The 115343-nt window shown below is 67.5% G+C and carries 103 protein-coding genes and 2 pseudogenes (1 of these 105 running past the window's edge); 58 read left to right on the plus strand and 47 right to left on the minus strand.

The window, feature by feature from the left end; genetic code table 11:
• Window positions 1–829: 829 nt before the first annotated feature.
• A complete protein-coding gene (locus ABD259_RS16145; RefSeq protein ID WP_344163507.1) occupies window positions 830–1759 on the minus strand; it encodes a nitroreductase/quinone reductase family protein in 930 nt (309 codons plus the stop codon).
• Between the two features lie 591 nt (window positions 1760–2350).
• Between ABD259_RS16145 and ABD259_RS16150 the strand changes: the two genes are divergently transcribed.
• Both ABD259_RS16150 and ABD259_RS16155 read left to right on the plus strand, forming a co-directional pair.
• Window positions 2351–2749 (plus strand): RidA family protein, encoded by a 399-nt coding sequence (locus ABD259_RS16150; protein ID WP_344163509.1) that lies wholly within the window; start codon window positions 2351–2353, stop codon window positions 2747–2749.
• 192 nt (window positions 2750–2941) lie between these two features.
• Complete coding sequence (locus ABD259_RS16155) at window positions 2942–3514, plus strand: dihydrofolate reductase family protein (RefSeq protein ID WP_344163513.1); 573 nt, start codon at window positions 2942–2944, stop codon at window positions 3512–3514.
• A 70-nt stretch (window positions 3515–3584) separates the two neighbouring features.
• On the opposite strand, the gene ABD259_RS16160 is transcribed toward ABD259_RS16155, so the two are convergent.
• Window positions 3585–4460 carry a hypothetical protein gene (locus tag ABD259_RS16160; protein ID WP_344163516.1) on the minus strand — a complete coding sequence of 292 codons (876 nt, stop codon included), beginning with the start codon at window positions 4458–4460 and terminating at the stop codon, window positions 3585–3587.
• A gap of 840 nt (window positions 4461–5300) precedes the next feature.
• Here ABD259_RS16160 and ABD259_RS16165 point away from each other — a divergent pair.
• From ABD259_RS16165 to ABD259_RS16195, 7 genes are all read left to right on the plus strand, one after another.
• Entirely contained in the window at window positions 5301–7580 is a 2280-nt protein-coding gene (locus ABD259_RS16165; RefSeq protein ID WP_344163519.1) for a serine/threonine-protein kinase, read from the plus strand.
• A complete protein-coding gene (locus tag ABD259_RS16170; RefSeq protein ID WP_344163521.1) occupies window positions 7577–8779 on the plus strand; it encodes a PP2C family protein-serine/threonine phosphatase in 1203 nt (400 codons plus the stop codon). The genes ABD259_RS16165 and ABD259_RS16170 overlap by 4 nt, the downstream gene beginning before the upstream one ends.
• A gap of 26 nt (window positions 8780–8805) precedes the next feature.
• Complete coding sequence (locus ABD259_RS16175) at window positions 8806–10197, plus strand: VWA domain-containing protein (protein ID WP_344163840.1); 1392 nt, start codon at window positions 8806–8808, stop codon at window positions 10195–10197.
• Window positions 10198–10213: 16 nt separating this feature from the next.
• Window positions 10214–10921 (plus strand): FHA domain-containing protein, encoded by a 708-nt coding sequence (locus tag ABD259_RS16180; protein WP_344163523.1) that lies wholly within the window; start codon window positions 10214–10216, stop codon window positions 10919–10921.
• 6 nt (window positions 10922–10927) lie between these two features.
• The gene (locus ABD259_RS16185; RefSeq protein WP_344163526.1) at window positions 10928–12409 is read left to right on the plus strand and encodes a hypothetical protein; all 1482 of its coding nucleotides are present in this window, start codon (window positions 10928–10930) and stop codon (window positions 12407–12409) included.
• 93 nt (window positions 12410–12502) lie between these two features.
• A complete protein-coding gene (locus ABD259_RS16190; RefSeq protein ID WP_412759386.1) occupies window positions 12503–13342 on the plus strand; it encodes a glutamate ABC transporter substrate-binding protein in 840 nt (279 codons plus the stop codon).
• A 241-nt stretch (window positions 13343–13583) separates the two neighbouring features.
• Window positions 13584–13892, plus strand: coding sequence for a DUF6221 family protein (locus ABD259_RS16195; protein WP_344103400.1), 309 nt, complete (start codon window positions 13584–13586; stop codon window positions 13890–13892).
• 169 nt (window positions 13893–14061) lie between these two features.
• Here the strand turns inward: ABD259_RS16195 and ABD259_RS16200 are convergent, their stop codons facing one another.
• Window positions 14062–14739 carry a haloacid dehalogenase type II gene (locus ABD259_RS16200; protein ID WP_344103403.1) on the minus strand — a complete coding sequence of 226 codons (678 nt, stop codon included), beginning with the start codon at window positions 14737–14739 and terminating at the stop codon, window positions 14062–14064.
• 261 nt (window positions 14740–15000) lie between these two features.
• On the opposite strand from ABD259_RS16200, the gene ABD259_RS16205 reads away from it, so the two are divergent.
• A complete protein-coding gene (locus tag ABD259_RS16205) occupies window positions 15001–15435 on the plus strand; it encodes a hypothetical protein (RefSeq protein WP_344103405.1) in 435 nt (144 codons plus the stop codon).
• Between the two features lie 164 nt (window positions 15436–15599).
• Here ABD259_RS16205 and ABD259_RS16210 read toward each other — a convergent pair whose 3' ends face one another.
• Window positions 15600–16472, minus strand: a complete 873-nt coding sequence (locus tag ABD259_RS16210; RefSeq protein ID WP_344103408.1) for an aldo/keto reductase — start codon at window positions 16470–16472, stop codon at window positions 15600–15602.
• Between the two features lie 170 nt (window positions 16473–16642).
• Here ABD259_RS16210 and ABD259_RS16215 point away from each other — a divergent pair, with 170 nt between their 5' ends.
• Window positions 16643–17266, plus strand: coding sequence for a TetR/AcrR family transcriptional regulator (locus ABD259_RS16215; RefSeq protein ID WP_344163529.1), 624 nt, complete (start codon window positions 16643–16645; stop codon window positions 17264–17266).
• A 31-nt stretch (window positions 17267–17297) separates the two neighbouring features.
• Here ABD259_RS16215 and ABD259_RS16220 read toward each other — a convergent pair whose 3' ends face one another.
• From ABD259_RS16220 to ABD259_RS16235, 4 genes are all read right to left on the minus strand, one after another.
• A complete protein-coding gene (locus ABD259_RS16220) occupies window positions 17298–17588 on the minus strand; it encodes a MoaD/ThiS family protein (protein ID WP_344103412.1) in 291 nt (96 codons plus the stop codon).
• Window positions 17589–17592: 4 nt separating this feature from the next.
• Window positions 17593–18693: an exo-alpha-sialidase gene (locus ABD259_RS16225; protein WP_344103414.1), complete on the minus strand. Its 1101-nt coding sequence runs from the start codon at window positions 18691–18693 to the stop codon at window positions 17593–17595.
• A 166-nt stretch (window positions 18694–18859) separates the two neighbouring features.
• Complete coding sequence (locus ABD259_RS16230) at window positions 18860–19456, minus strand: snapalysin family zinc-dependent metalloprotease (RefSeq protein ID WP_344103417.1); 597 nt, start codon at window positions 19454–19456, stop codon at window positions 18860–18862.
• Between the two features lie 178 nt (window positions 19457–19634).
• Window positions 19635–20186: a CGNR zinc finger domain-containing protein gene (locus ABD259_RS16235; protein ID WP_344103419.1), complete on the minus strand. Its 552-nt coding sequence runs from the start codon at window positions 20184–20186 to the stop codon at window positions 19635–19637.
• A gap of 183 nt (window positions 20187–20369) precedes the next feature.
• Here ABD259_RS16235 and ABD259_RS16240 point away from each other — a divergent pair, with 183 nt between their 5' ends.
• From ABD259_RS16240 to ABD259_RS16255, 4 genes are all read left to right on the plus strand, one after another.
• Complete coding sequence (locus ABD259_RS16240) at window positions 20370–20816, plus strand: VOC family protein (RefSeq protein WP_344103421.1); 447 nt, start codon at window positions 20370–20372, stop codon at window positions 20814–20816.
• A 47-nt stretch (window positions 20817–20863) separates the two neighbouring features.
• The gene (locus tag ABD259_RS16245; protein WP_344163532.1) at window positions 20864–21772 is read left to right on the plus strand and encodes a pyridoxamine 5'-phosphate oxidase family protein; all 909 of its coding nucleotides are present in this window, start codon (window positions 20864–20866) and stop codon (window positions 21770–21772) included.
• A 347-nt stretch (window positions 21773–22119) separates the two neighbouring features.
• Window positions 22120–22938: a helix-turn-helix domain-containing protein gene (locus ABD259_RS16250; RefSeq protein WP_344103425.1), complete on the plus strand. Its 819-nt coding sequence runs from the start codon at window positions 22120–22122 to the stop codon at window positions 22936–22938.
• A gap of 480 nt (window positions 22939–23418) precedes the next feature.
• Window positions 23419–24144, plus strand: a complete 726-nt coding sequence (locus ABD259_RS16255) for a polyamine aminopropyltransferase (protein ID WP_344163535.1) — start codon at window positions 23419–23421, stop codon at window positions 24142–24144.
• 71 nt (window positions 24145–24215) lie between these two features.
• On the opposite strand, the gene ABD259_RS16260 is transcribed toward ABD259_RS16255, so the two are convergent.
• From ABD259_RS16260 to ABD259_RS16275, 4 genes are all read right to left on the minus strand, one after another.
• The gene (locus ABD259_RS16260; protein WP_344103429.1) at window positions 24216–25604 is read right to left on the minus strand and encodes an MFS transporter; all 1389 of its coding nucleotides are present in this window, start codon (window positions 25602–25604) and stop codon (window positions 24216–24218) included.
• Window positions 25601–26791 (minus strand): PLP-dependent cysteine synthase family protein, encoded by a 1191-nt coding sequence (locus ABD259_RS16265; RefSeq protein WP_344163538.1) that lies wholly within the window; start codon window positions 26789–26791, stop codon window positions 25601–25603. The genes ABD259_RS16260 and ABD259_RS16265 overlap by 4 nt, the downstream gene beginning before the upstream one ends.
• Window positions 26792–27039: 248 nt before the next feature.
• Window positions 27040–27507 carry a hypothetical protein gene (locus tag ABD259_RS16270; RefSeq protein WP_344163540.1) on the minus strand — a complete coding sequence of 156 codons (468 nt, stop codon included), beginning with the start codon at window positions 27505–27507 and terminating at the stop codon, window positions 27040–27042.
• A gap of 271 nt (window positions 27508–27778) precedes the next feature.
• Window positions 27779–29404, minus strand: a complete 1626-nt coding sequence (locus ABD259_RS16275; RefSeq protein ID WP_344163543.1) for an OmpA family protein — start codon at window positions 29402–29404, stop codon at window positions 27779–27781.
• A 182-nt stretch (window positions 29405–29586) separates the two neighbouring features.
• On the opposite strand from ABD259_RS16275, the gene ABD259_RS16280 reads away from it, so the two are divergent.
• Together ABD259_RS16280 and ABD259_RS16285 are read left to right on the plus strand one after the other, a co-directional pair.
• Window positions 29587–30828, plus strand: a complete 1242-nt coding sequence (locus tag ABD259_RS16280; protein ID WP_344163546.1) for an epoxide hydrolase family protein — start codon at window positions 29587–29589, stop codon at window positions 30826–30828.
• A gap of 104 nt (window positions 30829–30932) precedes the next feature.
• Window positions 30933–31355, plus strand: coding sequence for a hypothetical protein (locus tag ABD259_RS16285; RefSeq protein WP_344163549.1), 423 nt, complete (start codon window positions 30933–30935; stop codon window positions 31353–31355).
• A 165-nt stretch (window positions 31356–31520) separates the two neighbouring features.
• On the opposite strand, the gene ABD259_RS16290 is transcribed toward ABD259_RS16285, so the two are convergent.
• The gene (locus ABD259_RS16290) at window positions 31521–31988 is read right to left on the minus strand and encodes a MarR family winged helix-turn-helix transcriptional regulator (protein WP_344103442.1); all 468 of its coding nucleotides are present in this window, start codon (window positions 31986–31988) and stop codon (window positions 31521–31523) included.
• Between the two features lie 167 nt (window positions 31989–32155).
• Here ABD259_RS16290 and ABD259_RS16295 point away from each other — a divergent pair, with 167 nt between their 5' ends.
• The gene (locus tag ABD259_RS16295; RefSeq protein WP_344163552.1) at window positions 32156–33397 is read left to right on the plus strand and encodes an MFS transporter; all 1242 of its coding nucleotides are present in this window, start codon (window positions 32156–32158) and stop codon (window positions 33395–33397) included.
• A 117-nt stretch (window positions 33398–33514) separates the two neighbouring features.
• Here the strand turns inward: ABD259_RS16295 and ABD259_RS16300 are convergent, their stop codons facing one another.
• Both ABD259_RS16300 and ABD259_RS16305 read right to left on the minus strand, forming a co-directional pair.
• Window positions 33515–34885 carry an aldehyde dehydrogenase family protein gene (locus tag ABD259_RS16300; protein WP_344163555.1) on the minus strand — a complete coding sequence of 457 codons (1371 nt, stop codon included), beginning with the start codon at window positions 34883–34885 and terminating at the stop codon, window positions 33515–33517.
• Entirely contained in the window at window positions 34886–35986 is a 1101-nt protein-coding gene (locus tag ABD259_RS16305; protein WP_344163558.1) for a phenylacetate--CoA ligase family protein, read from the minus strand. It abuts the gene before it with no gap.
• A gap of 107 nt (window positions 35987–36093) precedes the next feature.
• Here ABD259_RS16305 and ABD259_RS16310 point away from each other — a divergent pair, with 107 nt between their 5' ends.
• Together ABD259_RS16310 and ABD259_RS16315 are read left to right on the plus strand one after the other, a co-directional pair.
• Window positions 36094–36795 carry a TetR/AcrR family transcriptional regulator gene (locus ABD259_RS16310; RefSeq protein ID WP_344103451.1) on the plus strand — a complete coding sequence of 234 codons (702 nt, stop codon included), beginning with the start codon at window positions 36094–36096 and terminating at the stop codon, window positions 36793–36795.
• A 402-nt stretch (window positions 36796–37197) separates the two neighbouring features.
• Window positions 37198–38448 carry an Nramp family divalent metal transporter gene (locus ABD259_RS16315; RefSeq protein WP_344163561.1) on the plus strand — a complete coding sequence of 417 codons (1251 nt, stop codon included), beginning with the start codon at window positions 37198–37200 and terminating at the stop codon, window positions 38446–38448.
• Window positions 38449–38541: 93 nt separating this feature from the next.
• Here the strand turns inward: ABD259_RS16315 and ABD259_RS16320 are convergent, their stop codons facing one another.
• Window positions 38542–39549, minus strand: a complete 1008-nt coding sequence (locus ABD259_RS16320) for a cytochrome c oxidase assembly protein (RefSeq protein WP_344163564.1) — start codon at window positions 39547–39549, stop codon at window positions 38542–38544.
• A gap of 320 nt (window positions 39550–39869) precedes the next feature.
• Entirely contained in the window at window positions 39870–40292 is a 423-nt protein-coding gene (locus tag ABD259_RS16325; protein WP_344163567.1) for a hypothetical protein, read from the minus strand.
• Window positions 40293–40637: 345 nt separating this feature from the next.
• On the opposite strand from ABD259_RS16325, the gene ABD259_RS16330 reads away from it, so the two are divergent.
• From ABD259_RS16330 to ABD259_RS16355, 6 genes are all read left to right on the plus strand, one after another.
• Window positions 40638–42293, plus strand: a complete 1656-nt coding sequence (locus ABD259_RS16330) for a TIGR02677 family protein (RefSeq protein WP_344163570.1) — start codon at window positions 40638–40640, stop codon at window positions 42291–42293.
• The gene (locus tag ABD259_RS16335; protein ID WP_344103459.1) at window positions 42290–43546 is read left to right on the plus strand and encodes a TIGR02678 family protein; all 1257 of its coding nucleotides are present in this window, start codon (window positions 42290–42292) and stop codon (window positions 43544–43546) included. Before ABD259_RS16330 ends, ABD259_RS16335 begins: the two co-directional genes overlap by 4 nt.
• A 73-nt stretch (window positions 43547–43619) precedes the next feature.
• Entirely contained in the window at window positions 43620–47906 is a 4287-nt protein-coding gene (locus ABD259_RS16340; protein WP_344163573.1) for a TIGR02680 family protein, read from the plus strand.
• Window positions 47903–49189 (plus strand): TIGR02679 family protein, encoded by a 1287-nt coding sequence (locus ABD259_RS16345; RefSeq protein WP_344163576.1) that lies wholly within the window; start codon window positions 47903–47905, stop codon window positions 49187–49189. Before ABD259_RS16340 ends, ABD259_RS16345 begins: the two co-directional genes overlap by 4 nt.
• A 396-nt stretch (window positions 49190–49585) precedes the next feature.
• Window positions 49586–49801 carry a DUF2599 domain-containing protein gene (locus tag ABD259_RS16350; protein WP_344163578.1) on the plus strand — a complete coding sequence of 72 codons (216 nt, stop codon included), beginning with the start codon at window positions 49586–49588 and terminating at the stop codon, window positions 49799–49801.
• Entirely contained in the window at window positions 49794–50045 is a 252-nt protein-coding gene (locus ABD259_RS16355) for a hypothetical protein (protein WP_344103468.1), read from the plus strand. Before ABD259_RS16350 ends, ABD259_RS16355 begins: the two co-directional genes overlap by 8 nt.
• An 81-nt stretch (window positions 50046–50126) precedes the next feature.
• On the opposite strand, the gene secA2 is transcribed toward ABD259_RS16355, so the two are convergent.
• Complete coding sequence (secA2, locus tag ABD259_RS16360; RefSeq protein ID WP_425573538.1) at window positions 50127–52430, minus strand: accessory Sec system translocase SecA2; 2304 nt, start codon at window positions 52428–52430, stop codon at window positions 50127–50129.
• Between the two features lie 1350 nt (window positions 52431–53780).
• Between secA2 and ABD259_RS16365 the strand changes: the two genes are divergently transcribed.
• From ABD259_RS16365 to ABD259_RS16385, 5 genes and pseudogenes are all read left to right on the plus strand, one after another.
• On the plus strand, window positions 53781–54398 hold the full coding sequence (locus tag ABD259_RS16365; RefSeq protein WP_344163584.1) for a Scr1 family TA system antitoxin-like transcriptional regulator: 618 nt from the start codon (window positions 53781–53783) through the stop codon (window positions 54396–54398).
• Window positions 54317–54676, plus strand: a pseudogene (locus ABD259_RS16370) (DUF5753 domain-containing protein); the annotation flags it as partial. The gene ABD259_RS16365 and the pseudogene ABD259_RS16370, both read left to right, overlap by 82 nt.
• Window positions 54676–54888: a DUF397 domain-containing protein gene (locus ABD259_RS16375; protein WP_344163587.1), complete on the plus strand. Its 213-nt coding sequence runs from the start codon at window positions 54676–54678 to the stop codon at window positions 54886–54888. The pseudogene ABD259_RS16370 and the gene ABD259_RS16375, both read left to right, overlap by 1 nt.
• Window positions 54889–55016: 128 nt before the next feature.
• On the plus strand, window positions 55017–55748 hold the full coding sequence (locus tag ABD259_RS16380; RefSeq protein ID WP_344163843.1) for an alpha/beta hydrolase: 732 nt from the start codon (window positions 55017–55019) through the stop codon (window positions 55746–55748).
• Window positions 55749–55771: 23 nt separating this feature from the next.
• Complete coding sequence (locus ABD259_RS16385) at window positions 55772–56410, plus strand: acyltransferase (protein ID WP_344163590.1); 639 nt, start codon at window positions 55772–55774, stop codon at window positions 56408–56410.
• An 11-nt stretch (window positions 56411–56421) separates the two neighbouring features.
• On the opposite strand, the gene ABD259_RS16390 is transcribed toward ABD259_RS16385, so the two are convergent.
• Window positions 56422–57186: a glycosyltransferase family 25 protein gene (locus tag ABD259_RS16390; protein ID WP_344163593.1), complete on the minus strand. Its 765-nt coding sequence runs from the start codon at window positions 57184–57186 to the stop codon at window positions 56422–56424.
• The gene (locus ABD259_RS16395; protein ID WP_344163595.1) at window positions 57183–58379 is read right to left on the minus strand and encodes a hypothetical protein; all 1197 of its coding nucleotides are present in this window, start codon (window positions 58377–58379) and stop codon (window positions 57183–57185) included. The genes ABD259_RS16390 and ABD259_RS16395 overlap by 4 nt, the downstream gene beginning before the upstream one ends.
• A gap of 132 nt (window positions 58380–58511) precedes the next feature.
• Between ABD259_RS16395 and ABD259_RS16400 the strand changes: the two genes are divergently transcribed.
• The 5 genes from ABD259_RS16400 (at window position 58512) to ABD259_RS16425 (ending at window position 70800) form a co-directional block, all read left to right on the plus strand.
• Window positions 58512–59657 (plus strand): radical SAM protein, encoded by a 1146-nt coding sequence (locus ABD259_RS16400; protein ID WP_344163598.1) that lies wholly within the window; start codon window positions 58512–58514, stop codon window positions 59655–59657.
• Window positions 59658–59679: 22 nt separating this feature from the next.
• Window positions 59680–60258 (plus strand): class IV adenylate cyclase, encoded by a 579-nt coding sequence (locus tag ABD259_RS16405; RefSeq protein ID WP_344163601.1) that lies wholly within the window; start codon window positions 59680–59682, stop codon window positions 60256–60258.
• A gap of 665 nt (window positions 60259–60923) precedes the next feature.
• On the plus strand, window positions 60924–64352 hold the full coding sequence (locus tag ABD259_RS16415; RefSeq protein ID WP_344163604.1) for a helicase-related protein: 3429 nt from the start codon (window positions 60924–60926) through the stop codon (window positions 64350–64352).
• Window positions 64353–64551: 199 nt separating this feature from the next.
• Window positions 64552–67332, plus strand: a complete 2781-nt coding sequence (locus tag ABD259_RS16420; protein WP_344163606.1) for a DUF1156 domain-containing protein — start codon at window positions 64552–64554, stop codon at window positions 67330–67332.
• Window positions 67333–67413: 81 nt separating this feature from the next.
• A complete protein-coding gene (locus ABD259_RS16425) occupies window positions 67414–70800 on the plus strand; it encodes a Swt1 family HEPN domain-containing protein (RefSeq protein WP_344163608.1) in 3387 nt (1128 codons plus the stop codon).
• A gap of 171 nt (window positions 70801–70971) precedes the next feature.
• Here ABD259_RS16425 and ABD259_RS16430 read toward each other — a convergent pair whose 3' ends face one another.
• The 12 genes and pseudogenes from ABD259_RS16430 to ABD259_RS16480 form a co-directional block, all read right to left on the minus strand.
• Entirely contained in the window at window positions 70972–71703 is a 732-nt protein-coding gene (locus tag ABD259_RS16430) for a transposase (protein ID WP_344163611.1), read from the minus strand.
• Window positions 71667–72080, minus strand: a pseudogene (locus tag ABD259_RS25895) (winged helix-turn-helix domain-containing protein); the annotation flags it as partial. The pseudogene ABD259_RS25895 and the gene ABD259_RS16430, both read right to left, overlap by 37 nt.
• Before the next feature lie 237 nt (window positions 72081–72317).
• The gene (locus ABD259_RS16435) at window positions 72318–73169 is read right to left on the minus strand and encodes an ABC transporter permease (RefSeq protein ID WP_344163614.1); all 852 of its coding nucleotides are present in this window, start codon (window positions 73167–73169) and stop codon (window positions 72318–72320) included.
• 64 nt (window positions 73170–73233) lie between these two features.
• The gene (locus tag ABD259_RS16440; protein ID WP_425573536.1) at window positions 73234–74220 is read right to left on the minus strand and encodes an ABC transporter ATP-binding protein; all 987 of its coding nucleotides are present in this window, start codon (window positions 74218–74220) and stop codon (window positions 73234–73236) included.
• A 154-nt stretch (window positions 74221–74374) separates the two neighbouring features.
• Entirely contained in the window at window positions 74375–75358 is a 984-nt protein-coding gene (locus ABD259_RS16445) for a T3SS effector HopA1 family protein (protein WP_344163617.1), read from the minus strand.
• Window positions 75348–76532, minus strand: coding sequence for a class V lanthionine synthetase subunit LxmK (gene lxmK / locus ABD259_RS16450; RefSeq protein WP_344163620.1), 1185 nt, complete (start codon window positions 76530–76532; stop codon window positions 75348–75350). The genes ABD259_RS16445 and lxmK overlap by 11 nt, the downstream gene beginning before the upstream one ends.
• A 166-nt stretch (window positions 76533–76698) precedes the next feature.
• On the minus strand, window positions 76699–77622 hold the full coding sequence (locus tag ABD259_RS16455; RefSeq protein ID WP_344163623.1) for a hypothetical protein: 924 nt from the start codon (window positions 77620–77622) through the stop codon (window positions 76699–76701).
• 1 nt (window position 77623) lies between these two features.
• Complete coding sequence (locus tag ABD259_RS16460; RefSeq protein ID WP_344163626.1) at window positions 77624–78253, minus strand: flavoprotein; 630 nt, start codon at window positions 78251–78253, stop codon at window positions 77624–77626.
• Complete coding sequence (locus tag ABD259_RS16465) at window positions 78246–79229, minus strand: LLM class flavin-dependent oxidoreductase (protein ID WP_344163629.1); 984 nt, start codon at window positions 79227–79229, stop codon at window positions 78246–78248. Before ABD259_RS16465 ends, ABD259_RS16460 begins: the two co-directional genes overlap by 8 nt.
• The gene (locus ABD259_RS16470; protein ID WP_344163632.1) at window positions 79210–80463 is read right to left on the minus strand and encodes an NAD(P)/FAD-dependent oxidoreductase; all 1254 of its coding nucleotides are present in this window, start codon (window positions 80461–80463) and stop codon (window positions 79210–79212) included. The genes ABD259_RS16465 and ABD259_RS16470 overlap by 20 nt, the downstream gene beginning before the upstream one ends.
• Window positions 80464–80527: 64 nt before the next feature.
• Window positions 80528–82282 (minus strand): ABC transporter ATP-binding protein, encoded by a 1755-nt coding sequence (locus tag ABD259_RS16475; RefSeq protein WP_344163635.1) that lies wholly within the window; start codon window positions 82280–82282, stop codon window positions 80528–80530.
• Between the two features lie 333 nt (window positions 82283–82615).
• A complete protein-coding gene (locus tag ABD259_RS16480) occupies window positions 82616–82801 on the minus strand; it encodes an LxmA leader domain family RiPP (protein ID WP_344163638.1) in 186 nt (61 codons plus the stop codon).
• A gap of 590 nt (window positions 82802–83391) precedes the next feature.
• Here ABD259_RS16480 and ABD259_RS16485 point away from each other — a divergent pair.
• Window positions 83392–83580 carry an LxmA leader domain family RiPP gene (locus ABD259_RS16485; RefSeq protein ID WP_344163641.1) on the plus strand — a complete coding sequence of 63 codons (189 nt, stop codon included), beginning with the start codon at window positions 83392–83394 and terminating at the stop codon, window positions 83578–83580.
• 506 nt (window positions 83581–84086) lie between these two features.
• The gene (locus ABD259_RS16490) at window positions 84087–85409 is read left to right on the plus strand and encodes a M16 family metallopeptidase (protein ID WP_425573539.1); all 1323 of its coding nucleotides are present in this window, start codon (window positions 84087–84089) and stop codon (window positions 85407–85409) included.
• Window positions 85410–85587: 178 nt separating this feature from the next.
• Here ABD259_RS16490 and ABD259_RS16495 read toward each other — a convergent pair whose 3' ends face one another.
• Entirely contained in the window at window positions 85588–86097 is a 510-nt protein-coding gene (locus ABD259_RS16495) for a hypothetical protein (RefSeq protein ID WP_344163644.1), read from the minus strand.
• Window positions 86098–86130: 33 nt separating this feature from the next.
• Here ABD259_RS16495 and ABD259_RS16500 point away from each other — a divergent pair, with 33 nt between their 5' ends.
• Window positions 86131–86862 (plus strand): M16 family metallopeptidase, encoded by a 732-nt coding sequence (locus ABD259_RS16500; protein WP_344163647.1) that lies wholly within the window; start codon window positions 86131–86133, stop codon window positions 86860–86862.
• A gap of 141 nt (window positions 86863–87003) precedes the next feature.
• On the opposite strand, the gene ABD259_RS16505 is transcribed toward ABD259_RS16500, so the two are convergent.
• Window positions 87004–87300: a metalloregulator ArsR/SmtB family transcription factor gene (locus ABD259_RS16505; RefSeq protein ID WP_344163650.1), complete on the minus strand. Its 297-nt coding sequence runs from the start codon at window positions 87298–87300 to the stop codon at window positions 87004–87006.
• Between the two features lie 1309 nt (window positions 87301–88609).
• A complete protein-coding gene (locus tag ABD259_RS16510; protein ID WP_344163653.1) occupies window positions 88610–88852 on the minus strand; it encodes a hypothetical protein in 243 nt (80 codons plus the stop codon).
• 152 nt (window positions 88853–89004) lie between these two features.
• On the opposite strand from ABD259_RS16510, the gene ABD259_RS16515 reads away from it, so the two are divergent.
• Window positions 89005–89853: an asparaginase gene (locus tag ABD259_RS16515; protein ID WP_344163656.1), complete on the plus strand. Its 849-nt coding sequence runs from the start codon at window positions 89005–89007 to the stop codon at window positions 89851–89853.
• A gap of 210 nt (window positions 89854–90063) precedes the next feature.
• Window positions 90064–90531: a PPC domain-containing DNA-binding protein gene (locus ABD259_RS16520; RefSeq protein ID WP_344163659.1), complete on the plus strand. Its 468-nt coding sequence runs from the start codon at window positions 90064–90066 to the stop codon at window positions 90529–90531.
• Window positions 90532–90616: 85 nt separating this feature from the next.
• On the opposite strand, the gene ABD259_RS16525 is transcribed toward ABD259_RS16520, so the two are convergent.
• The 3 genes from ABD259_RS16525 to ABD259_RS16535 are packed head-to-tail and all read right to left on the minus strand — an operon-like array spanning window position 90617 to window position 93671.
• Window positions 90617–92140 (minus strand): plasmid pRiA4b ORF-3 family protein, encoded by a 1524-nt coding sequence (locus ABD259_RS16525; RefSeq protein WP_344163662.1) that lies wholly within the window; start codon window positions 92138–92140, stop codon window positions 90617–90619.
• Between the two features lie 39 nt (window positions 92141–92179).
• Entirely contained in the window at window positions 92180–93358 is a 1179-nt protein-coding gene (locus ABD259_RS16530; RefSeq protein ID WP_344163665.1) for a hypothetical protein, read from the minus strand.
• A 43-nt stretch (window positions 93359–93401) separates the two neighbouring features.
• Window positions 93402–93671, minus strand: a complete 270-nt coding sequence (locus tag ABD259_RS16535) for a hypothetical protein (RefSeq protein ID WP_344163852.1) — start codon at window positions 93669–93671, stop codon at window positions 93402–93404.
• Between the two features lie 274 nt (window positions 93672–93945).
• Between ABD259_RS16535 and cas3 the strand changes: the two genes are divergently transcribed.
• The 13 genes from cas3 (at window position 93946) to ABD259_RS16600 (ending at window position 106667) form a co-directional block, all read left to right on the plus strand.
• Window positions 93946–96426: a CRISPR-associated helicase Cas3' gene (gene cas3, locus ABD259_RS16540; protein ID WP_344163668.1), complete on the plus strand. Its 2481-nt coding sequence runs from the start codon at window positions 93946–93948 to the stop codon at window positions 96424–96426.
• Window positions 96416–96781 (plus strand): hypothetical protein, encoded by a 366-nt coding sequence (locus tag ABD259_RS16545; protein WP_344100794.1) that lies wholly within the window; start codon window positions 96416–96418, stop codon window positions 96779–96781. Before cas3 ends, ABD259_RS16545 begins: the two co-directional genes overlap by 11 nt.
• A 51-nt stretch (window positions 96782–96832) precedes the next feature.
• Entirely contained in the window at window positions 96833–97006 is a 174-nt protein-coding gene (locus tag ABD259_RS16550) for a hypothetical protein (RefSeq protein ID WP_344100792.1), read from the plus strand.
• 235 nt (window positions 97007–97241) lie between these two features.
• Window positions 97242–98921 carry a type I-E CRISPR-associated protein Cse1/CasA gene (casA, locus tag ABD259_RS16555; protein WP_344100790.1) on the plus strand — a complete coding sequence of 560 codons (1680 nt, stop codon included), beginning with the start codon at window positions 97242–97244 and terminating at the stop codon, window positions 98919–98921.
• Window positions 98914–99567: a type I-E CRISPR-associated protein Cse2/CasB gene (gene casB / locus ABD259_RS16560; protein ID WP_344100788.1), complete on the plus strand. Its 654-nt coding sequence runs from the start codon at window positions 98914–98916 to the stop codon at window positions 99565–99567. The genes casA and casB overlap by 8 nt, the downstream gene beginning before the upstream one ends.
• Window positions 99564–100733, plus strand: a complete 1170-nt coding sequence (cas7e, locus tag ABD259_RS16565; protein ID WP_344100786.1) for a type I-E CRISPR-associated protein Cas7/Cse4/CasC — start codon at window positions 99564–99566, stop codon at window positions 100731–100733. Before casB ends, cas7e begins: the two co-directional genes overlap by 4 nt.
• On the plus strand, window positions 100730–101473 hold the full coding sequence (cas5e, locus tag ABD259_RS16570; protein WP_344163671.1) for a type I-E CRISPR-associated protein Cas5/CasD: 744 nt from the start codon (window positions 100730–100732) through the stop codon (window positions 101471–101473). Before cas7e ends, cas5e begins: the two co-directional genes overlap by 4 nt.
• Entirely contained in the window at window positions 101464–102183 is a 720-nt protein-coding gene (cas6e, locus tag ABD259_RS16575) for a type I-E CRISPR-associated protein Cas6/Cse3/CasE (protein ID WP_344100782.1), read from the plus strand. Before cas5e ends, cas6e begins: the two co-directional genes overlap by 10 nt.
• A gap of 400 nt (window positions 102184–102583) precedes the next feature.
• A complete protein-coding gene (locus ABD259_RS16580; RefSeq protein ID WP_344100780.1) occupies window positions 102584–103105 on the plus strand; it encodes a GNAT family N-acetyltransferase in 522 nt (173 codons plus the stop codon).
• 313 nt (window positions 103106–103418) lie between these two features.
• Window positions 103419–103949 carry a histidine kinase gene (locus ABD259_RS16585; RefSeq protein ID WP_344163674.1) on the plus strand — a complete coding sequence of 177 codons (531 nt, stop codon included), beginning with the start codon at window positions 103419–103421 and terminating at the stop codon, window positions 103947–103949.
• A 73-nt stretch (window positions 103950–104022) separates the two neighbouring features.
• Window positions 104023–104817 carry a DUF4097 family beta strand repeat-containing protein gene (locus tag ABD259_RS16590; RefSeq protein WP_344163677.1) on the plus strand — a complete coding sequence of 265 codons (795 nt, stop codon included), beginning with the start codon at window positions 104023–104025 and terminating at the stop codon, window positions 104815–104817.
• A gap of 90 nt (window positions 104818–104907) precedes the next feature.
• Window positions 104908–105870, plus strand: coding sequence for an ATP-binding cassette domain-containing protein (locus tag ABD259_RS16595; RefSeq protein ID WP_344163680.1), 963 nt, complete (start codon window positions 104908–104910; stop codon window positions 105868–105870).
• Between the two features lie 2 nt (window positions 105871–105872).
• Complete coding sequence (locus tag ABD259_RS16600) at window positions 105873–106667, plus strand: ABC transporter permease (protein ID WP_344163683.1); 795 nt, start codon at window positions 105873–105875, stop codon at window positions 106665–106667.
• Between the two features lie 97 nt (window positions 106668–106764).
• Here the strand turns inward: ABD259_RS16600 and ABD259_RS16605 are convergent, their stop codons facing one another.
• Entirely contained in the window at window positions 106765–107559 is a 795-nt protein-coding gene (locus tag ABD259_RS16605) for an NAD(P)H-dependent oxidoreductase (protein WP_344163686.1), read from the minus strand.
• Between the two features lie 99 nt (window positions 107560–107658).
• Between ABD259_RS16605 and ABD259_RS16610 the strand changes: the two genes are divergently transcribed.
• The gene (locus ABD259_RS16610) at window positions 107659–108570 is read left to right on the plus strand and encodes a helix-turn-helix transcriptional regulator (RefSeq protein ID WP_344163689.1); all 912 of its coding nucleotides are present in this window, start codon (window positions 107659–107661) and stop codon (window positions 108568–108570) included.
• Window positions 108571–108953: 383 nt separating this feature from the next.
• Window positions 108954–109367 (plus strand): hypothetical protein, encoded by a 414-nt coding sequence (locus ABD259_RS16615; protein ID WP_344163692.1) that lies wholly within the window; start codon window positions 108954–108956, stop codon window positions 109365–109367.
• Between the two features lie 592 nt (window positions 109368–109959).
• Here ABD259_RS16615 and ABD259_RS16620 read toward each other — a convergent pair.
• The 7 genes from ABD259_RS16620 to ABD259_RS16650 form a co-directional block, all read right to left on the minus strand.
• Window positions 109960–110556 carry an alkaline shock response membrane anchor protein AmaP gene (locus tag ABD259_RS16620; protein WP_344163695.1) on the minus strand — a complete coding sequence of 199 codons (597 nt, stop codon included), beginning with the start codon at window positions 110554–110556 and terminating at the stop codon, window positions 109960–109962.
• A gap of 46 nt (window positions 110557–110602) precedes the next feature.
• Complete coding sequence (locus tag ABD259_RS16625) at window positions 110603–111208, minus strand: DUF6286 domain-containing protein (protein ID WP_344163698.1); 606 nt, start codon at window positions 111206–111208, stop codon at window positions 110603–110605.
• A 74-nt stretch (window positions 111209–111282) separates the two neighbouring features.
• Window positions 111283–111702: an Asp23/Gls24 family envelope stress response protein gene (locus tag ABD259_RS16630; RefSeq protein ID WP_344163701.1), complete on the minus strand. Its 420-nt coding sequence runs from the start codon at window positions 111700–111702 to the stop codon at window positions 111283–111285.
• Between the two features lie 79 nt (window positions 111703–111781).
• Complete coding sequence (locus ABD259_RS16635) at window positions 111782–111952, minus strand: hypothetical protein (RefSeq protein ID WP_017618501.1); 171 nt, start codon at window positions 111950–111952, stop codon at window positions 111782–111784.
• A 293-nt stretch (window positions 111953–112245) separates the two neighbouring features.
• Window positions 112246–112632: a hypothetical protein gene (locus tag ABD259_RS16640; RefSeq protein ID WP_344163704.1), complete on the minus strand. Its 387-nt coding sequence runs from the start codon at window positions 112630–112632 to the stop codon at window positions 112246–112248.
• Window positions 112607–113092, minus strand: a complete 486-nt coding sequence (locus tag ABD259_RS16645) for an Asp23/Gls24 family envelope stress response protein (RefSeq protein ID WP_344163707.1) — start codon at window positions 113090–113092, stop codon at window positions 112607–112609. Before ABD259_RS16645 ends, ABD259_RS16640 begins: the two co-directional genes overlap by 26 nt.
• Before the next feature lie 31 nt (window positions 113093–113123).
• On the minus strand, window positions 113124–113321 hold the full coding sequence (locus ABD259_RS16650) for a CsbD family protein (RefSeq protein ID WP_344100735.1): 198 nt from the start codon (window positions 113319–113321) through the stop codon (window positions 113124–113126).
• Between the two features lie 263 nt (window positions 113322–113584).
• On the opposite strand from ABD259_RS16650, the gene ABD259_RS16655 reads away from it, so the two are divergent.
• Window positions 113585–114136, plus strand: a complete 552-nt coding sequence (locus ABD259_RS16655) for an RNA polymerase sigma factor (protein ID WP_344163710.1) — start codon at window positions 113585–113587, stop codon at window positions 114134–114136.
• A complete protein-coding gene (locus ABD259_RS16660) occupies window positions 114127–114675 on the plus strand; it encodes a hypothetical protein (protein WP_344100731.1) in 549 nt (182 codons plus the stop codon). The genes ABD259_RS16655 and ABD259_RS16660 overlap by 10 nt, the downstream gene beginning before the upstream one ends.
• Before the next feature lie 579 nt (window positions 114676–115254).
• Here the strand turns inward: ABD259_RS16660 and ABD259_RS16665 are convergent.
• Window positions 115255–115343, minus strand: partial view of an MFS transporter gene (locus tag ABD259_RS16665; protein ID WP_344163712.1) — the end only. 1522 nt of this gene lie beyond the right edge of the window; 89 of the gene's 1611 nt are visible here — the last part of the coding sequence; the start codon falls outside the window, past its right edge — the gene reads right to left on this strand; its stop codon occupies window positions 115255–115257.

Below are 115343 nucleotides of genomic sequence, written 5' to 3' on the forward strand. Positions count from 1 at the left end.
CGATGTGGTCGTCGCAGAACACGTAGAGTGCGGTGAGAAGGGTGTCCAGGTTTCGTGTCACAACTTAACCATCGGGCACCCTTCGTCATGTCCGCAGCCAGTTCAGACATCGGACTCAGTCATCTAGGCGTTCGTGGCCGCATGCCGGGTCCGGGAGGCCCGCCGCCGCCCGGCTCCGGAGGGGGTGATCGGGTTGACCTGCAACGGGATCGCCCGTCTGCTGCACGCCCTGTTCCCGGCCCGCCCCGGCGATGAGCACACGGTGGGCTGGTCGGTGTTCAGACGCTCTCACCAGGCACGTGCCTTGAGCTGCCACTACCGTAGACAGGCAGCCCGGGAATCATGACAAAACGGAAGTCCAACTGGAGTATTAGGTTCTGCTGGTAGTTGGCGGTTCTTCATTGTGTGGCTGGGGCTTTTTGGTGCCTGGAGTAGCCAGAGATCCGGGCTCCGCCTGTTTGTCGTCGCGGTGTGTTTGTCCAGGTGGATGATCGATCAAGGGCATACGAAAGGGCATGTCCCGCAACCATCATGAAATTGTTCACACTCGTGATCGGTATGAAGAACCGTGCCCGCGCTGCCGTCGTCCCTCAGCGCCGCCCCCGCTCCCGGCGGGATACACGATCTCGTGGTCCGCTTGGCCGATATCGCCGACCCGCGCTCGGAGAGAGGCCGTCCTGGCGTATGCGCCCTGGCCAAGGGCGACGCCGCGACGCGGTTGCCCCCGGCTCTGGCTCGGCCGTCCCACTGGCAGCCGTTCCCGGCCGAGGGATGGGGAGGTCGGCGGCGGGCCTGATCGCGGGACCGTGGCAGACCTCCCCGCGGCTGGCTAGGCCTCAGCCGCCTGGGGTGGCGGCCACGGGACATCGGCTAGGACCGGGAAGAGCACCTCCTCCTCGTAGTCGAGGTGGGCCCGCAACTCCTCGGACAGCTGATCCAGCTCATCGCGGAACCGGACGGGATCGGCGCGACCGATGTCGGCCAGCAGGGCGACGAGCTCTCCCTGGATGCGCGCGACCGTCGTGTGCTCCTCGCTCAGGCGGTCCAAGGCGCTGGCGAGGTGCGGGTGATAGCCGCGGACGTTGGGAAAGAGGTGCTCGTCCTCGCCGGTGTGGTGGAACTTCAGGGTCTGGCAGAGCGCCAGGCAGCGTTGCCGGATGTGCAGTCCGAGCCCCGGCGCCGGAGGCGTGCCCGGTCCCTGGTGTGCGTCTACTGCGGCGAAGTGGGCGTCGACCTCGGCGTGTACTTGGCGCAGCTGAGAGCGCAGCCAGGTGTGCACCTCCAGCATTTTGTCGGCGAGGTTGGTGACCTCGGCCGGCCCTTCCGCTTCCTCTGCGTCGGCCCGCTCCAGTACCACGACCGGCAGAACGCGGTCGGTGCGGGCCTGGTAGTCGGCGTATCCCGGCTGCTCCCGCACGGCGTGCTCGAACAGGCGGTCGCGGCGCTCGCCCTCGGCCGGGACCGCGATGGCGTCGAACCGCTCAGTGTCGATCTCCACCCTCACTATGGGGTTGGCGAGCAGGTTGCGGTACCAGGCGGGGTGGTGTGGAGCGCCCGCGGCGGACGCGACGACCAGGACCTGGCCGCCATCGCGGACGAAGCCGAGCGGAACGGTGTGCTGCCTTTTGGACTTTGCCCCGGTGGTGGTGAGAAGGAGGATGCCGGTGTTCTCGGACGGGTCGCCGACCTTTCCTCCGTTGGCGCGGAACTCTTCAATGATCGCCTGGTTGAAGGCTGCTTGGTCGAAGGTCGAGGACATATAAATCACATCTCCTGGAAGGCGCGTGGCTCCGTGGTGGCCACGGGGGTGATGAATGGCGGTGGAGCGCGCAGGACGTGCCGCGCGCTTCGACGCACGTCGCCCCCGCCTGGAGATATATCTCGACCGACAGCACACAGCGCTGAAAGACAGCCGGAACACGGCTGTCGTCAGGGAGAAATAGCGTGAGGGAGTCCCAGGGTGATGCAGAGCACCGCCAATGACAAGGGACGACGTGCGGACGTGAAAACGTCAGACGCGGTTATGCGACGTAGAAAAGCATTGACATCGTCCCTCGGTCAGGTGTCCGCCTGCCTGCCGACCGGCCTGCTGGTCTCTCCAACGTGCTGTTCTTTGGTCGGAGGCACGCGACACGCGCTTCATTACATCCGTCCGGGCTCGTCTTGTCAACGCCGATTTTGTTGGGGTCCTGAGGGGTGGCTCGATTTATTCCCGACGTGGGTCGCGACGTGGGCGCCCGGAATGGACTCCATGGGGTCGCCGGTTCCCGGAGGAGTCGGGTGTGTCGGCCCGTGAGGCGACTTCGGGCTCAACACCCGCGAATACCACTAATGAGCGAGGAGAGTTCCCATGGCCCACACCGTTGTCAACCCCTCCGGCCTGCATAACCCGACACCGTTCGGCTATAGCCACGTCGTGAGTGCTCCCGCGGGAGGGCTGGTGTTCATCGCGGGGCAGTACGGCTCCGACGCGAGCGGTCAGGTCGCCGAGGACGATTTCGCGGCTCAGGTCGAGCGGTCGTTCGCGAACATGCGGACCGCGCTTGACGCCGTCGGCCTGGACTTCACTAGCGTGGTCCAGCTCCGGACGTTCATCGTCGATCACGACGCGGACAAGCTCGCGGTCCTGGCGGCAAACGTGCAGCGGATCTGGGGTGAGCAGCCGCCCACCCAGACGCTCCTGGGTGTCGCCTCGCTCGCCCTCCCGGGCATGCTCTTCGAGGTCGACGCGATCGCGGTACGGGAGTGATCTCGCTGTGCTGTTCTTCCCCTAAATCCCCCTGATCAGCAAGGATTTCGCGCGGTCGGTGTCGTGGCGCCGACCGCGCTCTGCTGCCCTGCCAGTGCTCGGGCGAGGAAAATGTGCTGGTATGTACTACAGATGAAGTAGTACGAATAAAGTGGTTTACTTCCCGATCCGGACGATCCCCTGGAGGCCCGCGTGCGAAAGCTGACCTACTACATCGCCGTATCCATCGACGGCTACATCGAGGGACCGAATCGCGAGACCGACTTCTACCCGCTCAGCGAGGAGTTCGCGGCGTACATGACGTCCGAGTACGCCGACTGCCTCCCGACGCACGTGCGCGAGCAGTTCGGCATCGACGCGCCGAACAAGCACTTCGACACCGTGATCCAGGGGCGGACGAGCTATGAGCTCGCGCTGCGAGAGGGCATCACCAGTCCCTACGCGCACATGCGGCAGTACGTGGCCTCCACGACCATGTCCGAGAGCCCGGATCCCGCTGTGGAGATCGTCGGCGACCCGGTCGCGACGGTCCGCGAGCTGAAGGGGGAGGACGGGGATCTGGGTATCTACCTCATCGGTGGCGCGAAGCTCGCGGGCGCTCTGATCGACGAGATCGATGAACTGGTCATCAAGCGCTACGCGGTGCTCGCCGGTGCGGGGACGCCGATGTTCCTCGGTGCGAAGTTCAACCCCGCGGATTTCGCACTCACCGACCACCGCGTCTTCGACAACGGGACATCGGTCGCGACCCACAGGAGGAAGTGAAGGGTCCGCATGCAGGTCCGGTTGTTTGCCCCTGGGTGGGGAATTCCGGGGTGCTACCGCGAATTCCGAGTCACACGGGGGCGAACCGGACCACCCACCGCTCCACCTTCGCTCCGGGATCCGTGTGCCAAAGTGCCTCGTCGTCCTCCCCGTACTTGGCGTCGACCTCAGAGAAGTATCCGTAGGTGCGTGCCGCTTGGCGACCCCAGCAGGAGATGTTGACCTTGTAACGCCCTGGTTCCAGTGGAAAACCGTTACTCAGGCCGGGGTCGGCTGCCAGTCCATTTCCAACCGCGACTTCGGGTTCATCGGTTTTCGCGAAGAGATCACCGGTGAAGTCGGCTCCCGTTGGTTCTGGCCAGTCGTCGTTGTTCCAGAGCTCAAGGACCACGGATGGATGCATGTCGCTAACGGTGGAGGAGAAGTCCACATGGTCTGCGTAGACGACCAAAAACTCTGTGTTCGGAAGTGATTTTTCTAGGAAAGTTGTGCCTGCCCCGACCCACATCTCGAAGAAGGAGTGGTCCGCGGTTGGCCGGAATTCTTTCCAACGCACGATGCGGGGATTGGGTGGGCGCGGGGAAAAGCGAACGGTCCAGTGATTTCGTTGCCGGGTGAGGTTGGTGTTATACGTTCCTGGCGGGAGGCGCAGGGCGTCGCTGAAACTGTCCGGTAGGACCACTCCGCCGCGCCCGACATCGAGGGCAATGTCGTTACTGACATCAGCTTCATAGCAAGATGGTCGCGCTTCGGTGTCGTGCAGTTCGACAAGCGCGACTACGTCGTCCTCTGGCCTCCTCGGGTGCAGCCTGAACCCCTTGGAGGTCCGATCGGCGTGGTGCAGTGCCCTGGCTTCGACGCCGAATAGGGGTTGGGCGTCAATGTACATCGGCATACCGTCCGGCATGGGGCCGGGGCGGTACTGCCGGGAATCGATAATGGGCATGGTGCCTTTTCCCTTCATCCTGTGGCCTGGGGCGGGGATCGTGAAGAAGACGGCCGCTCGGTGGCGCCAACCGCGCGTGACGCGGTGGTGGTGTGCCCCCGGGCGTCGATAGGAGTTCGTTGAATCCGCAAGGAACGCGGAGGTGGGCTGATGATCAGGGTGAGGGTTGGGAGTATCGGCCAAGGTACAGAACCGGACCCTGGGGCCGAAAGCTGCATTTCGTGCAGCATGTGGTAACAATCCTCTTACTGGCCGGACACGGCCGTTGGTCTCTTGACCCCTTGTGGGGCTCCCCTTGACCCAATAACACTTTTCTTAGGACTCACACAGGCGTAGTGGCCCCTTCCGAGCCGTCGGTCGCGCGACGGCACATCGAGGAGTGATGCGGCCAGTGGTGAATGCTCCCGGGACGAATGGGCGAGCGAGGCTCCGGGACGTCGACGATCACGCCGTCACAGGCGTGGGTGAGGGGAGGAACGGGACCGCACCGGCCCCGAGCCGCCCGGATGGCCCGGTCGGGGCGCGGAGCCCCGCCAGGCGACTCGGTGAGAGCGGGGCGGTGCGATGAGCGACTGCACCGAGCGGGGCTGCACAGGCGTGGTCAGGGATGGGTTCTGCGATGTCTGCGGGCTGGAACCCCGCGGCTCGGAGCCGATCGCTCCGGTACCCGGTTCGTCGGCCGACCCCCATCTGGTGCCCCTGTTCTCCGGGCCGAGTGACGCCCTTGCGGCGCCGTTGTCCGGGGCACCGGATCCGCCGATCGGGGTAGCGGAGGGGGAGGAAAGCTCTAGCGGCCCCCGTGGGGCCGACGGGTCCGATGAGACAGGTGAGCCAGGTGGGATGGAGGACGCGGGCGACAGTGACGCCGGTGTACCTCGTTCCTTCGTGGACTCCGACGTGCGGTTCACCGACTCCGCCGCCTCCGACATCTCCCACATCTCCCCCCGCTCGGACCCGCCCCGTCGCCACTTCTTCTCCGCTTTCCCGCCCCACGGCGGCGGCTCCGGATCGTCGACATCCGGCCCGATCAGCTCGCCATCGGGCCGCAACAGCCGCCGTACCTCGTCCTCCTCGCGCGGCATGCTCGGGCTGGGCCTCGTGCAGATCCCACCGGTGCCCTACCGCGACCCGGCCACGGCGATCATGTCCAACCCCGTCGTCGCCGAGAAGAACCGCTTCTGCGGCAGCTGCGGGGAGGCCGTGGGCCGCCGCCGCGACAACCGGCCCGGCCGAACCGAGGGCTTCTGCCGCTCCTGCGGGACGGAGTTCTCCTTCACCCCCAAGCTCAAGAAGGGGGACTGGGTCGAAGACCAGTACGAGGTGCTCGGCTGCCTCGCGCACGGCGGACTCGGATGGATCTACCTCGCCCGCGACCACCACGTCAGCGACCGGTGGGTGGTGCTCAAGGGCCTGCTCAACAGCGGCGACGCCGAGGCCCACAAGACCGCCACCGCCGAACGCAACTTCCTCGCCGAGGTCGAGCACCCCAACATCGTCAAGATCTACAACTTCGCGCACCACCCCGACCCCAAGACCGGTGTCCCGGCCGGGCACATCGTCATGGAGTACGTCGGCGGCAAGTCACTGCGCGACCTGATCGTCGAACGCCGCGCGCATGGCGCCGACACCTCCGGCCTGCCCGTCGACCAGGTCATCGCCTACGGGCTGGAGGCCCTGCGCGCCATTGGCTACCTGCACAGCAAGGGCCTGCTCTACTGCGACTTCAAGCCCGACAACATCATCCAGAGCGAGGAGCAGATCAAGCTCATCGACCTGGGCGGCGTCCGCCGGATCGACGACATGGTCAACCCCGTCTACACCACCCCCGGCTACCGGGTCCCCGAGTCAGAGCTGCGCAACCCCGGTCCCTCGGTCTGTTCCGACCTCTATTCCGTCGGCCGTACGCTCGCCGTCCTCAGCTTCCGGTTCGGCTTCATGCGGGAGCATCTGCACAGCCTCCCGCCACGCGAGTCCGTGCCCGTCCTCGCCCGCTACGAGTCCTACGACCGCTTCCTGCGCCGCGCCACCAACATCCAGCCCGACCTGCGCTTCCACGACGCCGCCGAAATGGCCGAGCAGCTCACCGGTGTGCTGCGCGAGGTGCTCTCCGACATCCAGGGCCGCCCCCACCCGGCGACCTCCACCCTGTTCGAACCCGAACACTTCGTCGACGCCGCCGCCGGAAGCGCCACCCCCGCGCGCTTCCTCGCACGCCCCCGCCCCGCCGACGCCGCGGCCGCCCTGCCCACCCCCCAGGTCGATCCCACCGACGCCGCCGCCGGCATCCTCGCCGGGCTCTCGGCCGTGCGCCCCGAAGAGATCGTCGCGACGCTGGAGGCGGCCAAGGCCCCCAGCCCCGAAACCCGCCTCATGCTGGCGCGCACCCTCATCGCGCTCGGCCGCCAGGACGAGGCCGTGGAACCGCTGGAGGCGTTCGGCGCCCGCGCCCCCGGCGACTGGCGGACCTACTGGTACCTGGCCGTGCTGGACCTGAGCCTCGGCAAGTACGAGGAGGCGCGGGCGCGGTTCGAGGAGCTCTACGACCACCTCCCCGGCGAGGCCGCGCCGAAGCTCGGGTTGGCGCTGGCCTGCGAGGGGATCGGGTCCCTCGACGCCGCCCGCCACTTCGCCACGGTGTGGCAGACCGACCGCTCCTACGTCAGCGCTGCGTTCGGGCTGGCCCGGATCCGGCTCGTCCAGGGCGACCGGGCCGGCGCGGTCGATGTCCTCGACACCGTCCCCGAGCTGTCCACCTTCTTTCCCAGCGCCCAGATGGCCGCCGTCACGGTGCTGGTCGGCGACCGCGACGTGGCCGACCTCGACGAGCACGTGCTCGTGGACGCCGGATCGCGGCTGGACCGACTGCGCTGGAAGGGCCTCTACGGGGAGGCGACGGACCGGCTGGCCGTGCGTGTACTGGAGGCGGCCCTCGCCTGGATCGACTCCGGCCGCAGGCCCGCCCGCCGCACGTGGCTGCTCGACGGGCCGCTGGACGACGAGGGTCTGCGCTGGAACCTGGAGCGCATGTACCGCGGGCTGGCCCGGCTCGCCGCCGGGCGGGCCGACCGCCACCACCTTGTGGACAGGGCGAACAGCGTGCGGCCGAGGACGTGGCTATGACGGTGGCGCGAACGTGTCCCGCCTGCGAGGAGCGAGTCTCCCGGGGCGATGTGTACTGCGAACGGTGCGGCCACCGCGTCGCTTCCCCCCGCGCCTCCGCCCCGCCCGGCACCCGCGGCGCCCCAGACGCGGGCGAGGCGAACGGCGACGCCGGCGGGGCCGACGTCCACACCGGGCCGATGCCGACCGTCGAGCCGTGCACGTGGTGCGGCGCGGGCGTGACCGCCGGGTACTGCGCCGCGTGCGGCATGTGCCAGCCGGGCGACCGCGACCACGTCGAGATCCGGGCCGGGACCGTCGCCGGGGTGAGCGACCGCGGCCTGCGCCACCACCGCAACGAGGACGCCATGGCGGTGCTCACGCCGGACGTCCCGCTACCGGCCGCGGTGGCGGTGGTGTGCGACGGGGTGTCCACGTCACCCCACCCCGACGAGGCGGCGCACGTCGCCGCCGAGACCGGGGCCGCTGTTCTAGCGGACGAACTCGCCGCGGGCAGCGGGGCACAGAAGGCCACCGAGGCGGCCCTGGCCGAAGCCGCGTCGGCCGTCGCCGATCTGGCCGAGAGTACCGAGTCAGCCCCCGCCTGCACCTACGTGTCGGCCGTCGTCCCAAGGAACGGGGGCCGGATCACGATCGGCTGGGTAGGGGACAGCCGCGCCTACTGGCTGGCCGGCTCCCCCGCGGCCACCCCTTCGGCCCTGCTGACCCGGGATGACTCCTGGAGCGAGGCGATGGTCGCGATGCGGGTGATGTCCCCGAGCGAGGCGCGCGTCTCCGTATACGCGCACGCGCTGACCTCCTGGCTGGGCGCCGACAACACCGCGTGCCACGGTCACACCACCGCCATCACGCCCGATGGGCCGGGGGCGCTGGTGCTGTGCAGCGACGGGCTGTGGAACTACTTCCCGGATGCCGCCGCACTGTCCGATGCGGTCCCCGAAGCGGGCGCGGACCCGCTGGGCGCGGCACAGGCGTTCGTACGCCGTGCCCTCGACGCCGGTGGACGGGACAACATCACGGTGGTGGTGATCGCCGTTCCAGCGTCGGATCGATCGGACGGCGGCGGCGCCGACGGTGCTCCGCCGGCCCCAGAGGCGCGCGACACCGAGCCGAACGCCGCGCTGGGCGGCGATCAGGAGGGCGATCAGGGCGGCGGACCAGGCGATCACGTTCGGGGGAGCGGGGGGAGCGGCGGGTGACGAGCGACGACCACAGGCCGACGCGCGTGGGCGGCGAGCCAAGAGGCGAGGACGTCGGGGGCAAGGCGCAGGCGCCCTCACCGCCCAGGTTCCGGCTCCACGTCGCGCAGAACCCCTACCTCCCCCTCGGCGGGACCGAGGTGCAGGCCATCGTCACGGTTTCCGCCGAGGCGGGCACGGCCGCCTCCGGCCCGTCCAGTCCGGCTGCCGGGGCCGCTGCCGGGGCCGCGCCGGATGCCGCCGAGGTCGTCATCGTCGACACTTCGGCATCGATGTACGGGGAGAAGATCGGCGCGGCCAAGCGCGCCGCACGGGCCGCTGTGGACGCGCTGCGCGACGGCGCCCACTTCGCCATCGTCTCCGGAGCGGGCGAGGCCGCCATGGTCTACCCCGCCGAGCCGCGGCTCGTCCCGGCAACGGCCGCGACCCGGCGGGCCGCCAAGGAGGCCCTCGACGGACTGGTGGCCGACGGCGGCACTCGCATGGGCGCGTGGCTGCGCCTGGCCGCCGACCTCTTCGCCCCGTTCGGCACCGGCGGCACCCTGCGCCACGCCATCCTCCTCACCGATGGCCAGAACAACGAGCAGCCCGACGTCTTCGAAACCGCCCTCGACATATGCGCCGGCCTGTTCGTCTGCGACTGCCGGGGCGTGGGCACCGACTGGAACGTCGCCGACCTGCGCTGGATCGCTTCGTTCCTCCTCGGCAGCGTCGACATCGTCGCCGACCCCGCCGACCTGGAGGACGACTTCCGCTTCATGACCGAGCGCGCGATGGCCAAGGGTATCGCCGACGTGCGCCTGCGGCTGTGGACACCGGAGGCGGCCCGGATCCGGTTCGTCCGGCAGGTGGCGCCGACCGTGGAGGATCTGACCGCCCGGCGGGAGGACCGCGGGCCGCGCACGGGCGACTACCCCACCGGGTCGTGGGGCACCGAGAGCCGCGCCTACCACGTCGGGGTGGTCGTGCCCATGGGGGCGCCCGGCCGCCGACTGCGCGCCGGGTGGGTGCGACTGCTGGGCCCGCACTCATCCGAGGACGCGCCGCTGGCCTCGGGCAACATCCTCGCCGAGTGGACCGACGACGAGGCGAAGGCGACAGTGATCGATCCGCGCGTGGCGCACTACACCGGCCAGGTGGAACTCGCACGCGCGATCCAGGAGGGGCTGCGAGCGCGGCGCGAGGGCGACGAGGCCACCGCGACGCGGCGCCTCGGCAGGGCCGTCGTCCTGGCGCGCCATTCCGGCGACCAGGCCACCGCCGCCCTGCTGCACAAGGTGGTCGAGGTCATCGATCCGAAGACGGGGACGGTACGGCTGCGGCCGGTGGTGGACAGGGTCGACGAGATGACGCTCGACACCCATTCGACCAGGACCGTGCGCACGCGCGCCGGTGACGACTCCCCGGGGGCAGGATAGAGAGAGGAACGAAACCATGCCGACCTGTCCGGCCGGGCACGCCTCGGCCGCGGGTGACTTTTGTGATTTCTGCGGGATCGGCATCCCGACGCCTCCGTATGTCCGGCGGACCGAAGTCGCCCAGGCCCAGCGGGCCGAGAACTGCCCCGAATGCGGCACACCGCGTGTCGGGCGCTTCTGCGAGGAGTGCGGACACGACTTCTCGCTCGCCGACCAGACGGTGGCCTCCTCGCTCCCCGTCACGCCCCCGAGCGAGCCGTCGTCGAACCACCTCGCCGAACCGCCGCGGGCCGCCTCGCCCCTGATCAGGCCGGAGGGCGGCCTGTGGCACGCGGTGATCATGGCCGATCCCGCCTACTACCAGGTCATGGCCGACCGGGGGCTGCTCGACCCCGACGTCATCAGGTTTCCGGCGAACCCGCGGCGCCGCCGCGTCCCCCTCAACAGGCGGGAGATCCACATCGGGCGGCGCAGCTCCTCCCGCGGGGTCCTCCCCGAGATCGACCTCGCCGGGCCGCCCGAAGACCCCGCCGTCTCCCACCTGCACGCCGTACTGCTGGCCCGCCCGGGAGGAGCGTGGGCGGTGGTGGACGTCGGCTCCACCAACGGGACGACCATCAACGGCACCGACGACCCCATCGAACGCGACCGGGAGGTACCGCTGCATGACGGCGACCGAATCTATGTGGGTGCCTGGACGGTCATCACGGTGCAGAGGGGATGAGGCGTCGTGCTGAAGGGAACCTCGGACGACCCCTCCATCGCCGACAGCCTCGCCCACGAGGCGATCGAGCGGGTGCGCAGCGAAGGCCAGATGTCGGAGGCGTTCTGGCCGCAGACGACACCGGCGCGGATCCGCTTCCTGGCGCTGGCGTCACTGGGCATGCTGCTGGTGCTCTTCCTCATCGTCGGCCTGGCGATCGGGCAGGCGCGCGACGGCATGCGGATCATCGGCCGGGAGGCGGGGCCGAAGGTGATGGCCACATCCGACCTCTACTACGCGCTCAGCGCCATGGACACCCAGGTGGCCAACATGCTGCTGCTGCGCGGAGAGGGGGAGGAGGCGGAGGTCAGCGCGGCGATGCGCACGTTCGAGGAGCGCCGCCGCTCCGCCGATGAGGCGATGATGGGCGCGATCCAACTCGTCGAGGGGAACGCGACCCAGGAACGCAACCTTCGGGACATCCTCGACGGGCTCGGCCGCTATGAGCAGCTCGTGGCGGAGGCCCGGCTGCTGAGCAGGATCGACGACTCCGACGGTCAGGCGTCGGACGAGGTGGTCGACCGCTACCGGACGGCGACCTGGGAGATGCGCTACGAGCTGCTGCCCAAGGCGCACAACCTCACGCTGAGCGGCGGCGCGGAGATCCGCCAGACCTATGAGGAGAAGCGCACCGCCGCACTGGTCGGCCTGATGTGGGTGGCCGCTGTGGGGCTGTTGACCGTGGGGGTGATGGCGGCGCTCCACCGCTACATCGCGATGAAGTTCCGCCGCCGGATCAACCCCGCCCTAGCGCTGGCCACCGGCGGCACGCTGGTCGTGACGGTGATGGCCGTGGCGATGCTCGGCACCCAGGCGGAGTACCTGCGGGCGGCCAAGGAGGACGGAATCGACCGCGTGCTCGACCTGTCCCGGGCGCGCCTGGCCAGCACGAACATGCAGGGGGACCAGAGCCGGTACCTGCTCGATCCGCAGCTGCGGTTCAACTATGAGCAGCTCTACCTGGAGGAGGCGCAGCGCATCCTGTACCTGAGCCCGGAGGATGGGGACGTCCCCGGCAACCTCGGATCGTACACCGACGAGGTCGACGTGCTGGCCGGAACCTACACGGACTACCCGGGCGACGCCTACGGCTTCCTCGGCAAGCGGATAGGGGACAGCAGCGTGCCGGGCCAGCAAGCCGCCCTGGAGCGGGTCGTCCGGGAGTACGCCGTCTTCCACGCAGCCGACCGGGAAATGCGCGACCTCGCGGCGAAGGGCGAGGACGAGAAGGCGGTCGCCCTGCGGATGGGCAAGGTCGAGCAGGCCTTCGGGCCCTACGAGGCGGCCCTGACGGACCTCATCGGCCTCCACAAGCGGGCCTTCGAGGACGCCGTCGCGGTCGGGGAGCGGGGTCAGGGCGGGTGGAGCGTGGTGCTCCCGCTGGTGACCCTGTTCATCGCGCTGCTCGTGGTCGCGGGGATCTACCCGCGCCTGGCCGAGTACCGGTAGGACGTGTCGCCGGTCGCGGACGCCCCGGAGGAGGCCGACCGCGCGGACGACACGAACGGCACGTATGCCACCGACGACGAGAGGAGCCGGATCATGAGGGTGCGCGGGTCCGTCATCGCGCTCTGCGCGGTGCTGGCGTTGAGCGCCTGCGACCTGGGGCTGAGGGAGACCGGTTCGATCGTCGACCGCGAGGGCGAGCTGAGGATCGCGGTCAAGGCCGACCAGCCCGGCATCAGTTCGACCACCGGCGACGGCGGGTTCGAGGGGTTCGACGTGGACGTCGCCCACTACATCGCCCAGAGCCTCGGGTACGCGAAGCGGGACGTGAGGCTCTCGGCGGTGTCCTCCAACCAGCGCGAGGACGTGCTGCTCACGGGTGACGAGGAGCAACGGGTCGACCTGGTCGTGGCGAGCTACTCGATCACCCCCGAGCGCAAGACCCGGGTCGCGTTCGGCGGCCCCTACTACGTGGCGCACCAGGACATCCTGGTGGCGGCGGGCGACGAATCGGTCGACGGCGTGCACGACCTGAAGGGCAAGGTCCTCTGCCAGGAGAAAGGCTCGAACTCCGCGAACAGGATCACCAAGGAGCGCGGCGTCGAGGTGAAGGAGGTCGTGGAGGCCGCCACCTACGGCGGCTGCGCCGACCAGCTCGCCGCCGGCGACGTGGACGCGGTCTCCACCGACGACCTGATCCTGGCCGGGTACATGCAGCGGGCCCCGGGGAAGTTCCGTCTGGTGAACGCGCCCTTCACCGACGAGAGGTACGGGGTCGGGGTGTCCAAGGACGACCTGACCGGATGCGAGGCCGTGAACACCGCGATCACCCAGATGTACCAGGACGGGACCGGACGCAAGCTGCTGGCCAAGTGGTTCGGTGCGACCGGGCTCCAGGTCACCGAGAGCGTCCCGCAGTTCGAGGGGTGCGAGTGATCCCCGTGAGGGCGGGGCACGCCGGGGCGGCTGCTCCCGAACCCACGAGGTCCCTGACCTGATTCGGCCATGGTCGGCGCGGCACCGAACGGCATGGCGGCTGGTGCCCGAAGATACCCCTGGGGGTGACGAGGCGTGTGGGGAAACGCGGCCGGACACGGGGCCGTGAGAGGCCATCCGGCCGCAGCCGAATCGGGGTACACCACGTCACAAAGGTCACGGCCGAAGGGAGTCCAGTACGGTGACCATCGTCGAGTTCCTGAGTGCCCGCCTGGTTGAGGCCGAACAGGCGGCGCAGGCAGCGTCCCCCGCCTCCGGTCCGCCACCGCGCGCGCTCGCCGAGGTGGAGGCCAAGCGGCGCATCCTCCACGGTTACAACCACGCCTACCGCACCTGCCTGCACACCCTGCACCAGGCTGACGGCTCTGCCGAGGCCAACGGCGCCTGGTCCGCGCTCCACGCCTGGCGCCGGGCCCTGGAGTGCCTCGCCGCCATCTACGACGATCACCCCGACTACGACCCGTCCTGGAAGGTGGGGGTAACCTCCTGAGCCTTTCCCCCGCGATCTCGTGTTCCGCTCCGTCCCTCAGTTGATCTCGGCAATACCGACCGAATACCCGTCGGTATGGCGTCGATACTGCTGAGATCAACGGAGGGACGGAGCCTGCGATGGTGGAACGCCGGTCACGGGGGGTGGGATACGGGTTGGGCCGACGCGGTCAGTCGGGCAGCTCCAGCAATGCGCTCACCACCGGGACCAGTCCCTGCCCCGACACGTCGGGCGCCGCGAAGACGCTGGAAAAGCGGCCCTCCAGATGGTCGGACCAGCCGGTGACGAGTCCGGCCCGGTGAGCGCCGTGCACATCCCAGGCGTGCGCGGTCACCAGGGCCATGTGGTCGCGGTCGACCTCGCACACCTCCGCCGCGTAGTGGTAGGGCTCGGGGGCGGGTTTGAAGCGGCGCGGCTTGGCCGCCGAAAGCACGTGTTCCACGTGGGCGGTCAGCCCGGCCCGGTCGAGCAGGGAGCGGGTGTTCTCTTCGGACGAGTTGGTCAGCGCCACCACCCGCACCTCGGCATCGCGGATCCGCCGCATCGCGGCGTCGGCGTCCGGGCGGACGTCCAGCGAGGCGAGCGCCTGCACGATCGACTCCACGGCCGACTCCGAGACCTGGTGGCCGGTGATGTCCTGCAGCGCGCCGCGCGCCAGCTCGCCGAAGGGGCGGTAGTCACCCGCCGCCGTCAGCGCGAACGCGTCGCGGAGCACGTGGGCGAACCAGCGGTGCATGAGCACCCGGGGGACCCCCGCCTCGCGGAACCGCCACTCCAGTGGCGTCAGCGGGAACAGGGTCTCCATCACGTCGAACGCGATGACGTGTGGACGCCTGGCTTCGGTCACGGCATACTCCCGTTCCAGTCCGCCCGGCCGTGCCGGCCCTGACCGCCGCGCCGGGGAAACGTGCTCCACCAGGGTCCATACCCCGCGCCCGCCGGATCGTCGGGGGATGAGCTGTCTCGCCTACGGCACGCTCGCATAACGACCGGGGAGTCATCTCCCGTTGTGTGACCGTGGTCACAGAACGCGGCCCGGATTGCGCGGAAGCTAAATTTGGAAGGTCCCTCTACGGCCCGAGGGGGCCGTGATTTGGAGGTGGATGGAATGTCCACGATCGCTCACGCCCGCTCGCACGCGATTACGCACGCCTGGAGGGGCGTGCTGGCGGGGATCGGCGGCGGCATCGTCTTCGGTGTTCTGATGGCGATGACGGGGATGCTCGAATCCGTCGCCATGCTGGTGGGCAGTGACAGCGCTGTCGTCGGCGGCGTGGTCCACCTGATCATCTCCGCTGCCTTCGGCCTCGTGTTCGGGCTGCTCGCGGGGGCCTACTCCGACAAGGTGTGGACCCTCCTCGGCGCGGGCGTCGTCTACGGCCTGATCCTGTGGGTCGTCGGTGGGCTCATGATTATGCCTTCCATGCTCGGCATGGACATGTTCATGTTCAACCAGATGGCGTGGATGAGCCTCATGGGCCACCTGATCTTCGGAATCGTCCTGGCCGGAACGATGTTCGCTCTCAGCAAGGGTGACGCGTAGCGGACCTCTGAGTCCGGCGCCGGTCACCCGCGAAGGTGCCCCGCCGCCCCTGGGGAAGTAGGGCGGCGGGGCCACTGCTGTGTGTCGCGTTCAGCGCCTGCCGATGCCTTACCCCTGGCGGCTCCGGTCAATGCGTGTCATCGCATATCAACGCGGCAACATGTTCAGACTGCGGCGGCCAGAGTCGCGAACTGCTCGTCGGTCAGCTCGATCCCGGCAGCGGCGATGTTCTCCTCGACGTGGGCGACCTTTGACGTCCCCGGGATGGGCAGCATTACCGGCGACCGGCGCAGCAGCCACGCCAGCGCGAGCTGGGCCGGGGCCGCACCGAGTTCCTTGGCCAGGACGTCCAGCGGGCCGCCGGGCTTGGCGAGTTCACCGGTGGCGATCGGGAACCACGGGATGAACGCGATCCCCTCGCGCTCCGCGTGGTCGAGGAGCTCCTCGGACTTGCGCTCGGCCAGGTTGTAGAGGTTCTGCACCGAAGCGATCTCGGTAACTTCCCGCGCCGCCTCCAGCTCGGCCACCGACACCTCGGACAGGCCGATGTGCCGGACCTTGCCCTCCTGCTTGAGCTGAGCCAGCTCCCCGACCTGGTCGGCGAGGGGGACCTGCGGGTCGATGCGGTGCAGCTGGTACAGGTCGATCCGCTCCAGGCCGAGGTTGCGCAGGCTCATCTCGCACTGCTGGCGCAGGTACTCGGGGCGGCCGACCGGTCGCCAGTCGCCGGGGCCGCAGCGGGTCAGCCCGGCCTTGGTGGCGATGACGAGGTCGTCGGCATAGGGGTGCAGCGCCTCACGGATGATCTGCTCGCTGACGGCGGGGCCGTAGGAGTCGGCGGTGTCGATGAAGGTGACACCGAGTTCGACCGCGCGGCGCAGCACGCGGACGGCCTCACCGCGGTCCTTCGGTTCGCCCCAGACGCCTTCGCCGGTCAGTTGCATGGCGCCGTACCCGAGGCGGGTGACGGGGAGGTCGCCGCCGATGCTGAACGTACCGGAGGCGGTGGCTGTGCGGGCGGAGTTGTCGATGGTCACGCTTGCTCCTTGATCGTGTGCTGCGTGAAGGTTTCCGCTGAATCACAGGAGTGCCGCACGGGGCAGGAGCGGCGCACGGCGCTCGCCTAAAGAACCAGGTGGTTCGCGAATTGGACACTATGCCCGCGCGATCACACCGGTCAAACCATCTGGTTTGCGATACTGGTCTCATGCGAGCACAGGGAGAGGCGACACGCGCACGCATCCTCGCCGCCGCGGCCGAGGAGTTCACCGTGCACGGCGTGGCCGGCGCCCGTATCAACCGCATCGCCGACACCGCGAAGGCCAGCAAGGAACGCCTCTACGCCTACTTCGGCACCAAGGAGGAGCTGTTCAGCGAGGTGATCTCGGCCAACGTGGAGCAGATCGTCGAGGCGGTGCCCATCAGCGAGGACCTGCCCGACTACGTGGGTCGGCTGTTCGACTACCTCAACGCCGACCCGAGACGGCAGCGGGTGCTGGCGTGGGCCTGGCTGGAGGGGCCGGGCGAGGGGCTGCCCGAGGGCCACCCGCGCCTGAACGCCTACCGGGACAAGGCCGCCACGGTGCGCCGGGCCCAGGAGGCAGGTCGCGTTGATCCGGCGTGGGACCCCTACGAACTGCTGGCGATGCTGTGCTCGCTCGCCTCGGCGTGGCTGATGGCGCCGCACGAGTTGCGCACCCTCGCCGTCCAGGAGGCTCCCGAGCGCGGACGGGACCACCGGCGGGAGGCCGTGGTGGAGGCAGCGCGGCGCCTGGTCCGCACCGCCCCCGCCGCACCGCGGCACGGCGAGCAGGACCCGGCGGTGACCTGAGCGGCGGGCCACCGCGGCGGCCCTTCCTTCGTCAGCCGCCGGCCACGGACGGCATCACCCGCACCTCGCTGCCGTTGGTGACCGGGGTGTCGAGGCCGGACAGCGCGCGGCACTCGTCGGCGTCGACGTAGACATTGACAAAGCGCCGCAGGCGGCCCTGCTCATCGCGGATCCGCTGGTTCAGGCGCGGATGGCGGGACGCCAGCTCGTCGAGGACACCGCGCAGGGGCAGGGTGCCATCGGCGCCCAGCGGGATGTCGACCTTGGCCGCCCCGCCGGAGTCGGCCCGGAGCGCCTGCGGAAGGAACACGGTCGCGCCCATGGGCTTACACCTCCGCCGCGCGTACGCACAGCACGTCGGGAAGGTGGGCCGCGACCTGCCGCCACTCCGCGCTGTCGTCGGTGGCGGCGAAGACGTCACCGGAGCGGGTGCCGAAGTAGAAGCCGGGGATGTCGGCCCCGTCGGTGCAGGCGGCATCGCGCAACACGATGCCGTAGTAGGGAGCGGTGGGCAGGCCCCCGCTCGCCGACCGCCAGCTGCCGCCGCCGTCGTCGGTGCGGTACACCCGCATCCTGTAGTCGGGCGGGAGGTGGACCTCCTGGCTGATGACCGGGAAGTTCAGGACCGTGCCGGGGGTGTGGGGGTGGGCGACCATGGCGAACCCGAAGTCGGAGGGCAGGCCGTCGGCGATGGACGTCCACCCGGCGGCGGGGTCCTCGGTGCGGTAGACCCCGTGGTGGTTCTGCAGGAAGAAGACGCCGTCGGCGTCGACGGCCACCTTGTGCACGCACTGGCCGTACTCGGGGTACTCGTCGGGCATGAATCCGGCGCTGATGCCTTTGTTGACGGGGGTCCAGGACGCGCCGTCGTCGAGGGTCCGGTAGACGCCTCCGGTGGACATGCCGACGGTCATGGCGTGCGGGTCGGTGCCATTGGCGGTCGCCCGACCGGGCAGCACGGTGTGGATGGCCGCGCCTCCGGCACCGGGCCACCAGTCGGTTCGGTGCGGGTGGTCCCACAGCGCCCGCACGATCTCGTAGCTTTCCCCGCCGTCGGTGGAGCGGAACAGGCCGTGCGGCTCGACGCCCGCGTAGACGACGCCAGGTGTCTCGGTGAAGGCGAACTGCCACACGCGGGTGAAGGAGGTGTCGGAACCGGAGGGGAAGGCGATCGGCGGCTCTTTCGGCTCGTGCCAGGTGGCGCCGAGGTCGTCGCTGAACCAGACGCTGGGCCCGAAGTGCGAGCTTTCCGACCCGACCAGAATGCGCCGTGTGTGCGGGTCGATGCCGACGGCATAGGCGCCCATCATGTTCGCGTAGTCGGCGGGATCGAGTCGGTGCGGGCCGTCGATCCTCCACTGCTTCCGGTCGTCGCTGCGGGCGGTGAATAGGCCTTTGCGTGTGCCTATGACCAGGAGAAATGTCATGTTGAACCCCCAGGGCAGTCGTTAGAGGCCACTGTGACACACACCACGGACATTTTCCCGCCGGGAGCGGGGGCACGCGGGGCGGGCGCCGGTGCCCGGCGCCCGCCCGTCAAGGGAGCCAGCTTTCTGCGGTGGTGGAGGGCCGCGACGGCCTGCTCCAGGGCTCCTAGGGTGCGTCGCTGACGGTGACACCGGCGGCGGGCGCGCTTCCGGCTTCGGCGAAGCTGTAGTTGCGCTCGGCGCGGGCGCGCTCGGCAGCGTTGGGGGTGGCGTTCTTGCAGTTCACGCCGCCGGTCGAGCCGGACATCAGGGAGGAGCACGGGCCGGGCTTGACGTCGGGGAGCCCGAGGCTGTGGCCGAACTCGTGCGCCGCGATGCGGACCGGGTCATGGCCCTGGTTCACCGCCTGGCGGCCCATCTCGATCCAGACGGACCCGCCGGGGCGGACCGGGCCGAGGATGGCGCGCGGCCATCCGTTGCTGGCGAAGACGGTGATCTCGGCGCGCTGGCCCGGTGCGGCGCGCCTCAGGGTGACGTTGTTGACGTTGTCGTTCCAGGATTGGGCGCCCTTGGCGACGGCGTCCTTGAACTCCGCTGCCCGGCTGTCGTCGTAGTAGAGCGTGGTCTGCAGCGACGCGGTCGGTCGTGTCTGCTCCGGTGTGGGGGACGTGGTCGCGGCGGTGGCGCTGGATACCCCGCCGACGAGGGAAAACGCGGCGATGGCGACACTGATGAGTGCGCCCACCGAGGTTCTTCGCAGCATTCGTGTCTCCGGGGGATGAGAAAGAGCCTCAACTGCGGACGACCCTGTGGGGTCTCGGTGAGCGTACGTGTGAGTAATTATCGCGACAAGAAGTCCAAAAAGGGATTTTTTCGGATTCAACGATGCAGTGGTCGGTCTGTACTCGGCCACCTGCGGAAAAGACGGGGGGACCTGTTCCTTACCTCGGGGGGAGCTTGCCCTTCCGGTAGTGGCGCTGCGCCTTGGCGCGGTTGCCGCAAATCGCCATGGAGCACCAGCGCCGTGTTCCGTTGCGCGAGGTGTCGAAGAAGTACAGGACGCAGTGATCGCCCTCACACCGGCGGATGCGGTCGGCCGCGCGCTCCACGAGGGAGAGGTAGTTCTCGCAGGCCGCCCACGCGACCGCCCATTCGGGGGTGGCGGTCTCGGGTGAGGTGACCGGGCCTGAGGGCGACAGTGCGCGCCGCAGGCGGCCGCGGTCGAGCACGGCGTTGAGGGCGTCCTGTGCGTCGGGGGCATCGGGGGTCGCGATCACCCCGGCGATGGCGTCGCGCGCGGTGAGCACAGCGCGGTGCGCCGCCTCCCCGCTGTCGGCGTGGGGGAACCCGGTTGACGTGAGCCAGATCCGCAGCCCGGCGGGGCTCTCCAGCAGGTCGTGGGGGGTCCCGCGGAACCACCGGGTGTTCAGCAGGTCCAGGGCGAGGGGCTCACCGATGAGTGGGCGCGGGTCGACTCCACCCGGATCGGTCATCCGTGCATTCCTCCTGGCCACCGTCGCCGTTTCGGGGCACTCCACCCTAATGGCCGCGTCGGTGTAACTGGGCAAGTCCGACACGGTTATAACCCCCGTAAGACAGTTTAGACGGTTGACTCAGGTGGAGGGTAACCCCTAAAGTCCCGTTAGGCGGTTAAGCGCTCGAACTGGAGGAACACCATGGGCAGCCCCCGAACCGGCCACGTCGGCCTGAACGTCAGCGACCTCGACCGCGCCCGGGACTTCTACACGAGCGTCTTCGGCTACACCGTGCGGAACGAGGGGTCCGACGGGGACCGCCGCTGGGCCTTCCTCGCCAGCGGCGACACCCTGGTGCTGACGCTCTGGCAGCAGAGCACCGGCGCCTTCCCGGTCGACCGTCCCGGACTGCACCACCTCTCCTTCCAAGTCGACGGCATGGACCAGGTCCGCGCCGCCGAAGCCGTGCTGCGCGACATGGGCGTGGAGTTGGCCCACGACGGAGCTGTCGCGCACCGCGAAGGGGGACGCTCCGGCGGCATCTTCTTCAGCGACCCCGACGGGATCCGGCTGGAGATCTACGCCCCCACCGGAGCGGAGGAGCTTCCCGCTCCCCAAGGCGCCACCCCCACCTGCGGGTTCTTCTAGGGGAGCGGCCGCGGCCAGCCGATGACGGTCGGGAAAAAGGAGCGGGCATGGGGTACCACGCCGGTGAGCGCCGCGTGCAGGAGCGAGCCGGAGAAGTCCAGACGGCCGAGCACGCGGGGCGGTCGATCAAGTCCCAGATACCGGAGGTGGCGGCCAGGTTCCTCACCGAACGGCGGATGGTCGTCATCGGGGCGGCGGACACGGAGGGCCGTGTCTGGTGCACCGCCCTCGCCGGACCTCCGGGGTTCCTCAGCGCCGACGGCCCGACCAGTGTCCGCGTGGCCGCCCGGCCGCACCCCCACGATCCGCTCGCCGACGCACTCTCCACGCCCACCCCGGTCGGGATGATCGCCGTGGACCAGGAGCGCAGGCGGCGGATGCGGATCAACGGACGCGCCGCCCCCGTCGGGGACGGCCTGTGCGTCCGGGTCGACCAGGTCTACGCCAACTGCCCGAAGTACATCCAGCGCCGAACCATCGGCGACGCGGCCCCCGCACAGGAGGCCGGGGCCACCACGCGCGGCAGCTCGCTCACCGTGCGGCAGCGCCGCCTCGTCGCCGCGGCGGACACGTTCTTCCTCGCCACGCGGGACACCTCGGGCGACTGCGACGCCTCGCACCGCGGCGGATCGCCAGGGTTCGTCCGGGTCCACTCCGGCGACCGGCTCAGCTGGCCCGACTACCGCGGCAACTCGATGTACATGAGCCTGGGCAACCTCGATGAGGTGCCCCGGGCCGGGCTGCTGTTCCTCGACTGGGCGGAGGGCACCCTCCTGCGGCTGTCCGGGACGGCGTCGGTCGACTGGAGCGCCGGGCGCGCCGCCGAATTCCCTGGAGCCCGCCGGGTCCTCGACTTCACCGTGACCGAGGTCGCCGAGACCCCCGCCGCGCTTCCGCTCCGGTGGGGGCCGCCGGAGTCCTCCCCGGCCAACCCGGACGCGGCACGCCCGGCATGAAGGTCACCTAACGTCCGCACCGGTCAGCGGCCCCCGGCGGCGGCAGCCGAGTTCCCGTTCCCCCTCGATCCGGCGCGTCGCCTGCACCGCGATTCCTCCTTCGGCTCACGCGGAATCCGCGCCGCGACGCCGAACCGCCGTCGCGGGCCACCCGGCCGCATGTGGACCCCTCACGCTGCTCCCTCCGGCCCTCCCCTGCCCTACCGCGCCGAAACCCGTCTCAGTACCGGTCGGTACTCTGCTGGGAATAGAGAGCGTGGCGTCGCCGCGAGAGTGGACCGGGATGCGCGGCGGTCCACCTGGCCGCCTCCGCCCGACGGCGCGGAAGCGGCGGAAGGGAGATCCCGATGGGAACACCGCGACCATCCGCCCTCTGGCTCCCGTTCGCGGCGGAACTGCGACAGGCTCGCACCGGCGCTGGCTTCACGGTCGAACGGCTGGCCGCCGCGACCGGCGCCTCCCCGGAACTCCTCGATGACGCGGAGCGGGCCCGGCGTCGGCTGTCCCGCACGCTCGTGACCGAGATCGACGCCGTCCTAGGCACCGGGCGGCGGCTCGCCCGTGCGTGGGCGGCGGCACTCCAGTCCGAGGCGTTCCCCCACACCTACACCGACCTGCGCGCGCTGGAGGTCCACGCCTCGCGGATCCGGGAGTGGGAAGTCCTCACGGTCCCCGTCTACCTGCGTACCCCCGGCTACGCGCGCGCCCACCGCCCGCCGCTCAGCGTGGGCAGCGATCCGGACCGGATCGAAGGGTGGATCGAGGAGCAGAGGCGCGCCCGCGAGGCCCTGACCGGTGCAGGCGGCCCTGAACTCCACGTCATTATCGACGAGCCGGTGCTGTCGCTGTCCGTGGGCGGCCCCGGCATCCACGCCGCCCAGCTCGACACACTCGGTGAACTGATGGACTCGGCTGCCGTGGACCTCTGCTACGTCCCAATGAACACCTTGAACCACCCCGGCCTGGGCGGAAGCTTCCGCATCATGGACTTCGCCGACCGCCCGAGCCTCGCGTCCGTCTACAGCGTCGCCGGTATCCGCCTCGTCGCCGAGGAGGAGGACCTCCGCCACTTCGAAAGGCTGTGGGAGCGCTTGGGCGCCCTCTCCCGCCCACTGACGTGGGAACGGCTCGACGGTTTCAAGCGCGTTCCGGACCACGGCACCTGACCGAACCGGCGGAGCGGCACGGTTTTCACCCCCGGGCCGATCCGGGCGGGCCCCGGCGACGCTTGGCACCCCCTCGCGCTGGGGTGGGCGGCGGCACCGGTGATACGGACACGGACGCCGCTACCGCCGCCTGGCGTCGTCGTGTGCGCGCATCCGGCCGCACGTTCGACGTCGTGGAGATCACGGTCGAGACGCGCCCGTACCAGCGGTCCGGGCCCGTGCGTTCGCCCCCAAACCACGGCGTGATGATCCTGCTCCCGGAGTATCCCCCCGAGCGTCACGGGCCGGTTTGTGACGCAGCCGGCGGGTGCGCCTACGCTGACTACCAGTGGGAGCTGGGCGACGGCCGGGTGCCGGACGCTCCGGGCGCGACGCGGTGCCCGGACCGCCCTTCGTCCCGGCAACCGACGACGACCCGTCCACCGAACTTGCGCTGCGCCCGTTCGGACCACAGCCGAGCACAAAGGAATGGAAGATCCGATGAGCGCACGCTTCGAGGAGCTGGACTGGCGCCCGACGCCGATGGGCGTCATCAGCCTGCGCCGCAGGTGGGACCCGGTCTTCCGCAAGGACGCCTATGAAATCAAGCTCGACGACGACTTCCTAATGTCGAGCCTGTTCACGGTGGCCGAGGTCGAGGTCGCGCGGACCGCGCTGGCCGAGCTCGAAGGGCAGACCGACCTCGACGTGGCCGTGGGCGGCCTCGGGCTCGGACTCACCGCCGAGACGGTGCTGGAGAACCCGAACGTCGGGTCCATGGTCGTGATCGACGCGCTCGGCGAGGTCATCGACTGGCACAAGCGCGAGCTGATCCCGGCGGGCGCCACCCTCAACGGCGACCCTCGGTGCCGACTGGTCCACGGTGACTTCTTCGCGATGGTCGCCGATTCCTCGGGCCTCGACCCGGAGACCCCGGGGCGCCGGTTCCACGCCATCGTCGTCGACATCGACCACTCGCCCCGCCACGTGCTGCACCCCAGCCACGCCCCCTTCTACGAACCGGCGGGGCTGCGCCGCCTCACCGAACTCCTGCACCCCGGCGGCGTCTTCACCCTGTGGTCGAACGACCCGCCCGACGACGACTTCACGGCGGCGCTCACGGAGGTCTTCGCGGAGGCGAGGGCCGACGTCGTCAGCTTCCCCAACCCGCTCCAGGACCACGACGCGACCAACACGGTCTACGTCGCGACGACGGCGGCGCGGTAGCGCGCCGCGCCCCACTCCCCCGAGGCCATCCGAGGTCAACGAGGGGGAGTGGCGGCGGCTTCGGTCACGCTTCAGTCGCTCCTCCTTCGGCCCGGCGGCTGGGGGAGAGCGGGTTCAGCTCCGGTCGGGGTCGCCGGACGGGGCGGCGAGGTGAGGCCGCCCGATCGTCCGATCACCACCAGGCACAACGCGCCCGCCGTCCCCAGCGCCGCTAGGGCGAGCCACGGCACAATGGCGGCGATCGGCGGGTCGAACTCCAAGACAGCGCCGACCGCGAGGTTGCCCGCGGTGATGGCGACACCGGAGACGGTGTTGTACAGCCCGTAGTGGGTGGCCACCAGCCGCTCGCCGGACAACCGCACCACGGTGTCCATCTCAAAGGGGTAAACGAGCACCCCGCCCAGGCCGAGGAGGGCCGCGGTGAGCAACGCGGGCGCCACGACCAGTGCCGTGGCGGGCAGCGGTGCCACCGCCGCCCCCGCGACGGTTTCGGCGATGGGTGGCACGGCGAGCATCGGCAAGAACGCCACCGCCATCACGGCCAACCCTCGCGGCAGGGCCTGCGCGGCGTCCCACCGGCGCTTGGCCCAGTCGGTGATCCGGACCTGCCCGGCGATGGCAACCAGCGCCGAGACCGCGAAGAGGGAGGCCACCGCGACACTTCCGAAGCCGCCGCTGGTGGATCCGCCCGCTCCCCCCGCGGCCGCTCCGGTCGTGGCGACCACGTCCTGCACGGTCAGCGGAAGCGCCAGGTAGATCTGGAAATTCAGTACATAAGAACCAGCCATGGCGACGGTGAAGGCGACGAAACCGCGGTTGGCTAGCACGCGGCGCCAGTCGCCCAGCACCCCGACAACCCCCGCCCTCTGGTCGGTTGGGGCCGCTGCGCGCCGGGCGGGCAGCGATCGAGCCTGTAGCACGGTCAGTGCGAGGAACAGGGCAGCGGCGACGCCCGCCACGGCCCGGAAGTCGACGGCGACGAGGGCCATGCCGACGAGCGGGCCGACCAGAATGCCGGTCTGGTAGAAGACGTTGAACAGGGCGAAGGCCTCCACCCGCCGGTCCCCGGCGTCGGCGGCGAGATAGGCGCGCACGGCGGGGTTGAACAGCGCCCCCGCGAAGCCGGTCGCGGCCGAGGCCAGGAGCAGCACGGGGAGGGAATCGGCGAAGCCGAGCGCGGCGAAACCCGCGGTCCGCAGCGCGCAGCCGGCCAGGATCGCGGGCTTGTAGCCGAGCCGGTCGGCGATGCTGCCGCCGACGAGGAACATCCCCTGCTGCGCGAGGTTGCGCATGCCGAGCACGAGCCCCACCGCCCACACCGCCATGCCCACACTGTCGGTCAGGTGGAAGGCGAGGTAGGGCATGAGCATGTAGAAGGCGGTGTTGATGGTCAGCTGGTTGACCATCAGCAGCCGCACGCTGCGGTCGAAACCGCGGAAGCGCCGCCAGGTCTCGATCATCGCCGCTCCTCCCCGGAGCCCGTGGACGAATGCGAGCTCTTGGGGGCCGCGGGCTCCTCTGCAGTGACGGAAACGAGGGCGCGCGGATCGACAACGCGGGCGCAGCGCGTCCAGCGGGTCACGACGCGGTCGCGGGTATCCGCGATCTCGTCGGGTTCGTCGAGCAGGGGGTGGTCGAGGAGGCCGTGTTCGGCGCAATAGTCGTCGTTGAAGACGGTGTCGAAGTAACGCTGGGGTCCGTCGGGGAAGATCGCGACGATGCGGTCGGTCGCCGGTCGGGTAAGCGACAGCCAGCGCGCCACCGTGGCGACCGCGCCCACGCTCCAGCCGCCGGTCGCGTAGTGGGAACAGGCCAGGACCCGGCTGGTCCGCACGGCCTGGGCCGGATCGACCCAGTGCACCTCGTCGAACGCCCCGTAGTCAACGTTGCGCGGGTGGATGCTGCTGCCGAGCCCGCGCATGATGCGGGGCCGGGCGGGCTGGCCGAAGATGGTGGAGCCGATGGTGTCGACGCCGACGACGCGCAGGTGCGGGCAGAACGCGCGCAGCGTGCGGGTGACTCCGGCGGAGTGGCCTCCTGTGCCGACCGCGACGATGAGCGTGTCGATCCGCCCCACCTGGGCGGTCAATTCGTGGGCGAGCGGTGCGTAGGCTGCCACGTTGTCGGGGTTGTTGTACTGGTCGGGGCAGTAGGCGGCGGGGTCGGCGGCGAGGAGTTCGGCGACGCGGTCGCGCCGGGCCTGCTGCCACCCCCCGCTGGGGTGCGGCTCGGTGACGGTGTGCACCTCCGCGCCGTATGCCGCGAGCAGGCGCGCCATCAGCGGCTCCATGCCGGGGTCGGTGACCAGGGACACGGGGTGGCCGTAGGTGATCCCGGCCAGGGCGAGCCCGAGGCCGAGGGTGCCGCTTGTAGATTCGACAACCGGAGCGCCGGGCGCGAGCTGTCCGCGCTCGCGGGCGCGCTCGACCATGTAGAGGGCGGTCCTGTCCTTGATGCCGCCGGGGTTATGGCCTTCGAGCTTGGCCCAGAAGCCCCGCTGAGGGGCGCAGAACGGTTCGCCGATCCAGAGCATGGGTGTGTGGCCCACCACTCCGGCGGGCGTGTGCTGCGGCATGGTCGGCGGGAGGGGCAGGAGGCGGCCGGGGCTGGTTTCGGGGAGGGCTGTGCCAAGGGCGTGGGTACTCATGGACCTGCGTCTCTTTCGACTCGCTGTGTCCTCGGGGGACACGTCGACGCCCGGGCCGCGCGCTCGTAGGCGCGGCGCGGAGATCAGGGGTGCGGAGAAGGGAGTACGAACTTCTGCGCACGAGAGGGACCGAGCCGGTCCCGTGGTGTCGGCGGTTTCACGCCGGGAGGGGAACTTGGGGCGAGCGAGCCGTCGGCCGTCATACAGCCGTCAGGCAGCCCCCAGGCCCCTCTCGCACCTCTGGTCCTCTAGACCCGCCACACGCAGAGTGTGAGCAGCAGACGTGCGGCATTGCGCCGCCGCGGGCGCTGCTCGCGGTGGGGACGCCGGCTCTGCCCCAGGACAGGGGGCGTCCACAACCCGACGAGGACGGCGAAGCCCACGGCGAGCAGGAGCGACAGCGTGCTCGGCGACGAGCCGCGCTGATCAGTGCCCCCGTCCATGGCATTGGTGCACTCATGGACCTCGCCGACCGAGTGAGCGCCGATGAGCACAGCGATACCGGAGCCGGTGGCGTCGGCCATCTGCGCGCTCACTGCTGATGACGCGGCGAGCGCTGCGGCCGGGGAAGGATCCGGGGCCGGGGCCGGGGCCGCGACAGCAGACAGGGCGGGCGCCTGAGGAGCGGACGCCGACACATCCGCAGCAGCCACCGCGGGGTGCGCGGCGGAGCACACCATGTGGAGCAGGACGGCAAACAGGAGCGCAACGGCCACGAGGCCGTGTCGCCTAAGTGAGGCTGCGATTACTCGCACGGCACGCATCCTACATAGCGAGTAACGGACGGGTACCGCGAGGATCACGGTTCACTCGTTGGCGGCATCGTGCCGCCACGTGTTAGTGCAGTTCGCAGCCGTTTCATCGGCGATCCGCACGAACTTTAAATCCGTCCCGCCCTGTTGACCCACGATTCCCGCTCCCCGCCCGCGCTCACGGGGGCAGCGGCCACAGCCGCACCGCCGACCCCGCGAGAGCACGCCCGCGGACCTACTCGATCGGCACGTCCTCGAACGTTCCGAAGGCTCCGGCGTCGAAGGTCACCGAGGTGACGCCGGTCGGCGGTGCCGGGAGGTACAGGGACACGTCGTTGGTTGTTCCGGGCCCCTTAAGCCACGGGTAGCCCGCCGCCTCCAGGTAGTGCCGGTCGTCCCGTGTGCCCTGCTCACCGATGCGCACGGCGCGGTAGACGATGTCGGTCTCCGGGTCGACGGCGCTGAACGCGCCGAAGTCAGCGCCGTGGTAGTCGTCGTTTTTGAACCCTCCGTCCCACACGACGCTGAGATCGGTGTCGGGGGACGTGTTGGTGATCCGCAGGTTCGCCACCAGGTAGGCGCCGTCGCGGAAGAAGGGCAGCACTTCCAGCTCGTAGGAGACCCGGCCGATGGACGCGGTGGCGGTGGCGACGACCTCGCCCCGCTCCTCCCGGAAGGGCGCCGGCGGGGCGATGGCGCCCCCGTCGACCTGATCCTCCGACTTCTCCTCGGTCTCGGTGAGCTCGGTGGTCACGCGGGTCTCCTTGATCTTGTAGGAGATCTCCACGCGGCGGTTGCGGGCGCGCGCCTCCTCGTCATCGCTGCCGCCCTCGTCGGCGATCGGCTCGGAGCTGCCGCGGCCCTCGGTCTTGTACTCGTAGGCGGAGCCGAGCTCGGCCTTGAGGTACTGGTGCACGGTCTCGGCGCGCTCCTCCGACAGCTTCTGGTTGTAGTCGTCGTCGCCTTTGCCGTCGGTGTGGCCGACGATGGTGATCGGCGGCTTGTCGGGGTCGGCGCGCTCGCGGGTCTCGGCCACGACCTGCTTCAGCACGTCCTCGGCGTCGTCGGCCAGGTCGGCCTTGTCGAACTCGAAGAGGACGTCGGCGTTGAGCTCGACCTTCTCCTCCGTCGCCGAAGAATCCTTCTGGACGGCGGTGCCCTCGGTAATGCCGTACAGGTTCCAGCCGTAGTCGTCCGAGACCTCGGCGTCGTTCACAACCGGCACGATCGTGTCGCCTTCCTCCACATGTCTGTAGTGCGGAGGCTCCTCGGTGGGGACGTCTCGCGGGCCGTCGGCGTCGGTGACCGGGATGCCGGTGAAGGGGCCGGTGGTGCCGGGGGTGATGACGGTGATGCGTTCGACGTCGTCGGGCAGCCGCGGGTAGTGCGCCTCCATCTTGTACTCGGCGCCGGCGATGACGGTATAGGGCAACTCCTCGGACCCGATGAAGTCACCGTCGTCGTCACGCGCGGGGTAATACAGCCGCTGCCCCACCGGGTCCACCAGCCAGACGTTCACGGGGGTCCTACTCAGAATTCCCCCGGAGAAGGCGTCGGGGGTGTCTTCGTCCTCCTCCCCGGCCGCCGTCGTGATGAACCGGAGGACCGTGCGGTCGTCGTACCGCTCGACGGCCTCGACCTCAAACCCGAGCTTGCGCTCGATGTGCTGCCCGAAGGTTCCCCGTCGGACGAACGGACCGTCGGAGTACTCCAGGGCCGTACTCGGATCGTCCGTGCCGCCCGGCCCGTCAGCGGGGTCCTCACCGCCTCCGCCCAAACTGCATCCGCTGGCCAGTAGCGCGGCCGCGGTGAGGACGCTGCCCAGGCCACGAGATGACCGGTGCGTGAGGTGTCGGGTCATGGGTCGTCGCACTCCAAAAGGTGGGGGAAATGGGGGGATCGGAGGAATGCGGAACGGCGCTGGTGGGTGAGCGCCGTTCACACAGCCTGGTGACGTTACCGGCCGAGGAATCTTTGAGTCCAGCGGGATTGGTGGCCGATCGCGGACACCAAGTGTCCGTGAGGCTTCCTAGCGTCAGCGTCATGGAGCAACCGATCGTGCCGTTCGATATCGATATCCCACAGACGGACCTGGATGATCTGAACCGCCGCTTGGAGAACACCCGGTGGCCCGAGGAACCGCCCGGTGTCGGCTGGGACAACGGGATCCCGGTCGGCTACCTGCGTGAACTGGCTGATTACTGGCGCACTCGGTACGACTGGCGGGCCGAGGAGCGGAAGCTGAACGCCCTGCCGCAGTTCACGACCGAGATCGACGGGCACGACGTGCACTTCGTGCACGTCCGGTCGCCGGAGCCGAACGCGCTGCCGCTCGTCTTGACGCACGGCTGGCCCGGCTCGATCGTGGAGTTCCTGGAGGTGATCGGCCCGTTGGCCGACCCTCGCGCCCACGGCGGCGACCCTGCGGACGCGTTCCACGTGGTGGCGCCGTCACCCCCGGGCTTCACCCTCTCCGGGCCGACCCGCGAGACGGGGTGGACGGTGGCCAGGGTCGCGCGGGCGTGGGCGGAGCTGATGCGCCGCCTGGGCTATCCACGCTACGTCGCGCACGGCGGCGACTTCGGCGCGCTCGTCTCGCGCGAGCTAGGGCTCATCGACTCCGAGCATGTCGCGGCGCTGCACCTCACCCTCCTCGTCTCCGCCAGCGCCACACCGGAGAACGCCGACTTCTCGGTCGAGGCGGAAAAGCGCAGCGTCGAGAAGGGATACCGCTACGACTACGAACTCAGCGGCTACGCGGCCATACAGAGCACGAAACCTCAGCTGATCTCCTACGGGCTGACCGATTCTCCCATCGCCCAACTGGCCTGGATCGCGGACGGATTCAAGTCCTGGACCGACTCGACCAACGTCCCCGAAGACGCCGTGGACCGCGACGCGATGCTGACCAACGTGATGCTCTACTGGCTCACCGGCACGGCGGGCTCCTCGGCCCGTTACTACAAGGAGGGCGTCGAGACCTGGGGCGAGCTCGAACCGGAATCGTCGGTTCCGACCGCGGTCGCGGTCTTCCCGCACGACATCCATCTCCCGTTCCGTCGCCTCGCCGAGCGGAACAACAACATCGTCCGCTGGACCGAATTCGACCGGGGCGGCCATTTCGGCGCGATGGAGGAACCGGACCTGTTCATCGACGACCTGCGGGAATCCTTCCGCGCGTACCGCGGTCCTCGCTCGCCAACTGAGCTCAGTACGTCTATCCCGTCGGTCTGCTGCCGCGCAAGCGTGCATTCCACTGGCAGTGGACCTCGAAGGCGCTCGTGAAGACGAGTGCTGAGGAGGTTATACAATTGATTCATGGTGTGGGCGGAGAATAACTTCCGAGTGCCCACTATGATCCCCATGTGCTGCGCTTGAGGAGTTTTTAGTTGACCCCGTATTCCCTTTCTTTCTATGTCGACGTCGTATCCTCGGGTTCGGTGCTCGGGGCGAAGCCAAGTGACTCTCCTGAGCAGGTCGCGGCGGTTCTCGGTGATGACTTCATCGAAAATTCCGCGTTTACGGACAGCATGTGGCGCGACTACGGGATCACGGAGTTTTTTGGGGCCGTGAGTCTCCCGAACATCTGTGGGTCGGTAGCCATTTCAGCCTGCAGGTTCACCGGCTCGCGTCTGGCGGAAATAAGAATGTTGACCGAAGGCTTCGAGAAAAATACGGGAGATTCAGCCCCAAGCTGCGGTTCGGAAAACTTCGGGGACTTCTGGAGAAACGCGGCGTTCCCCTCGTGGAGGTTCCGGAGTATGGCGGTGAGGACCGCACGTTCTGGCAGCCGGAGTCCCTGGTCGCTGTGACATTTATCAGCGCCCATCCAGACTGGGCGATCCGCAGCAGGCCCAGCTGGCTGCGTATCGGCGATGTTTACCGTATAAGCGCGCCGATGACCCGTGAATCGGTCGAATGGCGGAGGCGGCAGGCGCGTGAGATGGCGTAGCACTGCTTCCCGCCCCGTGCGCCGGTTACGCGTTCTCGGGGCGGCGCTCCAGTACATCGACCAAGGGAGCCAGTTCCGGATTGTGCCGCGCCAGGTCGAGGGCTTCGGCGAGCGCCGTGTCGTTGGTCGGGCGCGCCTCGGCGAGGAGGCGCTGGCCGTCCTCGGTGATGGCCGTGTAGATGCCGCGCCGGTCATCGGGGCACAGCACGCGCATGAGCAGGCCGCGCTCCTCCATACGGTTGACCAGGCGTGTTGTGGCGCTCTGGCTTAGGACCACCGCCTCGGACAGCTCGCTCATGCGCATCCGCGCGCCGTTGTGGGTGCTCAGCACCAGCAGCACCGAGTATTCGCGCGTGCTGAGGTTGTGGCGCGCCTGGAGTGCCCGTTCGATGTGCGCATCGATGGTGCCGTGCAGCAGCGACAGCGCGCACCACCGCTGGGCGAGGCCAGGTCGGGGGGTCATGGCGTGGTCGCTGGGCGCCGGGTCGTCCATGCCGAGCCTCCTGCACGTGATCGGGACGGGGTGGCCCCCGCTATCGGGCATCTCCGCCGGCACCAGGGTAGTCGCTTCCGAAATAGAGCGCGTTCGCAAGTATCGCGCGTGTGCATGTATTGTCTACGCGGGCTATCCGCGTGGACAACAATGAAGGGGCTTTCCACATGCCGTTAGCACTCTGGGCGCTGGCCATCGGCGCCTTCGGGATCGGCACAACGGAGTTCGTGGTGACCGGCGTCCTCCCCGGCATCGCCGACGAGTTCGGCGTCCCGATCTCCGTTGCTGGCAACGTCGCCACCGTCTACGCCATGGGCGTGTTCATCGGCGCGCCGTTGACCACCGCCATTGGCACCCGCGTCGAACGCAAGCGCATGCTGGCCGCGCTGATGGTGTTGTTCGTCGTCGGCAACCTGATCACCTCCGTCGCCCCAACGTTCGGCGTGGTTCTGGTCGGCCGCGTGATCACCTCGCTCACGCACGGCGCCTTCTTCGGCATCGGTGCCGTGGTCGCCGCCGACCTGGTGGCCCCGAACAAGCGCGCCAGCGCGATCGCGTTCATGTTCACCGGGCTGACCATCGCCAACGTCGTGGGTGTGCCCGCCGCGACCCTGCTGGGCCAGTCCGCCAGCTGGCGCGCCACGTACGGGGTCATCACGCTGCTGGGGGTGATCGGGCTGATCGGGATCCTGGCCCTCGTTCCGCGCGGCAGCACACCGAAGGGTGCGCGCATCCGCCCAGAGCTGGCGGCTTTCACCAACCCGCAGGTGCTGCTCGCGATGGCGATGACTGTTCTGGGGTTCGGCGGGGTCTTCGTCTCTATCACTTACATCGCACCGATGATGGTCGAGGTCGCCGGGTTCGCCGAATCCAGCGTCACCTGGCCGCTCATGCTGTTCGGCCTGGGCATGGTCGTGGGCAACTCCCTGGGCGGGCGCTTGGCCGACAGGGCCCTCATGCCGATGCTCTACACCGCGCTGGCGGCGCTCGCCGTCGTGCTCCTCGCCTTCACCTGGGGCGCCCACAGCACGATCGCGTCCGCGGTGCTCGTCTTCCTCGTCGGTGCTTTCGGCTTCGCGACGGTGCCCCCGCTGCAGAAGCGGGTTATGGACAAGGCGGCCGAGGCCCCGACCCTCGCCTCAGCGATGAACATCGGGTTCTTCAACCTGGGGAACGCGATCGGCGCCTGGCTCGGGGGATTCGTCATCGCCCAGGGGTTCGGCCTGACCGCGCCCAACTGGGCCGGTGCCGTGCTGCCCGCCGGGGCGCTGCTGTTGGCGGTCCTGTCCGCCGTGCTCGACCGCCGCGACGCCGCGCGTCGGGTCGCGGTCGCGACGGCCGCGACCTCCACGGACGAGCTCGCGAGTGCGGGTGCGGCCGGGGCGCCGAGAAGCCACGGCGCCCCCTGAACCGCTGCTCCAGCACCCGCGAGCACAGGCCGGCCCAATGGGGGCGGTGCGGTCGGACGCCGCCGTGGCGACGCGCGACCGCACCGCCCCCCGTGGCTGCTGCGGACACGGCCCGTCTCAGTCGCGGATGACGGCCTTGGTGCGCATCAGGAACTCCGCGAGATAGCGGTCGTGCGGGATTCCGGGTGCGAGCCAATGGGTGGGATTGTCGCCGAGGTAGACGTTGCTGATGGTCGGCTCCTCGATCAGCTGGTCGACCAGCTCCTCGGAGGCGCCAATGGCCGTGAGCACCAGCGTGTTGCGCAACGGCGCGACCCCATCGGACGCCGACCAGGGAGCGACCCACACGCACGGGAACCCGAGTTCCACGGCGAGCTGCGGGGCGTCGGGGCTGTCCACCTGGAAGACGGCGGGGCGCAGCGCGGCGCTGCCGTCGCCGAGGTCGTCGGCGATGCCGTCGCCGCCGAGCACCGTCCGGGCGTCCGCAGCGCGGTCGAACAAGTGCTTCTCGATGTTCGCGGCGGTGTCGGCGGGCTGGACGGGGAGCGCGGCGTCCTCGGCTTCCGGGCGCCGCGACGGGATGGAGCCCAGCCGTTCGGCCAGCGCCGCGGCGACCGGTGTCGGGTCGCCCTCGACGAACACGGCGGTGGTGTTGATGCAGCCGGTTCCCCCGTGGAGGGCGACCGAGTCGACGACGGTGTCGAGGTGGGAGCGCCAGTCGTCGCCGCTGAGCAGGATCTTCGACCGGCCGGGCCCCTGCGGGAGCACGGTCGGGTCGGCGGCGTACTTCTCCACGACCTCGTCGCCGCCGTAGACCATGGTCAGGTCGGACGCGGAGACGATGTCGTCAGCACCCGCGTAGTCGGTCGGCAGCAGCGCCACCGAGCCCTCGCCGAGAGCGGTCTCCCGCAGGGCGGCAACCAGGCGGTACGGGGTGAACGGCTCGCGCCGGGACGGGCGCACCACGACGCGGTAGCCCAGGGCCAGCGCTTCCAGCCACAGGGAGTGGACGCCGGGGTGGTTGGCGGGGGCGAGGACCGCGAAGACGTCCCCGCGACGGGTCCACACCGCGCGGCCCCTGCGCGTCAGGGGGTCGCGCCAGTCGTCGACCGCTCCCTCGGGGCGGGCGAAGCGCGTCGAGCGGTAGGCCTCGGCCGCCGCTTCGGCGGTGCGCTGGGTCGCGGCCCGCACGCCCGCGAGCGGCATTCCGGCTACGCGGCTGACCTGGTGCTCGTACTCCGCCAGGGACATCCCGGCGATGGTCGAGGAGGCGAAGGCGCGGCCCGCTTCGGCGAGCGCCGCGGCCCGCTGGTCGGCCGACAGCGTGGGGCCCTTGCGCAGGGCGGCGATGGTGCGGTTCACGTAGAGCCGCGGGACCTGGCTCAGCTCGGCTATGGGCTGTCCGGCGACGTCGGTGACGGTGAGTCGGCTGCGGGCACGGTAAGGGCCGGTGGGCCCAAGAGCGTCGAGCTGGATCGGCTCGCTCATTTAGTACACCCCTTCGATCACGGGCTTGTCGTCGAAGGTGGCGACCGGTGCGACGTCGGCGACCGAGTCGCCCACGTGGCCCGACGGCGCCTCGACGCGGATTGCGGTGTCGCGCTCCAGATTGTTCGGGAGAAGCATCGCCTTGCTCACGTGGTTCATGACGACCTGGCCCCGCTCGCCATAGGCCACCCTGTCCCCTGTGTCGGGGTCGATGACGGCGAAGGTGACGTGCGGGGAGAAGGTGTCGAAGGTGCAGAGGTCCTCGTCGGAGAGGCCCGCCCGCTCCACGGTGCCGGAGAGGATCATGGTGCTGCCGTAGTTGCCCCACAGGTCGACGTCGGGGAGGACTTCGGTGCGGAGCAGGTGCCGCGTGTCGGCGTCCATGTGCGCGCCGCCCCACATGACCACTTCAACCTTGTCGTTGATCAGCTTGGCGGTGTGATCGTCTCGGACCAGGCGCTCCAGCAGCGGGGGAGTGGTCACGAGGTATCCGATGGTCTGCGTTTCGAGCACGTCGCGAGCCTGGGCGACGAGGTGTTCGGCGTAGCGGTCGGCCTCGTCGGCCCGGCCGTCGGCTATGCACCTCTTCACCCAGCGGGGGTCGAGGTCGACGAAGTACGGCACGCCCCCGCGCCGCAGCGCCATGCGCCGCGTCCACGAGCCGAACATGTGCGGGCCGGTCGGCACCACGCCCAGCCAGTTGATCCCGCGTCTGTGGCCGCGCGCGTCCATGTGGCCTTCCTGCCATGACTCCGAGCGGGCCATCCACTCCTCAAGAAAGGGCAGCCGCTTGGGGCTGCCGGTCGTGCCCCCGCTCTCGTAGACCCCGATGACCGTGGCGGTCTCGCCGTAGCCTTTGGGGATCAGATCCTCGAAGGGCACGTTGCGGAACTCGTCGACGACATTGGGGAAGAGGCGCAGGTCATCGAAGGTGTGCACGTCGCGGATCGGATCGAAGTCCAGCGTTTTGGCCCGCTCCAGCCAGTAGGGCGAACCCGTCTGGGGGCTGAAGTGCCAGTGCATCGCGGCTTCGATGAACTCGGTGGCGTCCGGGACCCGGTCCAGCGGGAAATCCAGGATGTCTTCGTGTGCGACTGCCATGATCATCCTCTCGACGCGGACTGTCCGCATCCTCGCTCCTCGGGCGAGTGAGCGGGCGAGCCGATGTACAGCCGAGAATATATTTACAATGATGGAAAGTAAAGAAAATGAGCCGCGCAAGATCCAATCCGACTGAAGGAGATGCCCTGGTATCCGACGGCCGAGCACATGTCGAGCGCACCAACGATTCTGGTCAGCGGGAGACGGAAACGGGGTCGGGTCGCGGGCGTGGCCGCCCCCGCAATCCGGCGATCGAGGAAGCGGTCCTGAAAGCCGTGCGGCACCGCCTCGCACTGGACGGCTACGCGAGGATGAGCATCGCCGACATCGCCTCGGACGCGGGGGTCACGCGTCCGACGATCTACCGCCGATGGCCCACCAAGATCGAGCTGGTAACGGCCGCTCTGGACTATGCCTTTACACGCATCGCTCCGCTACTCCCACCACCCGACACCGACCGGTCGGCCTTCGACGACATCGTTGACCTGCTGCGCCTCTTCAACGAGGCGATGACCAGCCCGGACGGCGGATTCGACATCATCTGTGCGACCCTGGCGGAACGACGCCAGACCCCTGAACTCCTCGCCATGGCGCGCGAACACGGCGTCGAACCCCGCCATGCCCTCATCGAAGCGGCCCTCCGCCGAGGCCAGGAGAGCGGTGAACTCCGCACCGACCTCGACATCGACACAGTCGCCACCATGCTCCACGGCACCCTCTTCCAGTCCTACCTCCGCACCGGCGAGTTCGATCAGGATCTTCCCCAGCGGATCGTGAACGCGGTCTGGCCGGCTATCGCTGCCTCATGAGGTGGCGTCATGGCTACGGCCGGTCATGGTGACGGTGGACTGAAGCGCCCACGTCTCCACCTCCGGCCGGAGTCCGAGCGCCCCGCAGCGCCGGAGCCGGCGCTTACGAGCGCGGTCCAGCCTCGGTCCCTCCGGGGATGTGCTCGTCACGCAGGTCAGCGGACGTTCGCGCGGGGCTATCGGCTCATGGTTCGGCATGCGCGAGGCGACACGGGGATCGCCTGGCCTCGCGGTTTCGCGGACTCGGTGAGCAGGCCCGCGGGTTCGGATTGTCTCGTCCGTCCGGATCTGCCATTGGTGCGTACGGATTGGGGCGGTTTACCCATGCTTGCGGCGACATGTTATTGAGTTGGGCGGAACAAACATCAAAGATTGACGTGCCTTGTGAGGTGAAGCGTGGGGATGCTCGACCATGCGGCCCGTGCCGCCCCTTCGACCGCTACACGGCTGCGTTCGGGTATCTCCCTCCTCGGTCCCGCGTTCGTCGCCGCGATCGCCTATGTCGACCCCGGTAACGTCGCGACGAACATCGCCGCAGGTGCGACCTACGGCTACATGCTGGTGTGGGTCATCGTGGCGGCCAACCTCATGGCGTTTGTCGTGCAGTACCTTTCGGCCAAGCTCGGACTGGTGACCGGTCAGTCCCTCCCCGAGGCTCTGCGCGAGCGCTTACCGCGCACGGCCCGCCTCGGCTTCTGGGGGCAGGCCGAACTGGTGGCCATGGCCACTGATGTGGCGGAGGTGCTGGGCGGGGCGATCGCGTTGCGCATCCTGTTCGGCATTCCCCTCTTCCTCGGCGGAGTGATCACCGGAGCGGTCTCGATGGCGCTGCTGGCGCTGCAGAACCGGTACGGGCAGCGCCCCTTCGAGAGAGCCATCACCGGGCTGCTGGCCGTGATCGCGCTGGGGTTCATGGCAGGGCTGGTCGTCCAGCCGCCATCTCCCGCTGGGACCCTGGGCGGACTGGTCCCCCGGTTTTCCGGCACCGAGAGCGTCCTCCTGGCGGCCGGAATGCTCGGCGCCACCGTGATGCCGCACGCGGTGTACGTGCACTCCGCCCTCGCGCGCGACCGCCACGGACAGCAGACGGGCCTGCTCCGGCAGCGGCTGCTGACGGCCAATAAGTACGACGTCGGCCTCGCGATGCTGCTCGCCGGAGCGGTCAACCTCGGCATGCTGCTGCTGGCGGCGAGCGCTCTGCCGGGGAGCGAGACCGGCGAGTCCCTGGAGGGGGCGCACGCCGCCGTCAGCGCGAGCCTCGGGCCGGCCATCGGCCTGCTCTTCGCGATCGGGCTCCTCGCCTCGGGCTTCTCCTCCACCGCTGTCGGCTGCTATGCGGGTGCGGTGGTGATGGACGGCCTCCTGCGCCGACGCGTCCCCCTCATCGCCCGCAGACTGATCACCTTGATCCCCGCCTTGGCGGTGCTGGCCCTGGGGATGGACCCCACCCGGGCCCTGGTCCTCTCGCAGGTGGTGTTGTCCTTCGGTATTCCGTTTGCCCTGGTCCCTCTGGTCATGCTCACGGCACGGCGCGACGTCATGGGGCGTCACGCGAACGGACGCTGGATCACCGCAGCGGCCGTGGTCATCGCGGCGGCCGTGGTGACACTCAACATCGCGCTGATCTACCTCACCGCGACCGGGCAGGGCTGACGCGAAGCACGAACCGCGGGTACCCGTCGCCCGGCCACCGCGGTGACCACGGCCGCGAACCCGCGAGGCGACAGCGTTCGGATCGGTCGGACCTCAGCGGCTGCCGACCGGTCGGGCCGAGGCCTCGTGCTCGGCAAGTCGCTGAAGATAGGCGTTGTAAGCGTTGAGCTCGGCGTCGCCGTCGCGATCGGCCTGGCGGTCCGTGCGGCGGGCGAGCCGGTCGTCGGAACGCATCCAGGTGATGGCGAGCGCGATCATCACCACGATGGTGGGGATGTCCCCGAACACCCACGTCAGGCCGCCCGCCCAGAGCTGGTCGGCCATGACGTCGACGTTCCACGACGGAGGCGGGGAGGCGAAGAACCGCGCGATCGGTGTCTCGGACATCATCACGGCGATCGCGAAGAAGGCGTGAAACGGCAGGCCGGACATCATGAGCATGATGCGCAGCAGGTGGTTCTTGGAGCCGGGCCAGGGGTCGACCATCAGTACGGGGCCGAAGTAGATGATCCCGGTCATGAGGAAGTGCAGCAGCATGAAGTAGTGCCCCCACACGCTGCTCATGAGGACGTCGAAGATCGGCGTGAAGTAGATGCCGTAGAGGCTGAAGATGAACAGCGCCAGGGTGAACGCCGGGTGGGCGCCGACCTTGGCGATCGGGCTGTGCAGCAGCCACACCAGCGCGCGCCGCGGTGCGCCCCGCCGACCTTTTCCTGTGGGCAGCGTCCGCAGCAGCAGGGTCACGGGCGCGCCCAGGAGTAGGAAGACCGGGGCGAGCATGGTCAGGATCATGTGCTGGAACATGTGGACGCTGAACAGCGCCATGCCGTAGCCCTCGATGCCGGTGGCCGTCACCCACAGGACCAGGGCCACCCCCACCGCCCAGCTCACGGTCCGGCCGATCGGCCAGGGGACCCCGCGCCGCCGCAGGCGGAGGACGCCGACCGCGTAGAGGACGGCGAGCAGGGCGCACAGCACGGGGAAGAGCGCATAGGGCTGGGGATGCCAGGCAAGCAGGCCCGCCAGGTCGGGAGGTGCGGTCGGCATCCACATGGGCCCCGACATCCCGTTGTGCATGTTCATCGTCATTTCGTCGTTCATGGTTCTTCCAAAGAGTGCGGAGGCAATCGCCGAGGCCGAGGGGCCCCGGCACGGGACGTGTGCTCGGGGCCCGGCGCTGGCGGTAGGGCGTACGACAGGGGGTTGGGGACTGCTCAGCGCAGCGCCCTCCGGTAGGTCCGAAACGCCGGGGAAATGGCCGCGGTAATCGCCAGAAACCCCGGGGCACGGGTCGGTAAGAAGGTCACGGCGCGCAGCCCTCAGCGGCGCGGCGCGCAGCCGACCACACGGCGAGAAGCAGGTTGGATTACAGGGAGAGGGACCGGAGAAGGGCGCGCGTCAGCGCCGGATCCGCATCCGCCCTAGACCCGCTGGATGCACAGCGACAGCAGGAGGGGAGGCCCGACGGGCGGCACGGCACGGAAGCGGCGGAGGAGACGGTACCCCGCCTGCGGCGGCACCAGCCGGAACGCCACGACGAGGGCCACGCCGAGTGCCACCAGGAGGAGCGCCTGCGGCGCTGTCAGGCGTTGATCGACCCCCATGTCCTCGTCGGCGGCGTGGGGGGAGGCTCCGGTGTCGTCCGCGTTGTGCGGCGCCACGGCGGCGGTCGCCGGTTCCACCGAAGTGGCGGCGACCGGGGCCGCGCTCACCGCGGCGGCATCATCGGGGACGGCGGCGGCCGCATGGCAGACCGAACAGAGGAAATGGACCAGCACGACCAGCGACAGCAGGAGGAACCGCAGGGGGATCCGCTGTCGCCGTGCACTGGTCGCCTCGATCACGCGTCGTACCCTACCCGGGCCGCCGCACGTCGGCGCTCCGCCCCCGGGGCTGTGCGTCGATGGCTGTGCGGTGCCCAAACACAGGGCAGCCCGTCGGTCCGCGTGCCCCTTCTCACGGGCGAAGCCCGCCGCCGGACGCGAGGAACCAAGGGTGGGCGGAGGGGGTGCGAGGTCGTAGCCGCCGAGTCGGATGTCCGTGCCGCGTCCCGCCATCTGGGTAGAGACCGTGACCGAGGATCCCGATGTTTTCTGGTGTTGCGCTGCCAGGGCATTCGCTGGACAGACACGAGCGACATTCAGAAAGCTTTGAGCCGTGGCGTCCGCATCAGGTAACAATAGGTGGTGATGTCCGCCGCAGACCCCCCTCAGGCGGCCGCTCCGGATGACGGCCCGGGACCGTCCTCCCGTCACCGGCCGTTCAGTTACCTCACCGCCCCGAACGCCCCCCTGTACCGGGCGGTCATGGGCGTGTTCGTGCGCGAGAAGGAGCGCTACACCGTCCACTTGCGGCCGGAGGACGTGCACCGGCTCCTGCCGGAGGAGCAGCGTCCCGCTGAACGCGAAACCGTGGTCGAGGCCCTCGACCGCCTCACCGAGTGGGGCAACCTACGGCCCGACCCCGACACCACCCGGGTCACCGCCGTCGAGGACTTCTACCGGCGCCGCTACATCTACCAGCTCACCCGCGAAGGCGAGGCGGTGGAGGAGGCACTGGCCGCCTACGACGCCGGGCTTGGACGGCGCGGCGCGCTCCAGGCCGTCGCCCTGGCCGACATCGAGGCGCGGCTGCGCGAACTCCTCGCTCACGTCGGGCAGCCATCCCCGGACCCCGCCGTGGTGCACCTCGCCCTGCGTGACCTCGCCGGGCGGTTCGGCGACCTGGCGGACAACGCCCGCGCGTTCATGGGGTCGCTGCAGCGCACCATCGACCTGCACGACGCCGACGTGGCGGTGTTCCTCGCCTACAAGGACCGGCTGATCGACTACCTCGAACGGTTCATCCGCGACCTGGTCGTCACCGGATCCGCCATCACCCGCCTTTTGACCGAGCTGGAGCAGCCCGCCCCCACAGGCGGTCCGGCAATCGATCGGCTCCTGCGTATCGCGGCGGAGCGCGATGCCGAGGACGCCGCGCCGGGTGCCCCCGATGCGACGGACCCTGCGGTCGGTACGGACAACAGGGCCCTCGACACCGCCCTCGACACATGGCGTGGCAAGTGGGACGGCCTGCGCGGCTGGTTTCTCCGCTCTTCCGGACACGAGCCCCAGGCCAAGTTGCTGCGCTCAGCCGCCCGAAGCGCCATCCCGCAGCTGCTAGCCGTCGTCTCCGCCCTCAACGAACGCCGTTCCGGGCGCTCCGACCGGTCCGCCGACTTCCGCGCTTTGGCGCGCTGGTTCGCCGACGCACCCGACGACGCCTCCCGGCACCGCCTGTGGCGCGCGGCCTTCGGCCTCTACCCGGCGCGCCACCTCACCATCGACACCACAACCCTGGAGCGCCGCCACGCCGAACCGGTGCCGCCCTCCACTCCGTGGTCCGAGGCCGAACCGCTGCGCATCAGTCCGCAACTGCGCAAGACCGGGCAGTACGAGCGCAAGGGCAAGCCCAACAAGATCACCGATCGCACGGCGGAGCGCCGCCACCTCGCGGAGATCGCGCGCAAGCAGTCCGAAGAAATCGCCGCGGCCCGCGCCCGCCTTGACACGGGAGGCCCGATCCGGCTATCCGACATCGGTGAACTCGACCCCGCCGCCTTCGCGCTCTTCCTCGGCCTGCTCGGCGACGCCTTGGCCACGTGGCGGCCCGGCATCACGCAGACCGTCGCCACCAGCAACGACGGCGGGATGGAGATCCGCCTGCGGGCCCTGGACGGGGCGGGAACCGCGGAAATCCGCACGCCGCACGGTGTGTTCAGCGGGCCGGACCACCTCGTTGAGATCCTCGATGTCGAGGCGCGTGCGGCGGCGAGGCTCGACCATGGGGAAGGGAACGGACCATGAGCCCCACCGTCACGCCGCTGGAGGAACGCAACCGCGAACAGCGCCGTGCCGAGGTGCGCCGGGCAGCGCGCGCTCTGCTGCGCGCACCGCTGCTGGTGGGCAGGGGGCGCACCGCCGACGACTTCCGCCTAGTCCGCCAGCACGCCCGTGAGCTAAGGGAATGGTTCGACCGGAACACGGGCTGGGCCCTGCAGGTCGACAGCGAGACCGCCCGCCTGCGCAAGTCGCCCGGAGACGTGCACGTCGCCACCCACGCCGCCCGGGAAGTCAGAGGGGCCAAGCTCGCTTTTACCCGCCGCCGCTACGTGCTCTTCTGCCTGGCGCTGGCGGTGCTGGAGCGCTCCGAGGCGCAGGTCGCGCTGGGGCGACTGGCCCAGGGCATCGTGATCGAGGCCCAGGAACCGTCGCTCGCCGAGGCAGGCATCGCCTTCACTCTTGAGGAACGCGGCGAGCGGACCGACCTCGTCGCGGTCGTGCGGCTCCTCATCGAGCTGGGCGTTCTCGACCGGGTCGCCGGGGACGAGGACGACTACGTCCGGGCCACCGGCGACGTCCTCTACGACGTGCGGCGCCGGGTGCTGGCTGGGCTGCTCACCGGCCGGACCGGGCCCTCGATGATCACGGCCGAGCACTTCGAACAGCGCCTGGACGATCTGGCCACCGATCCCGCCCTGGACGCCATGGACAGCGGGGACCTGCGCAATCGGGCGCTGCGCCACGCGCTCACCCGCCGCCTGCTCGACGATCCCGTCCTCTATTACGACACCCTGACGGACGCCGAGGCCGCCTATCTGACGAGCCAGCGCGCCGCGATCACAACGCGGATCACCGAACTGACCGGACTGGTCGCGGAAGTACGCGCCGAGGGCATCGCCATGGTCGACCCCGACGACGACCTCACCGACGTGCGGATGCCGGAGCAGGGGACGCACGGCCACGTCACCCTGCTGCTGGCCGAGCGCCTGGCCGCCAACGTGACCGAACCCGTGCCGGTGGCCCGGCTGGAGGCCGACGTACGCCACCTCGCCCAGACGTACGGCGCGTACTGGAAGAAGTCGGCCAAGGAGCCCGGAGCCGAGACCGAGCTCGTCGCGCGCTCCGTGGAGAAACTCGTGGCGTTGTCTCTGGCGGAGCACGGCACCGACACGGTCACCGGAGAACCCACGGTCGCGCCGCTGCCGGCCCTGGCACGCTACGCCGTCGGCGAGCCGGTGGTCCGCTCGGCCAAGCCGGCCCAGGGAACCCAGCGATGACGTATCGGCACCGCACACGGAAACGCGGCGGCGCAACGCACGGGCCGCAGCGAAACGATGAGGAGCAGGGGCGATGACGGAGACCCTGAACGAGCCGGACCAGGCCGCCCCGGTCTCGGAGCAGCACCTACCGCGCCCCGGCCGGGACCGCTGGCAGCCGCTGCGCATCGGCCTGGTCGACATGTTCTATTACGAAACAGAGGAGTTCTGGTTCCGCGACGGCCGGCTGCTGCTGCGCGGCAACAACGGCACCGGAAAGTCCAAGGTCCTCGCGCTGTCCCTGCCGTTCCTGCTCGACGGCGACCTGTCGGCGCGCCGCGTGGAGCCGGACGGCGACCCCAAGAAGCGCATGGAGTGGAACCTGCTGCTTGGCGGGGAGCACCCGCACCCCGAGCGGCTCGGCTACACGTGGATCGAGTTCGGCCGTCTCACCGAGACCGGCACGCCGGAGTTCCGCACCCTCGGTTGCGGCCTCAAGGCGGTGAGCGGCCGGGGCATCGCGCGCAGCTGGTTCTTCGTCACCCGCCAGCGCGTCGACATGGCGGACCCATCGGGGTTCCGGCTGGTCAACTCCGCCCGCACCGCGCTGACCCGCGACCGCCTCATCGAAGTACTCGGCGAGGAGGGCCGCCTCTACGACACCGCCCGCGACTACCGCCGAGCGGTCGACGAGGAGCTTTTCGGCCTGGGCGAGGAACGCTACAAGGCCCTGGTCGACCTGCTCATCCAGCTCCGCCAGCCGCAGCTGTCCAAGCGGCCCGACGAGGCGGCGCTGTCCCGCGCGCTCACCGAGGCGCTGCCGCCGATGGACCAGGCGGTCGTGGCCGACGCCGCCGACGCGTTCCGCAGCCTCGACGAGGAACGCGACGAGCTGGAGTCTATGGCCGACGCCGAACGGGCCGCCGCGCGCTTCCTCACCCACTACCGCTCCTACGCGCAGGTGGCCGCCTACCGTCGCGCCCGCGCTCCCCGGGAGCGCAACTCCGACTACGAGGGGCTCCGGGAGGACCTGCGCGCCGCCGAGAAACGACGCGAGGACGCGCAGCGCGCCGTCGAGGCCGCCAACGCCGAGCTCGCCGAGCAGCGCGAGCGAAGCGTCCGGCTCGACGCGGAAAAGGAGGCCCTGCGCGCCGGACCCGAAGCGCGCAGCGCCCGCGAACTGGACCAGGCCGCCGAGACCGCACGGCGCGCAGAAGAGCGCACGGTGTCGGCGGCCCGGGACGCGCAGCGGGCCGCGGGTGAGCTCACCCGCGTCGAACAGGGTGTGAGCACGGCGCAGACGCGCGCCGCCACTGCCGCCACCGCGCTTGACGGCGCACTGCGCGCGGCTGGCGAACGGGCGCAGTCCGCCGGCATCGGGGACGACCACGGCACCGGGGTCGAAGCACGCGTCCGCGCCCTCCTGCCGGCCGATGCCGAACGCCCCTCCGAGGACGGAACCGACACTGCCCCGTCGCCGACGGGGCTGGACGCGATCCGGCGAGCCGCGGAGTCGCTCGCCGACCGCCGCGACCGCTCCGTGCGTCACGTCGAGGAGCTCCTCGACGCGCACCGAGAGGCGGAGCGTGCCCGAGGCGCGGCAGAGGAGCGGTTGACCGAAACCGAGGAACAGCTCGCGGAGCACGAGGAGCAGGTCTCCGCTGCCGACGAGGCACTGGAGCACGCCTCCGCCGGACTTGTCGCGAGTGTGCGGGAGCACCTGGCCTTCTGCGCCGAACTACGTCCGGACGACGCCGAAGGCCTCCTCGACCTCCTCCAGGAATGGACCGACCGGCTGGATGGGCCGAACCCGGCGCGCGCCGCGGCCGAAGACGCGGCCCACCAGGTCGAGAGCGTCCTCGCTGACACGGCCGCGCGGCTGCGCGTCGAGCGCACAAGTCTCGCCTCCTCCCGCGACGCACTGCGCGCCGAACTCAATCGGCTCCGTGAGGGCGGACAGTCCGCCCCACCCCTCCCGCACACGCGCGATCCCGCCGCTCGCGACCACCGTCCCGGGGCGCCGCTGTGGAAACTGGTCGACTTCAACGACGACATCTCCGAGCCGGGGCGCGCCGGATTGGAGGCCGCGCTGGAAGCGTCGGGGCTCCTTGACGCCTGGGTGACGCCGGACGGAACGGTCGAGCACGCCGACACCCACGATGTCCTCGTCGCGCCGGACGCCCCGGTGAACGGGACGTCGCTGAGCGTGCTTCTGCACCCGGCCATCGACCCGGGCGACCCCCGGGCGTCGGCCGTAGGGCAGGCGACCGTCGCGCGGGTGCTGGCCGCCGTGGGTGCGGTCGGCACCGCGGCTGGATCGGATGGCACCAGGCCAGGTGACGATGTCCCGACCTGGGTGGCCACCACCGGGGCCTTCCGCGTCGGCGTGCTGCGCGGGCGGTGGGCCAAGGACCGCGCCGAATACCTGGGAGAAGGCGCGCGCGAAGCGGCCCGCCGGGCACGCATCGCCCAGGTCGAGGCCGAGCTCGATGCCCTCGGCGCGCAGATCGCCGACGCGGACACGGAACTGGGCCGGCTCGCCGAACGCACCCGTGTCCTCAAGCGTGAGCTCGCGGACTTCCCCCGCGACGAGGACCTGCGCGCCGCACACGCCCGCCTCACCGAGGCCCGTCGGCAGTTCGCCCGGATGCGCACGCGCCGGGACGAGCTGGCGGCCGCGGCGGCGCGGTGCGCACAGGAGGCGAGCCAGGCGCTGGACCGGCTCCATCGGGAGGCCGACGACCTCCGCCTGCCCACGGAGGCCGAAGCGCTGGGCCGCCTGCGCGCGGCGCTGGTCGACTACCGGATCGCGCTGGCGGAGCTCTGGCCCTCGGTGCGCGAGCGCCGCGAGGCCTTGGCCGACGCGGAGCAGCGTCGCGCCGACGCCGAACGGTATCGGGACCACGCCCACGAACTGGCCGAGCGGGCCGCGATCGCGGGTGAGGAGGAGGCCGCGGCCAAGGAGCACCACGAGACCCTGCGCGCCACCGTCGGGGCCGCCGTGGCCGAACTCCAGCGGCGATTGGAGGAGAACGACGCCCAGCGGCGGGAGTGTCGGCATCTGCAGGACGAGGCACAGCAGAGCCACAGCGCGGCGATCGAGGCGCGCGGACGCGCGGAGGGCCGCATCGACCAGCTGCGGACCGACATCGACGCTGCTGCGGCGGCCCGCACCGAGGCGATCAGCGCCCTGCGCCGATTTACCGCCACCGGGCTGCTCGGCGTCGCCCTCCCCGACCTGGAGACACCCCCGGTGGACGAGGAGTGGGCGGCGCGACCGGCCGTCGAGCTGGCCCGCGCGATCGACGGACGCCTGGCCGGGACAGACGACTCGGACAAGTCCTGGGAGCGGGTGCAGAAGCGGCTGTCGGAGGAGTTGAACACCCTGCGCGACACCCTCTCCGAACGCGGCCACCAGGCCATCGCTCAGTCACTGGAGGACGGCATGGTCGTGCGGGTGGTCTTCCAGGGGCGGGAGCGCGAGGTGCCCGAGCTCGCCGACGCGCTCGCCCGGGAGGTGGAGGAGCGCAAGCGGATCCTCTCCGCCCGCGAACGCGAGATCCTGGAGAACCACCTCATCACCGAGGTCGCCGGGACGCTGCAAGAGCTCATCGTCGCGGCGGAGCGGCAGGTCGCCACCATGAACGCGGAGCTCAACGACCGCCCGACCAGCACCGGCATGCTGCTTCGGCTCGTGTGGCGCCCGTCGAAGAAGAACGCCCCGCCGGGGCTGGAGGCCGCCACCGCGCGGCTGCGCCAGGACCGGGAGGCGTGGGCGCCGGAGGACCGCGAAGCCATGGGGGAGTTCCTGCAGGCCCAAATCGACCGGGTCCGCTCCGGTGACCAGAGCGGCGGCACCTGGCTGGAACACCTCACGGCGGCGCTCGACTACCGGTCGTGGCACGAGTTCGGCGTGGAGCGCCACCAGCACGGGCGGTGGCACGCCGCGACCGGACCGGCTTCCGGCGGCGAGCGGGTGCTCTCGATGTCCGTCCCGCTGTTCGCTGCGGCGTCCTCCCACTACGCCAGCGCGGGAAACCCGCACGCGCCCCGGCTGATCACCCTCGACGAGGCGTTCGCCGGGGTGGACGACGATGCCCGCGCCAAGTGCCTGGGGCTGCTCGCCTCCTTCGACCTCGATGTGGTCATGACCAGTGAGCGGGAGTGGGGGTGCTACCCGGAGGTTCCGGGACTGTCCATCGCCCAGCTGTCGCGGGTGGACGACATCGCGGCAGTGCTCGTCACGCGGTGGGAGTGGGACGGTCGGCGCCGGACGCGCGCCGAGGACCCGGAATCGTCACTCGACGCTGTAGTGGGCGGGGCCAAGGGAGCTCCCGCGCCCAGCAGTCCCGATGACAGCCAAGCGGTGCTGTGGCCATGACGCGGTCGACCCCCGGTAACGGTCCCCCGGCCGCTGACATCGACCACGCACGACTCGACCGGCTGCTGGGCCACCCCGACCTGCGCTGGCTGGTGGACCGTGTTCGCCTCCGCCTGGAGCGAGGAGAAGAGCCCGCCGGCGTCGTCACGCTCACCTCGGCCACCCCCGACCAGCGCGCCGCCGCCCAGCGGCTGCTGGGCCGACAGCAGAAGCCGGGCCGCTCGCTGCGCGTCTCCCTCGACGCGGTGGACGAGGTCCTGCGGCGGTCCCGGATCAGCCCGGACGGGTTGGTGGCGGCGGTCGAAGCCCTGACCGGTCCGATCGAGGTGCGCTCCGAAGCCGAAGAAGCCGAGGAACGAGCATGGCAGCAGGCGTTCACCCCATTGGCCAAAGCCTGCGAGCCGCGCCCCGAACTGGCCTCGTGGTACCAGGAGTCGCGCTCCTCGGGCCTGGTCCGCCGCCTGCTCGGCGACGCTCAGGCGGCCGCCCCTGACCTGGCCGTCCTCGCCGAGGTCGTCACCGCGCTCCCCGCCGAGGGCGTCGGCCTGGGCACCTTCGCCGCCCGGGTCTGCGGCGACGCCCACGCCCTCGACGACGGCCGCCCCCTGGCCACCCTCGCCCTGGGAGCCGCCCGCGCGCTGACGGGAACACCAGCGGGAAGCGGCGCCGAATGGCGGCGCGAGGCATGGGCCGCGGTCGGCCTGCTGAAGGACGACCTGTCGACCACCGCCCTGACCCTTGGCTTCCCCGGCGACACAGCCACCTCCACTGGCCGCGCCCTGGCCGCCCTGCACGAGGCAGGCCAGCCAGCGGTACTCACCCTCCGCCAACTCGCGAACGACCCGATCCGGCCTCTGCCCAGTGGGACCCTCGTCCACATCTGCGAAAACCCGGCCGTAGTCGCCGCGGTGGCCGACCACCTCGGCTCGTCCTGCCCACCCCTCGTCTGCACCCAAGGCCAACCCAGCGCCGCGGCCGTTGCACTCCTCCGCCTCCTCGCGGACAACGGAGCCGACCTCCGCTACCACGGCGACTTCGACTGGGGCGGCATCCGCATCGCCAACACCCTGCTCCGCCGTGTCCCTTGGCGCCCGTGGCGCTTCTCCGCGGCCGACTACCAGGTAGCTGCCACCGCGAACCACGGCAGCCCATTGACCGGCACGCCCACACAGGCCGACTGGGACCCCGAGCTGGCCACTGCCCTCCACGAGACCGGCGTCCGTATCGAGGAAGAGACCGTTCTCGACCGCCTGCTCAACGACCTGAGCGCGTTGCGCCGCTAAACGCCCATCGTCCTCCCCGCGCCTTGGGCACAAACGACAGATCCGTCTGTGGGGCCTGTGCTGCGAGATGGGTGTCTGGCCGCTCCGGCGGGCACCCGCTGCCGGTCGGGGCCCCGCTTGGGCGGTGCGCTGAGACCAGGCCGCCACCTCCGACCCCGCCACTTGGCGGGAGTGGGAGCGCCACTCGGCGGGGATGGGATCCTCCCCGCGGACGATGAATCGTAGGCGTGGATTCGAAAGGATGATCGAGTTGCGTCGTCCGGGGCGCGGCGTGCCTCGACCGGAGTCCCATAGGACCGCTGCCCCCGATTTTTCAGCACGCGACCGATCTTCTTTCCGGTGAAGCCTACCGAGCAAGGAACTGCGTGCCAGTCTCTCGAATCCCCCCATGTCCGCATGTCCACCGTTGCCACCGCGAGCCTCGTCGCCCTGGGCCTCGCCACCGCTCCGGCGGCGGTCGCCAACGCCACGGCGGATCCCCGCCCGATTTTCAAGGGCACCTGGAACCTGGAGAGCTGGCGGCCCAACGTCGGACTGGCGAAGACCATGGCCAAGAAGTGCAACCCGTACGCGGAGATCACCTGTGAGCAGTCTGGAGACGGCGATGAATGACAGACCATCGGGAAGCGCTCCCAAGGCGCTGCTGAGTGCCGCTCTCGGCCTCGTCGGCGTGGCGCTGTTTGCGGTGGCCCTGGTGTACGCCTACTCCGCGGGCGTCGCGGCGGACGAGAGCGACGGCGATAACACCATCACCGCTTTGGAAGCCATCGGCTTCCTCGGCGGCGTCGGCGTGGGGCTGGCCCTCATCTGCGTATCCATCGTCGTCCTGCTGCGCACGCGCTCGAAGCGTAGCTGAACGATCGGGAGCCCGGTCCCGCCAGCTGGGGTCGGCGCGGTCGAGGTGGATGGTCGGGTCGTCCGAGAGGCAGCCGACTTACTAGTCCTTGCCGCGGATGGAGTAGCGGATGATCGAACCGAGGAACTCCAGGAAGCGCTCCTCCGGGTCTCCAAATGGGTTGTCGTGGACCATGTAGGTCCAGGTGGAGGTCGGCCGGTTCAGGCCCGCCGCGTCGGTGTCCAGGCCGTCGGCGATGATCTTGGCCTTGTCGAATGTCGCGGCGGCGCGTTCGCGGACGTCGTCGAAGAACGGTCGGAACTGCGCGACGGCTTCGCGGTGGAAGGCGTTCAAGGGGCTCTCGCGTCCGAGTGCGCGCAGATGGATGCCCTCGCGCATGGCACTGAGGTAGTCGAGGTGTTCCGACCAGCGCTGATCGAGGTGGAACAGGAAGATCACCCGCGATGCCTTGTCCAGGACCACCTCCCCGACCTCGTCCACGAGGCTCGAGAAGCGCTCCGCGCGCAGCTCGGCGAGCTGGTTCGCCGCAGCCGGGCCGAGCATGATCTCGTCGCGGTGGGCGAGGACCTCGTCCCGCTGGATCTGTAGGAGCTGGTTGTAGCGCCACGTCGTGCGATGGATGTCCAGGTGCGCGCCCTCGGCCACCCGCTGAGCGTGCTCGGCGGTGAACTTCGTGCGGCGGTCGTCCAGTCGGCCGTTGGCGGCACTGCGCGGCGGGCGCCGCAGGTCCGGGACGTTGCGCGTGATCAGCTCGTCGTCGAGGCTGAGGAAGAACACCGAGCTCCCGGGGTCCCCCTGACGGCCCGCCCTGCCCCGGAGCTGATCGTCAAGGCGGCGTGTGTAGTAGCGGCTCGACCCGACCACGTGCAGGCCGCCCACTCCCGCTACCCGGTCATGGTCGGCTCCGTCGGCTCCGCCAAGTCGGATGTCCGTGCCCCGACCCGCCATCTGGGTGGAGACCGTGACAGCGCCGAACGTTCCGGCCTCGGCGATGATGCGCGCTTCCTCCGCGTCGTTCTTTGCGTTGAGCACGGTCGGGCGTATCCCCTCCCTACGGAGCAGGGCGGCCAGGCGCTCCGACTCGGCGATGTCCATCGTGCCGATCAGAACGGGACGGCCGCTCGCGTGGACCTCGGCCACGTGCTCGACGAGTGCTTCTTCCTTGTCGGTGGTGGTGGCGTAAACGCGGTCGGGCTGGTCATCGCGTATGCAGGGCCGGTTGGTCGGCACCTTGCCGACCTCCAGTCGGTAGAACTCGCGCAGCTGCTCGCACGCGGCCATCGCCGTCCCCGACATCCCACAGACCCGCTCGTAGCGCCCGACGAGGGCCTGGATCAGCATCCAGTCAAGGACCTCGGCCCCGCCAGTCGAGGCGACCCGCTCTTTGGCCTCGACGGCAGCGTGGAGGCCGTCGGGCCAGCGCTGGCGCAGCGCCACCCGCCCCCGTGACGCACTGACCAGCTGGACAGCCCCGTCACGGACGATGTAGTCGACGTCGGGGCGGAGTAGGGCGTGGGCGTAGAGGGCGACGTTGACGCGGGACAGGGTGTCGGCGTGGGCGTCCGTGTACAAGTCGAGGTCGCCCAGCTCCTCCTCTACGCGCTCCAGGCCTGCGTCGGTCAGGTTCACCACCACGCCGTCCTCGCCGACCTCGTAGTGCAGGTCGGGGGTGAGGCCAGCGACGATACGGGCGATCAGGGTGTCGCCGTCGTCCTCCTCGCCAGCGGCACCGGCCAGGACCAGCGGTACGCGGGCCTCGTCGACGAGCACGGCATCGGCTTCGTCGACGATGGCCACGTCGGGCCGCGGCTGGACGATCTGCGCCGTGTCCTCGCGCAGCCGGTCACGCAGTACGTCGAAGCCGAACTCGCTCACCGATCCGTAGACGACGTCGCGCGAGTAGGCATCGCGGCGCTCGGACCATGAGGAGTCCTGGGCAACCCAGGAGACCGAGACCCCCAGGATCTCGAAAACCGGACGCATCCATTCGGCGTCGCGCCGGGCGAGGTAGTCGTTGACCGACATCACGTGTACGCGGTGGCCGCGCAGCGCGTATCCGGCCGCGGTCATCGCCCCGACGAGGGTTTTGCCCTCGCCGGTGGCCATCTCCACGACGTGCCCGGAGAGCATCCCCAGGGCACCGAGGAGCTGCACATCAAATGCCCGCTCGCCGAGCGCGCGCCGGGCCGCTTCGCGTCCCAGGGCGCATAGTTCCGTAGGGTCGGGATCGGTCCCGTCGAGCGAGGCCGCACGGATCACCTCGGCACGGCGCCGGAGCTCGTCGTCGCGCAACTCCCGCATCCGCGGTTCGAGACCACTCGCGGCCTTGACGACGTGCTGGAACCGGCCCATGTCGACGTGACCAGGCCGGTCCAATAGCCGCATCACGCGCTCGTGTAGGTCGAAAAAGGCCACCACATCCTCCACCAGCAGAAAGCAGGACGACTGGGTGAAACCCAGGCGGGAGGAACTCGGCTCCTCATGCTAGAGGGACGCTCCTGGCCCTTTCAGTTGGGGATCGCGAACTACCGCACGGTCGCTTATCCCCAACTGAAAGGGCCAGGAGCGTCTTGCTGCTGACAGCCCTTTGCACCTCCCAGACTTTGGGCGGGGGTGCAGGCCCGGCCTTGTAGGCCGTGTCCTGCGGGAACGGGTGCCCGGCCCCCTCCACCGGGCCCCCGCTGTGTGCCGCGTCCCGGTAGGCCCCTCTCCTTCCAGGACGCGGCGTTCCTCATTGGTTTATGCGGGGAAGCGGAGAGCCCACCGCTGGGGTGCCATCTGGTCTCTCGCTCCAACAGTGTCCGGAAGCGTCCATGTGCCTTCCGGTATGGCCGTCAGGCCGGATGCACATGAGTGGCTGCCGTGGCGCGAGCCCCAGCCGCTGACGGGGGTGCACGTCTGCAGGGAGACTCTGCTCGCAGGCGTCGCCGAGCCAGTCGGTGGCCCGGGCGAGGATCGCGAGCGAGGTGTCACGGGCAGCGGAGAACCAATAGGAGCGGTCCTGCGTCGCCTCGACAATCCGGTCAGCGAGTTCCCGCAGGCAGCGGGCCTCATCAGGGGTGAGCTCGAGCACGGGGCGCACCCCCTGATGCGCGGCTTCGTACAGCGGGATCCGCGTCGGGGCTGCGACTGGGGGAGCGGTTACAGTTCATGACGTGACCTCGTTTCGTCAGAGTTCGGGGTTGCTGTTGCTCTGTCGGGTGTGGGCGCACCCGGCAGAGCCCTCGATGTCATGCCGCAGCTGCGGCCATCCGAGATCCGCGCGGCCGAGGGCGCCGCGAGAAGAGTTCTCTTACGTCCCTCTTGGCGTCTTCGATAAGCAAGTGGGCGACACTCGCGGGGCTGTCTACGGGAATCGGGTTCCGGTCGCCAGCGATGAACCACCACCTGTCCAGGAGCCGCATGGCCACGATTGCCACGCGCGTGCCGTCAGGTCGGGGGGCGTAGAGCACGGGGTAGTCGGTGTTGCCGAGCGCAACGAGTGCGGGTCTTCCCAAGCAGTGGATCTCAGCCTGGAGCTGAGAGAGAAGTGAGCTGCGGATCTGGCCGAGGGATGTCGGTACGGACATCGATGCCTCCTGAAGTCCGTCTTTGGGACAAGACGAACCAGCTAGTGGAGAGGGTGTTGAACTTCCCGACACCTTCTAAGCTAGATGCAGGGCAGGCAATTTGCAAGGCCTGTAAAAAACAAGGCATGCAATCTACAGAGATGTCTATTTTGTGTGCGGTGAGAAGATGTCTCAAGCCAGCAGCACTGAAGGCGAAGGCAAGGCAGAGAAGGAGACGGCGGTGGCCCAGGGCTCTCCGGTGCGTCGGCACTATCTCGTAAGCCAGCTCAAGCGGCTTCGTTCTCAGGCGAAGCTGTCTCAGGAGCAGGTCGCTAAGGAGATGGGCTGGGACATCAGCAAGATGTACCGGATCGAGAACGGGAGATTCGTGCGGCTCAGCACTGAGGCCGTAGCCGCGCTCTGCCGTCTCTACGGTGCTAGCGAAGGCCTACGCGAGGAGCTCGTCGAGATCGCCAAGGCGGCCCGTAAGCAGAAGCCATGGTGGTTCCAGTACGAAGACGTCGCGGGGAATGCCTTCTACGGCCTTGAGAACGAGGCCTCCAAGATCCATGAGTACGCTGTGGGGCTACTCCCGGGCCTGCTTCAGCACCCCGACTACATCGCTGCGATGATGTCACGTGGTCTTGTCGACGACCCCCAGGAACGACAGCGGCGGACCGATGCGCGGATCGAACGGCGCATCAACGTCTTAGATCGAGAAAACCCACCCACGTGTGGTCGGTCATCGATGAATCAGCCCTGCGATGCGCTGTCGGTGGACCGAGAGTCATGCAGGCACAGCTGAACCACCTCGTCGAAATGAGCGAACGCCCCAACCTAGATCTTCAGGTCCTGCCATTGGCCCGAGGTATGTCCATGCCTTACGGGATCACCCTCCTCCACCTCGGAGCATCCGATCGGGTCGGCTTCATCGATGTTCCTCCGAACGGACACTTCTTCGAGGGGGCGGACGAACTCGCCCACCATGAGCGGACGTTTGAATACTTTCAAGCTGCCGCTCTTCCGGTGAAAGAATCCCGCGACTACATCCATCAACTCGCGACTGACCTGGAAAAGCACTGATGTTGACGAGATATCTCACAGAGGCTGTCTCCCCAGCAGCCCGTGAGTGGCACACATCCACCTACACCCAGGAAAAGGGAACCTGCGTGGAAGTCACAGAAGGGCCTGTCACGGGTCTGCGCGACAGCATGAATCGCCATCTTGGTGCTCTCTTCTTCGCTTCCGCGGAGTGGCACTCCTTTATCGCCGGAGTCAAGAACGACGAGCTATGATCTGATTCGGTGGGTGCGGGAGCCAATCTTTGGTTTCCGATCTCTGGAAGTCACCCCCCATTAGCCAGGAGTTTCCTATGCACTCATTCGACGTGCGTGCTCTTGACGGAGTGCGGCTTGACGCGTCCATGCACACAGCAGATACAAGCAGGGCACGAGGGACAGTCGTCCAGGCGCACGGCATCACTGTTGACAAAGACGAGGGAGGGATGTTCGTCCGGTTGGCGGAACGGCTTGCCAAGGCTGGATTCACTGTCATCCGATTTTCATTCCGTGGGCACGGCAAGAGCGACGGCGCTCCAGAAGGGGTGACGATCGCCGGAGAGATGCTGGATCTCCAAGCCGTCGTAAAGCATGCAATGGAAGTGGCCCCTGGGCCGCTTGCTGTGATCGCTGCCAGTTTCGGGGCCGTGCCGACCGCACTGCTGCTCCCGACCTTAGAGATGCAGCTCCACCGCCTGGTCCTCTGGAATCCCGTGCTCGACCTCGACCACACCTTCCTCCACCCTGAGCTCCCTTGGGGAACAAAGAACTTCGGACCAGGGCCACAGCGCCAGCTGCACGAGCAGGGCCGTCTGCTGATCGATGACGAGTTCCCGATCGGACAGGTGCTGTGGCAAGAACTCGCTCGCTACGACCCATTGAAGGAATTTAGCCGCTCCCAGGTCCCTGCCCTGGTTATCCACGGTGACCACGACAGCTACGTCTCCTACGACATCGCCCGGGCAGCCGCTGAAGAGCGGAACCACACCGAATTTCGAACGATCGAAGGATCCGATCATGGCTTTGATTCCCGCGACCGCGAGGACGAGGCCATCGGCCACACATTGACGTGGCTAACTGCGGGCGATGCCGCGTGAGTGGGGCACACCTATATGGCCCGGTGGATGTTGCTGATAACGCCCTGATCGGAGAGCACTGCACGCTGGGCTGTCCCAAAGAAGCGCGGCTGCGCGATTATCAGAGCGGAGGCGTCCCCTCTGCCCCCGGGGCACGGGTGCGCATTGGGAACGGATGCATCCTGATGAACCAGGTCATCCTCTATGAAGGCGTGTCACTCGGCGATGACTGCTTGGTCGAAGACCGTGTGCGTATCGGTTACGACACTGTTGTAGGTGCCCGGAGTCGTCTCGTTTACGGTGCTTATGTGTGTGACCGCGTCACGATCGGTCCTGAGTCCCGCGTGGCTGGGTTCGTGTGCGACGCCACCTTCATCGGTGAGCGCTGCACCGTCATGGGTGACCTCGTGCATGAGTACACCCGCCCTCACCAGGGATGGTGGGAAGTTGACGAGCCCGCACCGACCATCGTCGACGATAGCGTCGTGGGTTACGGGGCGCACGTCATTGGTGGGGTGACGATCGGCCCACGTAGCTACGTCGCTGCTGGCGCGACCGTCACCCGTGACGTTCCGCCAGAGAGTGTCGTGGTGGGCGTCAACAACCATACACCAGTCCGTGACTGGCCCGGCGAACGGCTGAGCGGACTCATCTCTCAATGGACGACTGCGCGGCGTAGATGAGTGATCAGAGATCACGAAACGTTTTCGACGAACGGAGAGTCCTCGGTGTCGCTGCCTGCTAGATCCTTCGGTAACTGGGTCACGAGGGGCGGGGAGAAGGCAAAGGCGTTCAGACATCGTGGAAAGCGGCGTCGTACATCAGGACGAGGATGATCAATGTAGAGGGCCGGAAGGAACTCGTCCACAGGCAAAATGGAATCGCCAAGGCGCGCCTTCAAGACCTTCTTGAGCCCTGAGCGGGTCAGTAGGTAGCCGAAGGTGCAGTGACTGTAGCCGGGCCGGACGAAGCCCTGGATGGGTGCAGGTGTATCGGCCGTGAGCGGATAGCGGCCGAGATAGACGAGGTCGACCTCCTCATTCAGGCATCCCAGCCGTTGGAGACCGGACAATAGGCTGTCCAGGAAGCACGGTGCGAGTTCAGCATCATCTTCCAAGACCATCGTGAATGGTTCTTGCCGTGTGTCGGCGTGCTGCCAGCAGGAAAGGTGAGCCAGCGAGCAGCCGATCTCGCCGTACTTCAGCGGGCGATTCCACCAGGGGTTGTCGGAGTCGATCCGCCATTCGAAGAGCCTGTAGCCCAACGCCTCGATGTCCGATCGCTTCAGCGAGACGCCGTCAAATGGGCCTTGCCAGTATGAGGTCAGTAGAGGGGGCAGGTCCAATGGGAGCTGCCTCAGTATGCGCTGACGTCGGTCGGGGCGACGCTTGAGGTTGATGACATATGTGCCAACGTCGGCCGGGGCGACAGACGGACACTTGTGCTCGTTGTCGGTCATCGTCTGCTACCTCGGTAGCGCTCGGTGTTGTCGGTAAGCACAGTGAAGGGGGCGTTGCCTGCTCTGGACATCAGCAGTAGCGGCCCAGAGTCTCCCAGGACAGCGGTGTCGGTTATACCTCCGAGCCGCCGTGTCTCACAAACCAGAACGAAGTCGTCCTCACCAATTCGTTCCTGGGCATAGCTGACGTTGGGCACTCCTCGGCGGCTGTCAAGGCAGAGCTTGGCTGCCCCTAACACGCCCAGTGTCAGGCAACCGCCCAGCAGGTACACGGTGGTGCCTTGAGCCAAGGCGAGCCGAGTCAGAATTGCAACGTCCTCCAGCAGGCTACGGTCGGGGCTCCAAACGGGACCCAGAGACAGGCCGTTCAGCGCGGGCACGATCAGAGGGTCGTCCTCACCCAGCTCATGAGGCTCAAAGTAATAAGGCAGCTGCGGCAGGAACTCTCGGTATTTGGAGTTCCACGGAGGCCCACCAATCACGATCAGGGTGTCGGCGTTGGCGTCGTGATACTCCGAGGGGGCAAAGTCACGAACCGTTGCCTGGGGGCAGATCTGCGCAATCCTGGTCTTGACGTAGATGAGTGTATCCAGGTCAGCGAATTTCGCGTACCTGAGGTAGTTTCGATCGGCCGGCGACGCGAAATAAGGCCGTTCTTCTTCCGGAATCTCCGAGCAGACGATGTCGAGGCGTGTTGCAGGTGATACGTTCCAAAACCTTGCCAGCAGTTCCGCCTCGCCACCCACCAGGCTTCCCTGCTCCCCGCACCCGTATCGAGCTGGAGACGGACTGCTCTCAGCGGGCGGACTAAGCAAGTGCAGGGCGAGAGCTTCGAAGGCCTTATCCGAACGTCGCCGAACGGTCTTGGACGCGCATCCGAGATCTGCAGCTAGGGATTCCTGGCGCTCAGTCAAGGTGCGACAGGAATGTGCTGGCGATAGGCCGAGGTCGACCTGAACGTAGAGGCGCTGCTGGACATCCAGCGTATCTACTGCATGACGGAAGCGGCGTACAAGATCGACGATCTGTTCGGCGGGTTCCACCGCTCCGGCGTCACGATCGAGCAGGTACGTGCGGAGTGCTGGGTCGAGCTCCATGACTATCGGTGGCAGAGCTAGCCCGTTTCCCCGCCTCAATTTCTTCAACTGATGAGCGACGAAATCAATGGGCAGCCTGTGGGGGTTGGACAACACTTGTCCAGTATATGTCCACCGCCGCTTTTGGTGTCCAGGGATTGGGTGGCATATGGGCTAGTCGCTGATTCCACCGGGGGCGATCATGTGTGCTCCAGCAGCTTCGACTCCCTCTCACCTTCTGGTCCGTGTATGCAAGACATCTCCGATTCCTATTCTCAACTTGAAGGATTTTCAGTGAGAACCAACGGCGACGACATTCCCACCTACGTTTCCCCTGATACCACGCTCAGAGCCAAGATCCTGGACGCATGTGGAATGACCTGTACGTTCTGCCACAACGAGGGAACACCCGTACTCACCGACAACCGAAGACGTACCAGAGGTGGGTTCATCTCAGCGGGCGCCTCGGGACGCGTATCCATCTACGCGGCGACGAACGGTGCGCGCTTCCTTCCCGCCCCTATGAAGCCTGACCAGGCATTCGTCGACGCTCTCGCACGCCTGCGTGACAGTCTTGAGCTCAACGAGCTCCATCTGACCGGCGGCGAACCCACCCTCCACCCCCGCCTACCCGAGATCATCGGGGCTGCCCGCGACGTCGGTTACAACGTCTGCATGACCTCCAACGGCGAAAATGGAGCGCGCCAGATCACCGCGTGCGCGGGCGCTGGCCTCACTCGGGTGAACTTCTCGATCTTCGGCACCACCGCAGCCGAGCTCGCGCAAGTCCAGCACGCGCGCTTCCGCGACGTCGGCCGTGCCAAAGCCAAGATCACCGCTCTTCGCGAATCTATAGCCGCCTGTGTGGACAACGGCATCAAGGCGAGCGCGAACATCGTCGTCGTGGACAAGAGCCATGTCGAGCGAGTCCACCGACTCCTCGACACCTACACACCCGAGTTATCGGTTCGGCTCCTCAACTCCCTCGATCACGGACAAGCGTCCCTGGATGCCATCGATCAGGTACTAGCCAACCGTGGTGCCACCCCCGAAGCCCGATACCTCACGGCGGGCGCCTCAGGAGCACGTACCGCCTACCGTCTTGACGACGGCCGACGGGTCTACGTCAAATGGATCCGGCCCGTACGACTTCCCACCACGTGTGCCTCGTGCCGATTCAACAACGACACCGACTGCCAGGAAGGGTTCTACGGACTGCGCCTGTACTACTCCCAAGAGCAGGAATACCTCATCGGCGTGTGTCTGCAACGCATGGACCTGTGCCTGAGAGCTGGCGACTTCCTTAGGCACCCACTAGCTCACGAAGTCCGCAGACTCCGCGAGGCGGACTATGACAGGCTGATACGTGTCTCTAGCCCTGACGCGATCTCGTAACGACCGAAGGTTTATGACAACGGTGAGCCAGACCGCCATCGAATACGAAGCCAAGATCCTCGACATCGACCCCCAGCAAGTGGCAGCCCGGATCCTTGACCAGGGCGGAGTCAAGGTGGGTGAGGCCCTGCAGCGACGCTATGTCTACGACATCGAAGTCGGTGACGCCTCTCGCTGGATTCGCCTGCGCGACACAGGTTCCCAAACCACGCTGACCATCAAGGAGATCAACTCCGACGAGATCGGCGGCACCGTGGAGACCGAAGTCATCGTCTCCGACTTCGAGACCACCAACCTCCTCCTAGCCAAGCTCGGCTACCAGCCCAAGGCCTACCAGGAGAACCACCGCCGCAGCTTCGCCCTAGATGGGGCACAACTGGAGATCGACTCCTGGCCGCTCATCCCGCCTTACCTCGAAATCGAGGGTGCGGACCGCGATGAGGTGATCCGTATCGCTGTTCAATTGGGCTACAACGAAGAGCAACTGACAGGCGAGAACACCACCAAGGTCTACTCCCGTTACGGCATCGACCTGGCCACCATTACAGACCTTCGCTTCCGCACCGAAGTAGCGGACCTGTCCGGTATCCGCGAACATTGAGGCATTTTCCTCCTGAACTCGCAGGTCACGCTTTGGCGACGGCTGCTTGATACACCCCACGACACGAAGAAGTCCTTGGCAGATGGTCCGTCAACAACGATCGGCCACCGCACATGGGACTCCGATGCTGTGCTACCGCGTCGCGCTGCCGTTGTCACGCCGGACTCTGAACTACACCGCTGGCCTCATCCGGATCCACCGCAGTCGCATCATGTCGCCTTGGCGGGCTCTGACCCCGGCTCACCAGGCCCTGCTCGTCCTGGTCTACCTGAGGAAAAGCGCGCCCACCACCCTGGCGCTCGGCTTCGGAGACGCCACGACCACCGCCTGGCGGTACGTGTGCAAGGCAGCCGCCCTGCCCGACGCGCTGCGGTGGCCCCGGCGAGCGGACCAGCGCCGTGCTGAAGAACTGGCATGTCCTGCGGAATCTCCGCTGCTGCCCGCTACGCGCCGGGCAGGTCGCCCCAGCGGTTCTTGTGCTTCAGGTCCGCGAGACCGGATGAAAAAGCGTCAGTAGACGCTTGCCATTCCGTTCGTTCTCATCCCACTGTTCTGAGACTCAGCGCACACCAACCAGGGCGGATGGCAATACGTCGAACATGAACGGGTGTCACACGCCGTCTCTATGCTTCTTTCGAGGTGAAACCCAAGTAAAGGGAGAAGCAGTGCAACTGGAGGACCTCAAGGCCGGGGTTCGAGTCGGTGGCATCGTACCTGGCGAGTCGGTCGCGGTGATCGCTGCGGCTTGGCACGGCACCGACGCGGTGGAGCTGACCTACAAGCGGCGGGACGGTGCACTCGCACAGCAGCTGCTGTATCGCTCGGACGAGGCAGCACTATCCCTGGTAGCTGGCTCGGGGAGACCGTTCGACGCCGACGCACGCGATTTCAAGCTCGTCTCGGAGGCCCAGCGCATCAGGCTCGCCGGGCTGTTCGATCCGATGCTCGCGGTCGCGACCAGCGACGTACAACCGCTGCCGCACCAGATCCGCGCGGTCTACGGCGAGCTGCTACCTCGCACCCCCTTGAGGTTTCTGCTGGCCGACGATCCGGGGGCCGGCAAGACCATCATGGCGGGTCTATACATCAAGGAGCTGATGCTCCGCGACGATGTGCACCGCTGTCTGGTGGTGGCGCCTGGCGGGCTGGTGGAGCAGTGGCAGGATGAGCTGCGCTTCAAGTTCGGACTGCGCTTTGAAATCCTCACCTCGCAATTGGTCGACGCCGACGTCGACGCCTCGGTGTTCGATCACCACCCGTTGCTGATTGCCAGGATGGACCAGCTCGCCCGCAATCGAAACCTGCTGGACCAGCTGCGGGACGGCGAGTGGGACCTGGTCGTTGTAGACGAGGCTCACCGTATGGGTGCGCACTACTTTGGCGGCAAGCTCGAGAAGACTAAGCGCTTCCAACTGGGAGAGCTGCTCGGTGAGCGCACCCGCCACCTCTTGCTGATGACCGCTACCCCGCACTCAGGTAAAGAGGAGGACTTCCAGCTATTCCTCACCCTGCTGGACCGGGACCGTTTTGCTGGGCGGTTCAGGCATGGCGTACACAGCGCCGACACCGATGGCGTCATGCGGCGCATGGTCAAAGAGGAGCTGTGCACCTTCGACGGCAAGCCCCTCTTTCCCGAACGGATCGCGCAGACCGTCCCCTACGAGCTCACATCGCTGGAAAGCCGTCTCTACGAACAGGTCACCTCCTACGTGCGCCAGGGCATGAACCGCGCCGATCACCTGGATGGCAAACGCCGGACCACCGTGGGCTTCGCCCTCACCGTCTTGCAGCGCCGACTGGCTTCCAGCCCCCAAGCGATCTACCGCTCGTTGCGCCGTCGCGCAGATCGGTTGGAGCGCCGCCTGAACGACGTGCTGGTCGGCCGCTCGGTTGCCGATCCCGAGCCAGAGCTGGATCTAGATGCCCTGGACAACCCTGAAGAGCACAATGCCGCCGAGATCGAGCAGGCCGAGGAGGAGCTCCTGGACTCCGCTACCGCGGCGCAGACGGCGAACGAGCTGCGCACTGAGCTTGGGGAGCTGGCGGACCTGATCGCCTTGGCCAAGCAGGTGCGCGACAGTGGCACCGACCGCAAGTGGGCCGAGCTACGCACCATCCTGGAGGACAACGCGCTGGCCCACCACTCTGACGGCGCCCCGCGCAAGCTCATTATCTTCACCGAGCACCGGGACACATTGGACTATCTCAGCACCCGGATCCGTACCCTGCTGGGCAGGCCTAACGCGGTGCAAGCCATTCATGGCGGTGTGCGCCGTGCCGAGCGGCGGCGTATCACCACCGAGTTCACTAACAACACCGCCTGCCATGTACTACTGGCCACCGACGCCGCTGGCGAAGGCCTGAACCTGCAGGCCGCACACCTGATGGTGAATTACGACCTGCCATGGAACCCGAACCGCATCGAGCAGCGCTTTGGCCGGATCCACCGCATCGGACAGACCGAGGTGTGCAGGCTGTGGAACTTGGTGGCCGCCAACACTCGAGAGGGCGCGGTGTTCACCCGGCTGCTGGACAAGGTTGAAGAGCAGCGCGCCGCTTACGGTGGCAAGGTCTTCGATGTGCTGGGGGCGGCGTTCGAGGAGACCCCGCTGCGCGGATTGCTGGTGGAGGCGATCCGCTACGGCGAGCGTCCTGAGGTCCGCGCGAAGATGAACCGTGTGATCGATGACAGGGTCGCTGAAGGGCTCAAGGATCTTCTGGAGGAGCAAGCACTCGCCCATGACACTCTGGCCGAGGCCGACCTGGAGGCGCTGCGTCGCCAGATGGACGAGGCTCGCACGCGCCGTCTGCAACCCCACTACATCGAATGGGCCTTCCGCCACGCCTTCGACCGGCTGGGCGGGCGGATGGCGCGGCGGGAGAAGGGCCGCTACGAGATTAGTAACGTCCCTGTCCCCGTGCGGCATGCCGCACGCAACCGGTCGGTGTCCACTAAGTACCACCGCGTCACCTTCGACATTGAGCGCACCGAATTTGACGGCGGTGCCCGCGCCGACCTGCTGGCCCCCGGCCATCCGCTTCACGACGCGGTGGCCGATCTGACCATTGAGCAGTTGTCCGACGCGCTAGAGCGGGGCACTGTGCTGGTGTCGCCGAAGGTTGACCGTCCAGCACTCCTCGTGGGGGTCTTGGAGGAGGTGGCCGACGCTACCGGTGCCTGTGTGGCGCGTCGTCTCGGCTACGCCTATGTGGGTGATGACGGGACCGTTACTCCCGCCGGTCCCGCCCCTTACCTGGATTGCCTGCCAGCACCTGATGTGGAGGCCGTGCAGCAGGCCCGCGCACTGCCGTGGCTGGGCGACGCGGAAGAGAAGGCCACGAGCTGGATGGTTGAGCATCGGCTCCCGGACTACCTGGAGGAAGTGCGGCAGCGGCGGGCCCGAGAGATCCAGCGCACCCGCGAGCAGGTGGTACAACGGCTCACTCAGGAGATCAATCGTCTGGACAGCGAGGCTGCCGCTGCGAAGGTAGAGGAGACGGCCGGTAAGAAGCCCAAGGAGTCGTCCGAGGGCCTGGAGCGTAAAGCCGCCGAGCTGGCTGCGCGCCTTGTGCGGCGAGGGGAGCAGTTGGACCGACAGGAGCAGATGTCCACCAAGCCACCGCAGCTGGTGACTTCGGCTCTGGTCATCCCGGTGAGCATGGTCGAGCCGGATCTCCCAGCCGATGCGCCTGTGCACGCGGTGGAAACCAAGGAGGTGGAGCGTCGTGGCGTGACTGCCGTGTTGGCGCGGGAGCGCGCGCTCGGACGTACCCCGGTGGAACAGGCCTTCAACAACCCCGGCTACGACGTGCTGTCGGACGCCCCCGGTGGAGACCCTATCCGTATCGAGGTGAAGGCGCGCCTGGCCGGAGCGGGGCACTTCTTCGTCACCCACAACGAGGTGATCGTCAGCAAGAACGCCGCGCCGCGGTACCGGCTGGCGCTGGTGCGGGTTGATCCTCGTGGTTCGGAACACGACGAGGTGCGGTACCTGGCTGACCCGTTCAACGCAGTGGAGCTAGGTGGGCGGGAAATCACTGGCATCCGCGCGGACTGGGCTCGCTACTGGGACAAGGGGAGGGCACCCTTCTGACGAGGCGCCTAGTATTGGTGGGTTGTGATAGCAGGATTCCGACCTGCGATGACTCGGGAGCGTGACCGATCATCACCGCGTGCTATGGGTCGGATCCGTTACGGTATGTGAGGATAGCGGATTAGTCCCGTCTTGCTTGGGGCCAATCCGCAGGGGGGATCGGAATCCGGTGTACTGGGCGGGAAGGGCAAGTTCTTCGGTGGGCAAACCGAAACTGATCGAGGTGGCGCTGCCGCTTGAGGCGATCAACAAGGAATCAGCGCGGGAGAAGTCGATTCGTCACGGTCATCCCTCCACCCTGCATCTCTGGTGGGCGCGCCGCCCGCTGGCCGCAGCACGGGCAGTGCTCTTTGCGCAGCTTGTAGATGATCCCTCGGCGCATCCCGATAAATTTCCTACCGAGGAACTGCAGCGCAAGGAGCGTGACCGGCTGCATGGCATTATCGAGCGGCTGGTCAAATGGAAGAACGTGCGCGACGAGAAGCTGCTGGCCGAGGCGCGTGAGGAGATCATGTCCTCCACCGGTGGCAATCCGCCTCCCATCCTTGACCCCTTCGCTGGCGGCGGCACTATCCCCTTGGAAGCCCAGCGGCTTGGCCTGGAGGCGCACGCCTCCGACCTCAACCCGGTGGCAGTGCTGATCAACAAGGCGTTGATCGAGATCCCGCCGAAGTTCCGCGACCAGCCGCCGGTCTCCCCCGGCCTGGCCGAGTCCCAGATTCGCGAGTGGAAAGGTGCCGAAGGGCTGGCCGCCGATGTGCGCGCCTATGGCGAGTGGATGCGCGACGAGGCGGAGAAGCGCATCGGGCACCTGTACCCGAAAGCCACGCTGCCGGACGGGTCCGAGGCGATGGTGATCGCCTGGATCTGGGCACGCACCGTGACCTGCCCGAATCCGGCCTGCGGTATCGAGATGCCCCTGGTGAGGTCGTGGTGGCTGGGGAAGAAGAAGGGGAAAGAAGCTTACGTCGTACCGACAGTTGTGCCGGACACATCGCACCCGAGTGGAAAGCGAGTGAAGTTCGAGATCGGGCATGACACGGCGGGGGCACCGACCAATAACCAAGACGGGACGATGTCGGGGCGCCATGGTGCTGTTTGCGTCGCCTGTGATGGCGTGGTGAGTAAAGACACCATTAAGGCCGAGGGCATTGCGGGCAGGATGGGCGCCGTCCTCATGTCCATCGTGGCCGAAGGGCGCCGTCGTAGGAACTACCTTCCTCCGACGCCAGAGCATGAGGAGGAAGCGAGGACGCAGAGGCCGGAAAACGTCCCGGACCAAGAACTTGGCTATGATCCCCGTAATCTCTGGACACCACTATACGGATTGACACGGTTCTCTGGCCTGTTCACCAATCGCCAGCTTCTCGTGCTGACCACTTTGAGCGACCTCGTGGCGGAGGTTCGAGATCGAGTGCTTGAGGACGGCGGAACTCCTGCCTATGGGGACGCTGTCGCTACATATCTTGGATTTGCTGTCAGTCGTCTTTCGGACTATGGCTCAAGTATCTCGACGTGGATGCCGGACCCTAAGAACGAGGGGGTGCGGAACACTTTTGCGCGACAGGCCATTCCAATGGTGTGGGACTTCGCAGAAGTTAATCCTTTCTCTGAATCATCCGGAAATTTTTCCTTCATGGTGAGAGGGGTTGTCCGAGTTCTAGACGCGCTCGAACCAGTTGGGAGTGCAAGCGCCCACCAGGCGGATGCAGCCTCAAAGATAGGCGGGAAAGAGGGGTTGATCAGCACCGACCCTCCCTATTATGACAACATTGGATATTCCGACCTGTCGGACTACTTCTACATCTGGCTAAGACGCGCTCTTCGCAGCGTTTACCCTGATTTGCTGGCGACGATGCTCGTTCCAAAGTCAGAAGAGCTTGTTGCTAATCCCTACCGTCACGGCGGAAAGGATGGGGCTAAGGAGTTCTTCGAGGGTGGATTTCGTTCGTTTTTTGCCAAAGCGCGGAAGTCTGCCCGATCTGACTTCCCTATCACCGTCTATTACGCCTTTAAACAATCGGAATCCGACGACGGTGGTGAGGTGTCCACAGGTTGGGAAACTCTGCTGGACGGAATGATTCAGTCGGGTTGGGAGATTACCTCCACATGGCCGAACCGTAGCGAGCGCAGCGGCCGGATGATTTCTGTGGGCGCCAATGCCCTGGCCTCGGCGATCGTTCTTTCCCTCCGCCCCCGCCCTGAAACAGCCCCCATCACTGACAGGCGGGGCTTCATCGGCGCGTTGGAGGATGAGCTTCCGGACGCGCTGCGGAAACTGCGGCAGGGTCGGATTTCCCCTGTGGACCTGCCCCAGGCCGCTATTGGTCCTGGGATGGCGGTGTTTAGCCGGTACGCAAAGGTCATCGAGCCTGACGGTAAAAATATGACCGTACGCAGCGCACTGGCGCGTATCAACGAAATCCTGGACCAAGTGGTCAGCGAGCAGGAGGGCGACTTCGACGCTGGTACTCGGTTCGCGCTGGCGTGGTATCGCCAGCACGGCTATGAGGCTGGCAAGTTCGGCGACGCCGACAACCTGGCCCGGGCCCGCAACACGAGTGTGGCCGTCATGGACCGGGAGGGCATACTCATCAGCCGCGCTGGCAAGGTGCAGCTGATTCATCCCGCTGACCTTCCTGCGGACTACAACGTGCTCAGCGACCGGCACGTGGGGACATGGGAGGTGCTGCACCACCTCATCCGGATCCTGGAATCTGACGGCGTCACCCCCGCCGGGGTGTTCCTGAGCGCCGCGCAGTCGCGGGACGACGCCGCCGACCCTGACCTCATCACGGAACTCGGCCACCTGTTGTTTCGCATTGCTGAGGACACCAAGCGGCCTAAGGATGCCCTCGCCTTTAACACACTGGTCACCAGCTGGCCGGAGATCTTGGAGGCCGCACGCTCGGAGCCCAAGGAGCCGACTGCCGTCCAGAGCGCGATCGACTTCAGCGAGGAGACCGACGAGGAGACCTGATAGCGCCCCCTGCCACAAACCCCTGAGTCCGATCCCCTGGCCCCACACGCCGAGTTCCGCTCTCACCTGGAAGGTCTGACCGTGGCCCAGAGCAACCGCGACCGGATCAACAAGATGTTCGAGATCCTTGCCCCGCCGCTGGACGATTACATTTCCGCGGCGATCGGTAAAAGAACCCAGACCGGGGCGGAATGGACCAAGCTGGTCGAGGACAAAGATGCCAAGAACGGCGCATCTGGCAAGCAGTACGACCCGCTCGACCCCCAGGTGCAGCTGCGGATGCTGACGGAGAGCACCATTACCGCGAACGTGAGGCAGGGTTGGTACCCCTTCCGCGAGCGGTTGGGCCACGCCGGCCTGTCCTTCGCCTCCGAGCTGCGGGACGTGCGCAACAAATGGGCGCACAACGGTTCCTTCAGCGACGACGACGCCTATCGAGCCCTGGACACCGGCGAACGATTGCTACAGCTGGTCAACGCCCCCGACGCGGCCGATCAGGTTAAGGCTATCCGGCATAACCTGCGCCGGGTCACCGCTGACAAGGACGACAGGCGTACCCTGAAGTCTGCAGTCACCAGCACCGAATCCACCGGCCTGCGCCCCTGGCGCGAGGTGCTGCGCCCGCACCAGGATGTGGCTACAGGTAACTTCCACGCCTCGGAGTTCGCTGCTGACCTGTACAAGGTGGCCGTCGGCGCCCAGGATCAAGGTCGGGAATACGCCGACCCGGTGGAGTTTTTCCACCGCACCTATCTCACCGAAGGGCTGCGCGACCTGATCGAGCGCGCTGCGCGGCGTCTGAATGGTGACGACAATGCCTCCCCGGTGATCAATCTGCAGACCAACTTCGGCGGCGGTAAAACCCATTCCATGCTGTCGCTGTGGCACCTGGCTGGCGAGACCGAGCTGAGCGACTACCCGCAGGCGCTCCAAGACCTGCTTTCCGGCGCCAAATACACACCGAAGAAGATCCGCCGGGTAGCCATCGTCGGCAACCACTTCAGCCCGTCCGGGGAGGAGAAACCGGACGGGACCCGCGTCAGGACGGTCTGGGGGGAGCTGGCCTGGCAGCTAGGAGGCGCCGAAGGCTACCAGTTGGTGGCTGAGGCTGACCTAAAGTCAACACCTCCCGGCAAAGCGCTGCACACGCTGCTGGAGCGGTACTCCCCGGCGGTGATCCTGATCGACGAGTGGGTGGCCTATGCCCGCAGTCTGGTCGGCCGCGACGATCTGCCCGGCGGCACCTTCGACGACCAGTTCACTTTCGCCCAGGCGTTGACCGAGGCAGTTAAGGGCACCAGCGGGGTACTATTGGCGATCTCCATCCCCGCCTCGGAGACCGGCGACGATGCTGAGCCTGTCGGCAGCGCCGAGGAAGTCGGCGGCGAGAACGGGCTTCGGGCACTGAAGCGGCTGCAAAACGTGGTCCGCAGGGTGGCCGACCAGTGGCGGCCAGCATCCTCCGACGAGGCTTACCACATTGTCCGACAGCGGCTATTCATTGAACCCGACGGTGAGGCTCTAGCGGCGATCGGTGCCACCGCCCGCGCCTTCGGCGAGCTGTACCGCGGCAAGGAATCCGACAATTTTCCGCGGGAGTCCCGGGACCTGCGCTACGAGGAACGCATCAGGCACACTTATCCTGTCCATCCCGAGCTCTTCGACCGGTTGTACGAAGACTGGTCAGGCCTGGACCGCTTCCAGCGCACCCGTGGTGTGCTGCGCTTGATGAACACGGTGATCCACGCGCTGTGGGTTGGCGATGACGGATCCCCCCTGATCATGCCGGGCTCCATTCCCCTCAGTGTTGCCGCGGTGAACTCGGAACTCACGCAGTACCTGCAGGACTCCTGGAAGGCGATCATCGACGCTGACGTCGATGGTCCCAACTCCGAGCCCGCCAAGATCGATACCGAAAAGCCGGTGCTGGGACAGCGATCACTGACTAAGCGTCTCGCCCGCACCGTGTTCTTCGGGGCTGTGCCTACCATCGGTTCCGCCCACAAGGGCCTCGAAACTCGGCGGGTATTCCTGGGTACAGCTGTGCCGGGGGATGTACTCGGCAACTTCCACACCGCGCTGACCCAGCTCGGTGACCGGGCCACCTACTTTTACTCCGGCCAAGGCAAGTACTGGTATGACCTGCACGCCAACATCACCCGTCGTGCCCGGGACCAAGCTGAGCGCCTGCCGAAGGAAGAAGTATGGGCCGAAGTCGTGCGGCGCCTGCAGACTCAGAGTGACCAGAGTGGCGCCTTCGCTGGTGTGCACGTCTGCCCCGAGGACAGCTCGGACATCCCCGACCTCGATGAGGCGCGCCTGGTCATTCTGCACCCCCGGCTGTCGCACAGCCGCAAGGACACGGCCTCCACGGCCATGGACTTCGCGCAGAAAGCCACGGAGAACAAGGGCACCGCCCACCGCGCTTTCCGCAATATGGTGGTCTACCTGGCCTGCGATACCGACCGACTTGGCGAACTAGAGACAGGGGTCCGCGAGTACCTTGCCTGGGATATGGTGCTGTCCTCCAACGATCTGGACCTCACTCAGAACCAGCTCAACCAGGCAGAGGAGAAGAAGGCCACTGCCGACGACACGGTCAGACGGCGGCTGCTCACCGCCTACCAGTGGGCACTGGTCCCCGAGGCCGAACCCGGTAGACCGTTTACGGTTGCAGCCACCAAAGTTGAAGGCCAGTCTCCGAAGCTCGCTGAGCGGGTTTCCAAGCGACTTGGCAACGATGGGGAGTTGTATACCCAGCAGGCGGCTTCGCTCATCCGGATGCAGATCGACGCCCTCCCATCGCTGTGGTCGGATGGGCACGTACAGGTGGGCGACCTATGGAAGGTTTATGCCTCCTATGTCTACATGCCGCGGCTGCGCAATCAATCAGTGCTCAACGCCGGGCTTACCGAACAACCGCTGCTGTGGGAGCGGGAAGGGTTTGCCTTGGCCCAGAGCTATGACGACAACATCGGCCGCTACCAGGGCCTGTGGCTGCCCAGTGACGGCGGACCGGTTGCCGTCACTAACGCGCTACTGATTGTCCACCCAGAACAGGCCAATGCCCAGCGTTCGGCTGAGACGCTGGAGGCGCAGGAAGCCGAAGAGGGCGAAGAATCTACATCGGGGACGCCGCAGGATTCCGCCTCCACAACGGAAAATAGAGGAGCAGCGGAGGGTCCTCACACAGGACCCGAGTCTTCTCCGTCAGCCTCGGGCGGGCCAACGAAGTTGACTCGGTTTTTCGGAACCAAGGAACTTGACCCTCAGCGCTATGCGCAAGACTTCAAGTACATCTCCGATGAGATCCTCGCCCACCTGGCTGGCGCGGCCGACACTGACTTGGTCGTCCGCATCGAGATCGAGGCTACCAACGGCCACGGTTTCGACGAGTCCAAGATTCGCACGGTCTCCGAGAATGCCCGAACCCTTAAGTTCGGTCAGTCGGGATTTGAGGAGGAGTAGAGGCGGACACGGGAGACAACTGGCCGCAACCACGCTGCCTCCTCTCCAATCGATACTGGGGAGGAGGTCGGCGCCGTACCGCGGGGTGAGGAGGGTACTTTCCATCGGGGATGGCGCCCCTGAGATCCTTGGAGAACGTGACGAGTTCGCAGAAGGGATGGCTACTGATCTTTAATTGGTGATGACGGTGTGTTCCTGCTCGATGAGCTGGAGGCCGGTCTGGGCCAGCAGGCCCTCCAGGACGGTGGGGCGGCGCTGCAGACGACGCAGGGATCTTCGGACCGTCCGGGCGAGGTGGTCGATGCCGGTCACGGCCAAGTTGGCCAGCTCCCCGCGCTTGACCAGCGACCACAGTCCCTCCACCGGGTTGAGGTCGGGAGCATAGGCAGGCAGGTGGACGACGGTGAGCCAGTCGCTGTCCTCGATGAACCGTCGCATCGCCACGCTCTTGTGCGAGTTGAGGTTGTTCCAGACCAGGACGATCGGGGCATCGAGCGCCGCGTGCGCCGCGCGGAGAAGGTCGCGGTAGTCGGTCCAGTCAAAGCCCCGCCGCCGGGGCCTGCGCGCCTTGGTGCGGGTCTGGTCGCGGGTGCGAAACATCATCCGGGGCTCGTGGCCGGGGCGGTAGGCCACCAGGCCGGCCACCGCGATGCGCCCGGAGCCCGCCTGGTTGACGGCGATGACGGGGATGGTTCCGCGCGGTGACCAGGTGCGTGCGGTGGGCGGCCTCGGGTTGTGCCCGACTTCGTCCTCGAAGACGATCCAGGCGCCCTGGGCCGCCGCGGTCTGTTTGCGGTCGGCCAGACGTCCTTCTTCCAGACCTCTACGGCTTCTTCGCTGCGTTCGATCGCGCGGTGTGCAGGCCTCTGGCAGGACCAGCCCAGGCGGCGCAGGAGGTACCACACGCCCGGGACGGTGTAGTCGATACCGAAGTCCTTGCTGATCAGGGCGCGGATTCGGGCCAGGGTCCAGCGCTGGTCGTCCCATCCGTGGGCGAGAGGGCCGCGGCCGAGCTGCAGTTCCAGCCGCTGGGTCTGCTCGTGGTCGAGGCGGGGGCGGGCCGGCGGCCCCGCCGAGGCCAGGGCCAGGGCTCTGCCCTGTTGCCAAGCTCTGTGCCAGCGCTGGACGGAGCGCGGGCTCACCCGCAGTTCGGTGGCGATCTGCGCGTTGGGGGTGCCTTGGGAGAAGCGGTCAGCATGCGGATCTTGTGGCGTCGCTCTCGCTCGGCGTCGCTCATGCCGCCGCCCTGGGGGTACCTCATGCTCTCGGTTATCCGTCATGAGCTGGGTCCTGTCACCTGTCCCCAAAGCGACAACACTGTTTAAGCGTCAGTAGGTGCGACTGGAGTATTACCTGCCCCCTTGGGCCAGAGCGGACCTGTCATAGGCTCCGGCTTCTCCTCCCAAAAGATCCCGTCGACAGCACGATTACCAACCTGCGCCTTCGTGAGGTATGAATACTTCTAGCGCCGTCATCTGGCATTAGCTATGCTTAGCTATTCGATGAAATGATCTGGATCAGGCGCGCTGCATGGCCTTGCGTCGGCCCTCCTCCATACGTGATCCGGCCTCCCGACGAGCCATGCGGTTGAGGAAGAACGTGGCGACCACGAACCCGGCGATTGCCCATACCGAGAGCACGCCCGCCGTCTCCAGATGCCGCCAGGACTCTCCGAGCTCAACGGGCAACATCGTGTCCGGGAGGAAGACCGAACGCATTCCCAGGCCGACCCAGTAGAGGGGGAACACCTGCGCGATCCACTGCAACCACACGGGAAATCCGCTGACCTGGTAGATAATTCCGGAGATACCCAGCAGCGCCATGGACGGAATCATCATTACCGCCGTCGCGGTGCGGGGGTTGGAGATCATCGACCCGATGACGGCCCCTACGGGCGCGGTCGAGAGCAGGCCCAGCGGAAGCACCCAGGCAAAAGTCAGCCACGCCCCGAGGCCGTCCGCGCCGAACCCGTCGAAGATGAAATGTGAGGGGGCCAATATGATGATGGAGGTCGTCAGCGAGATGAGGAAAATGTGGACCGATCTTCCCACCAGATAGCCGACCATTCCTTTGGGAGCCGCTTTGGCTCGCAGTAGCGTTCCGTCCTCGCGGTCAGAGGCCAAGATCTGGGCGACCGAGACCAGGCCGCTGGTGGCCACCAGAAATCCGAGGAGTCCCGAGATCCACATAGCCGCGATTGGCACGTCCGTGTCGCCGACGTTCTGCCCGCGCATGAACAAAGATAGGCCCAGGAAGAACCCTACTGGCCCAAAATAGCCAAGCACGTCCTGGGGGGTGGTGAAGGACTGGCGAAACTCGAGCCATCCGCGGAATATTCCGGCGCGAACGGCGACCATTGTTGCGTTCATTTCTCTATTCCTCTCTAGCCTACACTTTCGGTCCCCAGCGCACCACGGCGGCGTGCCGCCGTGTTCACCGCATTATCTCTTTGGGAAGTCCGATCCCGATCATGTCCCCGTTGAGGTCCGCTTGCCCGTTCTCGTGGAGGTGGACCATGCGCAGGTAGATGTCCTCCAGATCGGCCTGGTGCACCTCCAAATTGGTTACTTCGTCCCCATGCTGAGCGAGCAGGTCGCGGATGAAGGCGGTGGAGTTGTCCGTCTCCTGGACGAACCGCTGGGTGCCGCGGCGCCACTTCACCTCTGCGGTGCTCTGTACCCGTGCTGCGAGCTCTTCAGCGGTGCCGTCTGCGATGACCCGTCCGCCCGCCAGAATCAGGATGCGGTCAGCGATCTTTTCAGCTTCGTCCAGGTCATGCGTGGTGAGAAGGATCGTCGTGTCCTCCTCGCGCGCCAATCTGTGCACCAGCTCGTGAAAGTTCCTGCGCGCTTCTGGATCGAAGCCGGCGGTGGGCTCATCCAGGAATAGCAGTTCGGGCCGACCCACGATGCCGACCGCAAGATCAAGACGCCGCCGTTGACCTCCGGAAAGCGACGCGATCTTTTTTTTCCTGTCCTCGCTCAGACCGACGAGTTCCAGAAGCTGGTCGACGTCGCGCGGCCGGCTGCGGTGGGGCTCTGAATATGGCGCGTAGAACCTGGCCTGGTAGCTGAGCAGGTCGCGGACTTTCCATCTGCCGTGATCCCGCCAGGACTGCAAGACCACCCCGACCCGCGAGCGCCAATGCTCGTCTCCTCTGACGGGGTCCCTGCCCAGGACGCTTACCGTCCCCGACGAGCGGGCCCGGAACCCTTCCAGAATTTCGACAGTGGTGGTCTTACCGGCGCCGTTGGGCCCGAGAAAGGCGAGCACCTCCCCTTTGCGTACGGTGAAATCCACAGACTTGAGAACATCGACGTCGCGGTATTTCATCGCCAAGTCGCGAACTTCCACCGCGATTTCATTATCGAATGTTTCGTGATTTCCGAATGCCGTATTTAACTCGTTCGCTTTCGTCATATTCGAAGAGTCCATTCAGTGGCTTGCTTGCGCTTTAGGGGCGTAGTGACAATACCAATAGCGCCGCTATAGATGTGGGCGCCGCCTCTCGTTGGCCCGACCTGCCGTCAAGTCGGCAGGAGAAGGGGCTGCGTGCCGGGGACGGTTTGTTGTATCAGGACCCTCCCGAGAGCTTCGAATCAAGGGTAGGGGAGCCGAGGTTGCGATGGGGAGCAAGCGGGTCGATTCCCGCTCTCCGCAGCGCAGCGGAAACGGATACCTCGCGTTCGCGGAACCGACTCTCCTCGTGCCTCGCATGATCAATCAGTCCTTCGGCGACCGCCAGTGCTCGGTGCTCACCAAAGCTCAGCCCTTTCATGCCGGGACGTTTGTCGTAGGGCTCCCAAGCAGTGGCGACCCCAGGGGCTAGCTGGTCGGTGAAAACTGAGCCCTCATGGCCGATCCCGTTTTCCTCTGATTCGGCAACCGCGTCGCGTACGGTCTCGACCGCGTGCCAAGCACCTGGACGGAGATACACAACGATTCCGTCGCGGCGAGGGAAGAGGCCCCTAGCGGAGAGGATCTTGGCGCGGTACGGCGCACCGAGATCTTCTAGGCGCTCCAGGATGAGCCGCCACACCCTCGGCGCCGCCTCGGAGTGCAGAAGGTGCACGTACACGCGCAGCGTGGGGCCGCCCTTGCCGTCCCGGCGGCCGCGGGAGCGATCGGTGAAGAAGAAGCCTGGCGAAAGGGCGGCACGCACCGCGTCCAACCGCAGCGTGACCGGCTTTTCCCCGCCGGTCCACGCCCTGCTGGCTACGCGTTCGGCGGGAACTCGGACCCGGACCCCCTCGATCTCGGTGAGGAGCTGACCGTTCCCGTCCTCTTCCGTGAGCGCCCGAACGGCGATCTCTGTGTGTTCGAACGGCGTTGCCGCTAGGAGCAGCTCCTCCAGGTCGGGGTCGCGAAGCGTGCGCGAGGGCGGCTCGTCTTCGACGGGGCGGCCAATGTGCCAGCGGGTGTAGAGTTCGCGGGCGATGATGTGGCGAAGTTGGCCGGTGTCATCCGCCCCCAGTTCCTTCTCGTTGATCACGGCGCTGCGCGCATCATCGGAGACGGATACCTCTTGCAGCGCTTTTCGGAGTTCCTCAGCCAGCATTAGCTGCCTCCTCGCTCTCGTCGCGAAATCCCAATACGCCGGTGAATTCATTCGGAGAAACAAGCGCTGATCTCCCGATTCCGGCCATAGCTCGTTCTAGCCCGCTCAAGCGTGGACGTTCCACGGCCGCTGCGAGCAGTCGGTCGATCAAGTGCCATCCGGCAAAGGCCGTCGCACGCTGGGCCAACTCGGGGTCCTCGGCTGCCACCCGTTCCCGCGCTTGCCGGTAACCGTTCCAGAAAGCTGTGATGTTCGGCCGGAGACGCTCGAATTCCCGAACTCCGTTCGCCATGATCTCGTCATGGGCGGTGGGGAACTGCCCCGTTGCTAGGCGCTCGGCCCCCTCCTCCCCAGGAACGGAGCCCAGGATGGCGCGGTAGAGCCACTCCCCGGCGAATCCTCCGAGGTCACGTGCCGGATCCGCCTGCCGGAATTCCTCCCAATCAATCAAGTAGAGATCGCCATCGTCCATGAGAAACTGATCGAGCCGCAGATCGCCGTGCACCGGACGGTGCTCCGCTCGCTGTTCACTGGTCCGTAACGTCTCCAGAGCCTCGATGAGCTGCTCGTCGCCCTGGAGAAGGCGCCACGCCTCAAGCTCGGCGGCGCACGCCCGCATGAAGGCGGACAGCGAGAGAGCCTGGAAATTCCGCGTCGGGGGAAGGGGATGCGGGGAATTATCGATCCACTCCCCATTTCCGACCTTGGCCTCATGGAGTTGGCCGATCATCCGGCCGGCGATGGCTGCATCCCTGAAACTGTCAGCCGCCGCCATTTCAGCGCCGGTTTCGGCGTCCTCCAGCCACTCGAACGCCACCAGCCTGGAGGACTCATCCCAACCCAGGCACCGCGGTCGCGCCACGCCCACGGCGAAATCGTTACCGACGAGACGCTCACAGGCGAGGATCCGTCGGAAACGCTGCAGGGACTCCAGCGAGGACTCTCGCCCTCCGCCACCCACGCATTTGACGAACACCCTATCGCCGTTGGTTGTCCTCCCCGCCCAATTGTCGTTGCGGCCCCGGTAGGCCATGAGCCCGTCCGGCTCGAACTTTCCCAAGCCGAGACGTTCGAGCAAGGCCCCCACCTCCGGCCTGCGCTCCAGATCTGCGGGGCGCAGGTGCCGGATTCGAGCCTCCGGCTGCACTTTCTCATTCACCGTCGGGGTTTGCATGGTTAATGACCTCGATTCGTCCAGTTGCGGTTCGCCCCGCCGAGTTGAATGTCGCCACCGTTCGCAACGATGATGATCACGTCCGAAATAAGCGTTGCAATTTGCCATTCGGCAATAATTCACGCGCGCCATTTCGCTTCGAGGGTTCATGGAATGCATTTACGGTTTACAGCCCGAATGCGTCGCGGGTCCTTCCCCCATCTCCGTCAATCAACTCGGCGAGAATTTCCACGTAGCCCTCCAGGTCTTCGTGCCACCCGACATATGCCGCGTAGTCGTGAACGTGCGTCAGTACGCGCAGAGCGGCGGATCGGTCGAGGACAAGCGGCTCGGGCAGTTCGCCGTAGCCGTTCGTGAAGGCCCGGGCCGCCTTGCCGTAGTCGAGTCTTCGAGCCGTGCCGAGCCCTTGGGCGGCCGCGAGGTCGAGCTCGACGAGCTCCCCGATCAACCAGCCCAAGTCGAACGCGGCCGGCCCTCGGGTGAACTCGTTTTCTACGAGCATGCCGCCCGAGGCGGGTGTCTCCGCGAGCACGAGCCGTCCCAGGCTCGGTTCTCCGTGAAGGAAGCTGAGCACTGAATCGGGCGTGCCGACGCACTCGCACCACTGCCTCACCCGCTCCAGCCGTGCGCTCCCGAGTCGCCGACGCGCGCGGCTGCGCAGCCTGATCGCAGCGGTCGGCCGCTCGGCACCGTCGAGCCAAGCGGCCAGTCGCCGCAACCCCGGAGGAACGGTCGCCGCCCGCGGCGGCGGTGCTCTGCGATGCAGGCGTCGCAGGGTTATTCCCGTCGCCCGCAACCCTTCGACCACAGCGGACAAGGCCCGCTCGTCTGTGCTGTGCAGGTGGCGTGCGCTCGAGAAGGGGGCTGGGAGAATGTACCGGAGTGAACCGTTGCGGCGTTCCGGCAGCACGAGGCTGACTCCTGCGTCATCGGTGTCGTGCGCCGCCTCGCGCGCAGCGGGGGAAAGCGGGGTTCCTCCCGCAGGGTTGGCTGGCCCTGGAGTGCGCGACCAGGCGAACGCTCCGCCTCCGAGTTCGGTGACCTGTGTGTGCATGAAGGCCGTGCCGTACTCCGCGATGACACGTGTCATGTCACGGTTTCTCTACCGGTTCGCCGGGCGCCTGCCGCAGCCGCTCAATGTGCTGCAGCAGTTCCGACAATGGAGCGGGAGCAACGGACTCCTCGACGCGCCGGGTCGTCGCGCTCCTCGTCGCGTGTGGAGGCAGGACCACGACGTTGGGGTGCTCCTGGAGCATCGCAACGTGGGAACGGTAGTTGGAGAAGCGTTCCGCGTTCGGAGGAAGCGCCGGGGCGAGGCCGATTGGCACTTGGGTGCATTGCAAGGCCAAGAGCGTCGGTGTGTCAGCTAGACCCAGCGCGAATCGGGAGACGAAGTGCAGGGTGGCCGGGTAGATCGCGATCGCCTCGGCCCATTCAGCCAGCTCCACGTGGCGCGCGCTGGGCGTGGGCTCGTCTGGCCAGGTGTCGAGTTGAACGGTTCGGCCGCTGATCGCCGTCAGCGCCTCGCGGCTGACGAACCGTTCGGCACTACGTGTGATGACCAGCCGGAGTTTCAGGGCTGGGTACGTTATACGCAGCCAGTTCAGCCAGAACGGAAGCGAGGAGACCACAAGCGCTCCGGTGCCGACGAGGAGGAGGCGCTGGGCGCCGAACTCGGGGGGAGCCTGCTGAGAGGCAGGGGGAGCGTCGGCCTCAGTCATCGAGACCTCCCGCCGCGGCGAGGATCTCTGCAAGATCGACTAGGCTGGCCTCCAGGCCCTCGGTGAACAGTACCCCGGCGGGGTTCACGATCACCTCGTCTACGCCGGACCTGCGGTACCGGGCTAACTCGTTGGCGATCTCCTCGGGAGAGCCGGTGACGAACACGCCATGCCGGAGAATCTCCCTGGCGCCCGCTTCCGGGTCGTCCGCATACGCCATCACCCCGGCCTGTCGCAGCATGTCCGTGTAATGTTCGGCCCGTAGGTGTCTCCACGCGGCGGTGTGTGCCATGTCCTCCAGGTTTCGCCCCGGACGGTCGACCGCGGCGTGGACGACCGTGGCGACGCGGGGTGGGGGATGCTTCCCGGCAGCACCTGCTTTCAGGGCGGGAACCAGGATGTCGCGCACGTAGTCCGGAGGGGTCATCCAGGTGATGGCGACATCGGCGACCTCCCCAGCGGTACGCGCCATGCCCGGCCGCAAGACCCCCGCTCCGATCTCGACGGGGGGATGCTCCAGAGGGTGTACCGGCATCGAGGAGAGCACGTGGTACTCGCCCCTGCGATCGGGTGTACGGCCTTCCACCACGTCGCGCACGATGGAGAGGTATTCGCGGGCAGCGGTGCGCGGTGACGAGTAGGGCTCGCCCCGCATGGCCCGCACGAAAGCCGGCGTGCTAGCCCCGAATCCCGCGACGGTGGGCTGTCCGGTGAGCGCCGCGACCGAGCGCGCCTGAATGCCGGCCTCGTATGGATGGCGCAGCGGCATCAGGGTCACGCTTGTACCAACTGGAACGTCAAGCCCCGCGCCGGCCAGATAGGCGAGCATCTGGTGGGTTTCGACGCGCAACGACTGGCCCAGCCACAGGCGCCTGGCTCGGGTGTTCTTCACGAGTTCGGCGAAGGCGCACACATAGTTAGGGGAAAGAGGCTGGTCGGGAAACAGCACCGACAGATCACTCAGCGAAGATGTCATCACTAGTCCCAAACTTGTTGAAGTCGAACAACGAGGACATCGCCATGTATCCGGATACCAGCGCGACGAAGCTTTGGCGCGGAGCAATGTCGCCGATGGAGGCGCGCATGGAGTGAGCGAGTTCGAAATAGTCCTCGCGATCCCTGTCGGAGTCGTAGAAGAATCGGACATAGTCGGCCGACTCAGTAAGGAAGATCCGGGCCCCCTGCTCATATTCCTGAAATATATCGGCCTCTTGTTCAGGCCTATTCAGCGCCATCCCGCATGCATAGGCCAGCGCCCCCGAGCACAGCATCCCCAGGCAGACGCCGGTGGATAGAAGGGGATCGATGAAACAGGCAGCATCGCCGACCGCAACCCACCCGGGCCCGTGGAACCGTTTACTGATATACGACCAGTCCCTGCAGGTGCGGAAGTCGCCGACCGGTACGGCACCCGCCATGAGTCCTCTGAGCTCCCGCGTTCGGTCGACGTTCTCCCAGAACATGTCGGGGGTCGGCTTCTTGGCGGAACGGATGTCTTCGGTGGGGGCGACGTAGCCGACGCTAGTGATCTCGCCAGCGAGAGGGATCGACCAGAACCAGCCGTTACGGTCCCGGACCTTCTCGACAAGAATATTTCCCTGCTGCTCCTCGGGCAGGGAACCGCAGCCCTTGAAATACGACCAGATCGCGAGATTCTGCAGGTCCTCGTGCCACGTTACATCGGTGAGATGGCGGCTGATCGTACGGGCCTCTCCCGAGGCGTCGATTACCAGGGAGGAGCGCACCTCACGGTCCTCCGCGCCGGGAGAGGAGTACCTGACCCCGGCGACGCGCTCCCCCTCGAAGATCGGCTCCTTTACGGTGGCGCGCTCGACCACGTGGGCGCCGAGCTCGCGCGCCCGTGTTAGCAGGAGCTGGTCGAAGTCAGCACGTGTGACGTGGTAGGAATACTCGTGAGGGCCACCTTCTTTGAACTTGACGTCCCACAGGGTGCGGTCCTTCCCCCACACCAGGCTGAGTCCATATTTGCGCGGAAAGCCCATGCGGTCGAGCCGCTCGGTCAGGTCGAGCTGGTCGAGGATACTCACGATTCCGGTGATCATCGATTCGCCCACGTGGTACCGCGGGAAGCTTTCCCGTTCAAGAACCAAGACGCGGTGTCCCCGCTTTGCCAGCAGTCCGGCGGTGCACGCGCCGGCGGGGCCGCCTCCCACGACGATCACGCTGTAGTGGTCAGAGATCCCTGCCATTGGGAATCAGTCCTCTCCTGAGCCATATTGAGCCGTAGTTCTCTTCTTGGGGCGAATTGCACCGTCAGGCCAGCTGGAAATCTCCGGTCAGTTGCTGGCTTTTCGCCAGCCGTCGGTAGTCTGCGCTCTTAGCGATGAGCTCTTCGTGGGTACCGATGACACTGACCGCGCCGTCGTCGACGAGGACGATCTGGGAAGCGTGCTGGATCGTCGATATACGGTGGGCGACAATCACCACCGCCCGGGTGCGCGCCAAGGTGTGGACCAGGTCCCGGAGCCGCTCTTCATTGATGCTGTCCAACTGAGAGGTCGGTTCGTCGAGGAGGACGACCTCAGCGTCGCTCAACATAGCCCGGGCGAGGGCGAGCCGCTGGCGCTGGCCCCCGGATAGGTCGGTCTCACGTCCGATAACCGTGTTGAGACCGTCAGGCAGCTCCTGGACGGCGTCGCGAAGTCCGACCTCATCCAGGGTCGCGAGCAGGTCTGTGTCGTCGATGCTAGTTTCTCGGCCGAGAAGCAGGTTACGGCGGACCGTGCCCTCCACGAGGGTGAAATTCTGGTCGACGTAGACCAGGCAGCGGCGCAGGTCGTGGAGCGGCCATTGGCGGACGTCGTGGCCGAGGACGCGGACTAGCCCTGCGGCGGGCGTATTGAACCGCTCGATCAGCCCGAGGATGGTGCTCTTGCCAGCACCTGAGAGACCGACGATTGCGGTCACCCCCGTCCGGGCGGCGGTGAACGCTACGCCGCGGAGGACGGTGCGCTCCTCGTAGGCGAAGCTGACTCCGTTGAACTCGACGGCGGGCGCGGAGTCCTCCACCTGAGGAGCAGAATGGGCTGTGTCCGGCTCCTCGGGCGAGCCGAGAATGTGCTCGATGCGGTTGCGTGCGGCAAGTCCGATCTGCATTCGGCTGATTCCGGTGGCGACGCCGGTGATCGGCGCGATCATCTGCAGTAGGTAGAGGAGGAAGGCCGCGAACTCCGGCAGCGTCAGGGATCCGGAGGCTAGCCGGGCGCCGCTGCCTGCGACGATGCCGACCAGGGCGATCTGCGTACCCAGCTCGACGAGAGGGGAGACCAGCGCCTGGAGACGTGAGGCTGACACGGCGGCTTGCTTGGCGTGGTTGGCGCTTTGGGCGATGTCGTCCGTGATCTGAGTGTTGGCCCGATGGGCTTTGATGATGGGTAGGGCTGCCAGCGCGGCCACGTACTTCTGGGCGAGCTGGGAGATCGCTTCCTGCTGAGCCGAGGTGCTCCGGCGAATACCAACCACGAGGCAGGCGAGGGTGATCCCGACCAGCCCGAACGCGGCCGCGGTGATAAGGAACATGGCCCAGTCGATGAGCGCCATGATGGTGAGGCCGCCCAGCACCATCAGCGCTGAAGCGGGGATCTGGGTGACTCCGACGTCTATCACCGAGCGCAGCTGGGCAGTGTCAGAGGTCATCCGAGCGACGAGGTTCCCCTGGCCGTACCTGCGCACCGTGTCCGAGGGAAGGCGCAGGACGTGGGCCGCCATGCGGGTGCGCAGCCCTAGGATCGCCGCCTCTCCCACACGGGAGAGCAGATAGGTCGCGAGCCCGCTGGACACTGCGCTGCTCAGTGCAAGTGCGGTGATGAGAGCGATAGCACCAAGGATCGGTTCGCCGTTCTCCATGGTGCTGATAAGCCGATAAACCGCCAGGGGGACGGAAAGACTGGCCGTTGTCGCGACCAAGGAAAGCAGCAATCCGGATACCACCGGAATTCTGCGCCCCTCAAGGAACTCGCGGCGGAGGCGCAGCCGCGCCTCAGGAGGGACGGTCGGTTCGCCGGGCATTGGGCTCCTGCCTAAGGCTGGTCGTTCAGACATGGGGGCTGTGCTTTTCGGTATGTCCCATGATCGAAGGCTGTGCTTTGGCTCTGAAATCGTCGGATGGGGCGTCGTTGCGGGGCGGAGACTCTTAGGAGTTTCCCGAAAAACCGGGAAAGTCATCCGTCGGTTGTCGGACGGTATCCAAGAAAGAATTAACCGAGGAGCGTCCTCAGGTGGGGAAGCGAGATTTATCCCCGAAGATTCGAGCGCGTCCCTGCTCTATACCGAGGATGCAGCCGCCAGTTGCGGGGAGTCCCAGCGGCTGCACCCACAGATATCCGCTTCTGCGCGGAAATCTTAGCAGCCGTGCTCGATCGTGTTATTGACCGAGGCAGAGGCGGCGGAAGCGGCGACACTCGCGGCCACGGATGCGACGACTTCGCTGACACCCATGCTCGCAGGCGGGGCGACAGTAGAGCTCGCTGCTACCTCCTCGGCGGTGGCGTAGGAGGCGTAGCCACTGATCAGATCCTCGGTGCTCATAATCGTATCTCCTATAAGAGGGAGGTTCAGCGCCCTCGCCGCGAGGAGCGCTTTCTGGCGTCCAATACCCAACTCGACAGACAGTCGACGAAGCAACGCGGGAGTGATTTTTGTTAGTTGCACGTTATCTTTGTTGTTTTCAAAAGGGGAAAATAATACTTTGCTCATTCCGTCTATTCGAAATTTTCTATTTTGGGGAGTGGGGAAAGCCCCTGGTCACCGTGCCGGGCGGCTTCCTCGGCTTTGGCGGAACCTCCCTCGCTCCCTTGTTTTGTCGTTTGGGAGTATCCGAATAATAGAAATTGAGTTCCGGGTTCTCTGTGCTCTTCCATGGAGGATCCAGAGAAGCCGCGGGGCTGCGTTCGCCGGTGGGGCATCTCTCTCCTGCTCTGGCCCCACTTAGCGCACGAAGCTGTGAGCTCGGTAGTTCTGTGTTTCCATAAAAATGGATATATAACACATAGGAAACGAACGCCTTTTGTGGTTGACTTTGGGCTTCGTGTCGAGTTCCACTCTCAGTGGGCGTCCCCGCCGCGGTAGGGGCGCTTAGTCTGTAATCACACCGGATCTATTTCTGGGGAGAGGTACGTATGAGCACCGAAGATCTAATCAGCGGCTATGCCTCCTACGCCACCGCAGAGGAGGTGGCAGCGAGCTCCATCGCCGACCCGCCGGCGAGCGCCGGCGTCAGCGTCGCCGTCTCTGTCGCGGTGTCGGGCGCTGTGTCTGGTGCCTCCGTGGCTGCCTCGATCGACTCGACGTTTGACAACACCTGTTGAGAAGGAGCGATGGTCGGCAGGGGCCGCTTGGTGCGAGAGAAGTGGTTGCCCGGCAGTAGCCGGTGTCTGAATCCGAGCCTGCGGCCTGCTGAAGGCTAGGCAATCGATAGAGGGCACCAGGACCGGACTCGAAGAATTCAGAAGCTATGCTCCGGTTCTGGTGGAACGGTATCGATTGACACATTCCCATGAAGGTGCGCAACGAAGCCCTCGTATGTCCTGTGGAGCTGCGTCAGCGGAAGACCGGACGGCTGAGGCCGAGGCCTCACGCCAGGGCTTCGTTGCCCCATAAGCGCGGATTTATCTTCCGCGCGCTGTGTTGGGAATAGCCCGTGGTTCCGCGGTTGGTTTTTGGATTGGGATTGGCAGGTTTGCGCCATGGAGTACATAGTTGTTGCCGCCGGAGTCATGGCAGGAATGATCGTACTTATTCTCTGCCGGAAAAAGGGAAAATAGTGACTCCACCTCCGCAGCTTCATCGTATGAACCCTGAATCGGACGCTGGTATGAGAAGCAGCATAAACGAGAGTACATATTCGGGCGAGCTTCGGCTGCACCGGTCGCTTCTCCCTAACGGACTGCGAATTCTGCTTGCTCCGGACGGTACGGCCCCCGTCGTGGGCGTCAGTGTTCACTACGGTGTCGGATTCCGCTCGGAACCGCAGGGGCGTTCCGGTTTTGCACATCTATTCGAGCACCTGATGTTCCAGGGAAGCGAGAGTCTGAAAAAGCTATCGCATTCTCGATATGTGCAAGGTGCCGGGGGTAAGTTCAATGGAATCACCCATCAGGACTATACCAGCTTTTTCGAGGTGCTTCCCTCGGTTGCGTTGGAGCGAGCGCTCTTTCTCGAAGCCGACCGGATGCGGGCGCCGCGGATTACTGAAAAGAACATCCGGACGCAGGTGGCAGTGGTGAGGGAGGAAATACTCAATAACATCGATAGTAAACCGTACGGAGGTATTCCATGGATTCACCTGCCTCCGGTGATGTACCAGGATTTCTCCAATTCTCACAACGGGTACGGAGAGCTCGAGGATTTAGCGGGAATCACTGTTGACGAATGCGTTGATTTCTTCTCATTGTATTATTCCCCGGCCAACGCTGTTCTGACCGTTGTCGGTGATCTGGATGTCGATAGAACTCTTGAGATGATCCATCATCACTTCGCCGACATCTCGGAGCGGCCACCGCCCTCTCCGCCCTTGTCTGCCGAGCAGCCTCTCTGCCGGGAAAGGTACGGCTGGCGTGCTGACGCACTCGCACCGGCCCCCGCGCTCGCCGCCGGTTACCGGCTGCCTGATCCATTGGACAGCTTCCGTTTTTATTCGGCGCATCTGGCGATCTCCCACATTCTCTGTGGAAGGCCGACATCGCGGTTCAGGGAACGACTGGTCCAGGAGGGCTCCGCCATCGCCGCCGAGTCGGCTTGCGGGCTTTTCGGAAAGCCCTTCGACGCCAGAGACCCTGACACCCTTACGGTCGTGGTTACCCATCCCTCCGCCGTCGGCCATCGTAAGGTGACCACCGCACTGGACCAGGAGCTTGAACGCCTCGCCACGGTCGGACCGACCCCCGGCGAGCTCGCGAGCTTTAAGGCACTGTGGCGGGCCAGGTTGTATCGCGAGCACGACGACCCCAGTTCTCGCATGCTCAGGCTAGGAGCGTTCGAGTTGCTGTATGGAAGAGCGAATGCGGCGGTTGAACTGCCGCATCACATCAACGGCGTCACCGCTGACGATGTCGCCTCAGCGGCGCGCGGGATGCGGCCCGAGACGCGTGGCGTGCTCCTCGTGGAACCGCGCCCACGATCGACTGGCAACGGCTGAACGGACTCCCCAGGACGGCATGACACAACTGAGCTATCGACCCGACGACGCCATGTCCCTCTCCCGCTTGGGGTCACCTCAGCCCGGGGTTAAGGAGGCGGCCCGAGTCCCCCAGCGCGGTGCCACTCGGCTCGTGCCTCCGCTCGGGTGTCGGAGAGCGCCTCGGCGCCCGCCGAAGTCAGAGGCGGTACTCGACAACGGGCTCCGGGTGACTGCCGTACGGCTTCCCTCTGTGCCCATGGTGGAGTTCCGTCTGCACATCCCCTTCGCGGGGGACAGCACTTTCTTCGCGGCCTGTGCCCAGGTGCTCGCCTCGACACTCCTCAGTGGCACCCAGCGGCTCAGAGGCGTGGCGCTGGACGACGAGTTGGCTCGTTCGGGTGCGCGTGTGTCCACCAGTCTCACCCCTGAGCGGCTCAGCCTCCACGGAAACGTACTCTCCGAGAACCTTCTCACGCTGCTCGACATCCTCGCAGACGTCCTCACCGGCGCTTTGCACGATGATGGCCCGGTAGCCGCGGAACGAGAGAAGCGACTGCGAAACGCTCCGCTGCTTGCCAGTAGCCCAGCGGTATTCGCGGCCCAGGCCCTGCGTCGGCACTGCTACCCGGATCCCCCTTACACTTCCGATCCGCCGCAGGAAAGCGACTTCCTCGAGCTCGCAGGGGAGGACGTCCGCCTGCTCCACCGCAACGCGATTGTCCCTCGTGGATCATGCCTGGTGCTCGTCGGGGATCTCGATCCGGATCGCGCGGTGGACGACACCTCCGCCGTATTGTCCGGCTGGCCAGACAGAGAGAGCTCAACAGTGCCCACGGCGCTGCCGCTGTTGTCCGGAGGCGAGCTGAAGGTCGTCGACCGTCCCGGTTCTGCGCAGTCGCAGATCAGGATCTGCGCCCAGGCGGTACCCCGATCGGACCCTCGCTACCCGGCGCTTCATATAGCCAACACCGTGTTCGGTGGATACTTCTCTTCGAGACTGGTAGAGAACATCCGAGAGGACAAGGGCTACGCATACTCGATCGACTCTGGATTCAGCTCCACATTTGAGGGGTCTACCCTCTTCCTGGCGATGGATGTGGCGAACGGAAACACGGCACCGGCATTGCTGGAGACCATGTACGAAGCGGGCCGGATCTCACTCATTCCCCCGGAGGAATCAGAGGTGGAGGCAGCACGCCATTACGCCAGCGGCTCTCTGAATACTTGGATGGGGGTGCAGAGTTACCTTGCCACTTCCCTATCCAACATATCCTTTCTTGGCCTGGATATCCACTGGCTGTACGAGCTCCAGCGGCGACTCGGCGAGGTTGCGCTCGACGAGGTGGCAGAAGCTGCGAGCCAATATCTCGCTCCTCCGCGCTTTACCGGTGTCGTGGTCGGGGAAGCCGATAGGATAACTCCCCTGCTGCGCAGATTGAGTGATTTTCGAGTCACGGGCGCGAGCGGATAGTGTCTCGGGATTCTGTCTGAAAAGGCGAGATTCCCTTCTCTTCGAAGTGGTAATGCAGCCTGGCTGCAGGAGGGTTGCTGGTGGGTTTGCGCTCCTCCCCGTATCGTTATTCCGACCCACTTGCAGGTGGCGGAAGCCCACTTACCATAACAGTTTTTGCAGCGCATAACCTCCCTCTTGGTATGCTAATCCGTGCAGTTCTTCTAAGAGGTCCTCAAATATGGATGTGTCGATACGGTAACGGATTGTCGTCCCCTGGCGCTCGCCGATGACGAGTCCGGCATTTTTCAGAATCCCAAGATGTCCGGAGAGTGTGGGCTTTGGGATGTCTAGCGTCTCGGCGATCTCGCCCGGAGTGGCGTGATCACCGTCTCGTAGTAAGCGCAGAATTTCTCGGCGCGTGGGGTATGCCAAAGCCTCATAGATTTTGTCATTCAACAATGCGTACACCTCACAGTTTGCATCCCAATGAAAAACGAGGCCCATTGGTGCGAATCTTGCATCTTCATGGTCCCCCTACTGGTCGCCGATCCTGAGATCGGAAATTGCAGCGCCGCACTTTAGCGGCGTTCCCTGCATGGGGCGATCCCTTGCTCCTGCCCAGGTCGAGGTTGAAGACATATCGAGAGCATCAGGGGTATTTATAATATTGCCGATAATGTAAGACCCCCAGGATGTGAACTTGCATCCGCTGAAAGCTCTCATCGCCGCCCGCGCCCTGCGTGGCGTCATTCAGAGAGGGTAAGAAAAAGAGTTTCCGGCTCAGGCCCGCCATCCCCGCCGACGGCCACCACCGGGCCGACGCCTTCGCTTCTCCCTGGTACTTACCGAGCGAGCACCTCACCATGGAGCTTTGCCGTCGGCGAGGAGCCCCTGTGCGTACAGGACGGAGATCAGCAGTGCGCGGTCCTGGCAGCCGAGCTTGCGCAGCAAGTTCTAAAGGTGGAACTTAACAGTGCTGATCTCTGCATGCAGCGAGTTGGAGATCTCGGAGTTCGTGGCTCCTCGGACCCCTCGTCGTCCTACCCCCGTGTTCGCGAGCGGTCAGCTTCCGGGCACCTGGAAAGAGAGTGCGGAGTTCGGCAGCCGTTGTCGCGAGGCCGGGAGCGTACGGTGTACCAGAGCTGGTGAAACCCACACGTTTCCGCCTGCGGCCTCGGCCGCAGAACCGACTCTTACGTTGTCGGGACCATCGCGATCGATAATTCCGATCACCTCCTTGAGGAACGGCGCGTTCCAGAAGATATCCCTGTATCTGCTTCAGCATCACAATGTTGCGAGCAGTCAGGTAAGCGTTTTAAGGGCACTGAGGAGAGAGGTTGCTCCGGAGGTGCCGGACACACAATGGGGAACCCGCTGCTGCGCCGGTTCTCTTTCGCTTCGGGCGCGTGAGTCGCTTCGTCTGATGCTGCCCGCCTCCGCGTCAAGCTGTCGTCTTGGTCTCCTCTCCTGGCCAGTCCGGGACTGGGCGCTGGTCACCCTGCTCGATCACAGGCTCCAGGATCCTCAAACACTAATAAATATAGGTAAATAATATTTTATTATGACAAAGGCATACATTTCCCCATGCCGGGTCGGACTATACCATGGGCGAATGGCGGCGAGAGTCCCTCAGTTGGAGAGCATCGACACCGCAGTAGTTCGCTGACCTCCGATACGGGGTAACTGCGGTGTATGCAGGCGCAATTGCTTGACCCCCCTCGCCCAGGGCTGTTGCAAAGTCGGATAGGGGAAACGTCTTTGCTGATCACGGGATTCTCAACAGCTCGAGCGGGCGGGCGAAGGTCTCGTAGGGCACCCAGCGGACGGCCTCGGGGATGCTGGCTGCTCCCACCTTCGCCAGCAGCGGGATGGCCAGGTTGCGCAGCATCGCCATGTTCTGCGGACCGTGCCCGCTGCGGACCCGGGAGGCGTCCTCGCTGAAGGTACTGCGTGCGCTCGCTGAGTATCTGAATGTGGAATGGTCCTGGTTGGTGGGCAGAAGCGCCAAGGTCAGCGCCTATGGGATCGCGGGATCACTCGTCCGATCAAGCCGACTTCTCAGCACCACCGGAATCGACCGCGCCTGCGGATTCCTCGGAAAGGCGCGCCCGGCTAAGCGTTAGGCTGCCCCGCACAGGCACCGGCGTGGAAGGGAGCGGTATGCACACCGGAGTTCCTCACCGCCGAGTGGCGGTCTATGGGATGGGTGGCACCATCGCGATGGCTGGGGCGGGCGGTGTCGTCCCTGCGTTGTCCGTGTCCCAGCTCATCGATGCCGTTCCCGGGCTCGGCGGCACCGGTATCGACATCGAGGTCAACGACTTTCGGCGCCTCCCGGGTGCATCGCTGGGCTTCGCCGACCTGACGGCCCTGGCCGCCGAGATCGAGAAGCGGCTGGAGGCTGGTGACGTCGATGGCGCCGTTGTCACCCAGGGCACCGACACGATCGAGGAGACCAGCTACCTGCTCGATCTGTTCCACACCGCGCCTCAGCCCGTCATTGTCACCGGTGCCATGCGCAACCCGACCCTTGCCGGAGCTGACGGCCCTGCGAACGTGCTGGCGGCTGTGCAGACCGCCGCACACCCGGACGCGAGGAACCATGGCGTGCTTGTAGTGCTCGGAGACGAGATCCATGCCGCGCGCCATGTCCGGAAGACGCACGCCACCAGCTGTTCCACTTTCCAGTCCCCGAACGCCGGCCCACTGGGGCACCTCGTCGAGGGCGTGCCGAAGCTCCTGAATCGTCTTCCTGCTGCCCGCTTCACCCTGGACCTGGCCGCGGTCAACTCCCATCCCCGCGTAGGTCTGGTGACCGTTACCTTTGGCGACGACGGCGCTTTCCTCCGAGACATGTCCGAGCGGGCGGACGGCTTGGTCGTCGCGGCCTTCGGCGTCGGCCACGTCCCGGAAGGCTTCGTCCCGATTCTCAGCGAGATCGCCGCACGAATCCCCGTGGTGCTCGCTTCGCGCACCGGCTCCGGTCCCGGCCTGTCCTCCACGTATTGATTCCCCGGGTCCGAACGCGACCTGCTGGAGCGGGGGCTGATTCGTGCCGGGTTCCTCGACCCGCTGAAGTCGCGCATCCTGCTCTGGTCGCTCCTGGCCACCGGCCAGCCCGATGAATCAATCGCCGAGGCGTTCAGCGCCGCAGGGTCCTACGGCAAGGGCTGACCCCTCGACCGCCGTCTCCCCACCTTGAAAGGAACGGGCAACGACGTGCGCAGTCATGAACTGACCCCGGGCCGCACTTTCGGCGTCGTCTTCGACCACGGTGAGGACTTCTTCGAGACTCTGCGAGCGTTCTGCCGGACCAATGGCGTCCGTCAGGGCTACATTCCGATGTTCATCGCAGGCTTCGCGCACGTGGACATCGTCGGTACATGCGAACAGCTCACCGACCCATCCGCGCCGGTCTGGTCAAAGGTCCATCTATCCAACGTCGAAGCCGTGGGCGGCGGCACCATCGCCTACGACGAGGCCGACGACACGATCTCACCCCATGTCCACGTCTCCGTCGGCCTCAAGGAACACAGTGCCACCGGGCACACCAGCCACCTGCTGGCCGCCGAGGTCCAGTTCCTCACCGAGATGGTCCTCGTCGAGATCGCATCACCCCAGATGCGGAGGACACCGCACCCTGAGCTGTATGACGTGCCTCTACTCCACCTTGCGCGCGAGGACTGAATCGGTAGCGCAAGAGCGCTCCCGGCCTTATTCGATGCACTCCGCCGAGATCGATGGAGGATCCGCTGGCATCGTCGGCGCGGGGTTAGGAGGCGGGCCAGGTCCGCAGCGCCGCCCGGGCGAAGGCGGGGCCGTGGGGGAGCGGGCGGAGTTCGACAGGCCATCTCGACGTCGTGGCGGCGCTGATTCGGGTCAGCACGTCGATGGTGTCTCGGGAGACTCTGAACGCGTCGCCGGAGGTCAGCGGGTCGTAGCCGTCGAGGCGCCAGCCGATCCCGTTGAGGATGTCGGCGATGGCGGGGAGTCCGTCCGTGGTCTCAGCGGCGACAGCGAGCAGTGCGAGCAGCCCGGCCTGCCGCTCGCACTCGTTCTTGGGCTTGATCGGTAGCCGTTCGGCCAAGTGGTGCCAGAGGGCCTGTGGGTCGCCGTGGACCTTCCTGCCCGCCGGGGCGAGCAGGAGCTTGCCCTTGTATTTGCGCAGCAGGCCCATGGCCTGGGCTGATTCGCGCAGGAGAAGCACCGGGAGGGTCTGGGCCTCGCGGTTTAACTTGCCGATCCATTCCTTTCCGAGGTCGAGTTCGGCCGCGACGGCCTCGACGCTGGCGGGCGGAAGGTATCCGGCGCCGGTGAGCTTGATTCCCTCGGTCCCGACATGGTCCAGCAGCAAGGCATAAGGACGCACCATCCGTGCCGCCTCGGCCGGGTCGATCTCGGTGGGCTCCGACAACCCGGCCTGGCCGATCAGCTGGTGGAGCCGACGCTTGGTCGCGGGGTCGCGCGCGGCGGCCACCAGGTCGGCGACCGGCTGGGGGAGGTGTTCGGGAAGCTTGGCGAACAGCGCGTTGAGGGCGGCGTTGGTCGCGTCCATGTCGAACTGGGTGGGCGCGAACCCGCGGGGGTCGGACTCCTCGCCGTAGGCGTCGCGGCATTCGGCGAGTGCCTCTGCGTGGTGGGGGTGGTCGGGGTCGGTGGCGGCGACCAGGAACTCATAGCCCCACACCCCGCCGCAGTCCTCAGCGGGGGCGGGCCGCTTGCCCGCCGTGCACACCGCTCGCGGCGCTTCCTCGGCGCGGGGAAGCACGGCCTGCAGGGTCAGGACGTGCTCCCAGTGGTCACCGAAGTCGTAGACGTAGAACAGGCGGTCGCCCACCCCGGACAGGACCTCGTCCAGCCGCACCTGGTCTTCGGGAACGCCGACCTCACCCTCGTCAACCTCGAACGGGCAGAGGTAGCACTCGTCATCGCCGCCGAAGTAGCCCGGCCCGCTGGCGAACCGGTGCAGGTGGTAGTCCTGCCATCCGAAGACGGTCTGCAGGATGTCGTGCACCTCGTTCAGGAACAGGTCCGACGCCAGTTCGAGGCGCCGCCACAGCGGCGGCTTCGTCCCCGAGATCTCCACCCGCACCCGGTAGGTCACCACATCGTCGCGGCGGGGCCGCCGTCGCGACGCGGGCGCGGACCGATCCACCGGGTCGAGGCCGCGCAGCGCGCCGATCAGGCCGCTCAGCGGCTCTCGGCCGCTGTCGAATCCGAACGCGCGCATGGCCTCTGAACGGCGCCGTTCGGCGTCGGAGGCGTCAGAAGTAGAGTCGTTGCCGTCACCCACCATGGGTCCAGCCTAGGCACCTCATCAGCGTTGATCAGCTCTCTAGGAGGTCGACGTGGCAGGGAGGTCGGCCCGGTCGAGGCGGGCGATGAGACTGGGCTTGCGGAGATGCCGCTGGCGGAGTCGCGTGAATCGCTCGGCGAACCTCTCGGCATCGCCGCCCCGTGAGGCGACCGCCTGCAAGTCTTGGAGGATCTCGACGGCCACGTCGTAGTCGCTCGGTCTACGGGAGTCGATCAGCGCGTCGACGCGTGCCCATGACGTCTCCGGGTCACGGGCCACGGTGTCCAGCCGCTTCTCGCGGGCGAGCGCGCGCTCTTGCGCACGGCGCTCCTCCTGCTCGGCACGAACGGCTGCGGCCTGCCGCTGGCGTTGCTGCCGGATGTCCGCGGCGGCGTCCAGCAGCTCGGCCACGGTGCGGCGGGGGCGATCGTCCCTGCTGATGTCGGGTTCGCCGCGGAAACGGCGCAGTAATTCCATCTGGACCCGGGCACCGTGGCCCTGCGCGACCTGGACGAGGAGCTTCTCCTTGTCGCCGGAGGGGAGCTCCTTGATCCATCGGGCCAGTTCACGGGGATCGTCCCTGGACGCTGCCACGGGTGGGCTCGCCTGGGCCGCGACCGTGAGCAGGTCCGCGTCAAGACGGAGGAAATCCGCAAGGGCCCGCTGCGGCGCGGTGAGAGAGCCGAGTCCGGCGGGGACCGGCGGTTCGAATTCGTCCTCGTCGTCGTAGTCGAAGGCGTCCTCGTCACGCTCCCACGTCCCGTAGCCGGCCAGCCAGGCCAGGTAGAGGGCCCGTAGATCACCGGCGGCAAGTTCGGCGCGCACACCGATGATGGCCGACAGGGAATCCTCGTCGCCCTCTACCCACTCCCACGCTTCGTCCTCGCTGAAAAGGTTGAGAATGAGATGTTCCCCGGAGGTCCAGGCGATCACGTGCGGGTCGATGCAGTACGGATCGACGGTCTCCAGGTCGAGAAGGGCGCGGGGCAGGCGGAGCATCAGGTGGCGGGTGCCCCAGTTGGCGAAGTAGAGGTGAGCGTCGTAGTAGCGCTCCATCATCCTGCGCGGATCGCCGCGGAAGTCGCCCCAGTGGTACTCGTTGGTGAAGCTGGTGGCGGTGACCCTGGCGCGGGTGGACAGGGCGCGGACCTCGGCCTGTTGCCGCTCGTCCAGGGGGCGGTCGACGGCCAGGAACTCGTAGTACTGGTACTCGCTCATCGTCGTTGTGTCCTCAGCGGGCCCAATGCCGGTATGCCTCGATCTACTCGGCACCGGTCGGGGGCGGGGTGGGAAAGTCCAGGATGCCGACCGCCCGAATGTGCTTTTCGCGGGTGCAGATCGCGACGATGCCACTGCCGGGCAGCAGGTCGATTTTCGTAACGGTCGCTTCGACGCCCAGGATGGTGGTCTGGAATGGAACAATGAGATGGTCCTCGATCACGGCGTGGAATGCCGAGAGCTGCTCGTATTCGTTGTAGGCGTCGACGACGGCTTGTTGGGCCAAGGTGTCCAGTTCCGACGTGCTCAGCATTGCCACGGTCCGCAGCCTACCGAGGCGTGGGTGGAGAGACATCGCTGCTGTGAAAATCGGAAGCTCCTCGGTGGGAAGAGCACCGGTGGATCATCAGCCTGCAGGGTGCGAGGAGAGGGCGAGAACCTTCTCGGGTTCACACGAAGAAGCAGAAAACGTTGATCATGGGCGGACGATTCCGGTGGGCCTTCTCACTCAGATTTGGGATGTTATGGGATGACCTTCGGTAGCCGCAGTCGGTGGCGTGAGTGGGAGGCGGAAGGGAGCCGATTCGGTGAGCTCGGGAAAAGGCCGGGACGTGGACGAGCATTGGGCGAGGTCCGCGTGGGCGAAGCTGGGCAATGGGGATGTCTCTCACGCTCTGATCTGCCACGCGATTGACACGGCCGTGGTCGCGGAGGCGCTGTATGACGTGGTTCTCGGCCCGCATGTGCGTGCGGAGATTGAGCGGGGGCTCGCGCCGCTCGGTTCCGGGGGTGATCAGCGCGCGTGGGTCGCTGTGTTGTGCGGTCTGCACGACATCGGGAAGCTGACACCGGCGTTTCAGACTATCCGCAGCGACCAGGCCGAGCAGCTCCTCGGGCAGTGTGCCCATCGAGCCCTGCGGGCTGCCCAGCCTGACCTATTGATTGGTCGGCACGACATCCACCACGGCATCCTCGGCGCCGTACACATGCATGGGTGGTTCACCGATCGGAAGGCTCCGAGGTCCGTATGCTCCGCACTCGTTGACCTGGTCGCCGGACACCACGGATGGGTCCCAGACCCCGGCCAGATCACGGCGGCCAAGCGGGCCCGGCGCCAGCTCGGTGGTCTGGATTGGGCCCGTGCTCGGAACAGGCTGGCCGACGAGATCGCTCGGCTGTGGGGCCTCGATCCCGACGACCAGGCGTGGAGCCAGACTTCACTCTCTCCGGCGGCGGCCGTCGGCCTGGCCGGGCTTACCATCCTGAGCGACTGGACCGCTTCCAGCCGCCCGCGTCGCGACAACGTGCCCCAACCTGGCGACCCTGTCGGCTACCGGAGGACCGAGATGTGGCGCTGGCGCCGGACGCTGGACCGCGTTAACTGGACGCCCTGGACCCCTCCCCACGACGCCGCGCACACCACGCTCTTCCCCCGGGACCATCGGCCGAGGCCGATCCAGGAGGAGGTCCAAAGGTTGCTGGCGGACGTCGACCGCCCGGGCATCCTGGTGGTCGAGGCGCCCACGGGAGAAGGCAAGACCAAGGCCGGATTGCAGGCGTGCGCCGCCCTGGTCGCTCGGCTCGGCCTGGGTGGCATGTACGTGGCGACGCCCACCCGGGCCACCGCCGGTCCCGTGCACGCGGAGGTGAATCGGGTCCTGGCGGCCACCGGGTCACCCCTGCGTGCCAATCTGCTGTACTCCGGGGCCGCCGACGACCTGAAGCGGCAGGCGGACGAGCGGAGGCAAGCGGGGAACCAGGACTTGGATGAGCTGTCCTTAGTGTTGCCGGAGGACGTCGGATGCGACTGCCCGGAGGCGATTACCGAGGCGCGGCAGAGCTTTACGCGGAAGCGCGCGCTCACCTTCCCGATCGGTGTGGGGACGGTGGACCAGCTGCTGATGGCGGCGGCGCGTACCGGGCACATCGTCATGCGGTTGGCGTCGCTCAGCAACAAGGTGCTGATGATCGACGAGATCCATTCCTACGACGCCCACATGTCCCGGCAGCTGGACCGCCTGCTGTGGTGGTGCGGGTTCCTCGGTGTCCCGGTCGTCATGATGTCGGCGACCCTTGCGGCTTCCCGGCGCGAAGAGCTCATCGCCGCGTCGCAGGCGGGCGCGACCGCTACGCCGCCCGCCCGCACCGAGGTTCGTCCGGTTGCCGGAACGTGGGGCCTCACATGGGCCGATGCCAGCGATCGCAGATCGGTCCCGGCGCCGTTGTCCGCCGACAACCCGGTACGCCGCATGTCCATCCAGCGCATCGCCGATGACCACGACGTGATCGCCGACGAGGTGATCGAGCGGATCCGCGAAGGCGGGTGCGCCGCGGTCATCCACAACACCACCAGGAGAGCGGGCGTCAGCCATGACCGCATTGCGCGGCGCTTGGACCGTCTGGATCCGCGGCCAGAGCTGCTGTACCTCGATGGCAAGACCGATCCCGAACAGCGTCGGGGGCTGGAGCGGCAGCTGGATCTCCTGTGTGGTCCGGCGTCGTCAGGGACGCGTGGGGCGATCGTGGTCGGAACGCAGGTGCTGGAGCACGGCATCGACGCTGACTTCGATCTTGTCGTCACCGACCCCTGTCCGGTTGACCTGCTAGTGCAGCGGGCCGGCCGACTGCACCGGCACGTCCGCCCCGAGCGTCCCGCAGCGGTCGCCGAGCCCTGCCTCCTGGTTGTGCGGTCGGAACAAGAGTTCGGATTCCCGCCGTACACCGCATCCATCTATGCCGAGAGCCACCTGCTGGCGACCGAGTACGAGCTGTCCCTGCGGGACGAGATCTCGCTCCCGCACGACATCCCCGCTCTGGTCCACGCGGTCTACGTGGACCAGGACCGCATCCCGCCGGGGCGCCTGCGCACCCGCTGGGAAACGGCACGGGACAAGCGCGGCATCCGCGAGGCGATGGACCGCTTCACGGGTGGCACCCAGTGCATCCCCATGCTCTGGGAAGGTAGCGGACTGCTCCAACTCACCAAGCGTTCTGTCCAGCCGCGCATCCGTAAGAACACCGGGAAACAGCAGACGGAACGTCGCGGGGAGACGCGGGATGATCGATGAGGACGACTGCGTCCCCGCACCCTACGACCCGGGCATCACACTCGTTCCGCTCTGGGCGGCCGCAGAGGGCCCGCTCACGACCCGAGGCGGAACCTCCGTCGACCTGTCTGCGGACGAGCTTCCCACCGTGACCGTGGCCGAGCTCGCCGACTCCGCCGTCACCCTCACCTACCCCATCGACCTTGAGGCGCACCAGCTGGACGCCCTCCTCGACCGGCTGACCGTCCCCCCCGCCTTCGACCGCTCCGGCTGGCTTGTCGATCACCATCCCCTGGTCCTGCACGACGGCCGTCGGGACTTCGACGAGTTCAGCATCGTCCACCATCCGCAGCGGGGCCTGGAGATACATGGTTGATCACGTTATGGGCGGTCAAGAGCATGTCGGGCTCAACCGAAGTAGACGAGGATGAAGATCACCAGAGGCCAGAGCACCATAGATGAGCTGATCGAGATCTGGAGCTTGAGGCTGGCAGACGATGAGGACGAGTCCTCAGGCGGCGGCTGTGCGGGCATCACGACGCTCCTTCAGAGGGGGGTCACCGTGGCAGTCACGGTATTCCAAAGTGGTGCGGATAAATAAGGCGCCCAGCAACCCACTTCCACTACGGTAAGGTCCAATCAGATCCCCGAACGCGTGACCCGCAGACTCGGGGGTGTGCCCTGGTGCGGATACAAGTGGGTTTCCCTACTGGGCCCCTTTCCCGCTACGCGGGAGTGCTGCTCTCGGAGGCGCAGGTGACCGCGCCTCCGAGAGCACAGATCCGCGCAGCTACGGCTGTGCTGTGCCTGCGTCAAGCTCGAACGTGGAGGAAGCGGTGGCTTACGACCTACTTCAAGCACCCTGGCTATCCACGATCGACTTGGAGGGGCGGCAGAGATGCCTGGGGTTGATCGAGGCGCTGCGGCACGCGCACGAGGTGCGCTGCATCGACGCTGAGGCGCCGGTCGTCACGTCCGCGCTGTATCGGCTGCTGCTGGCGCTCGCTCACCGTGTATACGGCCCGGGCGACGAAGACGAATGGGAGAAGCTCTGGGAGGCTCCTGGCTTCCCTACCGCGCCGTTAGAGCAGTACGTAAGCGACTTTGGTGACAGGTTCCACCTGTTCGGGGAGAGGCCGTTCTTCCAGACCCCGGATATCCCCGACGCGAAGATCGGTTCGGCGGCGCAGCTCACCATGTACCGGGCCACGGGCAACAACGCGACCCTCTTCGACCACACCGTCGCGGGACAGCCCCTGGACCTGCACCCGGCCGAGGCCGCCCGCTGGCTCATCACGGTGCAGGCCTATGACACCGGCGGGATGAAGACCCCCTTCGAGAAGGACAAATCCTCCGAACGCGGCCTCTGCAACCATTTCGCGACCCTGCTCGTGGAAGGGGGCACATTGAAGGAGACGCTGCTCCTCAACATGCCCGTGTACAACCCCGCGTGGGAGCGCCCGCACAACACCTTTCCCGAGGACAGGCCGGTGTGGGAGCTGGATGTTCCTCCCGCTGCGAAACCTGTGAAGGAGGGGCCGCCGCCGACCGGTTGGACCGAGCTGCTCACCTGGCCTTCCCGCCGCATTCGCCTCCGTCCGGTGCAGCGGCACGGAGAGACCCGCGTCGACGGGGTCGCGATCTTGCCCGGAACGCGGCTGCGGGTGCCACTGCACGACGTCGAGAACATGGCCGCTTTCGAGCGGCAGAAGCGCTACAGAAGGGGATCGCGAGGTAGGCGGACCTTCAGTCTGGGCGAGCCCCGCCCCCTTGTGCTGGAGGACCTGCGCGGCATCTGGCGGCACAGCCGGGAGCTGCTGATTCCCACCCCCGAGATGGGCGAGCGGATTCGGCCGCGAAACATCGACCACATCGCTGAAATGGCGGGGCACGGCCTCATCCCGTCGTCGACCGTCTACACCTTGCGGGTGTTCGGTCAGAGACTCGACCCGCAGGGCGGTTCGGTGCACGCCTGGCTACAGGAGGACCTGCCGGCACCGGTCGCTCTGCTGCGTTCCAACGAACACGTCCCACAGCTGGAACAGATGCTCGGTCACGCCGTCGAATTGGCCGATGGCGTTGGGGAGCAGCTGGACCTCTTGGAGCGCGACTACGCCAAGGCGCTAGGGGAGCGCCTGCCGACGCGCGCCGAAGAGAAGCGGAAGATGCTCAGCCAGTGGTACTGGCCTGAGTTAGCGGCCCCGTTCGGCATGCTGCTGCGGGATGTAGCGGCGCTGCTCGACGCCCGGCCCCTCGCGGAGCCGCCGGAGGAGACTCAGTCCCGACTTGCCGCGACCATCATCGGGCTGTTCGACGGCTGGGCCGACCGGGTCCGGCGCACCGCGGCCGGGGTCCGGCACCGCTGGGTCGAACTCTCGCCGCGCAAGCCCGGGCGGGATGTGATGGTGCTCGCCGAGTACGACGGCGCGTTCAAGGCCGAGACCGATCGCCTGTACCGCGAGTACGAGCTCAATATTCGCGACTATTGGCCGCTCGGCCCTGAGGAGGATGAGTGAACCGGTGACGCAGACCGCGCGTGACACGCAACCACGCACATACAAGGAACGCCGGTCGGGCTACGTCAACCGCCTCTACGAATTGGGCAGAGAGGTGGAGTTGCAGACGCCGTACCGGGTGGCGGCCGCTCGCCGGACACTCGCCAGGTTGCGCCGCAGCCTGGTCGATGACCGGTTCCTGCCCGACGCCATGGCCATCGCCGTCGAATTCGACCCGCCCCAGGGCGGGCGCCGGGACGAGACAGAGCCATGGCTCCTCGTGGCCGGGCTCTACGCACTGCACCCGCGCCAGCCCCTGCGAGGTGAACAGAGACTCGGGCTGGGAGGGGCTCTGAGCACCTACAGCACGCGCGACTCCGTCGAGGCACGCATGCGGCAGCTGCTCTCGGCCGACTGGCCGACCCTGCGCTACCGGCTGCGCCAAGCCGTACAAATGCTCAGCGGCTCCGACATCGCGCTCGACTACCACGCGCTCCTCGCCGATCTGGTCGAGCTCCACCACGCGCCGGCCGGCGGGGCCAAGGCACACGGCGTGCACCTGCGCTGGGCCAGTGACTTCCAGCGCGCCGCGCACGCTAACCGGTCAAACGACGACGGCGACGACCGATCCGACGACACCAATGACGAAGCCGGAGCCTCCTCGTGATCATCGAATTGCACCTGTTGCAGTCTTTTCCTACGAGCAACCTCAACCGTGACGATGTCGGCCAGCCCAAGACCGTCACCTTTGGCGGTGTCACCCGGGGGCGGATCTCCAGCCAGTGCCTCAAACGCTCGGCACGCACCCAGTTCACCCGGTTCGGGCTGGGGGAGGACGAAACCGGAGTGCGTACTAAACGGCTGCTCCTCGCGACGGCCCGCATCCTCGACGGGAGGACAGAGGGAGAGCCCGCAGCGGAGACCAAGGAGATCGTTCGCGAGGGCCTGAGGCGACTCGGGTTCAAGGTCGCGGAGAAGGACCTCACCCAGTACCTGTTCTTCCTCGGCCGCGAGGCCGCCGAGCACCTTGCCGACTACTGCCGCAGGCACCGGGACGCGTTGGAGAAGGCCGCCGCCGCGCGGCGGGATGAGGAGAAGAAGAAGCGCAAGGGATCCAAGGAGAAAGACTCCAGTCCTGATGCCGCCGCTGTCGAAGAGGCCCGGCGTATCCTCAGCGCCGGGCGCGCGGCCGACATCGCCCTGTTCGGGCGGATGATCGCCAACAACCGTGACTTCAACGTCGACGCCGCCTCCCAAGTCGCGCACGCGATATCGACCCACGCCGTAGCTACGGAGTTCGACTACTACACGGCGGTCGACGACCTCAAGGCGGCGGAGGCCGACGAGGACGCCGGGGCGGACATGATCGGCACCGTCGACTTCAACGCGGCCTGCTACTACCGCTACGCCAACGTCGACCTCGGCCAGCTGGAGCGCAACCTCGATATCCGAGCCGATGACGACGACGTGGTCGAACGCGCCGCCAAGGCGTGGATCAAGGCGTTCGCCGTGGCCACTCCCAGCGGAAAACAGAACTCGATGGCCGCCCACACCCGCCCTGAGGCACTGCTCGCCGTCGTTCGTGACCACGGTGCCTGGAACCTCGCCAACGCGTTTCTCAAGCCGGTTGAGGGGACCGACATCATGGGTGAGTCCACCGAGCGCATGCTCGCGCACTTTTCCGACCTGAACGCTTTTTACGGCAGTGGGGAGATCAAGGCGGTCGTCGGAGCATCCCCGACTGGAGCCCTGCCATTGGATGGGGCGGACTCCGTCGCGTCCCTCGACGCGTTCACCGACCGTACCGTGGCCGCCGCCCTGGAGAAGCGGTGACGACGGCGACTCTCGCGCTGCGCATCGACGCGCCCATGCAGTCATGGGGAGTCAGGTCGCGGTTCATCAACCGCTACACAGCCATGGAGCCGACCAAGTCGGGGCTTGTCGGGCTGCTCGGCGCCGCGTGCGGCGTGGAGCGAGGCAACGACGTGCGGATCCAGGAGCTGGCCGCGCTGCGTATAGGCGTGCGCGTCGACCGCGAAGGGCTGCTCGAACGTGACTTCCACGTGACTCAGGACGTGCCCAACACCGAAGGGCGAATGCACCGCACCGTGGTGAGCGACCGCTATTACCTCGCGGATGCCCTCTTCCTGGCGGTGATCGAGGGCACCGCCGACACGCTGGAGCGGTTGGAACAGGCGGTACTCAGCCCCCACTGGCCGCTGTTCTTCGGTAGGAAATCCTTCGTCCCCGGGGCTCCCCTCATCGAAACAGACCAGTGGCGCCGCCGCCGGTGGGGAACCGGTGTTCGGGACAAAAGCCTGGAGGAGACGCTCAAGCGGCATCCATGGCTGGAGAACCGGGACGAGCAGCGAACTGAGGTCAGCAAGATCGATGGTGATGTCTGGCTGCGGACCGTCGTTGACGCCCCCGCCTCCGACCACGGGACTGAGCTCCGTCACGACTATCCGGAGTCGTTCGGTGAGGGTGACCGCAGATTTCGGTCCCGCACGGTGCGAAGCGGGCATGTCCGCCTTGACGAAGCGATGATCAATGGAGTCGACCCGTGTTCCTGAGCAAGATTCCGCTGAACGTCATGTCGCGGACCGTCCGACGCGACCACGCCGACGTCCACGAGATGCATCGCACTTTGATGTCGGCGTTCGACGAGGTGGACGGCGAGGGGGCGCCGCGTCGGCACAATGGGCTGCTGTGGCGGCTCGAAGGCGACGGGCGGAGCCGGGCCCTCCTCGTGCAGAGCTGTGAGCGGCCGGACTGGACGCGCCTTCCAGCCGGGTACGCGGCGGGACGGGTACAAGTCAAATGCCTCCAGCCCGCGCTAGCAGCGATCCACGCCGGTCGCCGACTGGCGTTCCGCCTGGTCGCCAACCCGACGCGGAGTACACCCCCTCCCGGTGACGAGACCGGGAAGCGGGGGCGGGGCAAGCGTAAGCCGATCCATGATCCGGAGCAGCAGGTGAACTGGCTGATTCGGCAGGGCGAGCGGCACGGCTTCGCCATCCCTGCGGCCACCGATGGCGGGCCCGATGTCATGGCGTCCCCTATGCCCCCCTACATCGGTCGCAAATCCGACCACCGTCCCACCGCGCGACCTGACGCGCGCCTGAAAATCACCGTTCTGCCGGTGTCCTATGACGGGCGCCTCATCGTTACTGACCCGGAGGCGTTCACCGCCGCATTCAAGGACGGTATCGGGCGCGCCAAGGCTTACGGCTGCGGCCTCCTCAGCCTGGCCCCCGACCGCCGTTCACCTGCAGGGGACTGACACGCGGGAGGGGCAATAGCAACCATCGCGTGGGCCACGTCCCCTGCGATCCGAAGCCGCGCTGATGCGTTCCAACTCGTCGATAGTGTCGCGGGCGACGCTGATCTGCGTCGCCATTCTCTCCTACCCACGATGGCGGAGCTGCGTCAGCCCGTGTCGCCGTGAGGATGGGCCCACGGCCTGGCGACTAGAACTGGTGCAGCCAGCGGCGTACCTGGGGATCCTCAACCTTTACGCGGTCACGCAGAGCATGCTTGGACCGGCAGTGTTCTAGACGGTCGAATGCTGGGGCTGGCTTGCCGTCGCGGCCGTGGTCCTGGTGGCCGGGGCTCTGATGTCGTCCGCGGTGTACTCTGCCGTCTCGTTCCGTCAGCGGACCGCGACAAACTAAAGGTGTGGCATGGCCTTCACGCGACTGATCACGACTGACGACGCACCGGCTCTGGCCAAGCGGCTGACGGAGAACCGCGACTTTCTCGCCCCGTGGGACCCGGTGCGTGGCGAGGACTTCTTCAGCGTGGAGAAGCAGCTGGACATCGTGCGGCGTGATCTGGAGGCGCACGCCGAAGGCAGCATGCTTCCTTTGGCCATTGTCGCCGACGGTGAGCTGGTGGGCCGGATCAACATCAACGGGATCACCCGGGGCGCGTTCCAGTCGGCCGTTATCGGCTACTGGGTCAGTGAGTCCCACAACGGGCGGGGGATTGCGACCGACGCTGGGGCGGAGGCCAAGGAGAGGGCCTTTGCCGACCTTGGTCTGCACCGCCTCCAGGCGGAGACGCTGATCAGGAACACGGCCTCGCAGAGGGTCCTGGAACGCAACGGGTTCACCCCCTTCGGGATCGCCCCGAAGTTCCTGAAGATCGCGGGCCGCTGGCAGGATCACGTTCTCTACCAGGTCCTGAACCCCGACGAGAGCTGATGACTTGACGTGGCCGTATGAGGCATCGCGCAGGAAATGAGCCTGGCAGTGCTGCCGGGCCGCTCCGATGAACACCGCTCACCCTCGTCGTCCAGCTCAGAGCAGATCCGCGGAGCCTCGGACTTGGAGGTGCCGGTGTCGGCCCCATGGCTTTGACCTGGTCGTCCTCCGCCCGGTTGGACGCTCCATGGGCGTATGTCCCTCGTGATCACGGCGAACAGGGCCTCTTCGATTCACCGGGTGGCGCCGGCGTGGTGTCAATTAGGGGCAGATTCGGCTTGACATGATGTCGGAGTGACGTCATAGTGAAGTCATGGATCTGATGCCGTATGTGGACAACCTCCGCCGCCAGCTTGTGGTGGCTGCCGAAGCTGGAAGCGAGGAGGCCCGGGTGGTCGCTGAGCGCCTGGCCGCGGCGCTGGAGCCGGCTGCGCGGCTGGCTTTGCTGGATGCGCTTTCCGAGGCCGCCGACGAGATCACCCGCGATTTCGCCCCGGGGTCGGTCGAGGTTCGGCTACGTGGGGGTCAGACTGACTTCATTGTGACGTCACCGCTGACGGACGAACCGGTCGACGGCCCCCCAGGCGGGGGCTCCGGGGTGGAGGACGGGCCCGTCGTGGAGCCGGTCCCACTCGACGCCGAGGACGGCGGCACGTCGCGGGTCACCCTGCGCCTGCCCGTCCACCTCAAGCCGCAGGTCGAGGAGGCCGCTCGCCGCGAGGGGCTGTCGGTCAACGCCTGGCTGGTGCGTGCGGTTGCCGCTGGGCTCGACGCCGGTGCCCGGCCGTCCGGCCGAGGCGCGGGCCGCCAGGTCGGACGAAACTACACCGGCTGGGTCCGCTAGCCGCCCCCTCCCCATTTCCACTACGTCTCCCACCAGCGGAGACGCCCACCACCGCCATGACCGGGAGACAGCCATGCCAACTTTCGCCACATCCGAACCGATCACCGCTGAGGTCGACCTCCTCGCCGGAGCCGTCCAGATCAACGCGGGCGACCGCTCCGACACCACCGTCGAGGTCCGCCCCCGCGACGCCGCCAAGGACGCCGACGTGCGGGCCGCCGAACAGATCCAGATCGAGTACGCCGGAGGCCGCCTGCTCGTAAAGGACCCCGGAAACACCGTGTTGGGCTCGATGCTGCGCAAAGGCATGGCGGACGTGACCGTCGATCTGCCGCGCGGATCGCTGCTCCACGCTCATGCCAGGCACGCCAACATCCGATGCGAAGGCGACCTCGGCGCCGCCGAGATCACCACTTCCAGTGGCAACATCGCACTGGACCGGCTGACCGGGAACGCCGAACTCACCGCCTCGGACGGCTGGGTGCGTGCCCACGAGATCGACGGCCGCGCCGTAATCAAGACGTCCAGTGGCGCCATCACCCTCGGCACGGTGAGCGGCAAACTGCGGATGAACACCGCCCACGGGCACATCAGCGCCCAGCGCGCCTTGGAGTCCGTTCACGCGAGGGCCACCCACGGAAGCGCCCGGATCGGCGAGGTGGTCCGCGGCCGCGTGGACATCGAAACCTCCTACGGGGAAATCGAAGTCGGCGTCCGCGAAGGCACTGCGGCCTGGCTGGACGCGGCCTCCAAGCACGGCGCTTTGAGTAGCTCCCTGGAAGCGGCCGAGGGCCCGGGCACCGCCGAGGAGACCGTCGAGGTGCGAGCCCGCAGCGTCTACGGCGACATCGTGGTCCGCCGCGCCTGAGCCCCTTTGCCCCCTTGGTGTCCGCGAGCCTCTGCGGGCTCTGCGTGAGCATGCGGAGCGCGATCGCGGCGAACGAGAAACGAGGCAGACATGACCCGACACACGCCACCAGCGGCCGTCACGGCCACCGGGCTGCGCAAGTCCTACGGCGACCACGTCGTGCTGGACGGCATCGACCTGGACATCCCCGCAGGGACGATCTTCTCGCTGCTGGGACCCAACGGTGCCGGCAAGACCACCATGGTGAAGATCCTGTCGACACTGATCGCAGCCGACAGCGGCCACGCGCGGATCTGCGGCCACGATCTGGCCCAGGAACCCGACGCGGTGCGCGCCGCGATCGGCGTCACCGGCCAATATTCGGCGGTCGACGGCCTCCTCACCGGAGAGGAGAACCTGCTGCTGATGGCGAACCTGCACCGCCTGGGCCGCCGCCGCGCCCGGCGGCGCGCCGCCGAGCTGCTGGAGCAGTTCGACCTGGTCGACGCCGCCGGGAAGCCCGTCTCCACCTACTCCGGGGGTATGCGCCGCCGACTTGACCTCGCGATGACCCTGGTCGGCGAGCCCCGCCTCATCTTCCTCGACGAGCCCACCACCGGCCTGGACCCGCGCAGCCGCCGCGGCATGTGGGAGATCATCCGCGATCTCGTGGCCGGCGGGGTCACGGTCTTTCTCACCACGCAGTACCTGGAGGAGGCCGACCAGCTCGCCGACCGCATCGCGGTCCTCGACCACGGCACCCTCGTGGCCGAGGGCACGGCGGCGGAGCTCAAGCGCCGCATCCCCGGCGGTCACATCCGCCTGCATTTCGCCGCGGCCGACCATCTGGAGGCGGCGGCCCGCACGCTCGGCGGGTCGCGTGACGACGATGCACTGGCGCTCGATGTCACCGGAGACGGCGGCATCGGGTCGCTGCGCACGCTCCTCGACCGCATCGACGGAGCGTCGCTCCAGGTCAGGGAATTGTCGGTGCACACCCCCGACCTCGACGACGTCTTTCTTTCCCTCACCGGCCATTCCAGAACGGACGACAACGCACGGAAGGCGGCCTGACGATGACCACGGCCCTCACGCGCGCCACCAGTGACTCGGCCACCATGCTGGGCCGCCAACTGCGGCACCTGGTGCGCTATCCCTCCTTGACGCTGCTGCTCACCGGAATGCCGATCATCCTCCTGCTGCTGTTCGTCTACGTCTTCGGCGGAACCATGGGGGCGGGGCTCAGCGGGACCTCCGGTGGCCGCGCCGAGTACCTCGACTACATCGCCCCCGGGATCATGCTGATGACCGTGGCCTCCGCGGCCCAGGGAGCGGCCATGTCGGTGGCCATGGACATGACCGAAGGCATCATCGCCCGCTTCCGCACCATGGACATCGCCCGGGTGTCGGTGCTGACCGGCCACGTTCTGGGGACCCTTATCCAGACGCTGCTCAGCGTCGCGGTCGTCACTGGCGTGGCGCTGCTCATCGGATTCCGTCCCAGTGCCGGACCCGTCGGGTGGATCGCGGCCATCGGCCTGCTCTCGATGGCGACTCTCGCCCTCACCTGGCTGGCGGTGGCGCTCGGCCTGGTCTCCGACAGCGCCGAGACCGCGAGCAACCTCCCGATGCCCCTGGTTTTCCTGCCTTTCCTCGGCAGCGGCTTCGTGCCCACCGACACCATGCCGGCCGGGATGCGGTGGTTCGCCGAGTACCAGCCTTTCACCCCCATCATCGAGACCCTCCGCGGACTGTTGACAGGCACTGAGATCGGCAACAACGCGGTGATCGCGGTCGCCTGGTGCGTCGGCATCGCACTGGCCGCCTACGTCTGGGCGAAGAAGCTCTACAACCGCGCCTCGACGCGGTAGCCCGACCATGCTCCGGCAGGGGGCCGTTGGGGCGCCGCCGCTTCCTCGCCCAGTGTGAGAAGGGGCGGCGCCCTCGCGGCGCCGCGGTCCGGTGCCGCTACCCGCGTGGGCGGAGGTGGAGGTCGGGGCCGCCGGCGGCCGCTGTTTCGACGTTGGGGAGCAGGCGCATGTCGTGGTCGTAGTCGCCGCCGTCGAGTGTTCGGAAGGGGATCGGGTCGTCGGTGAAGAGGCGGTCGAGGCGGTGGGCGTACTCCAGCTTCGTGGGCTCGAAGCCGTCCTCCGGGGCCTCGTTGACGTCGTACATCGCGAACGGTTCGAGTGGAGCCAGGCCGGTGAACCAGAACAGGCCGTGGTGGAGCGGGAACAGGACATCGTTCAGCCGCCCGTGGGCGCCCCGGTCGGAGAACGCCGGTTCCTGGGCGCCGAGCGTCGCCGAGGCCAGGGCCCGCCGGGGTGCGAGACCGCCGTTGCTGTAGGGCGGGGGCATTCCGGGGCCGTGGGCGAAGCCGTAGGTGAAGACGCGGTCGATCCAGCCCTTGAGGATGCCGGGCACGGAGAACCACCACATGGGGAACTGCAGGATCACCGCGTCCGACCACAGCAGCTTCTCCTGCTCGGCGGCGATGTCCGGGGAGAGCCGCCCTTCGGCCGTGGCCCGCTCTGCGGCGTCGAGCACGTGCAGGCGCTGGCCGGCCGGGTGGTCGGGGTAGTCGTCGGCGTCCAGCGTCGCCTTCCACTTCATCGCGTACAGATCGGATGTCCGCACCTGGTGTCCTGCCGCGCGGAGGTGCTCGGCCGCGAAGTCGGCCAGGGCGGCGTTGAGCGAGCGGGGCTCGGGGTGGGCGGTGACGATGAGGACGTTCTTCTGCGTCGGCTGTGCGCTTTCGGTCATGGCAGCCACCTTCGCCCGAACGCGGGAGGGTAACCACTACCCCCTTTGTCCGGAGGCAGGCTGGTCCTGGTACTGGGAGGGCCACCCATACTGGAGCGCATGGACAGCGTGGACCGCATGATTGGACACCGCCACGACGACGGGAGAGGGGACCGCATCGACGGGATCGGCGACCCGCGCCGGGCGCTCGGCGCCTTCCTGCGTGCCCGGCGCGGGCGGGTCGCGCCGGAGGACGTCGGGATCACGGCGAGCCGCCGGCGTCGGGTGCGCGGGTTGCGCCGTGAGGAGCTGGCCCAGCTCGCGGGCATAAGCGTGGACTACTACGTGCGACTCGAACAGGGGCGTGCCGTCCAGCCGTCCGCAGAGGTGCTCGACGCGCTGGCGCGGGCACTCGGCTTGGACGCGGCCGAGCGCAGGCACCTGCGGACCCTGGCAGGTGCCGCGGGCGGCCCCGCGCCCCGGCTCCAGGTCAGCCCTCTGCTGCAGCGGGCCCTGGACGCCATGGCCGGTCTTCCTGCCTACGTGACGAACCACTGCCTGGACGTGGTGGCCTGGAACGTGCTGGGTGGCGAGCTGCTGGGCGGCCTGGGGCGCCCTGGACGCCGCGACCCGAACAACGCCAGGTTCCTCTTCCTCGACCCCGCGTCGCGCGACGTCCTGCCTGACTGGCAGGAGCGGGCGGCCGAGGCGGTGGGCCTGCTGCGCGTCGCCGCGGGCCGCTACCCCGAGGATGGCTGCCTGGCCGCGCTCATCGTGGAGCTGTCGGAGCGCAGCGAGGAGTTCCGCCGCATATGGGACACCGGCGAGGTGGTGATGTGCGGCGCGGGACGCAAGCGGCTGCGGCACCCGGCGATCGGGGAGATCGCTCTGGAGTGCGAGACCCTGCACGTCCCGGAGGCACCCGGCGAGACGGGCCTCGTGGTGCACGTGTTCAGCGCGGAGGAGGGGAGCTGGGAGGCTGAGGCTCTGACCCGACTGGCGGCGGAGGCCACCGTGACGTGTGCCGGATGAGCTGCCGGTAGAACCGGTTGGCGGGGCCGGGGAGCTGGGTGCGGAGCCGGGGAGGCCAACCCGGAGGTGGACGGCGTCGAGGCGGCGCGGCAGCTCGGCGGTGCAGCGGGCGACACGTGCGCGTCGTGGGACGGGCAGGATCGTGGGCCGGTGCTTGCGCGCTGGACCCGCGGTCCGGGGAATTCCCTCTTCGAAGTGCTTGCGGGCATGGCGCGGCGCTTTTTTCGGGGCACCGTTGTCCAGCCGATCCTCCGTGCGGACGCGACCATGGAAGCGCGCATGCACGGGGGCGGATCGGCGAGCGCCGGGCGGGGATGGTGTCGCTCGATCGGTGGGGATAGCGTCGGGTTGTGTACGGCCACGCGGGAGAAAGGAGGCGCACCATGGCACGGCTCGCGCGGCTGCTCGGTGCGGCCACGGCGGTGTTCGGCGCGGCCACCGCGGCCTGTCCGGAGATCATCGCGCGTCCACTCGGCCTGGCCGAGGAAGACGGCACGGTGTCGCCGCGGACGCGTCTGCTGATCGAGCTCATCGGGTTCCGCGACGTCGCCGTGGGGATGGGTATGGTCGTCGCGCCGCGTGGTGCTCCGCTGCGGTGTCTGATCGCCGCCCGCGCCGTGTCGGACGCGGGCGACGCGTTCGTCCTGGGCCGGTCCCTGCCGAGCCCCGCGTCCCGGGTGTTGGGCGTGGGGATGGCGGGCGGCTGGGCCGTGCTGTGCGCCGCCAGCGCCGCCACCGCGGGCCGCCCCGAAGCGCCGTTCCGGCGTCCGCGCCGACCCGGTTCCGCTCCGGGCTGATGACACGACGGCGGTGCGCGTACGGTTCTGGAACGGTGATGGGCCTTTTCTCCTCGGCCAGCCCCGAAGCTGGCCGACGAGCGCGCCAGATGCCAGGCGACCCGTGATGCTTCCACGGGGGTTGTTCAGGCCAGGTCTTTCTCGGATCCGGCCTGGGGCGCTGCAGCCGGGCCGTCCGTAGAACCGGTGGGCGCCGGGCTGGGTGGTGCTGCGGGAGCCGGATGATCGTGCGACCGCGCGAGCGCGCCTCGCCTCCCGCGTAACCCCATGAACCGACCTCCCCGTCCGCTGTTCCTCTCGTCCATGCGCACCCGGACGCCGTCGCCCCGAGCCCGAGCCGCGGCGTGGCGTGGCGTGGCGGGGCGGGGGGAGTCCGGCGATGAATGCCAGCTGGAGCGTGCTGGAGGTCGCGTCGTCTCGCGCGGCGGCGGCCAGGGAGCGGGGGTGCTTCGGCCGCTCACGCGTTCCGATGCCAGGACACGAGATAGCCCGGCCCCGGCCGGTTGGCCGGGGCCGGGCCCAACGCGGCACCGAGGGGTCCTCCCCCAAGATCCCCAAGGGTGCCGCTTTCCAGGGTGGCTTCGTGTGTCGGTCAGGCCAGTCGATGTCTCGGGTGGCGGGGCGGGGCGGCCATGGAGAGCCGAACCACTGTTGGCAGGCGGTCGAGCTCCAGGGCGGTGCGCATGTCGCGCAGCGCCTCGGCGCGGACGCGCCGCCACACGTTCGCGACGTCGGCGTCCTCGTCCACCGTGACGTCGAGGCGCAGGTGCGGCCGCTGGGCCGACTCCGTCGCGGCGGCGTGGGCGCGGCGCACGCCCGGGATGTCGAGGACCTGTCGTTCCAAGGCCGTCCGCGCCGCCTTCGAGCTGAGCTCGGTGCGGCCGCGGGCGTCGCCGTCACCGAGCACGATCCGCCCGACCGTGTCGGTGCGCAGCTGAACCAGCAGCCAGCGCAATGCCAGCAGCGCCACCAGGACCAGCAGGGCGGCGGCCGCCCACGGCAGCCAGGCCCCGGGGCGGCCGATGAGCTCCGGCGTACCGGCGATCTCCGCCTCGGCGACCCGTCCCCCGAACAGCCCCAGGCCCGCGGCGAGTGCCGCCGTCCCGCCGCCGAGCAGCAGCACGCCCAGGAGCGCCAGCCCCCACCGGTTGCCGCGCGCCGAGCGGCGCGCCCTGTTCCTCTCGCCCACTGCCCTCGCCTTCTTCACCCCTCTGCGCCTTCATCCCAGCGCGCGTTCATCGCTTCCCCCGCCGTACGGTGGTGGTCACTTTGTAGGAGTGCAGTGGAGCGATGTCCGCCAGGCGCTCCTCTACCGCGGCGGTGACCGCCGCCCGGAGTTCCGCGGTCTCGGCCAGTTCGGTGCGCACGCGCACCCGGATCCGTCGGCGCCGCACCGCCACCTTGGCCGAATCGACCCCGCCGGTGCCCAGCGCCGCCGCGGTCAGGGTCCGTCGGAGGGCGGGCCGGGACAGGCCGACGATCAGATCGGGGTCGTCGGTGCGCAGTGCGGCCCACCGGCCCTCGCCGGGCAGCAGCGCCACCGCGATCAAAAGCAGGCCGATCAGCGCCAGGGCCGCCGAGGCGACCTGCACCTCCGGGGCGTTCCATTGGGCGCCGCCGACTCGCTGGGCCGCCGCGCCGACGAACGGGATGCCCAGCGGCACACCGGCCAGCGCGGAGATCACCTCGGCCGCCGCCGTGACCGCCACGGCGAGCAGCAGCACGGCCGCGATCACCGTCGGCCATATCCGGTGCGGCCGAAAGGCGCGCACCGCCACCCGGCGGGCCCGCTCGGCCGTACCCGGGTCCGGCGCGCTCCACTCGGCGTCCGCCGTCGTCATCGGTGGCTCCTTCCCAGTTCCGCGCGGCGTCCGCTCTCCTGGTTCCGATCCGCGTCGGTGCGGGACGCTTCCGCTCATCTCGGCTCCGCTCGGCCTCCGGCCGCGTCTGCGCGGGGCAGCTCGACGATCTCGATGTCGACTCGACCCACGCGGATCCCGGTGAGCCGCTCGACCGTGTCCGCGACGTGCTCCCGCACGTGTTGGGCGGTCGTCGCGGCGGGGCGCGGATAGGGCACGGCGATGCCCAGCCTGATGGTCGCCGTGCGCTCCGCTTCCCGGCCGCTGAGGCGGACGGTGACCCGGGTGGGCCCGTGTCCGGCTCCGAGCAGCCGACCGAGGCCGCCGCCGACCTCGCCGACACCCGGGACCTCCGCCGCCGCGTGGGCGGCGATCTTGGTGACGACCCGCTCGGGGATCGTCGTGCTGCCGTGCTCGGGCGCCGCGTCACCCGCCCTCCGCGGCGTCGGGTTCCGCGCCGCCACTGTCGCCGACATGCCACCGCCCCCTTCTCAGACCCGGACCGTTTCCCGGAGTTCCGGCTTTCCCCCGGTGCGTCCCGCGTTCCCGGGGGCGCTACCGGCGCCGGAGGAACAGCTCGGACAGGTCGATTTCGCCCTCATAGGCGCGGCCGGCCAGGAAGCCGACCATGCCCAGGACGAGCACCAGCGCGAACGCCCCGAAACCGCCGAACGCGGCCGCCAGTGCCAGTACCGTGCCGTAGGCCAGTCCCACGATGGGCCACATGGCCACCCTCCTCGCTTTTTCATCGCAGCCGCCGCGCCCGCTCGCGGCGGGCCGCCCGGCGGCGCAGCGCGCGTAGCACCCATCCGGCGGGCCCCCTCGGCGCCCGGAACGCCCGGATTTCGCCGGGTGCCCGGCCTTCCCCCGACGGCCGGGCAGCCGGTCCGCCCAGGGATTGGCGCCACCGCGCCAGGCCCTCGGCGAAGGCCCGCGGATCACCGCCCCGGTCGGGATGGTTCTCATGGACCCAGGCCCGGTAGGCCCCGCGCTGGTCGCGCGGCCGCCCGCGCACCGGATCACCCCCCGACCGCGGCGTCGGCGACCACGTCCTCGACGGACACGTCCACGCGCCGTCCCGGCACCATCGGTGCGACCAGTGCGCGGATCTCCGCGGCGACCTCCGGGATCGGGCGGCCGCAGCGCAGCACGACCCCGATCGCGACGGCGTCCTCGCGCACCGACACCCCCTCGATCCGGTCTCCCGGGGCGAACGTGGCGGTGGTGCGGAAGGCACCCGCCGACAGGTCGATGACCTCAAAGAGGCCGCGCACCCGGTCGGCGATCTCCCGCGCGATCCGCGCGCTGCGGTCCGCACCGCCCGCTTCGGTCGCCGAGTCCGTGCCTCCCGCCCGCTCTCCGGGGCGGGAGGCACGGGACTCACTGGACGCGCGGCTCGGATCCACCGTCGTCGGCCTCGTCGTCGGGCAGGTAGATGTCGTCAATGGTGATGTTGACCTCGGTGACCTCCAGGCCCGTCATCCGCTCCACCGCGGTGATGACGTTGCGGCGCACCGCCGCTGCCAGGTCGGGGATGGACACCCCGTACTCGATCACCAGATCGATGTCGGCCGCCGCCTGACGCTCGCCCACCTCCACGGACACTCCGCGTGCGGCGGTGCCGGAGGTCGTGGCGCCGGGAATCCGGTCGCGCATGGCCCCGAAAGCCCGGGCGGCGCCGCTGCCCATGCTGTGCACGCCACCGACTTCCCGTGCGGCCATACCCGCGATCTTCGCGACGACGTGGTCGGCGATCGAGGTCGTGCCCTTCGCCGTTACCAGCTCACGGGCGTCGGCGCCGCCGGCCCCGGAGGTGTTCTTCTCGCGTGCTTCAGGCACCTTGGGCTCTGCTTTCGAATCGGTCACTGTTCCATCCCCCCGTGCGGTGCATGGCGGTTCAGCGCTTGAAGACGTTCTTGATCTTCTCGGCGGCCTCTCCGGCCTTCTCCTTGACGTCCTCCGCGGCGTCCTCGATGCGGGCCTCGGCCTGATCGAGCTTGCCCTCGGTCTCCAGCTCGGAGTTCCCCATCGCCTTGCCGGCGGTCTCCTTGGCCTTGCCCTTGGCGTTCTCGAACTCGTTGTCGATGTTTCCCACCGTGTGTTCCTCCCCCTGTTGGTTCGTGCCGCGCTTCTTCTCGCTCCGCGCCGTCGGTGCCGGGCGGAGCGATCGCTGTTGCCGTGTTACCGGAAGTAGCGCGCACCACTAAGGACACGCGTGCCCCACGCATCGTCACGCGGAAGCGCGTGTGATCTGGGACACATGCGAGACGCGCTACGCCCCCGTGCGGATATCACTGATCGTGTATAAAAGAATGCTATGCGTAATATGGCCGGGTGACTGCGGACGCGGGCGGATGAATGGCAAACACTTCGCATCGTGACGACACGGCGCTGGTCAAGCGCGCCCGCGACGGCGACGCCGCGGCATTCGAGATGCTGGTCCGGCGGCACCAGGACACCGTGTACCGGATCGCCTTGCGCATCCTGAACGATTCGGCCGACGCCGCGGACACGTCGCAGGAGGCGCTGGTCGCGGCCTGGCGCGCCCTTCCCGACCTGGACGACCCCGAGACATTCCGGGCGTGGCTCTATCGCATCGTCACGCGCCGCGCCCTGAACGCCGCTCGTGCGCGCACCCCCGAGTCACCGACCGACCTCCTGGAGGGCGAGCGCCCCGGGCGCGGCCCCGGACCCGAACATCACACGGTCGCTAGCGGCCTGCGCGATGCCCTCGCCCAGGCCCTCCTCGACCTCCCGCCGCAGCAGCGTGTCTGCTGGATCCTGTACGAGATGGAGCAGATGACCTACGGCGAGATCGCTGAGACCGTCGGTGTGACGACGGGCGCCGTACGCGGCCGCATCCACCGTGCCCGAGCCCACCTCGTGGAGGCGCTGAAGCCATGGCGATAGACCACACCGACCACGAACGGCTGCCGTGCGGCTCCGACATCGACGAGGTTCTGGCGCACGAGCGCGACGGGGCGCCGACCGATCACGAACTGCGGTGCCCGCACTGCCGTGCGGCGGTCGAGGAGCACAGCGTGCTGCTCGCCGCCCGGTCCGAGCTCGCCGCGGAGCGCGTGGTGGCCCCGCCGCACCTGCTCGACGACGTGATGCGGCTGGTGCGCGCCGACCCGAGGTCGCGCCGAGCCCTGCGCGTGCCCGGGGAGGAGGAGGGGGTCACCCGGGTCAGGCGCTCGGCCGCGGCCGCCGTGCTGCGAACAGCGGCCGAGGGTGTGCCTGGTGTGGCCGACGCCCGCGTCGCGGAGCTCACCGAGGGCGAGGACGGGATCGACATCGAGTTGCGCGTACGGCTCCACGCGGGCACGACCGTTCCGCGGGCGGACGCCGCTCTGCGCACCCGGCTGGCCGAGGTCGCCCGCGACCAGCTCGGCTGGAAGGCCGCCCGGTTGGACATCTCCGTCCTCGACATCGAAGACGGACGCTGACGGGCATCCGGTACACGCGCGGCCCTTCCGGCGCTCGGAAGCGTGCGCGCCGCTGGGGTCGGTGTCGATGCCCCGACCGAGCGCCGCGCCTATGCCGAATGGGCCGCAGAGGCGGGCGAACGTGCCCCCCGCGATCACCGGCCCGGCCGTAGTGATCGTGGGCATCGGTCACGGCGGCTCTCCTACCGCTCCCTCTCCTGCCGCTCGGCCTTCGCGCGCAGCTTGGTGCGGGGTGGCGCGGTGTTGGCGGAGGTGGGCGCGTTCGTTCTCACGCAGATCGGTGGCGGGAGCGGCGAGGCGTGGTCGGCCCTGGCGGCATTGGTCATCGGATTCGGTTTGGGTGCTGTGGGGGCGCCGACCATGGGATCGCTGTACCGGACGCTGCCGGCCGAGAAGGTGCCGCAGGGCAGTTCTGTGCTCTACAAACTCCATGCTCTACAAACTCCGTCAGCTCGGCGTCGCCTGCGTCGCTCTGATCCTCGCTGCCGCAGGGACGGGCGGGGCATCCGGCGGGATCGGCGGCTTCCAGCAGGGTTACAAGGAACCTCATCCGGTTGCCTTACAGCGGAGTCGGCGGGCTCAGCCGCGCTCTGCGCTGAGCTTGCTCTCCTGGCCCGCCCCTAAGCCGGCGGCCCCGCCGCCCTGCTCGTCGTTGTCCTCCCCCGCAG

The organism is Nocardiopsis rhodophaea, from assembly GCF_039530945.1.
In the GTDB taxonomy this organism is placed as follows: Bacteria; Actinomycetota; Actinomycetes; order Streptosporangiales; family Streptosporangiaceae; genus Nocardiopsis_C; species Nocardiopsis_C rhodophaea.

Bases quoted from the DNA above. Each gene is read 5' to 3' on its own strand.
- ABD259_RS16460 (WP_344163626.1), bottom strand. From the start codon at position 78,253: ATGACTGAGGCCGACGCTCCCCCTGCCTCTCAGCAGGCTCCCCCCGAG.
- ABD259_RS16295 (WP_344163552.1), top strand. From the start codon at position 32,156: ATGCCGTTAGCACTCTGGGCGCTGGCCATCGGCGCCTTCGGGATCGGC.
- ABD259_RS16490 (WP_425573539.1), top strand. From the start codon at position 84,087: ATGAGAAGCAGCATAAACGAGAGTACATATTCGGGCGAGCTTCGGCTG.
- casB (WP_344100788.1), top strand. From the start codon at position 98,914: ATGAGTGAACCGGTGACGCAGACCGCGCGTGACACGCAACCACGCACA.
- ABD259_RS16275 (WP_344163543.1), bottom strand. From the start codon at position 29,404: ATGACCCGACACCTCACGCACCGGTCATCTCGTGGCCTGGGCAGCGTC.
- ABD259_RS16655 (WP_344163710.1), top strand. From the start codon at position 113,585: ATGGCAAACACTTCGCATCGTGACGACACGGCGCTGGTCAAGCGCGCC.
- ABD259_RS16515 (WP_344163656.1), top strand. From the start codon at position 89,005: ATGCACACCGGAGTTCCTCACCGCCGAGTGGCGGTCTATGGGATGGGT.
- ABD259_RS16465 (WP_344163629.1), bottom strand. From the start codon at position 79,229: ATGACATCTTCGCTGAGTGATCTGTCGGTGCTGTTTCCCGACCAGCCT.
- secA2 (WP_425573538.1), bottom strand. From the start codon at position 52,430: ATGCGGCTATTGGACCGGCCTGGTCACGTCGACATGGGCCGGTTCCAG.
- ABD259_RS16320 (WP_344163564.1), bottom strand. From the start codon at position 39,549: ATGAACGACGAAATGACGATGAACATGCACAACGGGATGTCGGGGCCC.
- ABD259_RS16215 (WP_344163529.1), top strand. From the start codon at position 16,643: ATGCGAGCACAGGGAGAGGCGACACGCGCACGCATCCTCGCCGCCGCG.
- ABD259_RS16355 (WP_344103468.1), top strand. From the start codon at position 49,794: ATGAATGACAGACCATCGGGAAGCGCTCCCAAGGCGCTGCTGAGTGCC.
- ABD259_RS16475 (WP_344163635.1), bottom strand. From the start codon at position 82,282: ATGCCCGGCGAACCGACCGTCCCTCCTGAGGCGCGGCTGCGCCTCCGC.
- ABD259_RS16290 (WP_344103442.1), bottom strand. From the start codon at position 31,988: ATGGACGACCCGGCGCCCAGCGACCACGCCATGACCCCCCGACCTGGC.
- ABD259_RS16235 (WP_344103419.1), bottom strand. From the start codon at position 20,186: ATGACCGATCCGGGTGGAGTCGACCCGCGCCCACTCATCGGTGAGCCC.
- ABD259_RS16595 (WP_344163680.1), top strand. From the start codon at position 104,908: ATGACCCGACACACGCCACCAGCGGCCGTCACGGCCACCGGGCTGCGC.
- ABD259_RS16350 (WP_344163578.1), top strand. From the start codon at position 49,586: ATGTCCACCGTTGCCACCGCGAGCCTCGTCGCCCTGGGCCTCGCCACC.
- ABD259_RS16625 (WP_344163698.1), bottom strand. From the start codon at position 111,208: ATGACGACGGCGGACGCCGAGTGGAGCGCGCCGGACCCGGGTACGGCC.
- ABD259_RS16585 (WP_344163674.1), top strand. From the start codon at position 103,419: ATGGATCTGATGCCGTATGTGGACAACCTCCGCCGCCAGCTTGTGGTG.
- ABD259_RS16220 (WP_344103412.1), bottom strand. From the start codon at position 17,588: ATGGGCGCGACCGTGTTCCTTCCGCAGGCGCTCCGGGCCGACTCCGGC.
- ABD259_RS16590 (WP_344163677.1), top strand. From the start codon at position 104,023: ATGCCAACTTTCGCCACATCCGAACCGATCACCGCTGAGGTCGACCTC.
- ABD259_RS16545 (WP_344100794.1), top strand. From the start codon at position 96,416: ATGATCGATGAGGACGACTGCGTCCCCGCACCCTACGACCCGGGCATC.
- ABD259_RS16260 (WP_344103429.1), bottom strand. From the start codon at position 25,604: ATGATCGAGACCTGGCGGCGCTTCCGCGGTTTCGACCGCAGCGTGCGG.
- ABD259_RS16400 (WP_344163598.1), top strand. From the start codon at position 58,512: ATGCAAGACATCTCCGATTCCTATTCTCAACTTGAAGGATTTTCAGTG.
- ABD259_RS16365 (WP_344163584.1), top strand. From the start codon at position 53,781: ATGTCTCAAGCCAGCAGCACTGAAGGCGAAGGCAAGGCAGAGAAGGAG.
- ABD259_RS16165 (WP_344163519.1), top strand. From the start codon at position 5,301: ATGGAGGACGCGGGCGACAGTGACGCCGGTGTACCTCGTTCCTTCGTG.
- ABD259_RS16335 (WP_344103459.1), top strand. From the start codon at position 42,290: ATGAGCCCCACCGTCACGCCGCTGGAGGAACGCAACCGCGAACAGCGC.
- ABD259_RS16435 (WP_344163614.1), bottom strand. From the start codon at position 73,169: ATGAACGCAACAATGGTCGCCGTTCGCGCCGGAATATTCCGCGGATGG.
- ABD259_RS16310 (WP_344103451.1), top strand. From the start codon at position 36,094: ATGAGCCGCGCAAGATCCAATCCGACTGAAGGAGATGCCCTGGTATCC.
- ABD259_RS16485 (WP_344163641.1), top strand. From the start codon at position 83,392: ATGAGCACCGAAGATCTAATCAGCGGCTATGCCTCCTACGCCACCGCA.
- ABD259_RS16380 (WP_344163843.1), top strand. From the start codon at position 55,017: ATGCACACAGCAGATACAAGCAGGGCACGAGGGACAGTCGTCCAGGCG.
- ABD259_RS16550 (WP_344100792.1), top strand. From the start codon at position 96,833: ATGAAGATCACCAGAGGCCAGAGCACCATAGATGAGCTGATCGAGATC.
- ABD259_RS16375 (WP_344163587.1), top strand. From the start codon at position 54,676: ATGTTGACGAGATATCTCACAGAGGCTGTCTCCCCAGCAGCCCGTGAG.
- ABD259_RS16145 (WP_344163507.1), bottom strand. From the start codon at position 1,759: ATGTCCTCGACCTTCGACCAAGCAGCCTTCAACCAGGCGATCATTGAA.
- ABD259_RS16390 (WP_344163593.1), bottom strand. From the start codon at position 57,186: ATGACCGACAACGAGCACAAGTGTCCGTCTGTCGCCCCGGCCGACGTT.
- ABD259_RS16525 (WP_344163662.1), bottom strand. From the start codon at position 92,140: ATGGTGGGTGACGGCAACGACTCTACTTCTGACGCCTCCGACGCCGAA.
- ABD259_RS16180 (WP_344163523.1), top strand. From the start codon at position 10,214: ATGCCGACCTGTCCGGCCGGGCACGCCTCGGCCGCGGGTGACTTTTGT.
- ABD259_RS16600 (WP_344163683.1), top strand. From the start codon at position 105,873: ATGACCACGGCCCTCACGCGCGCCACCAGTGACTCGGCCACCATGCTG.
- ABD259_RS16535 (WP_344163852.1), bottom strand. From the start codon at position 93,671: ATGCTGAGCACGTCGGAACTGGACACCTTGGCCCAACAAGCCGTCGTC.
- ABD259_RS16265 (WP_344163538.1), bottom strand. From the start codon at position 26,791: ATGAGTACCCACGCCCTTGGCACAGCCCTCCCCGAAACCAGCCCCGGC.
- lxmK (WP_344163620.1), bottom strand. From the start codon at position 76,532: ATGCAAACCCCGACGGTGAATGAGAAAGTGCAGCCGGAGGCTCGAATC.
- ABD259_RS16445 (WP_344163617.1), bottom strand. From the start codon at position 75,358: ATGCTGGCTGAGGAACTCCGAAAAGCGCTGCAAGAGGTATCCGTCTCC.
- ABD259_RS16255 (WP_344163535.1), top strand. From the start codon at position 23,419: ATGAGCGCACGCTTCGAGGAGCTGGACTGGCGCCCGACGCCGATGGGC.
- ABD259_RS16605 (WP_344163686.1), bottom strand. From the start codon at position 107,559: ATGACCGAAAGCGCACAGCCGACGCAGAAGAACGTCCTCATCGTCACC.
- ABD259_RS16240 (WP_344103421.1), top strand. From the start codon at position 20,370: ATGGGCAGCCCCCGAACCGGCCACGTCGGCCTGAACGTCAGCGACCTC.
- ABD259_RS16610 (WP_344163689.1), top strand. From the start codon at position 107,659: ATGGACAGCGTGGACCGCATGATTGGACACCGCCACGACGACGGGAGA.
- ABD259_RS16170 (WP_344163521.1), top strand. From the start codon at position 7,577: ATGACGGTGGCGCGAACGTGTCCCGCCTGCGAGGAGCGAGTCTCCCGG.
- ABD259_RS16190 (WP_412759386.1), top strand. From the start codon at position 12,503: ATGAGGGTGCGCGGGTCCGTCATCGCGCTCTGCGCGGTGCTGGCGTTG.
- ABD259_RS16225 (WP_344103414.1), bottom strand. From the start codon at position 18,693: ATGACATTTCTCCTGGTCATAGGCACACGCAAAGGCCTATTCACCGCC.
- ABD259_RS16245 (WP_344163532.1), top strand. From the start codon at position 20,864: ATGGGGTACCACGCCGGTGAGCGCCGCGTGCAGGAGCGAGCCGGAGAA.
- ABD259_RS16480 (WP_344163638.1), bottom strand. From the start codon at position 82,801: ATGAGCACCGAGGATCTGATCAGTGGCTACGCCTCCTACGCCACCGCC.
- ABD259_RS16315 (WP_344163561.1), top strand. From the start codon at position 37,198: ATGCTCGACCATGCGGCCCGTGCCGCCCCTTCGACCGCTACACGGCTG.
- ABD259_RS16280 (WP_344163546.1), top strand. From the start codon at position 29,587: ATGGAGCAACCGATCGTGCCGTTCGATATCGATATCCCACAGACGGAC.
- ABD259_RS16470 (WP_344163632.1), bottom strand. From the start codon at position 80,463: ATGGCAGGGATCTCTGACCACTACAGCGTGATCGTCGTGGGAGGCGGC.
- ABD259_RS16160 (WP_344163516.1), bottom strand. From the start codon at position 4,460: ATGCCCATTATCGATTCCCGGCAGTACCGCCCCGGCCCCATGCCGGAC.
- ABD259_RS16250 (WP_344103425.1), top strand. From the start codon at position 22,120: ATGGGAACACCGCGACCATCCGCCCTCTGGCTCCCGTTCGCGGCGGAA.
- ABD259_RS16150 (WP_344163509.1), top strand. From the start codon at position 2,351: ATGGCCCACACCGTTGTCAACCCCTCCGGCCTGCATAACCCGACACCG.
- ABD259_RS16660 (WP_344100731.1), top strand. From the start codon at position 114,127: ATGGCGATAGACCACACCGACCACGAACGGCTGCCGTGCGGCTCCGAC.
- ABD259_RS16580 (WP_344100780.1), top strand. From the start codon at position 102,584: ATGGCCTTCACGCGACTGATCACGACTGACGACGCACCGGCTCTGGCC.
- ABD259_RS16345 (WP_344163576.1), top strand. From the start codon at position 47,903: ATGACGCGGTCGACCCCCGGTAACGGTCCCCCGGCCGCTGACATCGAC.
- ABD259_RS16205 (WP_344103405.1), top strand. From the start codon at position 15,001: ATGTCCACGATCGCTCACGCCCGCTCGCACGCGATTACGCACGCCTGG.
- ABD259_RS16635 (WP_017618501.1), bottom strand. From the start codon at position 111,952: ATGTGGCCCATCGTGGGACTGGCCTACGGCACGGTACTGGCACTGGCG.
- ABD259_RS16300 (WP_344163555.1), bottom strand. From the start codon at position 34,885: ATGAGCGAGCCGATCCAGCTCGACGCTCTTGGGCCCACCGGCCCTTAC.
- ABD259_RS16230 (WP_344103417.1), bottom strand. From the start codon at position 19,456: ATGCTGCGAAGAACCTCGGTGGGCGCACTCATCAGTGTCGCCATCGCC.
- ABD259_RS16340 (WP_344163573.1), top strand. From the start codon at position 43,620: ATGACGGAGACCCTGAACGAGCCGGACCAGGCCGCCCCGGTCTCGGAG.
- ABD259_RS16305 (WP_344163558.1), bottom strand. From the start codon at position 35,986: ATGGCAGTCGCACACGAAGACATCCTGGATTTCCCGCTGGACCGGGTC.
- ABD259_RS16530 (WP_344163665.1), bottom strand. From the start codon at position 93,358: ATGAGCGAGTACCAGTACTACGAGTTCCTGGCCGTCGACCGCCCCCTG.
- ABD259_RS16630 (WP_344163701.1), bottom strand. From the start codon at position 111,702: ATGTCGGCGACAGTGGCGGCGCGGAACCCGACGCCGCGGAGGGCGGGT.
- ABD259_RS16615 (WP_344163692.1), top strand. From the start codon at position 108,954: ATGGCACGGCTCGCGCGGCTGCTCGGTGCGGCCACGGCGGTGTTCGGC.
- ABD259_RS16455 (WP_344163623.1), bottom strand. From the start codon at position 77,622: ATGACACGTGTCATCGCGGAGTACGGCACGGCCTTCATGCACACACAG.
- ABD259_RS16440 (WP_425573536.1), bottom strand. From the start codon at position 74,220: ATGACGAAAGCGAACGAGTTAAATACGGCATTCGGAAATCACGAAACA.
- ABD259_RS16330 (WP_344163570.1), top strand. From the start codon at position 40,638: ATGTCCGCCGCAGACCCCCCTCAGGCGGCCGCTCCGGATGACGGCCCG.